Below are 93,616 nucleotides of genomic sequence, written 5' to 3'. Positions count from 1 at the left end.
CACGCTGTCTCACCAGCCAGGTCATACCGCGATGACGATCACCACAGCAACCTGGCGATCTTCAAACAACCTCACGTGCGGAAAACGGGGCTAGCCGGCGCGCTCAGCCGAGCTTTCTGACGAGGATGCGGCACAGCTCGGGCCGGAGCTCGAGCCCGCCGTTCGGGTGGTAGACGACGTCGGTGGTCGCCACCTCGCCGTGCGGCCATTCGGCGTAGCCGCGGCGCTGGTACAACCTCAGGGCGTCGGGGTTGTCCAGGCCCACGCCGAGGGCGACCTGGTCGTGGCCGTCTGCCAGGAGCCGCTCCTCGGCGGCCCAGAGCAGCGCGGTGCCGATGCCCCGGTTGCGCATCCAGGGCACGACCTCCAGGTGCGTGAGCAGCGCCACGCCCGGTAAGTGGGTACGCAGCTCGGGCTCCTCCGCGGGCCCCAGCCACATGTAGACGTCGCCGACCGCCACCCCGCCCTCCCAGGCGATGAGCAGGGCCCCGTGACCGGAGTCCTGCCTGGCGAGCCGGTCGGTGAAGTAGCCCTCCTGCCCGAGCGAGTCGACCATCGCAGGGAGGTCCGTATGGACGGCCTGACGGATATCACGTGGCCCCACGGACGACAGATTCCCGGTTCGCCCACTTATGAATCAAATGAGGTCCACTGGCGCAATAGTGGTGCACCAGGTCTGACCAGCCATTTCATGGCATCGGCCACGCTCGGCCCGAGTTGCGGGATCCTGGCGAAGTGATCGGCCCACTGATCGCGGTCCGCCGCCCACGCCTCCAGGTACTTGACGCAGAACTGCGGCGTGATGCGGTTGAGGCGGCCCAGCGCGGCCAGCAGGGACTCCTCCATGGCCCGGCGGCTCGTCGTCGCGTCCGGCGGGAGCTCCCTGATGCGGCGCAGCACTTCCTTGACGAAGTCGCCGCGCCTGGCGAGGGCGCCGACCCAGTACGCCGGATCGGCGGCGGCCTGCCAGCCCGTGCCCTCGCCCCCGTCGAGCAGCCAGTAGACGCCCTCGGCCAGCACGTCGCCGAGCTCCTGGTCCCGCGCGCGCATGGGGCGGTCGAAAGGGTCGTACGGGCGCTGCTTGACGATCCCCGTGACCGCGAGCGGGCGCACCGACTTCTCGCCCAGCAGGTAGAACCAGTCCTCGTTGTAGATGTTCGGGAAGAACGAGGGGTTTCGGGTCGTCTCGACGGCCAGGGCGCCGCCGCCCACGAACGACTCCTGATGCCCGCCGGTCAGCCGGTGGGCGTGGCACACCACCGAGTTGTCCGGGTAGCCGCCGATGTGCATGCCCACGGCGTCGTACGAGTCGAGCAGGGCGGCCGCGTGAGACACCTCCTCGTGCCCGCCGACCTCGATGTCGTCGTCCAGGAAGACGATGCGCCGCCAGCCCATCAGGCGGGCCAGCAGCAGCCCCGTGTTCCGCTTGGCGCTGAGGTCGGTCGCGCGGGCGAACGGCGTGCCCTTCAGCAGGGCCGTGGTCGCGAAGTCCGGCAGGTTGAGGCGGGCCACGTTGTCGATGTCCACGGAGATGAACTGCAGGCCGGCCGGCATCAGGAGGAGGTCCGGCTTGCTCCACTTGCTGTGCAGGGTCACGAGGGGGCAGTCCAGGGCGATCGCCAGCCGGATCGCGTGGCTCAGCCAGACCGGATGCCTGATGGTCGGCACGACGATGGCGTCGACGCGGCCGGACTTCGCCACTCGCGGGTAGACCTCGATCAGATCCCGGTGGGAGCCGTGGTGATGCTCCGATCCGACCTCAGTCCCCACGAGAGGGCTCCGACCACTCATGCAGCCGGAACGTGTTCAGGGTCCAATCAGGAGTGACGACCACGCGGTCCCTGATCCGGACGCGCGTGAGAATGCTGTAGGCCGCGGCGGTGCCGAAACGTGCCCGCAGATAGACGGCGTTGCGGTCGCGGAATCGCTCGTCGGTCAGGGCCCGCACCGCACCGTAGACGCCTCTGCCGTACATCCCATTGCAAATGGTCAACGTGCGCTCGACATTGTCGGGATTGACGCCGCGGTAGAAGAACCCGACGTCCTCAAGGAGTTGCAGATTATCGCCGGACCCGGCGGTGACGGTGTAGTGCCGGCGCGTGTCGCCCCCCTCGATGACCTCGAAATACGGACCCTTTTCCCCCTCCCAGTCGGGCACCTGCCGCACCGGGAGTTCTGCTTGCGCGAGCACCGCCCCGGTGACCGCGTTGTAGTCGACGCCGCCCAGGAGCACCACGTGCGTCGTCAGGTCGTCGGAACGCAGATCCTCGGTGGAGACCAGCTTCACCGGGCTGCGCGGATTCGCGGCCCGGAGATGGCCCCACAGCTCGAAGAGGGAGTCGAGGTCGGAGTACTTGTACAGCTCGATGTAGTCGGGGCTCGACGGGTCCGCGTACGGGATCTTGGTCCGGTCCTCCTCCGGGACCTGCGAGCAGATGACCGTGATCGGCTCTCCGTCGCGGAAATGCCAGGGGCCGGCCTGGAGCGCGTCCCGCGCCGCCGGCTCGGCGTTCTCACCCGACGCCTGGGACTTCAGCGCGGCCTGGCGCAGCCGGTCGAGCTCGGCGAGCAGGTGGCGGTGGTCCTCGAGCTCGCCCGCCGTCAGGTCGGACACGGGGAGCACGCGTGCCGTCCCGTTGGAGATGGATCGCTTGGTCGCGAAGAACGCGGCGTACTTCTCCAGCCGGTGTAAGGGCGGGATCTTGCTCGTATGGGCCGACTCCCACGACGAGATCAGCGCGACGCTGACCTGGAACGCCTCGCGCAGCTGTGCCTGGGTGACGCGCCGGTCAGGCCAGTGGCTTTCGCGCAGCTCGCGCAGTCGGCGCGCCAGCGCGGAATTGACGCCGCTCATGCCAGCCCCATTGGTGTGAACTTCAGTAATCTCTAGTGAACATCAACCTGGCGGCGGAATCGATGAAGAATCCGCAGCTAAGGCCTAACAGAACAGCCAACGTGCGCAAACGGGTGAGCACAAGAGCCATCAGTCTAACCATTCAGCTGTCACCGCCGTGTACGAATAGGGCGGTTCAGTCGGGGTAAACCCCTAATTGGAGAAGATTCACTGAAGTTAGCTGAATATGGGTGGAGGTGGTTCGTGGCGAGGGTCCGATGAGCCACACCCGGCAGGAGCGGCATCCCCATGCAGAAAGACAGCGGAACACCCCCGCGACGAGCCCAATCATCGGCGGAGGTGCCCGCGAGCGAGGTTTCTGTCAGAGCGCGTCTCCGCACCAGGGAAAACCTTCATGACCACACTAGTCCTCCACCTCTCGGTGGCAATACCAACATCAACCGATACCAGAGCCTTGACCCTCTTCCTCCTGACGACCTTGATCACACTGGCAGCGGCGGCCATCCGCTGGATGGTGAAGCGGGCGAACGTCGTCCTGGTGATCAGTGGCACGGGCGTCCTGGTGATCGTCCTGTCCGTGCTGCTCGCCGCCTATGTGATCACCTTCGGGACAGTCTGAGGGAGCCGTCGCGCGCGGCGCTCCGCCCCCCGGCGCTGCGCGCGTGCCGGTCGCCTGTGACGATGGGTGACTCTGTGCATTTGGCCACAGAGCGGCTCCCATCTGTTAGAAACTCGACGGAAGAGGCAACAACCACTCTTGGCTTGTCTCGGGATACGCAGAAGGACTTTGCCCATGTCGTCTGAGGTCACCAGAAAGCCGATGCTGACCGTGACTTCCGGCCTCTCGCGAAACGCCGTCATCCTCAAGCTCGAGGGCGAGCTCGACGTCAACGTCCTGCAGGTGCTGCGCGAGCACCTCGAACCCGTCTGGGCCCTTCCTCCCAAGCCCTTCCTGATCCTGGACCTGGGCGAGCTCTCGTTCTGCGACTCCATGGGGATGAACGAGCTCGTCGGCGTCATGCAGCGGTGCGAGTCCAGAGGGACCCGGCTGCTGCTCGGAGGGGTTCAGGGGGTCATGGCCAGGGTGCTGTCGATCACCGGGCTGCGGCACGCGTTCGAGGTCTTCGCCCGGCTCGACGACGCGCTGCGGCTCGCCGTGGCCAAGCCCTGACTACGTCTGGGGGATGCGCCGCCCGGTGCGGCCGTCGGTCAGGACGTAATCCGGCTTCTCCCGCAGGGGGAGCTTCAGCGCGGCCCGGCCGCTCTCGACGCGCACCGGCAGCGTGAACACCCGCTGGTGGTGGCTCGGGAGCGCGGCCGGGTGGCTGCCGACGTTGGGCCCCTCGTACAGCCATAGGCGCAGCTTGCGGCCCTCGGCCCGGACCACGACCTCAGCGGCCCCGCACTCCTGCGGCGCCGCCGCCCAGCTCAGCACGATCTCGTGGGTCACCTTCGCCGAATGGGGGACCGGGGCGCGCTCCTGGCAGGAGGCCACGAGGTTGGCCACGATCGCCGGAGGGGCGGGGGCGGGCCGCTCTTCGGCGCCCATCGCGATCGTCCCGCCCTCCAGCAGCGCGAGCGTGACGACCGCGGCCACCCGCTCGCCGGCGCTCCCCCGGACGAGCAGCCACAGGGAGAGAGGACCGAGGACGAGCCAGGCCGCACCCAGGGAGATGGCCAGCATGAATCTACCTCCCGCGAAAAGGAGTTTGTGACTCTCCGTATTACTACGGCTCCGGAGGGGGTTCGTCCTCTTGAATATCACATGAACGCAGCGTTGCCTATCGCATACGCCTCGTGATCAATGGTGATCCCGGTCACCCCAGGACGGGCGCCCCCCGGAGGGTGGCGCCCGCGTCCTTCAGCTCCGCCAGCGCCACCTCCGTGGTCGTCGGGGCCACGCCGGCCGTCAGGTCCAGCAGCACCCGCACCGCCAGCCCGTGCTTGACCGCGTCGAGCGCCGTCGCGCGCACGCAGTGGTCCGTGGCGATCCCGACCACGTCCACCTCGTGCACCCCGCGCTGCCCGAGCCACTCGGCCAGCGGGACCCCGTCGCCAGAAAGGCCCTCGAAACCGCTGTACGCGGCGGCGTAGGCGCCCTTGCTGAACACCTCCTCCACCTCCGACACGTCGAACGACGGGTGGAAGTCGGCTCCCGGGGTCCCGGCCACGCAGTGCGCCGGCCACCTGGAGACGTAGTCGGGCGATTCGGCGAAGTGGTCGCCGGGCGAGATGTGGTAGTCGCGGGTCGCCACCACGTGGTCATAGCCGTGTTCGGCCATGTGGCGAGTGATCGCCGCCGCCACCTCCGAGCCGCCGGCCACGGGCAGGCTGCCGCCCTCGCAGAAGTCGTTCTGCACATCCACGATGATCAATGCGGTCCCCATATTCAGCACTCTAATAACAGGGCCCGCCGTCCGACCCGTCGCCCCGCTGCCGCGGGGAGGGTCAGGCGAACTCCGTGGGGATGGCCGCGTACCCCCGGCCGAGGTGCAGGGCCTCCTGGGGGAGGGTGGCGACGGCGGCCTCGTGGCGCTCGCGGGCGGCGGGCAGGGGCTCCCTGCCCACGACCTGCCCGTCGCGCACCAGCTCGTGCAGCAAGGGGATGCCGCCTTCCGGGGCGAGGCCGCCGGTGGTGATCAGCTCGGTCTCCACGTTGCCCACGTCGTCCATGAGCCGGTACGCCTGCTTGCGGCCCCCGCGCGACGGCTTGCCCACCGAGCGCTTGGCCACGGCCTCCAGCTTGCCCGTGGCCGTCTCCCTCGCCACCAGCTTGTACACCAGGGCCGCGGTGGGCACGCCGGACCCGGTCACCAGGGACGTGCCGACGCCGTAACCGTCGACGGGGGCGGCGGCGAGCGCGGCGATGGCGTACTCGTCCAGGTCGGAGGTGACCAGGATGCGGGTCTCGAAGGCCCCGAGCGCGTCGAGCTGCTCGCGCACCTCCTGCGCGGCGGCGGCCAGGTCGCCGGAGTCGATGCGGACCGCGCCCAGCTCCGGCCCCGCCAGCTCCACGGCCGTGCGCACCGCCTCGGCCACGTCGTACGTGTCCACCAGCAGCGTCGTCTTGCGGCCGAGCGAGGCGATCTGGGCCTCGAACGCGTCCTTCTCCGAGTCGTGCAGCAACGTGAACGCGTGCGCCGCCGTGCCCGCCGTGGGCACGCCGTAGGCGTACCCGGCCATGAGGTTGGAGGTGGAGGCGAAACCGGCGATGTACGCGGCCCGGGCGGCGGCCACGGCGGCGGCCTCGTGGGTGCGGCGCGAGCCCATCTCGATGATCGGCCGCTTGCCCGCGGCGTTGGTCATGCGGGAGGCCGCTGAGGCGATGGCGCAGTCGTGGTTCAGGATCGACAGGGTGAGGGTCTCGAGCAGCACGGCCTCCGCGAAGGTCCCCTCCACGATCATGATCGGGGAGGCGGGGAAGTAGAGGTCGCCCTCGCGGTAGCCGTAGACGTTCCCGGAAAACCGGTAATCGGCGAGAAACGCCAGAGTGTCGTCGTCGACGACCTGCCTCTTCCGCAAATAGGTGAGTTCTTCCTCACTGAAACGGAAGCGTTCTAGCTCGTCCAGGACACGTCCTGTCCCGGCGACAACCCCGTAGCGCCTGCCACCCGGCAGATGTCTGGCGAACACCTCGAAAACGGCGCGCCTGTGCGCCGCTCCGCTCCGGAGCGCCGCCTGCAGCATCGTCAGCTCATAGTGATCTGTGAGCAACGCAGTGCTCATGGTCATTGTCACGACTCGAAGACTACGGCCCAGATAGGGCAGACTCGGGGATGTGGGTAGCACCGCTCCAATCGCCGTTGAGCGTCCGTCATCGGACGTCCGGCCCGATCTGCCATGGGTGACCATCGTCTGGAACGACCCGGTCAACCTCATGTCCTACGTGACCTATGTCTTCCAATCGGTCTTCGGCTACACGAGAGAGAAGGCCGAAAAACTCATGCTGGACGTACACCACAAGGGCAAGGCCGTCGTGTCCAGTGGCACGCGGGAAGAGATGGAACGCGATGTGCAGATTCTCCACTCCTACGGCCTGTGGGCGACGGTCCAGCCGGACTCGGTCAAGTGAGGCACATGAGGTCAGTGAGGCGGCACGCGTGACATCGGGGTTTTCGTCGGGCAAGGGCGGCGTCGTCGTCGCGGAGTTCGAGGCCGCGGAGGTCTCGCTCCTGCGCTCGCTCGTGTCGATGATGCTGGGCATCGTGGAGCCGGGGCGGACCAGCGACGACCCGCTGGAGCGGGCGCTGGGCATCGGCGGGGGAGAGGCGCCGACCGACCCGGTGCTGGCCAGGCTGTTCCCGTCGGCGTACGAGGACGAGAAGGATTCGGCGGAGTTCCGCCGCTACACCGAGGCCACCCTGCGCGACGGCAAGCGGGCCGACGCGCAGACCGTCTTCGACACCGCCAGGTCGGGCCGCGCGGAGCTCTCGCCCGAGCAGGCCCAGGCGTGGCTGCGCTCGCTCAACGACGTGCGCCTGACGCTCGGCACCAAGCTCGACGTGACCGAGGAGGTCCACGACGAGATCGCCGTGATGTCCGAGGACGACCCCCGCTACCCGGCCTACCTCACCTACGACTGGCTGACCTACCTGCAGGACAGCCTGGTCCGGGCGCTCTGGTAACTTCCGGGCATGCTGTCGATCTCGCAGGAACTGGTGGACAAGATCGTCGCCCATGCCCGTGCCGACCACCCCGACGAGGCGTGCGGGGTGATCGCGGGCAGGAACGGTGTCCCCGAGCGGTTCGTCCCGATGGAGAACGCCGAACGCTCGCCCACCTTCTACCGCTTCGACTCCATGGAGCAGCTGCGCGTCTGGCGTGAGATGGACGACCGCGACGAGGAGCCCGTCGTGATCTACCACTCCCACACGGCCACCGAGGCGTACCCGTCGCGCACCGACGTCTCCTATGCCTCCGAGCCGGACGCCCACTACGTCCTGGTCTCCACGCGGGACGAGGACAAGGTGGAGTTCCGCTCGTACCGGATCCTCGACGGAGTGATTACCGAGGAAGAGGTAAGGTTTCTCCCATGATGGTCAGGCCGGTGCAGAGTTTCCTCTTCGCGCATACTCCTGCCGTCGTCGTCTACGACTGTCGGATGAGAAACCTGCAGCTCCACTGCCGCTAAGGCGGCAGCCCTGACGAGCAGGTTTCTTACCGGAAGATCCCGCGGAATCCGCATGTAGCCATCGGCGTTGCTGCCGATGGGACGACGACCTGATCTGAGGAGACTGAGCGCGATGGCCATCGAGGTTCGCATTCCGACCATCCTGCGTAATTACACCGGCGGCGCCAAGGCCGTCGACGCCGAGGGCGCCACCCTCGAAGAGCTGATCAGCAATCTGGAGTCGCGCCACCCCGGCATCAAGGAGCGCCTGGTCGACGCGGGCAGCCTGCGCCGCTTCGTCAACGTCTACCTGAACGACGAGGACGTGCGCTTCCTGGGCGGCCTGGGCACGCCGCTGTCCGACGGCGACACGGTGACCGTGCTGCCTGCCGTCGCCGGCGGGTGACATGCGGTTCGACTCGCTGATCGACTCGGTCGGCCGCACGCCCCTCGTGGGGCTGCCGAGGTTGTCGCCCTCCGCCGACGTGCGGATCTGGGCCAAGCTCGAAGACCGCAACCCGACCGGGTCGATCAAGGACAGGCCCGCCCTGTGGATGATCCAGGAGGCCGAGAAGGACGGCCGGCTCACGCCCGGCTGCACGATCCTCGAGCCCACCAGCGGTAACACGGGCATCTCGCTCGCCATGTCGGCCAAGCTCAAGGGCTACAAGCTGATCTGCGTGATGCCCGAGAACACCTCGGAGGAGCGCCGTCAGCTCCTGCGCATGTGGGGCGCGGAGATCATCTCCTCGCCCGCGGCGGGCGGCTCCAACGAGGCCGTGCGCGTGGCCAAGGAGCTGGCGGCCCAGAATCCCTCCTGGGTGATGCTCTACCAGTACGGAAACCCGGCCAACTGGCGCTCGCACTACGAGACCACCGGCCCGGAGATCCTCGAGGACCTGCCCACCATCACCCACTTCGTGGCCGGGCTCGGCACGACGGGCACGCTGATGGGCGTCGGGCGGTTCCTGCGCGAGCGGGTGCCCGGCGTGCAGATCGTCGCCGCCGAGCCGCGTTACGGCGAGCTGGTCTACGGACTGCGCAACGTGGACGAGGGCTTCATCCCCGAGCTCTACGACGAGTCCGTGCTGACCACCCGCTTCTCCGTGGGCTCGGCCGACGCGCTGCGGCGCACGCGCGAGCTGCTGGCCTCCGAGGGCATCTTCGCCGGCGTCTCGACCGGCGCGGCGCTGCACGCGGCGCTGGGCGTGGCCAGGAAGGCGGTCAAGGCGGGCGAGCGCGCCGACGTCGCGTTCGTGGTGGCCGACGGCGGCTGGAAATACCTGTCCACGGGCGCCTACGAGGGCACCCTGGAGGAGGCGGAAGAGCGCCTCGAAGGCCAGCTCTGGGCCTGAAACAGCATGAAACAGGCGGCCGGTCCACAAGGGGCCGGCCGCCTGTTCCGTTCGTCGCTCAGTTGAACAGGACCCGCAGCGAGAACGTCGCCTCGGTGTCGGTCTGCGTGCCGCTCATCCCGACGGCCCGCAGCACCTGGAGGTTGGCCTTGTCGTCGCCCTGCATGGACTTGAGGTAGAGGTTCTCCACCTTGTCCAGGTCCACGAAGACCGCGTAGTTGGCGTCGCCCGCGTTGGGGATCGCCGTCTGGAACGTCTCCGAGTCGCCCAGCGTGCCCTCACCGGCCAGCTGCTTGGCGTACTCGTCCGACGTCGCCACGGTGAAGACGCCGTCGCCGGCGACCTTGGCGATCTGCGGCGCGCCCTGACCCTGGGAGGTCAGCGCCTGCTGGACCTTGTCGACGATGGCCTGCGCCTTGGCCGGGTCGGTGACGATGCGCACGCCGCCCTTGATCTGGTCGCCGCCCAGGCCCTGGCTGTCCACGGCGAGCGTGAAGTTCTTGCCGAAGATCGTGGCCAGGTCGCCGGGCAGCTGGATCCCGAGCTGGCTCTGCGCCGACTCCAGCATCTGCTTGACCTCGGCGCCGCCGCTCGCCGCGGCCTGCTTCTGGATCTGGTCCCACTGCTTGGTGACCATCTGGTCGAGGCCGGAGATCGACACGGCGCCCGCCGTGGTGGCGGGCAGCGTGCCCAGGTTGGCCTTGGGCAGGTCACCCTCGGGGGTCATGCCCTTGGCGCCGCGCACGAGGCCGGCGAGCTCGACGTACGCGCTGTCGAAGCGCAGCGCGCCGGCGAACCTGGCGTCCTTGACCTGGTCCACCAGGGCGGCCTGCTCGGCCGGGACCTCCTTCTTGGCCACCTCCATGAGCCCGCCCATGTCGGCCCAGAACGACAGCACGCCCTGCTCGCCGACCGCGCCCATGTCGTCGCTGAACTCGGCGTTGTCGGCCAGGCTGCCCTCGGACTTCGCGAACTTGTCCGCCAGCGCCTGGGTCGAGCTCAGCAGCGCGTAGTCGTCACGGAAGGCGAGGCCGTACTTCTCGCCCTTCATCAGCTTGGCGATGCCGGCCTTGGCCTGCGCCTCGTCCTTGATCTGGACGGCCACCGCGAAGTCGGGATCCTCCTTGCCCGACGGCACGGCGGCGAAGCCGACCCTGCTGCCCAGCCAGGGGTCGACGTCCTTGGCGAAGTCGACCTTGGAGTCGGAGTCGGAGTTGATCGTGTCGAAGAGCGCCTTGCGCGGGTCCTCGCCGGTGAAGGAGTCCTTGGTGACCGTGAACTTCCTGGCGATCTGGAACAGCGCCAGCTTCTGGTTCGCGGCCGGGTCCAGGTCGAGCCGGGCGTAGGCGATCGAGTTGGCGGGCAGGACCTCGTTCGGCTGCGTACCGCCGCCGCCGATGGCGCCCATGGCCCATACGGTGCCGCCGCCGAGCAGGATCACCGCGAGCGCAGCGGCCGCGGCGATGATCCAGGTCTTGCGGCCCTTCTTGGCCGGTTGCGCCGGGCCGAACCCCTCGGGCCCCTGCTGCTGCCAGCCGCTCTGGGCGTACTGGTCGTTCTGCCAACCTTGCTGCTGCTGTTCCTGCTGCCAGCCCTGGCCCTGCTGTTGCCAGCCCTGCTGCTCCTGCTGCCAACCCTGCTGCGGCTGCTGCTGTTGCCAGCCGCCCTGGGCCTGCTGGCCCTGCTGCTGGCCCTGCTGCCAGTTCTGCTGCTGGCCGTACGAGCCCTGCTGGCCGTAGCCGGCGTCGTAGGTCGGCTGCTGCTGCCCGTACCCCTGCTGAGGGTCGTACGGCTGCTGCTGCTGTCCGTAGGACGCCTGCTGGCCGTAACCCCCCTGCTGGTAGGGCTGCTGCGGCGGGTACGGCTGTCCCGATGACTGAGGCATCGTCGGGGGGTTCTCCGGCTGCTGCCCCTGGTTCCAGTTGTACGCCGTGGTCCGGTCAGGATCTTGGCCGTAGGGGGGATTATTCGCAGACATCACTCAACTCACAATGTGGACTTTTGACCACAGAGAAGTTAGCTGATGTTGCTAGACGGGCGCTTGCAATGTGCTGAAGTGAGATTCAGACCCTGCTGAGTTCCTTTCTGAGCGCATTGATGTGGACCTCGCCGCTTCCATAGTCGAGCACGCACGACCACGGCACGAATGTGCAGCCCACATAGACCAGACGGGACAGCGAGCGGGAGAGCCAGGACGCGCGGCCCTGGTTCTCCCGGGTGAGGCCGAGCAGCAGCGGCGCGCGGCGGCTTGAGACGATCAGCCCGTAGACGGTGTGGCTCTTCTGGAGCTCGCCCCTGTGCTTGATCACGCGGATGTCGACCACGTGGCCGACCCATATCCCGTCGGAGTCCCAAACGGACTGACCGAGGAGTTCGGTGACACTTGCCATGATCGAACTTTCTCAACCGAATCATGTTTTCGCAGGTAGGCACGCTGATAGGGGGATGCCATAGACTATGCGGGCGCTAGAACATAATTCCGGAGTTGAGGCGGGCGCGGATGACCAAGTTCGACGAGGCGACTCAGGCGATCAGGATCGACGAGGGCACGTACGACGTGTGCCTCGACCCCGGATACGCCATCGGCGGCCCCCTCAACGGCGGCTACCTCATGGCCGTGATCCTGCGCGCGGCGGTGGACGCCTCGCCGTTCGAGCATCCGGTGAGCACGACGGCGCAGTTCCTGAAGGCGCCGGTCGCCGGGCCCGCGCAGATCAGGATCGAGCCGCTCAAGGCGGGCAGGACGGCCGCGTTCGCCAGGGCCACGCTCGTGCAGGACGACGTGGCGCACATCGAGGGGCTGATCACGACGGCCACGTTGCACGAGGTCGAGCCGATTTATGCCGAAAAATCGGCGTATGACATGCCCGGCATCGAGGACTGCGCCAAGCTCCCCGACCCCAAGCCCGAGTCGGGCATGAACCTGAACGCCCGGATGGAGCTGCTCTTCGACCCGCCCACGATCGGCTGGCTGAAGGGCGAGCCCTCCGGCAGGCCGGAGTCGCGAGCGTACTTCAGGATGGCCGAGCCCCAGGACCCGGACCCCTACGTGCTGGCGCTGGCCGTGGACGCGCTGCCGCCGGTGGTGTTCTCGGCGGGCGCGCGCGGCTGGGCGCCGACCGTGGACCTCACCTGGCACCTGCGGGCGCTGCCCGCCCCCGGCTGGCTCACACTGCTCGGCAGCGGCCGGCTGGTCTCGGACGGCTGGTTCGACGAGGAGGTCGAGGTACGCGACTCCACGGGCCGCCTCGTGGCCCAGTCGCGCCAGCTCGCCCGGGTCGGACGCGGCTGACCGGCCCGGATGTGACCAAGACAACACCCCCCGCACGTCTCCGTGTCGTACCTGTGAGCATTCTTACGCAGAGTTGATCGTGCAGGTCGCCTACCCTCTAGAGCGTGCCGGACGCGAGTATTGGGATCTTCGACAGCGGGGTCGGCGGCCTGACGGTCGCGCGCGCGATCATCGACCAGTTGCCCCATGAGTCCATTACGTACGTGGCCGACACGGCCCGTCAGCCGTACGGGCCGAAACGCATCGCCGAGGTCCGCGCCTACGCCCTGGAGGTGATGGACCACCTCGTCGACCACGGCGTGAAGATGCTCGTGATCGCCTGCAACAGCGCCAGCGCCGCCGTGCTGCGCGACGCCCGCGAGCGTTACGACGTGCCGGTCGTCGAGGTGATCCAGCCCGCCACCAGGCGAGCGGTGCGCGCCACCCGCACGGGCCGGGTCGGCGTGATCGCCACCAGGGCCACGATCGAGTCCATGGCCTACCACGACGCCTTCACCGCGGCGCCCGACGTGCAGCTCACCGGCGTGGCCGCCCCACGCCTGGTGGAGTACGTCGAGCGCGGCGAGACGATGAGCGACGAGCTCATCGAGGTCCTGGGCGAGTACCTGGAGCCCATCAGGGCCGCCGGGTGTGACACCCTCATCCTCGGCTGCACCCACTACCCGCTGCTCACCGGCGCCATCTCCTATGTCGTCGGCGACGGTGTCACGCTGGTCTCCAGCGCCGAGGAGACGGCCAAGGACGTCTACCGGATCCTGCACGACCGCGATCTGGCGGCAGGAGGCGAGGCCACCCCCCGGCACCGCTTCCGCGCCACCGGCGACTCCCTGCTCTTCGCCCGGCTCGGGCGACGTTTCCTGGGGCCGGAGATCGATGTGGTCGAAGTCGCACCAGTGGGGGGTACTACCTCTAACGGCCACTCGGCCGCGCCGGTGTCGGGACCGACGAGCGACGACACCGGCTTTCGGCGGCCGAGCAGCGACGCGGAGCGTCGCATCGGGAAGGAGCCCACATGAAGGTGACCATCGTCGGGTGTTCGGGCAGCTTCCCCGGGCCCGACAGCCCCGCGTCCTGCTACCTCATCGAGGCGGACGGGTTCAAGCTGCTGCTCGACCTCGGCAACGGGTCGCTCGGCGCGCTCCAGCGCCACATCAGCGTGTACGACGTGGACGCGATCTGCCTGTCGCACCTGCATGCCGACCACTGTCTCGACCTGTGCTCCTACCACGTGGTCCGCACGTACGGGCCCGGCGCTCCGTACCCCACCCTGCCCGTCTACGCGCCGGCCGACGCGCCCGCCCGGCTGTCGGCCGCGTACGGGATGCCGGACGAGCCGGGCCTGGAGACCGCGTTCGACTTCGTGCCGCTGGCGCCGGGCTCGTTCGAGATCGGGCCGTTCACGCTGACCGCCGGGCTGGTCAACCACCCGGTCGAAGCGTACGGCTTCCGCGTGACCGGCGGCGGCCGGTGCGTGGCCTACTCCGGCGACACCGGCGAGTCGAGCGAGCTGGTGAAGCTGGCCACGGGCGCCGACCTGCTGCTGTGCGAGGCGTCGTTCGTGGAGGGCCCGGACCTGCCCGCCGACCTGCACCTGACCGGCCGCCAGGCCGCCCGGCACGCGGCCGAGGCCGGCGTCGGACGGCTCGTGCTCACCCACCTCGTCCCGTGGAACGACCAGGCCACCGTGCTCGAGGAGGCGATGGGAGGCGGTTTCGCCGGCCCGATCGAGCTGGCCCGCAGCGGCGCGGTCTACGACCTGGCCTGAGCCTGGGTGAAATCGCGCATGCGGGGCAACGGGGAGAACAGCAGCGGCACGAAGGTCAGCAGCCGGGCCCCCATGATCACCCACAGGGCCTCGCGCACCCCGATCTGCTGGGCCAAGAGCCCGCCGAACAGCGCGCCCAGCGGCATGATGCCCCAGGTCATGAACCTCACCGACGCGTTGACCCGGCCGAGCAGATGCTCGGGGGTCACGGTCTGCCGGTAGGTGACCTGGCCCACGTTCAACAATGTCGCGCTCCAAGTGAGCGCGATCGAAGTGATCGCGAAGCACACCACCCGCCAGTCGGCCTGCGTCATCGGCAGCAGCAGGCCGAAGGGCGAGCCCAGGATGACCGCCAGCCAGGTCATCCTGGCGGTGCCGTACCGCCTGGACAGCCAGGAGCCGGTGAAGCCGCCGATCAGGCCGCCGATGCCGCCCGACATGAGCAGCAGGCCGATGGTGCTGGGGGGCAGCTTGACCACCTGGGCCAGGAACAGCACCGACAGGCCGAGCACGGCGCTGGTGCACAGGTTTCCGGCCACCGTCGAGGTGGCTAACATGCGCAGCAGCCGGTCGCGCCACAGGAACGACAGGCCCTCGCGGATGCCGCGCAGCAGCGGGGTGCGCTCGGTGACGGCGGGCGGCTTGTCGGGGGCCTTGATCGTGCCCAGGAAGACCACCGAGGCGAGCGCGCCGAGCGCGGTGGCGAACAGCGTGCGCGGCGCCCCCAGCAACTGCACCAGCGCGCCCCCCACGGCCGGCCCGGACAGGAACGAGCCCGACCGCACGATCTCCAGCTTGGAGTTGCCGTCGGTGAGCTGCCCGGTGCCGACCAGCTCCGGCAGGTACGTCTGGTCCGCCACGTCGTTGAAGACCTGGGCCACGCCGGCCAGCAGCGCGATGGCGAACATCAGGCCGATCGTCAGCAGCCCCAGCTCCGCGGCCAGCGGGATGCTGGCCAGCAGCAGGAACCTGGCCAGGTCGGAGGCCAGCATCACGCGCCGCCGGCGCATCCGGTCGACCCACACCCCCGCGGGCAGGCCGATCAGCAGGAAGGCCGTCGTCTGCAGCGCTGACAGGACCCCGATCTCCACCGGACCGGCGTTCAGCGCGAGCACGGCCGCCAGCGGAAGCGCAACACGGGAGATATTCGCGCCTAGTTCACTGGCAACGTGCGAACTGAGGAACCGCAGGAAGTCAGGGTTACGCAACACCCCCGTTGTCATTGCGTAAGGATCCATGTGGCGGACACATTTGGTCAAGAGTGTCGTGGCGCGGAGATAGGGTGATCTGCATGTCCCGACAGGATGGCCGCAACCCTGACCAGCTTCGTCCCATAGCCATCACCAGGCAGTGGCTCGCTCACGCCGAGGGATCGGTGCTGGTCGAATTCGGCAACACGCGGGTGCTGTGCGCGGCCTCGGTCCAGGACAGCGTGCCCCGGTGGCGGAGGGGCAGCGGCCAGGGGTGGGTTACGGCCGAATATGCCATGCTGCCCCGGGCGACCAATACTCGTAACGATCGCGAATCGGTCCGCGGCAAAATCGGCGGCCGGACCCACGAGATTTCCCGGCTGATCGGGCGTTCTCTCCGCGCTTGCGTCGATTACAAGGCGTTGGGGGAAAACTCCATTCTGCTCGACTGTGACGTGCTGGACGCCGACGGCGGCACCAGGACCGCCGCGATCACCGGTGCCTATGTCGCGCTCGCCGACGCGATCGCCTGGATGCGCGAGCGCCGGATGTGCCCGGGCGAGCCGCTGATCGGCTCGGTCGCGGCCGTGTCCGTCGGGGTGGTCGGCTCGGTGCCGCTGCTCGACCTCTGCTACACCGAGGACGTGGCCGCCGAGACCGACATGAACGTCGTGATGACCGGCGAGGGCAGCTTCGTCGAGGTGCAGGGCACCGCCGAGGGCGCCCCCTTCGACCGCGCGGCGCTCAACCAGCTCCTCGACCTGGCGGCGGCCGGCTGCGAGGAGCTCACGCTGATCCAGCAGGAAGCCCTGGGCTCGTGAGGATCGTGCTGGCCACCCGCAACGCGGGCAAGATCGCGGAGCTGCGCCGGATCCTGTCCGGGTTCGACATCGTCGGGCTCGAGGAGTTCCCCTCGATCGGCGACGTCGCCGAGACCGGCGTCACGTTCGAGGAAAACGCGCTGCTCAAGGCGCACGCCGTGGCTCAGGGGTCGGGGCTGCCCGCGGTGGCCGACGACTCGGGGCTCTGCGTCGACGTGCTGGGCGGCATGCCGGGCGTCTTCTCCGCCCGCTGGTCGGGGCGGCACGGCGACGACCAGGCCAACCTGGACCTGCTGCTCGCGCAGGTCTCCGACGTGCCCGCCGACAAGCTGACCGCGCACTTCGCCTGCGCGGCCGCGCTGGCGCTGCCCTCGGGGGAGTCCCGGGTGGTGGAGGGCGCGCTCCAGGGCCATCTGATCTCCGCCCGCCGGGGGTCCAACGGGTTCGGGTACGACCCGATCTTCGTGCCCGACGGCGAGGAGCGCACGACGGCCGAGCTGTCGCCGGAGGAGAAGGACGCGATCAGCCACCGGGGCCGGGCCTTCCGCGCGCTGGCACCCGTCGTGCGCGATCTGCTCAGCTCGTAACCACCGTGTAAGAACCGCTCGGGGCCGGGCGGCGTAACGTCGGACTGTGCAGAGTAATTCGATGGTGCCCGCCTGGGCGCGGGCCCTGATGGGGCTGGTGGCCGGGGGCGTGGCCCTCGGGATCGCGCAGCTCGTGGCCGCGTTCGCCGGGGCCAAGTCGTCGCCCGTGGTGGCGGTGGGCGACGCGACGATCGACCTGACTCCCGCTCCGGTCAAGGACTTCGCGATCAGGACGTTCGGCGAGAACGACAAGACGGTCCTCATCGCGGGCGTGCTGATCGTGGTGCTCGGCGTGATCGCGCCTCTCATCGGGACGCTGGCCGTCCGCAGGCTCGCCTACGGCTACGCCGGGCTGGCCGTCTTCGCGGCGATCGGCCTGACGGCGGTGCTGACCCGGCCGGAGGCCGGGATCCTGGACGTGCTGCCGACCCTGGTGGGGGTGGCGGCCGGCGCCTGGACGCTGGGATGGCTGGTACGGCGGTCAACAGGCGAGCCCCTCACCCTTCCGGCGTCCCCACCCGCCAATGCCACGCAGCCCCCCGGCACCGCTGCGATCGGGTCCGCCGGTGTCGCCGAAAACGCCGGTGTCGCCGAGTCCGCCAATGCGACCGAGCCCACCGAGCCCACCGAGCCCACCGAGCCCACCGAGCCCACTGATGGCCCCCAGCCCACCGGCGCCACCGAGTCCACCGGTGCCGCCCAACCCACCGGCGCCACCGAGCCCGCCGGTGCCCGGGGGGACGGCAGCGGTGAGGCGCGTGACGACGTGGAGCGGCCTGCGGTCATGCTGGCCGGGGCGGACCTGTGGACGTTCGACCGGCGGCGGCTGCTGACCGGAGCCGCCGGTGGGGCGGTGGTCGCGATCGGCGGCGCCATGCTCGGGCAGGCGCTCGGCGGACGGCGGGCCGTGGACGCCGCGCGGGTGAGGGTGGCGCTGCCCAGGCCCGCGACCCCCGCCAAACCCATCCCGGCAGGCGCGGACCTCCACATCAGGGGCTTGTCTCCATTTATTACGAATAACCGCGACTTCTATAGGGTCGACACGGCGCTGGTCGTCCCCCAGGTGGACCCCAACTCCTGGACGCTGCGCATCCACGGCATGGTCGACCGGCCGGTCGAGCTCACGTACCAGGAGCTTCTCGGCATGCCGCTCACCGAGGCCGACGTCACGCTCACCTGCGTCTCCAACGAGGTCGGCGGCGAGTACGTCGGCAACGCCCGCTGGCTCGGCGTCCGCATGGCCGAGGTGCTGCGCCGGGCCGGGCTCCGGTCCGGCGCCGACATGCTCCTGTCCACCTCGGCCGACGGCTTCACCTGCGGCACCCCGGTCGATGTCGTCATGGACGGCCGCGACGCGCTGTTCGCGATCGCGATGAACGGCGAGGCCCTCCCCGTGGCGCACGGCTTCCCCGTGCGCCAGGTGGTGCCCGGTCTGTACGGGTACGTGTCGGCCACCAAGTGGGTCGTGGACATCAAGGTGACCAGGTTCGACCAGGACGAGGCGTACTGGACGCCGCGCGGCTGGGCGGCCAAGGGCCCCATCAAGACGCAGTCGCGGATCGACGTGCCCAAGTCGGGCGATTCCCTGAAGGCCGGGCGAGCCACGATCGCCGGTGTGGCCTGGGCCCAGCACACCGGGGTGGACGCCGTGGAGGTCAGGGTCGATCGGGGACAGTGGCGGCAGGCGAGGCTGGCCGAGGTGCCGGGGCCCGACACCTGGCGGCAGTGGTCGATCGACTGGGACGCCACGGCGGGGGAGCACACGATCCAGGTGCGGGCGACCGACGCCGCCGGGCGTACCCAGACCGATCAGGAGGCCCCGCCCCCGCCCGACGGCGCCACGGGCTGGCACACCATCACGGTGAAGGTGACCTGAGTCCTGCTTGTCCCTGTTTCCGCAGGTACAGCCCATGGTTCTGGCGGAGAATCTTGCCGACTTCCCCTCCCTGCCACGGCGACCCCTCTACGATCGGTCGTCGAGCAGGACAGGGGGTAGGACGTGTTCCGCGAGCGCAAGCCGGGCGTCCGGTGGGTCCTTCCAGACGGACAGTACAACCCTGTGGTGGCGGAGGGGGTGCGGTGGCTCGACTACGAGCGCGCCGCCGAGACCGGCACCGCTCCCGCGCGCTCTCCGGGAGGCCCGGCCACCTTAGAGCCCGGAGCACCCGCCGACCCCCGGACCGGTCCCGATCCCCGATCCGACCGCGATCCTCAGTCCGACCGCGACCACCGGACCGGGGGGCGCGATCCTCGGTCCGACCGTGGTCGCAGGTCCGGGCACGACCAGGGGCTCGACCGCGCCTCTCAGCCCGACCGCGATCGCCGGGTGGGGGACCGTGACCCTTGGTCCGATCACGATCGCCGGACGGGGGACCGCGACCCTCGATCCGACCGTGACCACCGGACCGGGGATCGCGATCGCCGGTCCGGGCACGATCGCCGGCCCGACGGTGATCAGCGGTCTGAGCGTCCTGACATATCCGATATGCCGGGTGACCTCCTCGACGTCGAGGAGGGCGACTGGTTCGACCGGACGCGCCGGCCGTCCAGGCTCGCCGACTCCAGGCCGTACGGGATGCCGGGTGGGCTCGCTCAGCCGGACCCGCAGGTGGAGCAGGACCTCGCCGAGGCGCTGCGGCCCGGCGACCGCTTCCCCGACCCGCGCGGCACCTGGGTGCGGCTGATCAACGGCGGCGGCCCCGCCGACGACCCGTTCCGGGCCTCCAACGCCGCCGACTGCGCGCTGGCCGTGCTGTCCACCTGGCACGGCGAGCCCGCCACGGCCGCGCCCAGATTCCCGGAGTACGACCGGATCGGCCGGCCCCTGCTGACCGGTGAGGAGGGGAGCCTGGCCAGGATCGAGCGGTGGGTCGGGCAGCGCTTCCAGTGCGCGGGGCAGGGGCGGCACGCCTATCCGATGATCGCGCGGCGGCTGCGCGACGCCGGGCACGGGGCCGCTGCCGCCATCGTGGTGCGCTGGCCCGGAGGGGGCTCCCACGCCTGGAACGCGGTGAACTACGACGGCGAGGTGATCTGGATCGACGCTCAGAGGGGGCACATGTCCGTCGAACCGGCCTATATGACGGTGACCGGGGTGTTCTGCGTGATTCTCGACCGGCGGGGATGGCCACGGTGAACCTCGACCAGGCCCGGGCACTGGCCGAAGAGTACTTCAACGGCGTGCTGGCGTCCGAAGAGGCGGTGCCGGTGGGGGTGCATGGGTTCCGCGATGGATATGTGGCGTGGGTACGCGAGCTCGAACCCGACGACCCGGCCACGCTGCCGGAGACGATCGGGGGCGGGTGCATCGTGATCGACCGTGCAACCGGCGAGGTGGTGGCCCGCCCGCTCCTCGACCCCGAGTCGGTCGCCGACCTCTGGCCCGGCCGCACACCACGCTGAGGAAGCCGCAACCCCGCGCACGAGAGGCCCGGGCTCCGCGTACGGGAGCCCGGGGCTCCGCGCACGAGCGGGCCGGGGCTCCGCGCACGACAGTCGGCCGTCGCACATGAGGCTCAGCGCCCCCGCGCCCAAGCGCTCGACCGGGTCGGCCGAGTCCGCAGGGTCAGCCGGCGGCGAGTGAGCCGACGATCGAGGCGCGTGCCGCGCGGCGGGCCGGGAGTACGGCGGCCAGCACGCCGGCCGCCCCGGACAGCAGCACGAACAGCGCGATCTGCCCGGTGGGCACCGACAGGACGGCCCCGTCCAGCATCACCCTGATCGCGGCCCAGCCGAAGACCCCGCCGAGCACCACCCCCACCAGCGCTCCGATCAGCCCGAGCACCAGCGCCTCGACGGACAGCATCCGGCGCAGCTGCGGCCGGGTCAGGCCCAGGGCGCGCAGCAGCGCCGACTCCCGGGTGCGCTCGTGGACCGACAGGGAGAGCGTGTTGGCGATGCCCAGGAGCGAGATCAGGATCGCCAGCCCCAGCAGCCCGGTGATGATCATGAGCAGCATGTCCAGCGTCTCGTCGAACTGGCCGCGTACCTCCGTCGAGCTGGACACCTGCACGGTCGGGTAGGCCGCGACGGCGGCGTCCACCACCTTGCGGGCCCGCTCGGGCGGCACGCCGTCCTTGATGTTGATCAGGACGCGGGAGTCGGGCAGAGCGCCGAAGTACGTGTCGAACGCCGCCTCCGCGACCATGACCGACGGCAGCGTCGACTGGGCCCCGTCGAGCAGCGCCACCACCTTCAGCGAGACGACCCCGGCCTCCTTGGTCTTCAGCGAGACCGAGTCGCCTAGCCGCACACCCCGCTCCGTGGCCACATTGTCGGCCACCGCCGCCTGCCCGGGGCCGAAGCCCTTCATGGAGCCGGCGGTCACGGACGGGTCGATCGCCCCGCTGAACGTGCCGACCTCGAGCCGCCGGTCCGAGAATTCGGCCTTGGTGGCGCGCACCTGCGCCACGGAGGCCAGCTCCGGCCTGCCGCGCAGCTCCGTGGCCACGGACCGGGGGATGACCGCCTCGCGCTGCTGGCCGGCCAGCATGTAGTCGATCGGGAACTGGTCGTCCAGCTTGGCCGTCAACGTCAGCCTGGTGGACGCGGTGACCACCGAGATCAGCGTCATGAGCGTCACGCCGATGGTCAGCGCGACCGTGGTGGTCGCGGCCCGCTTGGGGTTGCGGCCCGAGTTGTCCACGGCGAGCCGTCCCGGCACCCCGAAGAGCCTGCCGGGGATCCAGCCGACCAGCGTGCTCAGCGGCTTGACCATCACCGGGCCCAGGATCAGCACGGCCAGGAACGTCAGCGCGCCCCCGGCCATGACGACGAGGAGCGAGACCTGCTGGCCGGGCGTGAGCGCGAAGACGCCGACGGCCGTCGTGCCGAGCCCCGCCACCAGGAAGAGCGCGGCGAAGACGACGCGTACCAGGCTCGCGCGGAACGTCTGCTCCTCGGCCTGGCTCCGCAGCGCCGCGATCGGCGCGACCCGGGTGGCCGACCTGGCGGGCAGCAGGGCCGCGCACATCGTGACCGCCAGGCCGACGGCCAGGCCGATCCCGATCGTGGCGGGGCTGAGGGTGACGGCCGCGTCCGTGGGCAGCGGGGCGTCGAACGAGGCCAGGACCGTCAGCGTGAGCGAGGCCAGGCCGTACCCGATGACCAGGCCGAGCGCGGAGGCGATCAGCCCCACCACCGTGGACTCCAGCACGATCGAGCTGAACACCTGCCCGCGCGTGGCCCCGATGCACCGCAGCAGCGCCATCTCCCTGGTGCGCTGCGCGACGAGGATGTTGAAGGTGTTGTAGATGACCAGCGCGGCCACCATCATCGCCACGACGCCGAACATCAGCAGGCCCAGCGTGAACATGCGGGTCTCCACCCCGGCCGCCCTGGCCAGGTCGTCGGCCAGTTCGCCGCCGGTCTTGACCACGTACGCGCCGCCCACGGCCGCCGCGACGGCCTGCTTCAGCCCGGGGGCCCGGCCCGCCACGTCGATCTCGCGGTAGCCCTCCGTGCCCGTCATCCGCTGCGCGGTGGCGGTGGTGAAGCCGACCGCGCCGGTGTAGGAGAGCTCCTGGTCCACACCGGGGTCGAGCAGCCCGACCAGCCTGAACTGGTGCTTGCGCTGCTTGGCGTCGAGCACCGTGAGCGTGTCGCCGAGCTTGAAGCCCTGGGCCTTGGCGGTGTTCTTGTCGAGCACGGCTGCCTGGTCGTCGGTGCCGGGGCCGGTGCCCGAGACGATGTCGGTGCGGTCGAGCGGCCCCTGGACGATGGACAGGGCCGTGGTGGGGGCGTTCCCGACGGTCTTGCCGTCCTTGCCGAGCACGGGCGCGGCGGCGCGGATCAGGCCCTGCGCCTCGGTGACGCCGTCCAGGGCGCGCACCTGTTCCAGGACGCGCTCCGGCAGCACCGCGTCGGGGCCTTTGGTCAGCACGGCCACGTCCACCTTGCCCGCGTCGGCCGTGACGCGCTGCGCGAACCCGGCCTGCACGGTGTCGTTCAGCACGAACGTGCCCGCGATGAACCCCACGCCCAGCGTGATCGCCAGCGAGGTGAGCAGCAGCCTGAGCGTGTGCGCGCGCAGCCCGGCCAGTGCCGTCTTCAGCACCCCGTCACGCCCTTTCCAGCTGGACGAGCGTGTCCAGCACGGACTGCGGCGTCGGCGCGCCGATCTCGGTGACCAGCTCGCCGTCGCGCAGGAACACCACGCGGTCGGCGTACGAGGCGGCCACCGGGTCGTGCGTGACCATGACGATGGTCTGGCCCAGCTCGCGTACGGAGGTGCGCAGGAAGGACAGGACCTCGGCGCCGCTGCGGGAGTCCAGGTTCCCCGTGGGCTCGTCGGCGAAGATCACCTGCGGCTTGCTGATCAGTGCCCTGGCCACGGCCACGCGCTGCTGCTGGCCGCCGGACAGCTCGCTCGGCCGGTGCCCGAGCCGGTCCTTCAGCCCGACGGTCTCGATCACCCGGTCGAACAGCTGCTGGTCCGCCTGGCGGGCGGCGATGTCCAGCGGCAGGCGGATGTTCTGCTCGGCGGTGAGCGTGGGCAGCAGGTTGAAGGCCTGGAAGACGAACCCGATCCGCTCGCGGCGCAGCAGCGTGAGCTGCCGGTCGGTCAGCCCGGTCAGCTCCACGTCGCCGATGTGCACGGTGCCCGAGGCGGCGGCGTCGAGCCCGGCCAGGCAGTGCATCAGCGTGGACTTGCCGGAGCCCGACGGGCCCATGATCGCGGTGAAGGCCCCGGTGGCGAAGGACACGTTCACCGTGCGGAGGGCGTGCACCTGGGCGTCGCCTTCGCCGTACACCTTGGTCAGATCTCTGGCCAGCACCGCGGGCGGGGCCTGGCGCCGGGTATCGGTGAGCGTCACTTTCACTCCTTGTCGCGGTTTTTCAACGCGAACCACGCTAGGAGTGGAAAGTTCAGGATCTGTGGGACCTGCGGATGGACTTCGTGTAGGACTACAGATGACACCGGTCAGACTTTCGGCCGATGACTTTCCGGTCGATGCGACGGCACGATCAGCCCGGCCTCGTACGCGTACACCACGACCTGGGCCCGATCCCGCAGCCCCAGCTTGGCCAGCACCCGCCCCAGGTGCGTCTTCACCGTCGCCTCCGCCACCTGCAAGCGGCCGGCGATCTCCATGTTGGACAGGCCGCGGGCCACCATGAGCAGCACCTCCCGCTCGCGCGGCGTCAGGTCGGCCGTCGCCACCGGGTCGTCCGTCGGGAGCTGCGCGGCGAACCTGTCCAGCATCCGCCGTAACGTGCTCGGCGACACCACCGAGTCGCCCGCGTGCACGATCTTGATCGCGTCGACCAGGTCGGCCGGCGGCACGTCCTTCAGCAGGAACCCGGCCGCGCCCGCCTTGACCGCGGCGAACGCGTACTCGTCGAGGTCGAACGTGGTCAGGATCAGCACCTTCGGGCCCTGGATGCGGCTGGTGGCCTCGACGCCGTCCATGACCGGCATGCGCACGTCCATGAGCACGACGTCCACCTCGGTGGTCTCCAGCCGCTCCAGCGCCGCGGCGCCGTCGCCGGCCTCGGCCACCACCTCGATGTCCGGCTGGGCCGCGAGCACCATCCTGAACCCGGCGCGCAGCAACTCCTGATCGTCGACCAGCATCACGCGAATCACCCGGCCACCTCCTCTATGCCGCCTTGACCATGGGCAATCTGGCCAGCACCTCGAACCCGCCGCCACGCAGGGGCTCCGCCGACACGGCGCCGCCGTACATGCCGACCCGCTCGCGCATGCCGATCAGGCCGTGACCGTCGGCGCTCCTGGGGGCCGCCGCGCCCCTGCCGTCGTCGGTCACGCGTACGACGAGCTCGGGGCCGCTGTAGTCGATCTCCACGAGCGCCTGGGCGCCCGGGCCGCCGTGCTTGAGCGCGTTCGTGAGGGCCTCCTGGACGATGCGGTAGACCGCGAGCTGCTGGCCCTCGGGCAGCTCGACGGGCGCGCCGCCGACCTGGAGCCGCGCGGGCACGGCCGAGCCGCGTACCAGGTCCTCCAGCTGGCCGAGCCCCGGCTGCGGGGTGTAGTCGGTGCCGTCCTGCTCGCCCTCGCGCAGGACGCCGACCAGCCTGCGCATCTCGGCGAGCGCGGCGCGGCCGGTCTTGGAGATGGCCCGGACGGCCTCGCGGGCCTGCTCGGGATCGCTGTCGAGCGCGTAGCCCGCGCCGTCGGCCTGCACCACCATCACGCTGACGTTGTGGGCCACGACGTCGTGCAGCTCCCTGGCGATCCTGGCGCGCTCGGCCGCGGCGGCCATCCTGGCCTGCTGGTCGCGCTCGCGCTCCGCCCGTTCCGCGCGCTCTTCGAGCCCTTCCAGGTATCGCCGGCGCGTGCTGGCGTACAGGCCGGTCAGCCAGACCGTCACCGTGAAGATCGAGGTGCTGAGGAACATCCCCAACGTGGGCGTGTCCCACCTGGCCAGGGCCAGGAACACCCCCAGCTCCGTCACCAGGCCCGCGGCCAGGCTCCAGCGGAACGAGCACCGGTAGGCCACCGCCCAGAGCGCGACCAGCACGGCGAGGTTGGCGGGCAGCGGGTTGACGCCCGCCAGCCACTGCCCGAAGCTGATCAGCGCGATCACGGCGAACGAGGCGACCGGGCGGTCGCGCCAGAGCAGCGGCAGCAGCAGCGCCGCCGACAGGGCCAGATATCCGGCCACGCCGAGGTACGGGCCGACGGCCGCGGTCGGGGAGCCGGTCGCGTACGGGATCGCCAGGATCGCGCACAGCGTGGCGAGCGGGGCGACCCGGAGGACGCCCGCCAGCTTCTCGTGGCGTCTCGACCACGCCCGCACCTTGCCGAACACACCATCACGATATGTACCGCCGTCTGACCGTTGTTCCGCCTGTAGGTGGAAGTGCGTCTACGACCCAGGTCTTACGTGGCGGGGAACAGACCTGGGTCTTACGCCGGGCTTACGGTGACTTGGGCATTCTTGTCTCTGGGAGCGCCCCTCTAGTGGGCGAGTAAAGGGAGATCGTGATGGCGGATCATGATCGCGACGCCGGGTCGCGCGGTGAAGAGGAAGCACCGCGCGACCCGACCCCTGATGACGATCTTCACGAGTCCGGGGCGCGGAGCCGGCTGAAGTACGGCGAGGCCCCTCCGGGCCCCGGATTCACCATGCCTCTCGCGCAGCCTCAGCGTCCTGACTCCTACCGGGAGTTCTTCCGGCAGAAGCAGGCCCAGGTCCTCGGCGCCGGACTCGTCGGCCTTGTGATCGGCGCCCTGCTGGGCGGCACCGCCGTGGCCGTGGTCAGCGGATTCGCGCACCGGGACGAGGTGCACGGGATGTACTGGCAGGAGCCGGACCGGATGCCCAGGGGCTTCCAGATGCCCGAGCGCCTCGACGGCTCCGCCTGCGAGGAGAACGGGAAGGACCGCGTCTTCTGCGGCTGGGTGGTGCCGAAGGCCCCGCAGTCCGTCGCCCCACCGGCGCCGGTCCCGTTCCCGACCAGCAGCGGCTAGCCATTCTTTTCGCCAGGCCCGCAAATCATTCGCATATCGGCCGCCGTTTTCGGGGAAATGGCCGGTCCGGTGCACAGGTGTGCGGGCGGGGGGACTCGAACCCCCACGGTGTCACCACCAACAGGACCTAAACCTGCCGCGTATGCCATTTCGCCACGCCCGCGCAGCCCCCGCCAATGCGGGCCTGACACAGTTTAGCGCTCTCAATGAGGAAGAGGAGCGTATGTGAAGGCGGGCGCGGGCCCTGCGGGAGGGCCCGCCGGGGTGGTCAGCTCAGGCCGAGCTTCTTCTTGAGCCCGGCCACGTGGCCCGTGGCCTTCACGTTGTAGAGCGCCTGCTCCACCTTTCCGTCCGCGTCGATGACGAACGTCGAGCGGATGACCCCCACGACCTCCTTGCCGTACAGCTTCTTCGGGCCGTACGCGCCGTAGGCCTGGTGCACGGTCAGGTCGGGGTCGGACAACAAGGGGAAGGTCAGGGCGTCACGTTCGGCGAATTTGGCAAGTTTTTCCGGTTTGTCCTTAGACACGCCGAGAACGACGAAACCTTCGGCCGTCAACTGGCCGAGGTTGTCGCGGAAGTCGCAGGCCTGCTTGGTGCAGCCGGGCGTCATCGCGGCAGGGTAGAAATAGAGGATCACCCGCTTGCCGCGGTAGGCGTCAAGCGAGACGGCCTCGCCGTCGGCGGTGGGTAGCGTGAACTCGGGCGCGGCGTCGCCGGGCGCGAGCTTGGTTTCGGTCAATGGGCCCTCCTGAGTTCCTTCCCGCCAACCTACCGGCCTGGCCGCCGTGCCGTACGGCGCGCCGACCTGACAGACTGATCAGCACCACGAACGACGGAGCTCGCACGGCACGCGGAGCGGGCGCGGCCACGCATGAGGCCGGGAGGAGAGCCATGGCTGACACCGATCCGGACGAGTTGGAGCGGCGGATCGCGCGGACACGCGCGGAGTTGGCGCAGACGGTCGACGCCATAGCCGACCGGGTGAGCCCCAAGCGGGTCGCCGAGCGCACGGTGTCCGACGTCAAGAGCAGGGCCACGCACTTCGTGGCGTCCGTGGGCGACGCGCTGGGGGTGACGTCGCGGCCGGTCGAAGCCGGCGAGCATCCCGATGAGATGTGGGAGGAGGAGCGGCCCGACCTGGCGCCGGTGCTGATCGGGATCGGCGCGGTGCTGGTCGTGGGGGCGGCCGTCATGCTCTGGCGCCGACGCCGGCGCCGCTGACCCGCAGAGGGCTCGCCGGGGGCCGTCAGAGGAAGGTCCGGCCCTCGCCCCGGTACGTGGGCACCGACTCCACCAGCGTGTCGCCGTCGATGAGGTGGAGCGCGTCGAAGCGCTCGCACATCTCGCCCGCCTTGGCGTGCCTGAACCACACCCGGTCCCCGATCCGCAGGTCCTGGGCCGCCTGGCCGAGCAGCGGGGTCTGCACCTCGCCCGCCCCCTCGTCCCGGGCGTAGTGCAGCCCGGCCGGCAGGTACGGCTGCGGCAGGCGGCTCTGGCCCGGCGTGCCCGAGGCCAGATAGCCGCCGCCGAGCACGGTCACGGTGTCCACGCTCGGGCGGCGCACCACCGGCAATGCGAAGAGCGCGGCCGGGTGCCCGGTGAAGCGGCGGTAGAAGTCGAACAGCCTCGGGTGGAAGAAGCCGGATCCGGCCGCCACCTCCGTGATGGCCTTCTCGCGTACGGTGCGCTCGACGGACCCGGTGCCGCCGCCGTTGACGAACTCCAGGTCGGTGATCTGGCGGACGGCGTTCACGATGCGGCCGCGCCTGAGGATGAGGTCCCTGGCGGAGCGGGCCTGCATGATGCGGACGGCGCGGGTGTAGGCGGCGTTCGCGGGCGGATCGTCGCCGAGCCCAGCGATCTGGGCCTCGTACGCCATCAGCCCGGCCACCCGGAACCCGGGGCGCTTGGCGACGGCGGCGGCCAGGTCGGCGGCCTCGTCGGGCTCGCGGATCGGCGAGCGGAGCACCCCGGCCCGAAATTTACCGCCAAAGGCGATATATCCGGCGTCGATGTCGATGCAGGTCCGGATCTCGGCCCGGGGGCTCACCCCGGCCACGGCCGCCTCGGTGAAGTCCAGGTGGGCGGTCGAGTCGATGGCCAGGGTGATGTGCCTGGCCGCGTTCTCGTCCCCGGCCAGCTCGGCCAGCGCGTGCCGGTCGGCCGTCGGGTAGGCCACCAGGATGTCCGTGAACCCGTGAGAGGCCAGCCACAGCGCCTCGGGGAGCGTGAAGGCCATGATGCCGCGGAAGCCGTCCATGGCCAGGATGCGTTCGAGCACCGGGCGGCTGCGGACCGACTTGCTGGCCACCCGGATCGGCTTGCCCGCCGCCCGCCGTACGAGATCCGCCGCGTTGGCCCGCATGGCCGCCAGATCGAGGATCGCGAACGGCGGCTCGAGGACCGCTGTGGCGCGGTCATAGCGCTGGCGGTCGTCCATATGGGCAGCGTAACGGCATATCGGGCAAATGAATATGAGTGTTGTTCACCTTGTTGGCCGCCCCGTAATGTTCGGGCAAACGGGCGGCGGGGGCGCGGTTCCGGCCCCGGGGGATCCGTGTACGTGTGTCGTTGTGATGACCACGCTTCAGCAGACAGTCCCCGGCGCCGCCGTCCCCGCGCGGCACACCGGGCTGCGCCGGGCGAGCAGGGCGCTCAGGCCGGCGCGAACCCTCCCTGGAGCCCTCGTCGCGCTCACGCTGGCCGCCGGGCTGGGGGCGACGGCGGCCGAGATCGTGTCAGGGCTGCTCGGCCACCGGCTCGGCTGGGTCCCCGTGAACAGACTGGTCGAGCTCGCAAGCAGGACCACCTGGCCCGAGCTGGCCACCGCCGCCGCGGGCATGGTGGGCGCGGGCACGCTGATGCTGCTGCTGGCGCTCGTGCCCGGCCAGTCGAGGCTGGTGCCGGTGGAGACGTCCGACCCGCGGACCGTCATCGGCATCACCCGCTCGGGCCTGCGCCGCACGCTCCGCGCGGCCGCCCAGCAGGTGCAGGGGGTGGACCGGGCCCGGGTACGGCTGCGCAGGAGCACCATCGAGGTCACGGTCATGACGGGGACGGAGAGCTCCGGCACGATGCTCAGGCAGGTCGGCACGGCGGTGGGGGACCGGCTGGCGGGCGTGGGCACGCTGGGCACGGGCGAGGTCGTGGTCCGGCTGCGCAGAAAGGGAGCCTGATGCCCGAACACACCGAGAGGCCCCGGCCACGCGGAGAGGCGGCCTGATGCCCGAACGCACGGACGCGCAACGGACACCCCCGCGCGGCAAGGGGGCCGCGATGCGGCAGTACGCGGGCAACCGCGTCGGCCTGGCCATCGTGGGCGCCACGCTGCTGGGCCTGGGCATGTACGCCTGGCTCCGCGGCCACGGCCGCTTCTTCGACCTGCCCGCCACCGCCAAGGTCCTCCCGGCCCAGGCCCGCCGGGCGCTGGCCGACGAGCCCTGGCCCCTGTGGGTGCTGGCCCTGAGCTTCCTGCTCCTGTCGCTGGTCTCGCTCCGCTGGCTCCTGCTCAGCCTCGGCTGGGGCCGCCGCGGCGCCCGCAACGGCACGGGCACCGCGATGCTCTTCGTCGGGCTGAAGGGCGTGGAAGGGCTGGGCCGGTCGGCGGTGCGGGTCACCGAGAACGGCCTGCGCGTCACCCTGACGTGCCCGTCCACCGCGGACGTGGGCGCGGTGGTGAGCAAACTGGACCACGACATCGTCGGCAGGATCCGCCGCGAGGTCCGCGACGACGAGGCGAGCACCGTCGTCCGCCTGCACGTCCGCCGCTGACGCGGCCGTCAGGGTGAGGTCAGCACTCGATCACGTTGACGGCCAGGCCGCCGCGTGAGGTCTCCTTGTACTTGTCCAGCATGTCCCGCCCGGTGTCCCGCATCGTCTTGATGGCACGATCCAGCGGCACGAAGTGGCGGCCGTCGCCGCGCAGGGCGATCCGGGCGGCCGTGATGGCCTTGTTGGAGGCCACCGCGTTCCGCTCGATGCACGGGATCTGGACCAGGCCGCCGATCGGGTCGCAGGTCAGGCCCAGGTTGTGCTCGATGCCGATCTCGGCCGCGTTCTCGACCTGCTCGGGCGTGCCGCCGAGGGCCTCCGTGAGGCCGGCCGAGGCCATCGAGCAGGCGGAGCCGACCTCGCCCTGGCAGCCCACCTCGGCGCCCGAGATCGAGGCGTTCTCCTTGAACAGCACGCCGATCGCGCCCGCCGTCAGCAGGAAGCGGACCACGCCCTCCTCGTCCGCGTGCGGGACGAAGCGGGTGTAGTACGTCAGGACGGCCGGGATGATGCCGGCGGCGCCGTTGGTGGGGGCGGTGACGATGCGGCCCCCGGCGGCGTTCTCCTCGTTGACCGCCAGCGCGAACAGCGCGACCCAGTCCATGGCCTGCAGCGGGTCCTTCTCCGCCGGCTCCGACTGCAGGCGGCGGTGGAGCTGGTTGGCGCGGCGCTTGACCTTGAGACCGCCGGGCAGGACGCCCTCCTTGGAGATGCCCCGGCGCACGCACTCCGACATGACCGCCCAGAGCCGCAGCAGGCCCGAGCGGATCTCCTCCTCGGTGCGGCCGAACGCCTTCTCGTTCTCCAGCATCAGCGCGGAGATCGACAGGCCCGTGTTGGAGCAGTGCTTGAGCAGCTCCTCGCCCGTGGTGAACGGGTAGGGCAGGACGGTGTCGTCCGGCTTGATGCGGTCGGCGCCCGTGGCCTTCTCGTCGACGACGAAGCCGCCGCCCACCGAGAAGTAGACCTTCTCCTTGAGCTGCTCGCCGTCGGCGTCGTACGCGGTGAAGCGCATGCCGTTCGGGTGCTCGGGCAGCGAGATCTTGCGCTCGAAGACGAGGTGCTCGCCCACGACGAAGCGGATCTCGTGCGTCCCGTACAGCTTGACCGTGCCCGACTCGCGCATCTCGGCCAGGCGGCCGTCGATGGAGTCGACGTCGACGAGCTCGGGCTTCTCGCCGGACAGGCCGAGCAGGACCGCCTTGTCGCTGCCGTGGCCCTTGCCGGTCAGGCCGAGCGAGCCGTACAGGATGGCCTCGACCCGCGTGACCCGGGAGAGCAGCCCGTCGTCGTGCAGCCCGCGGGCGAACTTGTGCGCGGCCGCCATCGGGCCTCCCGTGTGGGAGCTCGACGGGCCGATGCCGATTTTGAAAAGGTCGAAGACGCTGATCGCCATTGCCTGATATTTTCTCGGTCGAAACGGGCAGGGCTTGTCCGTCGCCTACCTCAGCTGAGGGAAGCGAGAAGCCGCTCCTTTGAGGGAGCGGAGGAGTCACTGATGGCGCCTCTCATGAGCGCAGTGCCGGGGCCCGTCGCAGGGCCCCGGCGAAAAAGGTCAGGAATCGCCTGAGGTGAGTGCCTTGTACTCCTCGGCGGAGAGCACGTCCTCGGCGTCGCCCTCGACGCGCACCCGGAACATCCAGCCGTCGCCATACGGGTCACTGTTGACCAGGCTCGGGTCGTCGACCACGGCCTGGTTCACCTCGACGATCTCACCCCCGACGGGGGTGTAGATCTCGTTCACCGACTTGGTCGACTCCACCTCGCCGACGGATTCGCCCGGCTCGACGCTCGAGCCGACGTCGGGGAGCTGCACAAAGACGACGTCACCAAGAGATTCGGCGGCGAAGGCCGTGACGCCGATGGTCACGGTGAGGCCGTCGTCGAGGCCGGCCACCCACTCGTGCTCCTTGGTGTAGCCCAGGTCGTCAGGGATGTTGCTCACTTGTTCCTCCTGTAGAAGGGCAGCTCTACCAGGTCCATAGGTTCATGGCTGCCCCGGATGTCCACGGCCAGGCCTGACTCGGCCTCGGTGTCCACGTAGGCCATCGCGATGGGCCTGCCCAGGCTCTGGGAGGGCGCACCGCTGGTGACCTCGCCGACGACGGCGCCGTCTTTGGTGACCGGGTAGCCGTGGCGCGGCACCCGGCGTCCCCGCGCGACCAGGCCGACGAGCCGGCGCCGGGGCGGGTCGTCCTTGACCGCCTCGAGCGCCGACCGGCCGACGAAGTCGCCCGGCTTGTCGAATTTCACCACTCTGCCCAGCCCCGCGTCGAACGGGGTCAGCTCGACGCCCAGTTCGTTGCCGTAGAGCGGCATGCCGGCCTCGAGCCTGAGGGTGTCGCGGCTGGACAGGCCGGCGGGCTTGAGGCCGTGCGGCTCGCCCGCCGCCATGAGCGCGTGCCAGAGCGGCACCGCGTCCTGGTTGGCGACGAACAGCTCGAACCCGTCCTCGCCGGTGTAGCCGGTGCGGGCGATCAGCGCCTGCCGCCCGTCGACCAGGTCGGGCAGGCCCGCGTAGTACTTGAGCCCGTCGAGGTCGGCGTCGGTGAGCGTGGCGAGGATCTCCTGGGACCGAGGCCCCTGTACGGCGATCAGCGCGTACTGGTCCGACCGGTCCTCGACCAGCACGTCGTACGCCTTCGACCGCTCAATCAGCTCTTTTGCCACTTTTTCGTAGTTCGAGGCGTTTGCCACGACCATGAACTCGTCGTCGTCGAGCCGGTAGACGATGAGATCGTCGAGCACCCCGCCCCGCTCGTTGACGATCATCGTGTATCTGGCCCGCCCGGTCGCCAGCGCCGACAGGTGGCCGACCAGCGCGTAGTCGAGCGCCTGCCCGGCCTGCGGCCCGGTCAGGAAGATCTCGCCCATGTGGGAGAGGTCGAACAGCCCGGCCGCCTGGCGAACGGCGTTGTGCTCTGCGGACTCGCTCCCGTACCGGAGCGGCATGAGCCACCCGGCGAAGTCGGTGAGCGTGGCGCCGAGGCTCTCGTGAACGTCTCGTAGCGGTGTTGGTCGGGACATTTGTCGCACCTCTGGACAGGATTGGATGCCAGCATCCTCCCCCTCTGTCATCGATGCCTGAGAGCTTCGCCCGAGTTTTGCCGGACTTTCACCTTCGGCGAGGCCCCGCGGGCCTGCTTTCCAGAGGTCACCTCCGGACGGGAAACGTGGCAGATCTCCCGTCCGGCGTCCGCGCGGTCCTTTGCCTTGAGAGGTTTGCGGGGAGGGCTTGCTCCTTCAGGGACCCTGACCGGCTGCCAGGGCGCTCTCCCGCACGGTTTCGCCGGTGATGCCCGTCAGCCTAGTGCCGCGATGGGGTTGTTGTCGCGTTCTGATTGCTCATGAACCACTCCGGGGGGTGGTGACGTCGAAAGGATATGAATCGGCGAACGGCGACTTTCGGCCTGCTGGCCACCCTGGCCCTCGCGGGCTGCAGCGCGTCGGAGGCCGCGCCCCCGCCCCGTTACGAGGCCGGTGGGACGGTGCTCGAAGGCGGCGGGCACGGGCCGCAGCTGTGCCTGACGGTCATGACGTCGTTGCCGCCGCAGTGCAGCGGTCTTGACGTCGTCGGCTGGGACTGGAGCAAGGTGGATCACGAGTCGCAGGGCGGCGTGAAGTGGGGCGAATACCACGTCGTGGGCACCTGGGACGGCACCAGGCTGACGCTCACCGAGCCGCCGGGCGCGCCCCAGAAGGCGGCCCCCGCTCGCAAGGAGGACTTCACGAGCCCGTGCCCGGCGCCGGAGGGCGGCTGGCGGCCCGTCGATCCCGCCAAGGCCACCCAGCAGGCGCTGGACAAGGCGATGGCACGGGCCGGAACGGTCGAGGAGTTCGCGGGCGCCTGGCTCGACCAGAGCTACATGGACGGGCTCCCCGCGGAGTCGCCGGAGGCCAACGACCCGCTGCGGCTGGTGCTCAACCTGAAGTTCACCGGCGACCTGTCCGGCCGTGAGGCGTGGGTCCGCGAGGTGTGGGGCGGCGCGCTGTGCGTCAGCGGCGCGGCACGCAGCGAGAGCGAGTTGCAGGCGATCCAGCAGGAGGTCGAGGCCGAGTTGGGCGACCGTCTCGTCTCGGCGTCCTCCAGCGTGCTGCGCAACCAGGTGGAGGCGCAGGTCTGGGTGGCCACCGACGAGCAGCGCCGGGATCTCGACGCCAAGCACGGCGCCGGAGCCGTGGTGCTGAACGGCGTGCTCAAACAGGTGGGGTGAAAACGGGGCGGCAGGCCGCCACGAGCGCCTCGAAGAGGGCGCCGTCCTCGGCCGCCTCGGGGTGCCACTGCACGGCCACGGCGAAGGGGGCCGAGTCCAGCTCGACCGCCTCGATCGTGCCGTCACCGGCGGTGGCGGTGACCGTGAGGCCGTCCGCGAGCCGGTCGATGGCCTGGTGGTGGTAGTGGGGGACGGTCACGGGCTCCGTGCCCAGCGCCTTGGCCAGGCGGCTGCCGGGGACGGGCGTGACGGGCAGCGGGCCGAACCGGCCGGGAGCGGGGGAGTGGCCGGTGTGCCCCACGACGTCGGGGAGGTGCTGGTGGAGGGTGCCGCCGAGGGCGACGTTGAGCACCTGGAGGCCGCGGCAGATGCCGAGGTACGGCAGGCCGGCGTCGAGGGCCGCCGCGATCAGCCCAAACTCCGCCTCATCCCGAAATTTGCGGATATAGCCGGTTTGATCCCCAGGTTCCTGCCCGTACCGGGCCGGATCGACGTCCCCGCCACCGGCCAGGATCAGGCCGTCCAGGCGGCCGACGACCTGCGCGGGCTCGCCGGCCGGCGGCAGCACGATCGGCTGCCCGCCGGCGCGTACGACCTGCTCCACGTACATGTACGGCAGGAGCGCCACGGTCATGTCCCAGACCGTGAACTTCGCCGGCTCCACGTACGACGTGATGCCGATGACGGGACGCTGCACGATATGACCCCCGAGAAACCAGAACAGAGCTACAGCGGCGTGACGTAGGCGCCGGAGATGCCCCCGTCCACCAGGAACTCACTACCCGTGATGAACGACGCGTCGTCGCTGGCCAGGAACGCCACCGCCGCCGCGATCTCCGAGGCCTCGGCGAAGCGCCCGACGGGGATGTGCACCAGCCGCCGCTGCGCCCGCTCCGGGTCCTTGGCGAACAGCTCCTGCAGCAGCGGCGTGTTCACCGGCCCGGGGCACAGCGCGTTCACCCTGATGCCCTCCCGGGCGAACTGCACGCCCAGCTCGCGCGACATCGCCAGCACGCCGCCCTTGGACGCCGTGTACGAGATCTGCGAGGTCGCCGACCCCATGACGGCCACGAACGACGCGGTGTTGATGATCGAGCCCTTGCCCTGCCGCCGCATGTACGGGATGGCGTGCTTGCAGCAGAGGTAGACGCTGGTCAGGTTCACCTCCTGGACCCGGCGCCAGGCGTCGATGCCGGTCTCCAGGATCGAGTCGTCGTCGGGCGGCGAGATGCCGGCGTTGTTGAAGGCGATGTCCACGCTGCCGTAGGTGTCGAAGGCGGTCCGGAACATCCTGACGACGTCGTCCTCGTCGGTGACGTCGGCCTTGACGAAGAGGCCGCCGACCTCGTTCGCGGCCTTGACGCCGGCCTCCTCGTCGACGTCCACGCAGACGACCTTGGCGCCCTCCTCGGCGAGCCTGCGTGCCGTGGCCAGCCCGATGCCGCTGCCCGCGCCGGTGATGACGGCCACCCGATCCTGCAAACGCTGCACTTTCACTCCCAGGAGATGAAGACGTTCTTGGTCTCGGTGAACGCCGCCAGGGCGTCAGGGCCGAGCTCCCTGCCGAGACCGGACTGCTTGAAGCCGCCGAAGGGGGTCCAGTAGCGGACCGACGAGTGCGAGTTGACCGAGAGCGCGCCCGACTCGACGGCCCTGGCCACGCGTAGCGCCCGCCCGACGTCGCGGGTCCAGATGGAGCCGCTCAGGCCGTACGGGGTGTCGTTCGCGATGCGTACGGCCTCCGCCTCGTCCTCGAAGCGCACCACGGACATGACAGGACCGAAGATCTCCTCGGTGAAGGCCGGGTCGGTGAGCTCCGGCGTCAGCACGGTCGGCGGGAACCAGAAGCCCTTGCCCTCGGGGCAGGATCCTTGCAGGTAGGGGGTGCCCTGGACGAAGCCGCGGACCCGGTCGAGGTGTTCGGCGCTGATCAGCGGGCCCATCTCGGTGCCCTCGTCGAGCGGGTCGCCGACCGTGACGCCCCGCACGGCCGCCGTCAGGCGCTCCATGAACTCGTCGTACACCTCGGCCTGGACGAGGAGGCGGGAGCGGGCGCAGCAGTCCTGTCCCGAGTTGTCGAAGACCGCGTACGGCGCCGTCCTCGCGGCCCTGTCGAGGTCCGCGTCGGCGAAGACGATGTTGGCGGACTTGCCGCCCAGCTCCAGCGTGACCCGCTTGACCTGCCGGGCCGCCTTGGCGGCGATCTCCTTGCCCACCTCGGTCGAGCCGGTGAACACGATCTTCGCCACGCCGGGATGCTCGACGAGCCGGGCCCCCGCGACCTCCCCTGCCCCAGGCAGCACCTGGAGCACCCCCTCGGGGAGGCCCGCGGCGAGGGCCAGCTCCGCCAGCCTCAGCGCGGTCAGCGGGGTCCATTCGGCCGGCTTGACGATCACCGTGTTGCCGGCCGCGAGCGCCGGGGCCACACCCCAGGTCATGATCACCATGGGGAAGTTCCACGGCACGATGACGCCGACCACGCCCAGCGGCTCCTGGAACGTGATGTCCACGCCGCCCGGCACCGGGATCTGCTTGCCGTGGTTGCGCTCGGGGGCGCCGGCGTAGAAGTGCAGCACGTCGCGGACGTTGCCGGCCTCCCACCGGGCGTTCCCGATCGGGTGCCCGGAGTTGGCCAGCTCCAGCCGCGCCAGCTCCTCGCCGTGCTCGTCCACCAGGCCGGCGAACCTGCGCAGCAGCCGCGCCCGGTCCCCGGGCGACACCTCGCGCCAGGTCGCGTACGCGGCCCTGGCACGCTCCACCGCCCGGTCCACCTCGGCGGCGTCGGCCAGCTCGACGTCGGCGAGGACGGCCTCCGTCGCCGGATTAACGATCTTCATGTGCTTCTTTCACATCCGCTCGAAACCACGGAACAGCTCCCAATCCGTCACCGCCGCGTCGAACGCGGCCAGCTCCACGCGCGCGTTGTTCGCGTAGTGCTCGACCACGTCCTCGCCGAACGTCTCGCGGGCCAGCTTCGACCCCTCGAACAGCGCCAGCGCGTCCCGCAGCGTGTGGGGCACGCTCTCGGCGCCGGAGTCGTAGGCGTTGCCCTCGAACGCGCTCTCCAGCGGCAGCTCGTTGTCGATGCCGTGCAGCCCGGCCGCGATCAGCGCGGCCACCGCGAGGTACGGGTTGACGTCGCCGCCCGGCACCCGGTTCTCCACGCGCAGCGACGGGCCGTGGCCGACGAGCCGGAGCGAGCAGGTGCGGTTGTCCACGCCCCACTTGACGGCCGTGGGCGCGAAGCTGCCGGGGACGTAGCGCTTGTAGGAGTTGATGTTGGGGGCGTACAGGAGGGTGAGCTCGCGCAGGCAGGCGAGCTGCCCGGCGATGAAGCGGGCGCCGAGCGGGGAGAGCCCGTGCGGCCCGTCGCCCGCCATCACCGGATCCCCGTCGCCGCCGCGCAGCGAGATGTGGATGTGGCAGGAGTTGCCCTCGCGCTGGTTGGGCTTGGCCATGAAGGTGATCGACCTGCCCTCCTGGGCGGCGATCTCCTTCGCGCCGTTCTTGTAGATGACGTGGTGATCGCAGGTCCTGAGCGCCTCGTCGTAGCGGAAGGCGATCTCGTGCTGGCCCAGGTTGCACTCGCCCTTGGCGGACTCGACGTACAGGCCGGCGCCTTCCATGTTCTGGCGGATCCGCCGCAGCAGCGGCTCGATGCGGGCGGTGCCGAGCAGCGAATAGTCCACGTTGTAGAGGTTGGACGGTGACATGTCCCGGTAGCCGCGCTTCCAGGCGTCCTCGTAGCTGTCCTCGTAGACGATGAACTCCAGCTCGGTGCCCACGTACGCGGCCAGCCCCCGCTCGGCGAGGCGGGCGAGCTGCCTGCGCAGGATCTGCCGGGGCGAGGCGGTCACGTCGCCGCCGCCCTCCCAGGCGAGGTCGGCCATCAGCATGGCGGTCCCCTCGTGCCACGGCACCCTGCGCAGCGTCGCGAGGTCCGGCTTCATCACGAAGTCGCCGTAGCCCCGCTCCCATGACGACATCGCGTAGCCGCCGACGGTGTTCATGTCCACGTCGACGGCGAGCAGGTAGTTGCACCCCTCGGAGCCGTGGTGCAGCACCTCTTCGAGGAAATAGCGGGCGGACAGCCTCTTGCCCTGCAGCCTGCCCTGCATGTCGGCGATCGCGAGGAGCACGGTGTCGATGCGCCCGAGCGCCACCTCGTCGCGCAGCTCGCTGACGGAAAGGAACCCGGTGCTCGATCGCTCGCTCACGCTATCCCCGCTCCGATCTGGTCAGAGGCGCTTTCCCGTTGATTGGGCTAGTCTTAGACCATTGATGTGTACGCGGGATCCGTTGTCAAGACCTGAGGACACGTTGGACGAGTCGGCGCGTTTGATGACGGTGTTGCGCCCGGTGCGGGCCGGCAACGCCTTCGAGGAGACGGTGGAACGGCTGCTCCAGGCCATCAAGCTCGGTGTGGTCCCGCCCGGCGACAAGCTCCCGCCGGAGCGCGAGTTGGCAGTGCGGCTCGGCATCAGCCGGGTCACCCTGCGCGAGGCGATCCGCGCGCTGTCGGACGCGGGCTACCTCGACGTGCGGAGGGGCCGCTACGGGGGAGCCTTCGTCACGTACGTTCCCCCCAAACCGGACGCGGGCGAGCTGCGGCAGGTCGTGGCGGAGATGGGCAGCGACGACCTGTCGGACGCGCTCACGTTCCGCCTGGCGGTGGAGTGCGGGGCGGCCCAGGTGCTGGCCGCCTCCCGCCTCGCGGAGGACAGGCGGGAGGTGCTGCTCCGCCGGCTGTCGGAGCTGAACGAGGCCCCGATCGAGGACTACCGCCGCCTCGACACGGCCTTCCACCTGTCCATCGCCGAGCTGACCGGCTCCACCCTGCTCGCCACGGCGTGCGCGGACGCCCGCTCGCGGGTGAGCGACCTGCTGAACGTTATCCCCATGCTCCAGGTCAACCTCGATCATGCCGCGAGCCAGCACCAGGCCATCGTGGACGCCATCCTGGCCGGGGACCCGGACGGGGCCCGCCGGGCGGTCACCGAGCATCTGGAGGGCACAGCAGCCCTTTTGCGGGCCTTCCTCGCTTGACGGTCTAGAAGGTGCAGGGGCCCTCGTACCATCTCTTTCTAGAGTCATGGGGAACTGGTTCGAGCACAACATCGTCGCCACAGGACGGCTGCCGCTGTTCTGTTATTTCGTCACGCTCATCGTGGCGTTCATCGCCACGCGCATCAACGTCCGCCTGATCAGGGCGAAGATCGGCTGGTTCCGCAACCTGAACGTGGGCGAGATGCACATCCACCACATCGTGTTCGGCGTCGTGCTGATGCTGGTCGGCGGGGTCAGCGGGCTCATCGTGTCCTCCGCCTCGCAGGTCGGCTACGCCGTCGCGGCCTCCATCTTCGGCATCGGGTCGGCGCTCGTGCTGGACGAGTTCGCGCTGATCCTGCACCTGCACGACGTGTACTGGGAGGAGGAGGGGCGCACCTCGGTGGACGCGGTCTTCATCGCGATCGCCGTCACCGGCCTGCTCCTCATCGGCCTGCGCCCCCTGACCTGGGACTACGGCACCCTGGTCAACCCCGGCGCGCTCATCGTGGCCAACCTGGCGCTCGCCGTCGTCACCCTGCTCAAGGGCAAGATCTGGACGGGGATGGCCGGCCTGTTCGTGCCGCCGATGCTGGTGGTGGGCGCGATACGGCTGGCCCGCCCCGGCTCCCCGTGGGCCCGCTGGTTCTTCGCCCAGCGCTCGCCGCGCAAGATGGCCAAGGCCATCCACCGGGAGGAACGGTGGCGCCGGCCGGCGATCAGGGCCAAGATCGCCTTCCAGGAGTTCCTCTCAGGGCGTCACGATCTCCCTTCCACGCGCCGCGGCCGCCGGCACACCTGAGCCGGACGGCGGGGACATCGGCTACGACGACCCGGATGCGCCGGACATCGGCTGGCCTCCCGCGATCACCGGGGTGAGCAGCGGGCGTTTGGCGGTGCGGCCGTCGCCGGAGGACCGGCCGCGGAGTCGGCGGCCGATCCACGGGCCGGCGAAGGTGGCCAGCCAGCGCAGCTCCGTCGACGCCGCGCGCCAGGCGCCCGGGGCGGGCAGCGGCGTCAGGGGCGCCATCCACGTGTCGTTGCTGCCGGGCAGGTCCAGGGCGTGGGCGACGGCGGCGGCGAAGCGGGTGTGCCCGGCCGGGCTCGCGTGCAGCCGGTCGGCGCTCCACATCCGGGCGTCGGTGAAGTCGAGCGGGAACGTGTCCACCAGCGTGACCCCCGGGCGGGCGGCGGCGACGCGGACACGGGCGTTGAACTCGATCAGCCTGGGCCGGAGCGGGCGGGCCATCGGCGCGATCCTGGCGATGTCGGGGAAGGTCATGGTGACCACGTGCACGCCCTCGGCGGTCAGCCGGACGATCATGTCCTCCACGATGCCCGCCACCACGGCGGCGTCGAAGCCGGGGCGGATGATGTCGTTCATGCCCGCCATGACCGTGACCAGGTCGGGGCGCAGCGCCAGGGCGGCGGGCAGCTGCTCGGCCCGGATCTCGGCCGCCTGGCGGCCGCGGACCGCGAGGTTGGCGTAGAGCAGGTCCGGGTCGGCGGCGGCCAGGTGCTCGGCGAGGCGGTCGGCCCAGCCGCGGTGGCCGGTGACGTCGTCGCCGTCCCCGAGGCCCTCGGTCTGGCTGTCGCCGATGGCGACGTAACGCACGTAGGTCATGGCGTCCTCTCCACGTGGGCCGCGCGTCCGGTCAGGGTCCGGGCGGTCTCCAGGCACCAGTCGCGCATCTCGCGTTCCAGGCGGCAGCCGGCCAGGCAGGACAGGTAGGGGCCGACGTGCTCGCCCCGGCGCAGGAACGTCTCCTCGTCCAGGTCACCGCGTATGCGCAGGAGGGTCTGCTCGAAGAAGGCGAGCCTGACCGCGGCCTCCTCCGCCCGCTCCCGGAGCTGCTCGATCACGGGCCCCGGGTGGACGTGGTCCACGGCGTGCACCTTGACGGCGAGGTCGTCGCGGATGAGCAGGGGCTTGGGCGGGGTCGCGGCGAAGGCCGCCAGCTCGGCGGCCCCGGCCTCGGTGACCGTGAACACCCGCTTGTTGGGCCGGCCCGTCTGGACGACCTCCCGCCCCGCGATCAGCCCGTGGGCCTCCAGCTTGGTCAGCTCCGCGTAGAGCTGCTGAGGGGCGGCGTACCAGAAGTTGGAGACGCCGACGTCGAAGATCTTGGTGAGCTGGTAGCCGCTGTACTCGCCGCCGAGCAGAGCCGCCAGCACCGCATGCCTCAGAGCCATGAATAGTCATGTCCATGAGTAGTCATGGACATGACTATAAAGGCGTAGATGTACGGACGCTAGAGGGTGGCCACCGAGCGGAGGGCCAGGCCCGCGCCGAGCAGCACCACCATCGCGGCCGTGCCCACCGGGGCCAGACCCGAGAGCCTGGCGGCCAGGCGGCGGCCCGCCGAGGCGCGCTGTTCCAGGCGGTCCACCAGCTTGACCAGCAGCAGGCCGGTGGCGGTGAGGGTGGCGGCCATGCCGATGCCGTACGCGGTCACCAGCGCCACGCCGAACCAGGTGCGGCCGAGCGCGATGGCGCCGAGGAGCACGACGAGGGCCGACGGGCTGGGGACGAGCCCGCCCGCGATGCCGAGCCCCACCAGCCCTGCCCGTTTCGTCGCCTCCTCGCCGTCGTGCCCGTGCCCGTGCCCATGACCGTGCCCATGACCGTGGCCGTGTCCATGACCGTGGCCGTGGCTGTGCGGGGAGGTGCCGCGGCGGGCGTTCAGGAGGAGGCGGAAGCCGATGACGGCGATCAGCACGCCGCTGGCCACCCCCAGCCACGCCAGCACGGACTCGCCCGCCAGCGCCGTGAACGCGCTCAGCAGCAGCCCCACCACCAGCACCCCGACCGTGTGCGTGGCCGTCACCGTCGCGCCCACCACGAGCGCGTCGCGCGGTCGCCCACGCCGTCCGGCCAGGTACGCGGCCATGATGGTCTTGCCGTGCCCGGGGATCAGCGCGTGCCCGGCGCCCAGCACCACGGCCAGCCCGACGGCCAGCAGCCCGAGCGGGAGCGTCAGCGAGTCGGAGCCGATCAGCCCGGCGAACGTCCGGTCCAGGGCGGCCAGCGCGTCCCCGATCGGCCCGCCGATGCCGATCCCGCCGGACACGGTGCCGCCGGGAGCGCCGGAGCCGCCCTGGCCGGGCAGGCCCGCGCCGGGCGCGACGGTCATCGTCGCGGTGCGCTGGTCGAGCGGATTCGCCAGCAGGTCCTCGGGGTACGCGTGCAGCTCCTTGCTCACGCTCACCGCCGGCACCGACGAGCGGACCAGGCGCACCCCGTCGCCCACCGCCGTGATCTCCCGCCAGCCGATCCTGTCCTGCTCGAACCCGTCGGCGAACTCCACGGCCCCCGATGCGCGGACTTCGGCCACGAGCCGGCAGGTCAGCCGGCTGGTCTGGAGGCCTCCTTGGCCGGGGGCGTAGGCGAAGGCGGAGCCGGCCACCCGCCACGGCACCGTCCGGCCCGCCGCCGTGAGCCGCTGGGCGGCGGCCAGCGCGCCGCAGCGGCGGGTCGCGTACGAGGCGTCCACCTGCGGCTTGGCCTGCAGCGTGGGCAGTTCGGCCGCGTCCACGACGGCGAGGTTGCGCACGTCGGAGGGCGAGATCCGCAGCCCGTTGTAGTGGTTGACGGTGAAGTTGCCCAGCGGGTGCATCGCCACGGGCGCGGCCTTGGCCGCGGCGACCAGGACGACGCTCAGGCCCAGCGACAGCACCAGGCCCATCGCGACGGACAGCAGGCCGAGCCGGATGACTCTCATGAGAACCTCGCCAGTGCGGACAGTGTCGGGTCGAAGCCGGCGTCCACCTTGACGGACCGGCCCAGCGCCTGCTCGATCTTGGCGCGGTGGTACTTCAGCAGCGGGTTCTGCCAGCCGGTCGCCGTGGCCTTCTTGGCGTACGGCAGCGCCTCGGCCGGCTTGCCCGCCTTGAACAGGGCCCAGGCGAGGGCGTCGGCGGCGACCAGGTTCGGGTTGCGCGCGTACTCGGCCCTGGCGTGCTCGACCGCCAGCGCCGGGTCCCCGTGGTCGGCCTCGAACTCGGCCCAGGTCAGGTCGTCACGCACGCCCGCGGCCTGGAACAGCCTGCGCTGCGCCTTCAGCAGGGTCCAGTCGGCGGGCCGGCCCGCCTTGATCTGGGTCTCGCCCTGCTCGATCAGGTATTGGGGGAGCGGGAGGCGTTCGACGACGCTCTGGTAGAGGCCGAGCGCCTCGGTCAGCCGGCCGCTCAGCGCGGCGGTCCTGGCCTGGCCCGCGAGCGCCGGGGTGTAGCCGGGGTAGGCCTGCAGGGCTTTGGCGTACCAGCCGGCCGCCGTGGCCAGGTCGCCGGAGTGGAGGGCCAGCTCGCCCAGGTAGTAGCGGGCGTAGGCGAGGTCGGCCGGCTGCCATGCGTCGTTCTGCGCCATTTCGAGGTACTTGCGGGCTCCGGCCCGGTCGCCGCGCAGTTCGGCCGCGTACGAGGCGCGGGCGAAGGCCGCCACCCCGGGGCGCAGGCCCAGCATCTCGTCCACGGCCCGCCGCGCCCCGCGCAGGTCCCCGAGCTGGGTCCGCGCGTCGGCCAGCACGCCGTAGGCCGGGGCGCCGTACGGGTTGACGTCGATCGCGCGCTCGGCCAGCCGCACCGCCTCGGCGAAGTCGTGGCGTCCGGCGGCCAGCGTCGCCTGGCCGGTGAGCACCGCGTCGTCCTCGGCCCTCAGCTTGGCGGCCGTGGTGATCGCGCCTTCCGCCTTCGTGTAGTACGACGGGTCGCCGGTGATCCTGGCCTGGTCGACGTACTGGGTGGCGAGCTGGGCCCAGCCGCGGTAGTCGCCCGGCAGGCGCTTGAGCCGATCCTGCAGCGTCTCGGTGAACGGCTTGTCCGCCACCGGCCCCGGCGCGGGCGCCGCCGAGAACGAGAGGATCGTGAAGGTCATGGCCCCGATGAGGGCAAGCCCGGCGAATATCACGAAGGCACGCATGTCCAAGGCTCCAGGGTGCTGGGGAGTTGGCCGGCCGGCCGTGACGGGGAGCACGGCCGGCCGGCCTCATGTCGGCGGCAGACGGTGGGAGAAGGGTGGTCTGCCGCCGGGGGCTGACCGGCCCGCTTGGAGAGGGAGCAGGCCGGTCGGGGAGTCAGCGCTGGTTCACCGCGACGTTGCTGGGCAGCGGGATGTACGGGAACGACTGGAGGATCGGCTTGTCGTTCCTGTCCACCTTGTCCGTCAGCCCGGGCACGAGCTTGCCGGTCACCGCGGCGCCGGCCACGGCCTGCAGCTCGATGTCCACGACGTCGTCGATGAGACGGCGGCCGTTCGGGAACCCCTGGAGGTCACCGGCCAGCACGCCGAGGCGGTTCGGGTCCTTCGCGGGCGGGATCGCCATGTTCAGCCGCAGCATCTCGGAGGGGCGCAGCTTGCCCGCGTCCTTGTTGAGCACCTGCGAGTTCAGGTCGGCCTTGATCGGGCCGTTCTGCTTGGCGATGCCGGTCAGGAAGATCTCGACCAGGTCGTTGCGCGGGGTCGCGGGGGCCTTGATGCCGTAGATGGCCTCCAGCAGCCTGGCCACCTCGGGGTCGATGACCCGCTTGACCAGCGGCGCCACATCGGCGTCCTTCTCCGGGGGCAGGGCGTTGAAGGCGTCCTTGAGCCCGGCGGGCGAGACGACCTCGTTCACCAGCGGGTTGCACAGGCGCGAGACCTGCACGTACCTGCTGCCGTTGAACTTGTCGGTGGTCGAGCAGACGCCGATCACCGGGTTGCGCTTGACGTCGCCCTTGAGCGCCAGCTCGGAGGAGGGCACCTGGAGGGCCACGCTGTTCACGTTGTAGCCCCGGGTGGTGTCCTGGCCGACCTCGGACAGGTTGCCGCCGTAGAGCAGGTCGAACACGCGCAGGTCCAGGAAGAACGCCTCGTCGGCCTGGCCGGCGAACGACTTGCCGCCGCCGGGCAGGCTCTTGATGGACTGGGCGCGCAGGGTGCCGTAGTCGGGCATCGAGGCCGGGCCGACGTTGCTCGGCGCGACGATGCCGTCGCTGACCAGCGTCCGGGTGCCGCTGGGAGTGATCTTCCTGAGGGTGTAGCGCTGGCGGAAGAGCAGGTTCGGGTCGTCGAGCGAGGTGACGGGGCCGTTGTTGTACAGGAACGTGGTGTTGCCGCGCTTGTCCTCGTTGCGGAACGTCCACTCGTACGTGATGTCGGGCCTGGCGTCGCCGTCGTTGTCGATCTTTATGTTGTAGCGGGACTTGGTGGCGAACGGGTAGAAGTTCGGGCCGCCGTGGGGCTCCTCGAACGGGATCCAGTTGGCCAGCAGGGTCACCGTGTCGGCCTTGTCAGGGCTCACGAACGCGTACACGTCCGTGTTGTCGTGCTGGGGGTCGCCCGCGATCATGGGAGCCTCGCGGTGCGAGGAAGCGATGCCGGAGTCGGTGCGGAGCACGGCCAACGACGACGCGGCGACAGCTGCGGCGAGGCCAAGTCCGACTAGAGCGCGCCGGTTGATCCGGAGCTCCATTTTCGGTCCTTTCGGAAGGGCTGATCGTTTACTGCGAGGTTCCGGCCGGGTTCCTCGACGCCCTATTCGTCCACCGGACGCTTCCGGATGTCGTCTCCTCCTCAAGAATGAGGGTCAACGAAAGTTGACATACTTAAGTCGTCAATCTAGGTTGACTCTGTCGAAGTGGTGCGGATCGCGCGGTCCCGTTCGTTAGAGCAAGTCGAGACATGTCGTGGAAGGAGATGTGGTGGTCAAGGAGTTGCTCTCCCACGTCCGCCCGCACCGGAAGATCCTGATCCTGGGCGGATTACTGGGCTTGATCGGCTCGGCGGCGGGTCTCGCCATGCCGTTGCTGGCCAAATACGTCGTGGACGCGTTCGGCGAGACCGGCTCGATGGCCGGGCCGTTGCTGGGGCTGACCGCGGCGGTGCTGATCGGCGCGGTCGTGTCGGCCGCCGGAAGCTATCTGATGGAGCGCACGGGCGAGGGCATCGTGCTCGGCGCCCGGCGCAAGCTCGTCGACCGGATGCTGCGGCTCAAGGTCGCCGACGTGGACCGGCTCAAGCCCGGCGACCTGTTGTCGCGGGTGACGGGCGACACGACCTTGCTGCGGGCCGTGCTGACCAACGGGATCGTCGAGTCCGTCAGCGCCACGTTCATGCTGGTCGGGGCGATCATCATGATGGCGACCATGGACGGCGTGCTGCTGCTGGTCACGCTGCTCGTGGTGGTGGTGATCGGCGGGCTCGTCGCGCTGATCATGCCGAGGATCCAGCGGGCGCAGACCCATGCCCAGGAGGCCGTGGGCGAGATGGGGGCCGTGCTGGACCGGGCGCTGCAGGCGTACCGGACCGTCAAGGCCAGCGGCGCGGAGGAGCGGGAGATCGCGGTGGTGGGCGACGCGGCGGTGCGCGCCCGCGACCGGGGGCTGCAGGTCGCCGGGTGGACGTCGCTCGCGGGAGTGGCGACGTGGATGGCGGTGCAGATCGCGTTCCTCGCCGTGCTGGCCGTCGGCGGGGCCCGGGTCGCGTCGGGGACGCTTGAGGTGTCGTCGCTGATCGCGTTCCTGCTGTACCTGTTCTACCTGGTGCCGCCGATCGGGCAGCTCGTCCAGGGCGGCGTCCAGCTCCAGCAGGGGCTGGCCGCGATGAAGCGGATCAAGGAGATCGAGGACCTGCCCGCGGAGCCGGTCGGCGCCGCCGTCGCGGGGACCTCCGAGCCGGTCGGGGTGACGTTCCGGGACGTGGTCTTCAAGTACGGCGACGACCGGCCGACCGTGCACGACGGGGTCACCTTCGAGGTGCCGCCCGGCGGGCTGACCGCGCTGGTGGGGCCGTCGGGCGCGGGCAAGTCGACGGTGTTCGCGCTGATCGAGCGCTTCTACGACCACCAGAAGGGGCTCATCACCATCGGCGGGCGCGACATCCGCGACTGGCCGCTGGGCGACCTGCGGGCCGCCCTCGGGTACGTCGAGCAGGACGCCCCCGTGCTGGCCGGCACCCTCCGGGAGAACCTGCTCTTCGCCGCCCAGGACGCCACCGAGGACGAGCTGCGCCGGGCCGTCGCCCGCACCAGGCTCGACGACCTGGTGGACAGGCTGCCCGAAGGGCTGGAGACGCCGGTCGGGCACCGCGGCGTGCTGCTGTCGGGCGGCGAGCGCCAGCGCGTCGCCATCGCCAGGGCGCTGCTGCGCAAGCCCCGGCTGCTGCTGCTCGACGAGGCCACCTCCCAGCTCGACGCGGTCAACGAGCTGCGGCTGCGCGAGGTCATCGCCGAGGTGGCCACGGAGACGACCGTGCTGGTGATCGCCCACCGGCTGTCCACCGTGACGAACGCGGACCGGATCGTGGTCATGGAAGGGGGCGGCGTACGGGCGGTCGGGACGCACGACTCGCTGGTCGGGGAGGACGAGCTCTACCGGGAGCTGGCGGCCACCCAGTTCCTCGTCAGCTAATCCATGTACTCTGCGGGTGACATATGTGAATGTTTTCATTCAGGAGGGTCACGATGAGCCGCAGCGTGCGCGCGCCACGAGGCACGACGATCACCGCCAAGGGGTGGCCGCAGGAGGCGGCGCTCCGCATGCTCCAGAACAACCTGGACCCGGAGGTCGCCGAGCACCCCGAGCAGCTGGTCGTCTACGGCGGCTCGGGCAAGGCCGCGCGTGACTGGGCGTCGTTCGACGCGATGGTCAGGACGCTGACGACGCTCGAGGGCGACGAGACCCTCCTGGTCCAGTCGGGGCGCCCGGTGGGCGTGTTCCGCACCCACGAGTGGGCGCCCCGGGTGCTCATCGCCAACTCCAACCTCGTGCCCGACTGGGCCAACTGGGAGGAGTTCCGGCGGCTGGAGGCGGCCGGGCTCACCATGTACGGGCAGATGACCGCCGGGTCGTGGATCTACATCGGCACGCAGGGCATCCTGCAGGGGACGTACGAGACGTTCGCGGCCGTGGCGGCCAAACGCTTCGGGGGGTCGCTGGCCGGGACGATCACGCTGACGGCCGGGCTCGGAGGGATGGGCGGAGCCCAGCCCTTGGCCGTCACCATGAACGGCGGGGTGGCGATCTGCCTCGACTGCGACCCGCGCTCGGTCACCCGGCGGATCGAGCACCGCTACCTCGACGTGGAGGCGTCGTCGCTGGACGAGGCGCTGCGGCTGGCGTACGCGGCGCGCGACGAGCGCCGTCCCCTGTCCATCGGGGTCGTCGCGAACGCCGCGGAGGCCGTGCCCGACCTGCTCGCCCGCGGGGCTGAGATCGACATCGTCACCGACCAGACCTCGGCGCACGACCCCCTGATGTACCTGCCGCTGGGAGTCGCCTTCGAGGACATGGCCTCGGAGCGGGACAAGGACCCGGCCGGCTTCACCGAGCGGGCCCGGACCTCGATGGCGCGGCACGTGGAGGCGATGGTCGGGTTCAAGGACGCCGGGGCGGAGGTGTTCGACTACGGCAACTCCATCCGGGGCGAGGCGCAGCTGGCCGGCTACGGGCGGGCCTTCGACTTCCCGGGGTTCGTGCCCGCGTACATCAGGCCGCTGTTCTGCGAGGGCAAGGGCCCGTTCCGGTGGGCCGCCCTGAGCGGGGACCCCGCCGACATCGCCGCGACCGACCGGGCCATCCTGGAGCTCTTCCCCGAGAACGAGGGACTCGCCCGGTGGATCAGGAAGGCCGGGGAGAAGGTCCACTTCCAGGGGTTGCCCGCGCGGATCTGCTGGCTCGGGTACGGCGAGCGGAACGTCGCGGGGGAGCGCTTCAACGACATGGTGGCCTCGGGCGAGCTGCGGGCGCCCATCGTGATCGGGCGTGACCACCTCGACAGCGGCTCCGTGGCCTCGCCGTATCGCGAGACGGAGGCGATGGCGGACGGGTCGGACGCGATCGCGGACTGGCCCCTGCTGAACGCCATGCTCAACACGGCCTCGGGGGCCGCCTGGGTGTCCATCCACCACGGGGGCGGGGTCGGGATCGGCCGGTCCATCCACGCCGGCCAGGTGACGGTGGCCGACGGGACCGCGCTGGCGGGGGAGAAGCTCAATCGCGTGCTGACCAACGACCCTGGGACGGGGGTCATGCGGCACGTGGACGCGGGCTACGAGGAGGCCGCCGACGTGGCCGCCGCCCGCGGCGTCCGCATCCCGATGCGCGAATCCTGACCCACCGCGCTTCCGCCACCCATCTGGTGGGGGTCGTGAGGGTGGTGGGATGAGAATGCGGGGTGGGAAGCGTTGGAGGTGGCGTGGCGGACGGATATCACGGTGGGCTGAGCGTGCTGCTGGATGGCCGGAGGCTGTCGCCCGTGCAGCGGAGGATCGCGCACTACCTCACCGAGCATCTCGATGAGGCGATCTTCCTGTCCAGCGTGGAGCTGGCCGAGCGGGCCGGGGTGAGCCAGCCGTCCGTGACCCGGTTCGCGATGGTGCTGGGGTTCGCCGGATATCCCGAGCTGCGGCAGGCGCTGCGCCCGCTCGTGCTGGGCGGCGCGACGGTGGCGGAGCCGCAGGAGAGCCTGCTGCGCGGGGCCATCGATTGCGAGATCCGCAACCTCGCGATCGTCAGGGAGCGGCTGGCGGCCTTCCCGCTCAAGGAGCTCGGCGAGCAGCTGGCCGCCACCGAGCCGCTGCCCGTCGTGGGGCTGCGGGTCTCCTGCGGGCTGGCCACCACCTTCGCCTACTACGCCCGTCGCATCCATCCCGACGTGCGGCTGCTCACGCACGGCGGGTCGGAGCTGGTCGACGGGCTGCACGCGGCCCGCAGGGCGGGCGCGGAGTGGGTGGTGGCCGTGGTCCTGCCGAGGTATCCGGCGGAGGCCGTGCAGGCGCTGGAGTACGCGGAGAAGATGGGGCTGCGGGTGGCGGCTATAACGGATAAGTCGGACTTTCCGGCGGAGGTCGTGCTGGACGCCCCCGTCGGCGACCGGCTCGTGTTCGACTCGCACGCGGCGCCGCTCGCCCTGGCCATGGCCCTGGTCGAGGCCATGGCCGACGCGGCGCCGCTGCGCACCCAGGCCAGGCTCGAGGAGTACGAGCGGATGACCGACGAGACCGGTACGTTCCTACCCGGCGATCCTGCGTAGCGAGCGCATCGACCAGATCGTGGTGAGCAGCGCCAGCACGATGAACACCGCGAACGCGATCGGGATCGACGAGTCCGACAACCGCCCGGCGAACAGCGCCCGCCCCGCCTCGACCGCGTGGTAGAGCGGGTTGATCGGGGCGAGCGTCTGCATCCAGCCGGGCGCGTACGAGATCGGGATGAACAGCCCGGCCAGCAGCATGATCGGCAGCATGAAGAGGTTGAGCGTCTGCGACATGCCGTTCTCGTCGCGTACGGTCAGCGCCAGCCCCTGGGACAGCCCCGAGGCGAACAGCCCGGTGGCGGCCATGAGCAGCAGCACCAGCAGCAGCTCGACGGCCCCGATGCGCACGCCCATCGCGATGGCCACGACGAGCACGAGGATCGCCTGGCACACCAGCACGACCATGTCCTTGGCCACCCGCCCGAGCACGATGGCCGGCCGCCAGGCGGGGCTGACGGCGTACCGTTCGAGCGAGCCGTTGCGCAGGTCGGCGATCAGCCCGAACCCCGAGAACAGCGCCCCGAAGACCGCGATCATCATCATCGACGCCGGCGTGAACATCCGCAGCGCGTCCACCGTCGAGCCGCCCGGCGTCAGCGACTTGAGCAGCGGCGCGAACATGAGCAGGTACAGCACCGGCTGCATGATGCCGAACAGCGGCCAGATCGGGTTGCTGAACGACTTCTTCAGCTCGTAGCCGGTGAACAGGACGGTGTGGCGGATCATGAGGCGGCTCCGGTGTCGCGGAGGGAACGGCCGGTCTTGGCCAGGAAGACGTCGTCGAGCGTGGAGCGGTCGAGCGCGATCGAGCTCAGCCCCAGCCCCTGCTCCTCAAGGGCCCGCAGCAGCGCGGGCAGCGTGTGCTCGCCGTCGTCGACGTAGACGCGCAGCAGGTCCTCGTCGACGCGGGTCTCGCGGGCGTACGGCTTGAGCGTGTCCGCGGCCCGCTCCGGGTCGTCCACCCTGAGCGTGATCACGTCGCCGGAGACCTCCCGCTTGAGCTCCCCGGGGGTGCCCTCGGCCACGACCTGGCCGTGGTCGACGATCATGAGGCGGTCGCACAGCGCGTCGGCCTCGTCGAGGTAGTGGGTGCTGAGCAGCACGCTCGTGCCGGCCTCGCGCAGCTGCCTGATGCGGTCCCAGAGGTTGGCGCGGTTCTGCGGGTCGAGGCCGGTGGTGGGCTCGTCGAGGAAGAGCAGCGGCGGGTTGTGCACCAGCCCGATCGCGATGGCCACGCGCCGCTTCTGCCCGCCCGACAGGGTACGGCCGGGGCGGTCGGCCATCTCGGTCAGGTCGAAGCGCTCCAGCACCTCCGCGGTGGCCTGCTTCGGGTCGGCCATGGCGTGGATCTTGGCGGCCATCATGATCTGGGCCCTGGCGCTCGTGGTGTCCTCGACACCGCCGGCCTGGCTCACGTACCCGAGCTTGCGCCGGACGGCGCTCGGCTCCTTGAGCAGGTCGTGGCCCGCGACGGTGGCCGTGCCCGCGTCGGGGGCGATCAGCGTGGAGAGCATCCTGATCGTGGTGGTCTTGCCGGCCCCGTTGGGGCCGAGCACGCCGAAGATCTCGCCTTGCGCGACCTCGAGGTCCACCCCGCGGACGGCCTCGACGGTCTGCGTGCCCTTCCTGCTCCTGGTGGTGAACGTCTTTCGCAGGCCCTGCGCCTGAATGATCATTGGGGGGTTCAGCTCCTTAGGGCAATTCGTCGGCCTCAACCCGTTCGATGGCCTTCTCGACCCAGTCGAGCTGGGCCTGGACCATGGCTCTGTTGAGGCGGAGGTTCTCGTCGATGTGCTGGGGAGCGCCGTAGCGCTGCTTGGCGCCGACGGCATGTCCAAGGATCTCGACGCTCATTCTGAGCTGCTGCATCCTCGCATACAGCGCCTGCAGAATCTCCTGCTTTTCCAGCCGATCCATGAACGTCAGCGCGACCTGGAACGGGTCGACGATGGGCTTGATCTCGTGCCAGGCGGTCAGCAACATCCGGTGGAACTCTTCGCGGCCGTGCTCGGTCAACTCGTAGACGACCTTGCCGCCCTTGCCCGCCTCGACGACGGCCAGGAGTCCTTCGTCGGCCATCTTGCTCAGCCCGTGGTAGATCGACCCGAAGGCGACGTTGGCCCATTGGTCGGCGCCTATCACCTCCAGCCGCCGCCGGACCCCGTAGCCGTTCATGGGGCCGTCGAGCAGGGCGCCGAGGATGAGGATGCGCGTCGAAGCAGACATGAGAACAAGTTTGTATTCAAATTTGAGCATCCGTCAACATCAATAAACTGATCTCCATGAACGAACGACCGACTGCGCTGGTCACAGGCGCTTCGCGCGGGATCGGCGCGGCCGTGGCCGAGGCGCTGGGCCCCACGCACCACGTGATTCTCAACGGCCGCGACGAGGAGTCGCTGGCCGCCGTGGCGGCCGGGCTGCCCGCCGCGCGGGTCTGGCCGGCGGAGCTGACGGGGGTCACGGAGGCGGACGTCGCCGGGATCGAACGGCTCGACGTGCTCGTGCACTCCGCCGGGATCAACCGGATGGGCCGGATCGCCGACCTGCCCGCCGCCGCGTGGCGCGAGACGCTGGAGGTGAACGTCGTCGCGGTCGCCGAGCTGACCCGGCTGCTGCTGCCCGCCCTGCGCCGGGCCGAGGGGCACGTGGTCTGCGTCAACTCGGGTTCGGGGCAGCGGGCCAACCCCGAGTGGGGCGCCTACGCGGCCAGCAAGTTCGCGCTGAAGGCGTTCGCCGACGCGCTGCGGCTGGAGGAGCCGCGGCTGAGGGTGACGACCGTCTACCCGGGCCGGACGGCCACTGACATGCAGCGCGAGCTGCGTAGCTACGAGGGCGGCGAGTTCGAGCCCGAGAAGTACCTGACGCCGCAGAGCGTGGCGCGGGCCGTGCTGGCCGCCGTCACCGCGGGCCCCGACGCCCACCTCACCGAGCTGACCCTCCGTCCCAGGGGAGGGCCTGTCAACTGAATGGATCCATTCACTACAGTGGGGCCATGCTTGAACCACTCGCGCACATAGGACGGGATCCGGCGACCGGGGGCTACGTCAGGGACGCCTGGTCGGCCGCTGACATGGAGCTACGCGAGTGGTTCGCGGGCGAGGCCGGGCGACGGGGGCTCGACCTGCGCGAAGACCGCAACGGCAACCTCTGGGCATGGTGGGGCGACCCTTCCGGCCACCCCGGCGTGGTGACCGGGAGTCACCTCGACTCCGTACGGCAGGGCGGCGCGTACGACGGTCCGCTCGGGGTCGTGTCGGCCTTCGCCGCCCTGGACCTCCTGAGGGAGCGCGGGACCACACCGGCCAGGCCGGTCGGCGTGGCCTGCTTCACCGACGAGGAGGGCGCCAGGTTCGGGGTGCCGTGCATGGGGTCGAGGCTGCTCACGGGCGTGCTGGCGCCGGAGCGGGCCCTCGCGCTCACCGACGACTCCGGCGACACGCTGGCCGACGTCATGACGAAGGCCGGGCGGGCGCCGTACGAGCTGGGGCGGGACGACGAGACGCTCGCCACGGTCGGCACCTTCGTGGAGCTCCACGTCGAGCAGGGGCAGGCGCTCGTCCACGAGGGCCGGCCGGTGGGCGTGGCCGCGGCGATCTGGCCGCACGGACGCTGGCGCTTCGACTTCCACGGCCGGGCCGACCACGCGGGCACCACCCGGCTGGCCGACCGGGACGACCCGATGCTGCCGTTCGCCCGCATGGTGCTGGCCGCCCGCGCGGCCGCGGCGCGCCGCGACGTGGTGGCCACGGTCGGCAAGGTACGCGTCTCGCCGGGCAACGCGAACGCCATCCCCGGCCTGGTCTCGGCGTGGCTCGACGCCCGCGGGGCGGACGAGGCCGCCGTGCGCGCCCTCGTCGCCGAGCTGACCGAGGAGGCGGGGGCCACGGTGCGGGAGGAGTCGTGGACGCCGGTCGTCGACTTCGACGTGCCGCTCAGGGACCGCCTGGCCGGGGTCGCGGGAGGCGACACGCCCGCGCCCGTCCTGCCCACGGGGGCGGGCCACGACGCGGGGATCCTGGCCTCGGCGGGCGTCCCGAGCGCGATGCTGTTCGTCAGGAACCCCACCGGCGTGTCCCATTCCCCCGACGAGCACGCCGAGCGGGCAGACTGCGAGGCGGGAGTCGTCGCACTCGCGGACGTGCTGGAGGACCTGTGCCGTTGACCTACTGGTGCGAACAGGCCTGGCTCCCCGGCGGGGTCGCCGACGGCGTGCTCATCGAGGTCGAGGGCGAGCGGATCGCGAGCGTCGGCCAGGGCCCGCCGGGCACGGCCGAGCGCCTGCCGGGGATCACCGTTCCCGGCCTGGCCAACGCCCACTCCCACGCCTTCCACCGCGCGCTGCGCGGCACCGCCCAGGAGGGCAAGGGCGACTTCTGGACCTGGCGCGAGCGGATGTACGAGGTGGCGGGGGCGCTGGAGCCCGACTCCTACCTCCATCTGGCCAGGGCCGTCTACGCCGAGATGGCGCTGGCCGGGGTGACCTGCGTGGGCGAGTTCCACTACTTGCACCACGGGCCGGACGGCCGCCCGTACGACGACGCCAACGAGATGGGCCACGCGCTGGTCCGCGCGGCCCGCGAGGCGGGCCTGCGCATCGCGCTGCTCGACACCTGCTACCTGACCGGCGGCATCGGCGCCCCGCTCACCGGCGCGCAGCTGCGCTTCACCGACGGCGACGCCGAGCGCTGGGCGGTCAGGGCCGACGACCTGGCGGCGGCCTACGAGGGGCAGCCCGACGTGGAGATCGGCGCGGCCATCCACTCCGTGCGCGCGGTGCCGCCGGAGCAGATGCCGGTCGTGGCCGAGTTCTCCCACCGGCACGCGGGCCCCCTGCACATGCACGTGTCCGAGCAGCCGGCCGAGAACGCCGCCTGCGTGGAGATGTACGCGGCCACGCCGGTCCAGGTGCTGCACGAGCGGGGCGCCCTGGGGCCCCGTTCGACCGCCGTGCACGCCACCCACCTGACCGACGTGGACATCGAGCTGATCGCCCAGTCCGGCACACACATCTGCATGTGTCCCACCACCGAACGCGACCTCGCCGACGGCATCGGCCCGGCCAGGGCGGCGGCCGACCGGGGCGCGCAGATCACGCTCGGCTCCGACAGCCACGCCGTGATCGACCTGTTCGAGGAGGCGCGCGGGGTCGAGCTGGACGAGCGGCTGCGCAGCGGCAAGCGCGGCAACTGGAGCGCCGCCGACCTGCTCGCCGCCGCGACCGTCGCGGGTCACGCCTCCCTCGGCTTCCCCGACGCGGGGCTGCTGGTGCCCGGCGCGTGGGCCGACCTGGTGTCGGTACGGCTCGACTCCGTACGCACGGCGGGCGCGGGCGGGCCGGAGGCCGTCGTGTTCGCGGCCACGGCGGCGGACGTGCACTCGGTGGTCTCCGGCGGCCGCCGCGTCGTCACGGACGGGCGGCACCGGCTCGGCGACGTCGGATCCCTGCTGGCAGAGGCGATACGGAGGGTGAGATGAGCACGACGCTGATCGACGGGATCGGCTCGCTGTACACCGGCGACCCCGAGCGCGAGGAGATCCCCGAAGCGGCGCTGGTCGTGGCGGACGGCCTGGTCGCCTGGGCCGGGCCCGCCGCGCAGGCCCCCGACGCCGACGAGCGGGTGGACGTCCAGGGCCGCGCCGTCATCCCCGGCTTCGTGGACAGCCACGCCCACCTGATCTTCGCCGGTGACCGGACGGCCGAGTTCCAGGCCCGCATGTCCGGCGAGCCGTACACCGGGGGCGGCATCAGGACCACGGTCGCCGCCACCCGGCAGGCCGGCGACGCCGAGCTGGCCGCCCACGCGCGTGCGCTGGTGGACGAGATGCTGGCCCAGGGCACCACGACCGTCGAGATCAAGAGCGGGTACGGCCTGACCGTCGAGGACGAGCGGCGCTCGCTGGAGATCGCCGCCGGGCTGACCGGCGAGACCACGTTCCTGGGGGCGCACGTCGTGCCGGCCGGCATGGACGCCGACTCCTACGTGCGGCTGGTCGCCGGGGAGATGCTCGACGCGTGCGCCCCGCACGCCAGGTGGGTCGACGTGTTCTGCGAGCGCGGGGCCTTCGACGGCGACCAGACGCGCGAGATCCTGGGCGCCGGGCTCAAGGCGGGGCTGGGGGTGCGGGTGCACGCCAACCAGCTCGGGGAGGGGCCGGGCGTGCGCATCGCGTGCGAGCTGGGCGCCGCCTCGGCCGACCACTGCACGCATCTGACGCCGGCCGACGTGGACGCGCTGGCGTCGTCGGGCACGGTGGCGACGCTGCTGCCGGGGGCGGAGTTCTCGACGCGGTCGCCGTACCCGGACGCCCGGCGGCTGATCGACGCGGGGGCGACCGTGGCGCTGGCGACCGACTGCAACCCGGGGTCGTCGTTCACGTCGTCGATGGCGTTCTGCGTGGCGCTGGCCGTCCGCGAGATGCGGATGACGCCGCTGGAGGCGATCAGGGCGGCGACGTACGGCGGGGCGCGCGCGCTGCGGCGTGCGGACGTAGGCTGGCTACGGCCCGGGGCCCGTGCGGACCTCGTCGTGCTCGATGCCCCCTCCTATGTACACCTTGCCTACCGGCCCGGCGTCCCCCTCGTTCACCAGGTGTTTCGCGGCGGTCTCCTCCTTTAGGAGGACATCCAGAACCATCCCAGCGACGTACTGCTTTAGGGAATCTTTGCGTCTGGCCGCACGTTGGCCGGATATAGAACGCAGCTGCGGAACGAGGTGCCAGGGGATGGCAAGGCCTACGGGGAGTCGCACGCAGGAGCAGCACATCGCTGAGCGCGATCTGCTGGGGACATATCTGGCCGAAATCGGCCGGGTCCCGCTGCTCACGGCGGAGGAAGAGGTGGAGCTCGCCAAGCGGATCGAGGCGGGTCTCTTCGCCGAGCAGCTGCTCGACAGTGGGGGCTCGGAGCCGCGCATCGGGGACGCGGCCGACGAGGAGCTGGAGCGCCTGGCCATTTCCGGCCAGCGGGCGAAGGACGAGTTCATCCAGGCCAACCTGCGCCTGGTGGTGGCGGTGGCCCGGAAATACTCGGGGCGGGGGATGCCCCTGATCGACCTGGTGCAGGAGGGGAACCTGGGGCTGGTCAGGGCAGTGGAGAAGTTCGACTACCGGCGGGGGTACAAGTTCTCCACGTACGCGACGTGGTGGATCCGGCAGTCGGTGGGGCGTGCCATCCACGAGCAGGCCCGCCCGGTGCGCCTGCCCACGCACGCGGGTGAGCAGATGACGCGGCTGATGCGGGTCCGCCGCGACATACTGGCGGAGTTCGACGCCGAGCCCACGGACGACGATCTCGCCGAGATCCTCGACCTGCCGATCGAGCGTGTGCGCGAGCTGCGGCGCTGGGCCTCCGACCCGGTCTCGCTCCAGCTCGGGGTGGGCGACGAGGACGAGACGGAGCTCGGCGACATGATCGCCGACGAGACGTGGGCCGATCCCGAGCAGCAGGCCATCGACATCCTGGAGCGCGAGCGGCTGGACCAGTGGCTGACGGGGCTCGAGGGCGACACCAGCGAGATGCTGCGGTGGCGGTACGGGCTGGTGGACGGGCGCGAGCACACGCTCACGGAGGTCGGGGAACGCTACGGCATCGGCCGCGACCGCGCCCGCCGCATCGAACGCGACGCCCTGGCCCGCCTCCGCAAAATGGCCACCGCAGCCGCCTGACCGGCCCCACCCACGCCTGACCCCGGGTCTGCCCGGGGTGCGGGCGTTGTCGGGCTGGGCGCTGCCTGGCGTGCGGGCGTTGTCGGGCTGGGCGCTGTGGTGGGCGCCGGGCCCTGCCGTCCCACGTCTCGCCGACGCGGCGCTTCGAGGTGACGGGAGCGGGTGGGCGTGGTGGTGTGGCACGTCGGTCGTAACGACGCTTGGCGTCGCGGTGCTTGGCCGGGATGTCGTAATCGCGGGCGTCGACCCCGGTGCGTGGTGCGCCGGAGCGGTGCCGCCGCGCTTTTGTTGCGCCGCGTCGGTGGGTCGGTGTGCGGTGGAGCCCGGCGCCTTCGACGGCGGGCGGCCCGCGTTGGCCGAGGCGCCGGACTTCAGTGCCGGAGGAGGCGGCGGAGGAACTCTTCGACGGCGGCCACCGCGGTGGTGTGGTCGCCGCCGCGGGCCACCATCAGGGCGCTCTCGTTGACGGCCGCCAGCAGCATGTGCGCATGCAGGTCCAGGAACTCGGCCGGCACCGCCCCCGTGGCCCCCAGCGCCGCCTTCAGCATTCCGAACGAGTAGCGCTCCTCCATGGCCCGCCACCGTTCCCAGCCCATCACCGCGGGCGCGTCGATGAGGACGATGCGCTGGATGACCGGGTCCCCGGCGAGTGAGATCCAGGCCAGCACGCCGGCGCGGAGGGCCGCCGCCGGGTCCGTGATGCCGCGGACGGCTGCCAGGATCTTGCCGCCGATGGCCGACTCCGTGGCCTCCAGCACCGCCTCGAAGAGGGCGTCCTTGCCGGCGTAGTGGTGGTACAGCGCCCCCCGGCTCAGCCCCGACTCCTGCAGCACCACCTCGATGGAGGTGTCGTCGTAGCCCCGGTCGGCGAACAGCCGCGTGGCGATCGCCAGGACCCTGTCGCGGGTGGCCGCGCCGCGTTCCGCCTTGAGGTTCATGGACCCACTGTAGACAAACCGACCGTCAGTCGGTAATTTCATAGACCGACAGTCGGTTTGTAATCTGCCCGAGGAGGGTTCCATGGAGGGCATCAGCTACGTCGACGTGGGGGACGGGCCGGTCAGCCTGTTCGTGCACGGCGTCGGCACCAGCTCGTACCTGTGGCGCAACGTCATCGCCGCGTTCCGCGACGAGCGCCGCTGCGTGGCCATCGACCTGCCGCTGCACGGCGGCAGCGCCCCGCGTGACGATCTGTCCATCCCCGCGCTGGCCGAGGCCGTCGAGGAGCTGTGCGAAGGGCTCGGGCTCACCAAGGTGGATCTCGTCGCCAACGACACCGGCGGCGCCGTGGCCCAGGTCTTCGCCGTACGCCACCGCGAGCGCCTGCGTACGCTCACCCTCACCAACTGCGACGTCCACACCAACACCCCGCCCGAGGCGTTCGAGCCCACGGTCGACCTGGCCGCCAAGGGCGAGCTCGCCCCGCTCACCGCGCTCGTCCTGGACCAGCCGGAGCTCCTGGCCCAGACCGCGTACGGCGAGGGCTACGAGCGGATCGACGACCCGGCGGCGCTGGTGGAGGCGTACCTGCGGCCGATCTTCGCCAAGCCCGATGGCGGCCGTGCCTTCGAGCGCCTGCTGACCTCCATCGACGCCAAGGACATGATCGCCATCGAGCCGCAGCTCACCGTGCTGACCGTGCCGACGCTCCTGGTCTGGGGCACGGGAGACGTGTTCTTCGACGTGAGCTGGGCCCGGTGGCTGCGGGACACGATCCCCGGCGTCAAGGAGATCGTCGAGATCGAGGGCGGGCGGTTGTTCTTCCCCGACGATCGGGCGGATGAGCTGGTGCCGCATCTGAGGCGGTTCTGGGCGCAGCCGTAAGATCGCCCCATGTATCTGGAGGCCGTGCGGCGCTACCCCGTCAAGTCGATGCTGGGGGAGGAGCTGGCCGAGAGCGAGGTGACCGAGCGCGGGCTGGCCGGGGACCGCGCGCGGGCGGTGCTCGACGTCGCCACCGGGAAGATCGCCAGCGCCAAGAACCCCCGCCTCTGGCGCGGACTGCTCGCGATCGAGGGCACCGGGGTCCCCGGCGACGCGGAGCTGTCGACGCTGCTCGGGCGCGAGGTGCGGCTGATCGATGTGCCTCCGGAAGGCGCCGAGTTCGAGCGTTCGGTGCCGGAACGGGTGCTGGCCGAGGGCATCGAGGCGGAGGTCCCCCACACCGTTGGCACGCTCGGCGGCGCCTCGCCCGCCGGGACGTTCTTCGACTTCGCCCCGATCCACCTCATCACGACCTCCGCGGTCGCGCGGATCGGCGCGCTCGGCCCGCGTGGCACCGTCGAGGCCCTCCGCTACCGGCCCAACCTGGTGATCGGGACGGAGGCGGAGGGGTTCGTGGAGAACGACTGGGTGGGACGCGAGCTGCGCATCGGTGACGAGGTGGTGCTGGCGGTGATCGTGGCCAGCCCGCGCTGCGCGGTGCCGACGCTCGAACACGGGAGCCTCGGGCGCGATGCCGACGCGCTGCGCACGGTGGCCAGGCACAACCGGGTGCCCGTGTTCGACATGGGGCCGCAGCCCTGCGCGGGAGTGTACGCGCGAGTGGTGCGGCCCGGGAGGGTCAGGAAAGGCGACCGGGTACGCCTGACGCGGCCTACGACGCCAGCGGCGTGAGGTACTTGTCCAGGTCGTCCAGGATCTTGCCGGCCGCCGTGACGCCGATTCCGGTCATCCAGATCTCGTCGTCCACGTTGTGCGCGTTGTTCGACTTGACCGCGCCGAGGTTCTTCCACAGCGGCCCGCCGGTCACCGTGGTCTGCGACTTGACGGCCGCCTCCCCGTACGCGGTGTAGAAGACCGCGTCGGCGTCCGCCTGGGCGATGTTCTCCTGGCTCAGCTTGCCGAAGCGCTTGTCGGCCTGGTCGGCCAGCTTCTGCGCCTCGGGCCGCTGGATGCCCGCGTCACCCACCACGATGCCGCTGAAGGACTCGGGCCCGTACATACGGATCTCGGTGGGCATGAACCGCACGATGCTCACCTTCAGCTTCGAGAACTTCGTGCCCACCTCCTTGGCCCGCGTCTCATAACCCGACAGCAGCTGCTGGGCCTGGTCCTTCTTGCCCAGCGCCTCGGCGTCGAGCAGGAAGTTGTCCTTCCAGGTGATGCCCACCTTCTCGGTGAACACGGTCGGCGCGATCTTGCTGAGCTTGTCGTAGAAGGCCTCCTGCCGGAACTTGCTGCCCAGGATGAGGTCCGGCTTGAGCGCCATGATGGCCTCGATGCTGGGGGCCTGGGTGGTGCCGACCGCCTTGGTGGCCGACAGGGCCGAGCCGAGGTAGGCGGGCCACTTCTGGTTCTGGGAGGCCTGCGCCGCGCCGACGGGCGCCAGGCCGAGCGAGACCATCGTGTCGAGTTTGTCCGTGTCGAGCACCACCACCCGCTTGGGGGTCATCGGCACCTTCGTCTCGCCCATGGCGTGCTTGACGGTCCGGGTCGGTCCCGCCTCCTGCGAGGACGTGGAAGTGCCGCAGGCGGCGAGGGCGAGGACGGGGAGCATGGCGGCGACGGCCAGGCGAAGACGCATTCGGCATTCCTTGATCGAAGGTTAGGCAAACCTAAGTATCTCACGGCTGATATTGCTGATCCGAAATGGGAGGAGTGAGAACACCGAAACGCGTCCGAAACACCAGTGTGGCGAGATTCACGAATGTGAAACACGCCTGGTCGAGTCATGAAACCCCGGACGAACACGCTGTGGCCACACGTCACATGTAAGGAGGGTCGCGTCGTGAAGATCGATAGCGGCACCACAGCCTGGATGCTCGCGGCCACCGCGCTGGTGTTGCTGATGACTCCGGGTCTCGCTTTCTTCTACGGGGGCATGACCAGGGCCAAGAGTGTCCTGAACATGATGATGATGTCGTTCGGCGCCATCATCACGGTCACCATCGCCTGGGTGCTGTTCGGACACTCGCTGGCGTTCACCGACAACGCAAGCTCGGCGATCAACAACGTGGTCGGCGGCTTCGACGCACTCGGCCTGCAGAGCCTGGTGGACACGGCCACCAAGGACGACGGCACCGGCATGCCGAGCCTGGTCTTCTCCGCCTTCCAGCTGACCTTCGCCATCATCACCGTCGCGCTGATCAGCGGCGCGATCGCGGACCGGGCGAAGTTCGGGGCGTGGATCCTCTTCTCCATCCTCTGGGCGACGATCGTCTACTTCCCGATCGCTCACTGGGTGTGGGGCACCGGCTGGCTCAACACGATGGGCATCGAGGACTTCGCGGGCGGCACGGTCGTCCACATCAACGCCGGTGCCGCGGGCCTTGCCTTGTGTCTCGTGCTCGGCAAGCGCACCGGCTGGCGCAAGGAGCCGATGCGGCCGCACAACCTCCCGTTCGTCCTGCTCGGCGCGGGCCTGCTGTGGTTCGGCTGGTTCGGCTTCAACGCCGGCTCCGAGCTGGCCGTCGACGGCACGGCCGGCCTGGCGTTCATGAACACCCAGATCGCCACCGCGGTCGCCGCGGGCGCCTGGCTCGTCGTGGAGAAGATGCGCGACGGGCACGCCACCAGCCTCGGCGTCGCCTCCGGCGCGGTCGCCGGCCTGGTCGCCATCACTCCCGCCTGTGGTTTCGTGGACCCGTGGGCCGCGATGCTCATCGGCCTGCTCGCCGGTGTCCTCTGCGCCTACGCCGTCGGCCTGAAGTACAAGCTCGGCTTCGACGACTCCCTCGACGTGGTCGGCGTGCACCTGGTGGGTGGCGTCATCGGCGCCGTCTCGCTCGGCTTCCTGGCCGCGTACCCCTTCCTCGACCAGCAGAGCAAGGGCCTGTTCTACGGCGGCGGATTCGGCCAGCTGGGCCTGCAGGTGCTCGGCCCGGTCGCGGTCGGCGGCTACTCCTTCGTCATCACCTGGGTTCTCGGGAAGATCATCGACAAGACGATGGGCTTCCGGATCACCGTCGACGACGAGCGCACCGGCATCGACGTCACCGCGCACGCCGAGACGGGGTACGACCTCGGCACGGTCTACGCCTCCGGCGTGACCTCCCCCAACGGGCCCACCGCCCCGGCAGCTAAGAAGGTGGACGCATGAGGCTCATCACGGCGATCATCAAGCCCTTCAAGCTCGATGACGTGAAGGCCGCACTGGAGCAGTTCGGCATCAAGGGAATGACGGTCAGCGAGGCGAGCGGCTACGGCCGCCAGCGCGGCCACACCGAGGTCTACCGCGGCGCCGAGTACCAGGTCGACCTGGTGCCGAAGGTCCGCCTGGAGGTCCTCGCCGAAGAGGATGACACCGAGGACGTGATCGACGTCATCGTCAAGGCGGCGCACACCGGCAAGATCGGCGACGGCAAGGTCTGGTCCGTCCCGGTGGACACCATCGTCCGTGTTCGCACGGGAGAGCGGGGTCCTGAGGCCCTGTGACCCGGCGGGGCTCGGCCGAAACGACGGATCCACGGCGACGCCCGGACGACGGCGTCCGGGCAGAGCCCAGCAAGGGGGCACAGCATTGAGGGGAGAGGCCCGTTCGTACGCCGCGGCCCGCAAGGAGCGGACCGCGGACACCGACCGCTGGCTCAAGGATCTCTTCCGCACGGCGAGCGACGGCGACCACGTCTCACTGGTCGCCGTCGGGAGCCTCGGGAGGGGCGAACTGGCACCAGGCAGCGACCTCGACCTGGTCCTGCTGCACAACGGCCGGGCCGACGTGGCCAGGATCGCCGACCGGATCTGGTATCCGGTCTGGGACTCCGCGGTCAACCTCGACCACTCCGTGCGGACGGTCGAGGAAGCGGTGACCGTCGCCAGGAAAGACCTGAAGGCCGTGCTCGGCCTCATCCAGGCCCGGCACGTGGCCGGCGACGCCGAGCTGACCAGGAAGGCCAGGGAAGCGGTGCTGGCCGAGTGGCGGGCCGACTCCCGGCGCCGCCTCGGCGAGCTGCGTGACGCGGCCGACAAGCGGGCGCAGGTGAGCGGCGAGCTGGCCTTCCTGCTCGAACCCGACCTCAAGGACGGGCGCGGCGGCCTCCGCGACGTCCAGGCCATGCAGGCGGTGGCGGCCGCCTGGGTCGCGTCGGCGCCCGGCCCCAGGGCGCGCGAGGCGTACGAGTTCATCCTCGACGTGCGGCACGCGCTGCACGTCGTCACCGCCCGCGGCACCGACCGGCTGGTGCTGCAGGAGCAGGACGCCGTGGCGGGGGTGCTCGGCCTGCTCGACGCCGAGGCGCTCATGCGCAGGCTCGCCGAGGCGGGCCGTACCATCTCCCACGCCTTCGACGGCACCTGGCGCACCGTTGACAGACTCGTGTCAGGCCCCGCTCCCCGAGGCCGCCGCCCGCTGGCGGACGGCGTGGTCGAGCACGGCGGCGAGGTGGTGCTCGCCAGGGGGATCGACCCGCGCAAGGACCCCGTGCTGGTGCTGCGCGCCGCCGCCGCGGCGGCCGACTCCGGGCTGCCGCTCGCCCCCGCGACGGTGTCCGTGCTCGCAGCTCAGTCGCCTCCCATGCCGGTGCCGTGGCCGGAGGAGGCACGCGACTCGCTGGTGTCGATCCTCGGCGCGGGCCGCGCCGCCGTGCCCGTGTGGGAGGAGCTCGACCAGGCGGGCATCCTTGTCAAGTTGCTTCCTGACTGGGAACGCGTACGCCACCGTCCCCAGCGCAACCCGATCCACCGCTTCACGGTCGACCGGCACCTGATCGAGGCCGCCGCGAACGCCGCCAGCCACACGCGCGAGGTCTCCCGTCCCGACCTCCTGCTGATCGGCGCGCTCCTGCACGACGTCGGCAAGGGCTGGCCCGGGGACCACTCGGCGACCGGCGAGGTCGTGGTCCGCGACATCGCCACCCGCATCGGCCTGCCCGCGCAGGACGTCGACACCCTCGCCACCGTCGTACGCCACCACCTGCTGCTGCCCGAGACCGCAACCCGCAGGGACCTCGACGACCCCGTCACGATCGAGAAGGTCGCCGCCACCGTCGGCACCCGTGAGGTCCTCGACCTGCTGGCCGCGCTCGCGGTGGCCGACGGCAACGCGACCGGGCCGGCCGCCTGGAACAGCTGGAAGGCCGGGCTCGTCGCCGACCTCGTGCGCCGGGTCAGGTCCGTGCTGGCCGGCTCGCCGCCGCCCAAGCCGCCGACCCTGTCGGCCGATCAGACCGCGCTCGCCCGGCACGGCGGCGGGGCCGTCCGCGTCAACGGGGGAGCCGTCACGGTCGTCGCCCCCGACCGGGTGGGGCTGCTCTGGAGCGCCGCCGGCGTGCTGTCCGCGCACCGGCTCATCGTGCGCTCCGCCTCGTCCGCCTCCGCGGGCTCCACCGCGGTGATCGAGTTCTCCGTCATCCCCGAGTACGGCTCTCCGCCCGACCCCGCGACGCTGGAGTCCGATCTCCGCCTCGTCCTTGCTGGCCGTCTTGACATCGAGCAGCGGCTGGCCCGCCGTGCGCGGGCCATGCGGCCGCCCCGGGTACCTGTGGCTCCACCTCGGGTGACACTGGTCGACGACGCCTCCGCGACCGCCACCGTGGTGGAAGTCAGAGCCCATGACAGGCCGGGGCTCCTGTGGCGTATCGGACGGGCGTTCGGCGAGTGTGGTCTTGACGTGAGGGCCGCTCGAGTGGAGACTCTCGGCGCGGAGGCGGTGGACGTCTTCTATGTCGTGGATCGCGCCGGTCGCCCCCTCAGCGATGCCGCGCAGAGGGCACAAGTCCGCGATCAAGTCCTTGCCGCACTGCGATAACCAACAGCACACGACTACCGGTCACATGTGTAACGATTGTGTCCGAAATGCCCGGTAAGTCAGAACCTGCGGATACCTTGTGGACGGCTTGAAGGCCCGTCGGGGACGGGACGATTGAGGGGTAGCGGAAGCAGTGACGGGGAACTCCGACAGCGGCCCAGCCGTGAAGCGGGACCGCGGAAAGCGGCCACTGCCACGCCTGGGCCTGAGAAACTGGCGCGTACGGTGGCGGCTCACCGCCCTGATCCTGGTGCCCACCATGGCCGGCGTCGTGCTCGGGGGAGCGCGAGTCGTCGGATCGGTGCAGAGCATCGGCGACTACGACCGCACGGCGACCGGGGCGGAGCAGGCGGCCCATATCCGCGACCTGCTGCAGGCGATCGGGCTGGAGCGTGACACGGGCGGCTGGATCGGCGCCAACCGCGCCATGCGCAAGAAGCTCGCCCAGCCGCTCGCGCAGCGCAAGGCCGCGGTGGACACGCTCGTCAAGACCGTGAACACCGACCTCGACACGATCGACGACTCCTACGGCCCCCGCATCTTCAAGGCCGCCCAGCAGGTGAAGTACGACCTGGGCCGGCTGCCGAGGATCCGCGCCGAGGGCCAGACCGAGACCATCAGGTACGACTTCCTCACCGACACCCTGCTCAAGCTGCACGACGAGCTGAGCCTGCTGTCCGAAGACCCGCAGATCATCGGCCAGTTCCGCGCGCTGAGCGCGCTCGCCGCGGCCAAGGAGGAGGTCTCCCGGCAGCGCGTCCAGCTGCTCCAGGCCTCCTACGACAGCGCGCGCGTGGACGCCAAGGAGGTCGAGCAGTTCATCGCCTCCAACGCCCGCGAGCAGAGCGACATCTCCCAGGTCGGCGCGGAGGCCGGCGTCGAGGTCGGGCTCCAGCTGTCCAAGGCGCTCACCTCGCAGCCCGAGTACGTCAACGTCCAGCTCACCAAGGCGCGCGCGATCACGCTGGCCAGCGGCCGGGCGCCGGGCGTGCGGATCAGCGACAACCTGATCTCCGCCAACGGCAGCCGCGAGCAGTGGTTCAACGAGAACTCCGTGGCCGTCGACGTGCTGCACGGCATCGAGAAGGAGCTGGCCGGCCAGGTGAGCCTGCGCAGCAAGGAGCTGCGCGAGTCCGAGATCCGCAACGCGATCGTCGCGGGGATCCTGATCCTGGCGCTGCTGCTGCTGGTCCTGCTGCTCACCGTGGCGATCGCCCGCTCCATGGTCACCCCGCTGCGCCGGTTGCGTACCGAGGCGCTGGAGGTGGCCGGGTTCCGGCTCCCCGACGTGGTGCACCGGCTGCGGGCCAGCGGTGACGCGTCCGTCGGCGAGGTACGGCCGATCGAGGTCGACGGAAACGACGAGATCGGCGAGGTCGCCAGGGCCTTCGACCAGGTGCACCAGCAGGCGGTGCGGCTGGCGGGCGAGGAAGCCGATCTGCGCAGCAACATCAGCTCGATGTTCGTCAACCTCTCGCGCCGCACCCAGACGCTGGTCGAGCGGCAGATCTCGCTGATCGACGGCCTGGAGAAGGGCGAGCAGGACGGCACCAGGCTGGCCGACCTGTTCAAGCTCGACCACCTGGCCACCCGCATGCGCCGCAACTCCGAGAACCTCCTCGTCCTGGCCGGCCACGAGGCCACCCGCCGGCGCAGCCAGCCGGCCAAGCTGGTCGACGTCGTACGCGCCGCGCTGTCGGAGGTCGAGGGCTACGAGCGCGTCCAGGTCAAGGTGCACCGGGCCACCTCGGTGCTCGGCAGCGCCGCGAACGACCTGGTCCACCTGGTCGCCGAGCTGGTCGAGAACGCCATCCAGTTCTCCCCGAGCAACACCCAGGTCGTCGTCACCAGCAGCCTCATCGAGGGCGGCGGCGCGCTGCTGTCGGTGAGCGACACCGGCATCAGCATGACCGAGGAGGAGCTGGCCGAGGCCAACCGCCGCCTGGCCGAGCCGCCCGTCGTGGACGTGTCGGTCTCCCGGCGCATGGGCCTGTTCGTGGTCGGCCGCCTGGCGCTGCGCCACGGCATCCGGGTCCAGCTCAGGAGGGGCGAGGGCGCCGGTCTGATCGCGATGGTGCTGCTCCCGCCCACGCTGATCGTGGACGGCACGCAGCAGCAGCCGCTGCCGCAGCGGCCCGCGTTCGGCGGCGGTACGGTGCCCACCCAGGCGGGCCCGCCCCTGCAGAACGGGACGTTCAAGTCGTTCGGCAGCTTCGACTCCTTCGACGGCGGCCGGCGTCCCGACGGACCCGCTCCCAGGCACAGTTTCCAGACTTCCGAGAGCACACCGCCGGGACCGCGCTCGTTCGACAGCGGGCCGTACCATTCGGACCCCGGCAGGGCGGGCGTGAACGGATTCACCGCCGACACCGACGGCGGCTCCTACCGCAGGCAGCCATCCGCGTTCGACTCCAACGTCTACCCGTCGCTCCCGAGCACGGGCTCCTACCCATCCGGAAATGGCGCGTTCCAGACGCCTCCGCCGCCCCAGTCGTACCCCACGAACGACGTGCGCCGGCCCGACCCGACGCCCTCGGTCGAGGTGTCGCCGATGGAGCCGGAGCAGGAGGAGTTCCTGCCGATCTTCGCGGCGGTGGAGTCCGCCTGGTTCCGCAGGCCGCCGGAGGAGGCGGCGCCGCAGGTGACCGGAGATGGTGAGGACAAGCCCTCGCAAGCCGTACCCTCTGGGGAGGAAGCGTGGCGAACGGCGGCCGACGCCGGTTGGCGCGCGGCGGCCGCTGCCGCCGAGCCCAGCCTCGGCGGCATGACCGCCGCCGGGCTCCCGAAGCGCACCCCCAAGGCCAATCTGGTTCCCGGAACGGCGAACCAGCAGGCGCAGCCGCAGCAGCCGCAGCGGCCGGCTCCGATGCCGCCCGTTTCGGCGGAGCGGCTGCGCAGCCGGATGGCCAGCTACCAGCAGGGTGTGCGACGGGGCCGCCAGGAAGTACGTGGACAGGAGGAACAGAGTGAGTGAGCGTCCCGTCGGGGAGGATGCGTGACAACCCTTAGCCACGAGGCGAACAGGTTCGACTGGCTGATCACCGACTTCGTGCGTAACACGCCCGGAGTCGCGCATGCCGTCGTCGTATCGGCCGACGGCCTGTGCCTGGCCGCCTCCGAAGGCTTTCCGCCGGACCGGGCCGACCAGCTCGCCGCGGTCTCCGCGGGCCTGCTGAGCCTGACCGTGGGAGCGTCCAGGGTGTTCGAGGGCGGCTCTGTGACGCAGACCGTCGTCGAGATGCAGCGCGGCCTGCTCATCGTCATGGCCATCAGCGACGGCTCCGTGCTGACGGTGCTCGCGGGCCCGGACTGTGACATGGGCCTGGTGGCGTACCAGATGACGCTGTTGGTGGACAGGGCCGGGCAGGCGCTCACGCCGGCCCTGCGGGCTGAACTCCAGGCCGCCAGGACCCGGTGATGTGATGGAACTGATGGGAGAGGGCCGTGTACGGCGTTGACGGAGCTGGGGACGAAGAGCCCCTGTTCCGTCCTTACGCGGTGACGGGCGGCCGATCCGAGCCGCGCTATCACCTCGCGATGGAGACGTTGATCTCGTCGATGTCGATCCCGGACGACGAGATGGCCATGCTCACCCCCGAGCAGGAGGCCATCATGCAGTTGTGCAGGTCGTTCCGGTCGGTTGCCGAGATCTCGGCCCTGCTCCGCGTCCCGCTGGGCGTGGCCAGGGTGCTCGTGGCGGACATGTCCGACGAAGGACTCGTCCGCCTGCACCAGCCACGCCTCAGCCAGGGACAGCCAGACCTCAACATGCTCGAAAGGGTGCTCAGTGGACTACGCAGGCTCTAGCCCCGGGCTGACGTCGACGAAGATCGTCGTCGCCGGTGGGTTCGGCGTCGGTAAGACGACGTTCGTGGGGGCGGTGTCCGAGATCCTTCCGCTCACCACAGAAGCGGTGATGACGGACGCGTCCGCGGGCATCGACGACCTCGGTCTCACCCCCAACAAGCAGACCACGACGGTGGCCATGGACTTCGGCCGCCTCTCGCTCGACCGCGACCTGATCCTCTACCTGTTCGGCACGCCCGGGCAGCACCGGTTCTGGTTCATGTGGGACGACCTCGTCCGCGGCGCCATCGGCGCGGTGGTGCTGCTCGACACCCGCCGGCTGGCCGACAGCTTCCCCGCCATCGACTACTTCGAAGAGGCGAAGCTGCCGTTCGTGGTCGGCGTCAACGGCTGGGACGGGCAGTTCCCGCACGCCGAACAGGAGGTCAGGGAGGCGCTCGCGCTGTCGCCGCACGTGCCGATCGTGCGTACCGACGCCCGCAACCGCGAGTCGGTCAAGGCGACGCTGATCTCGCTGGTGGAGCACGTCGTACGGCTGCGTGCCGCACCCGTGCGCTAGCCCCAGGGGACGCTCTCCAGCGAGTTGAGCACCGGCACCAGCTGCTGCTCCTCATAGGCGAAGTGGGCCTCCATCTCGCCGGCGATGCGCTCCAGCGTCGCCGGCCCGGGGGACTCCCGCAGCTCGGCGACCAGCCCGGCGATCACCGCGTGCTCGGCGCGCAGCCGGTCGAGGGGCTCCTTCAGCTCGGGGAAGAGCTTCTCCAGGTGCGGGAACGCCACCCGGTCCTCGCCGTTGTGGTGGAAGGTCATCGCGTCGCAGAAGGCCAGGCAGTGCGCCCGCAGGTCGCCGGCGGGCGCCCCCTGGCGGACCTTGGCCAGCTCGCCCCTGAGGTGGTCGTGGATCCTGGCCAGCTCGTCCCCGAACGCCTCCAGCCGCTCGCGCTCGGGGTACAGCGCGATGACCGGGATGACGCGCTCGGTGTTCTGCTGGTAGGCGGCGAAGGCGGGATCGATCGCGGCCTGGCGGGCGTACAGGCGGTCGCGCTCCTCGCCTTCGAGCGGCACCGCCCGGGCCGCGAACCGGTCCTCTCCCAGCTCGACGATGACTCTCGGGTTGGCGAGCACGTTGTGATACCAGGCCGGGTGGGCGGCACCGCCCGCGTTGGAGGCGAACACCAGGACCCGCTCGCCGTCCCGCAGGTAGACGGCCGGGTTGGTGCGCCGCCGGCCCGTCTTGGCGCCCGTGGTGGTGAGCAGCACGAGAGGCGCGCCCTCGAACATGCCGCCCACCTTGCCGCCGTTCGCCCGGAACTCCTCGATCACCTGCTGATTGAAATCGGTCACGTCATATCCTTGGACGAGGCTTCGTATTTGCTTTGCAAGCAAAGCTAATTTAGACATCAAGGTGTTGGACATGTCAACAGACGGCTTGAGCGTGGACGACGGGATCAGGACGCTGCTGCTGCTGATGCCGCGGATGGTCGGGCGGGTCAAGCGGCTGGGGGTGCCCTCTGAGCTGCAGTCGTTGTCCCTGGCGCCCCGGCACCTGTCGCTGCTGGCCTACCTGCTGTTCGACGGGCCGATGACGGTGAACGAGCTGGCGGCCCGGCTGGAGGTGGCGCCCGCGACGGTCAGCCTGATGGTGGGGGATCTGAGCAGGAAGGGCGTCCTGGACCGGCGCGAGGACGACGCGGACCGGCGCCGTACGATCGTGAGCATCGCGGACCGGCACCAGGAGTCGATCAACGAGTGGCTCGGCTACGGCGCCAAGGCCTGGCGCGAGGCCCTGGAGCCGCTCACGCCGGAGCAGCGGCGGATGTTCGTGGACACCCTGATGGCCTACGAAAAGGCCCTGTCGGGCTGAACTGTCAGGCTGATCGGCGGTTTATCAGGGCCTCGACGCCGTCGAGGACGCGCTGCAGGCCGAACTCGAAGGCGTGCCCCGGGCTGTAGGCGGCGTTGAGCGCCTCGCCCGCCGCCTGGCCGACGCGCGCGGCCGTGGGGTAGCGGGCGGCGTCGGTGATCCGGCTGAGGAAGGGCGCGTGCGCGGCCCACCACTGCTCGTCGGTCATGCCCGTCAGGCTCTCGGCCTGCGCCGCCTCGACCGCGCCGCGCGCCGCCCCGTGCACGAACCCGGCGACCAGCGTGATCACCGAGTCCATCTCCAGGTCCGTCAGCCCGATGCCGTCCACGGCGCGCAGGTCGTAGTCGTACTTGGCGGTGACGTTGGGCCCGAGCACCGGGCGGCTCGACGCCACCTGCAGCAGCCACGGATGGCGCAGGTAGAGGGCCCAGTTCTCCCTGGCGATCTGCTCCAGCCGGCCCCGCCAGCCCCCGGGCACGTCCTGCGGCCTGGCCGTCTCGCCGTAGACGGTGTCGAGCATGACGTCGAACAGCTCGGGCTTGCCCGGCACGTACGTGTAGAGGGACATCGTCCCGACGCCCAGCCGCTCGGCCACGCGGCGCATGGACAGCGCCGCCAGCCCCTCGGCGTCGGCCACCTCGATGGCCGCGCGCACGATGCGGTCGACGCTCAGCTCGGGCTTGCCCTTGCGGCTGACGCGCTCGCTGGTGCGCCAGAGCAGCGCCAGGCTGCGCGCCGGGTCGCCCTTTCCCGGGTACTCAACGGTCACATCCGTACGGTACACCGTACGGTTGCCGTCTTGAACCGTATGCTGTACGGTACAGCGTACGGAATCAAGGGAGGGGACACGCATGCCGGCGGTGCTCGCGCAGGACCTGCGCAAGAAGTACGGCGAGAAGGCGGCGCTCGACGGGATCGACCTCGACGTGGGCCGGGGCACGGTCTACGGCCTGCTCGGCCCCAACGGCGCGGGCAAGACCACGACCGTCCGCATCCTCACCACCCTCCTGCGCGCCTCGGGCGGCCGCGCGGAGGTGGCGGGGTTCGACGTGGCGACCCAGCCCCGGCAGGTACGCCGCAGCATCGGCCTCGTCGGCCAGCACGCCGCCGTGGACGAGATCCTGACCGGGCGGCAGAACCTGGAGCTGTTCGGCCGCCTCCACCACCTCGGCCCGTCGCGGGCCCGGGCCAGGGCGGACGAGCTGCTGGAGCGGTTCGGGCTGGACCACAAGGGGCCGGCCAAGGAGTATTCGGGCGGCATGCGGCGCAGGCTCGACCTCGCGGCCAGCCTGATCCTGGCGCCGCCCGTGCTGTTCCTCGACGAGCCGACGACGGGGCTGGATCCGCGCAGCCGCACGGAGATCTGGCGCGCGGTGCGCGACCTCGTCGCCGGCGGCACCACCGTGCTGCTGACCACGCAGTACCTGGAGGAGGCCGACCAGCTCGCGGACCGGATCGCGGTGATCGACGCCGGGCGGGTGGTGGCCGAGGGCCCGCCGGACGAGCTCAAGTCCAAGCTCGGCGGCGACCGGCTCGACGTGGTGATCCACGACCCGGCGCGGCTCGACGAGGCCGCCGGGATCGTCCGCGGGGCGGCCTCGGGGCCGGCCGAGGTCGATCGGGACACCAGGCACGTGAGCGCGCCGGTGAGCGACCGGGTGCGGGCGCTCACGGAGGCGCTCGCGGCTCTGGCGGCCGCCGGGATCGAGGCCGAGGACGTGGCGGTGCGCCGCCCCACGCTCGACGAAGTCTTCCTGAACCTCACCGACCGCCGAGGGGGCGCCGTATGAGATGGGCTCTGGCAGACGGCTGGACCGTCGCCCGCCGCGACCTGATCCACTGGGCTAACCAGCCGATGACGGTGGTGTTCGGGATCCTCTTCCCCGTGGTGATCACGCTGGCCTTCGGCTACCTGTTCGGCGGCGCGGTCGAGGTGCCCTCGGGGGCCGACTACTTCGCGTTCCTCATGCCCGGCATGTACGGCATGACGATGCTCTTCGGTCTCAGCGCCACCATGATGGCCGTCGCCACCGACGTCTCCAAGGGCGTCACCGACCGCTTCCGCTCGATGCCCATGGCGCCTTCGGCCGTGCTGATCGGCCGGGCCGTGGCCGACCTGCTCAACTCGGTCCTGATCCTGGGCGGGCTGCTGGTCTGCGGTCTGGCGGTGGGCTGGCGGCCGTCCTCGTTCTGGGGCGCGCTGGCCGCCGTGGGCCTGCTGCTCCTGCTGCGCTTCTCGCTGCTCTGGGTCGGCATGTACCTGGGGCTGCTGCTCAGGGATCCGGGCGGCGTGGTGGCGATCCAGGTGCTGGAGTTCCCGGTCGGCTTCCTGTCGAACGCCTTCGTCGCCCCTGACACGATGCCGGGCTGGCTGGGCGCGATCTCGGAGTGGAACCCGCTGTCGTCCACGGTGGCGGCGGCCAGGGAGCTCTTCGGGAACCCCGGCTGGGGCGGCGACTCCTGGGTGGCCCAGCACGCCGTCCTGATGGCGGTGATCTGGCCGGTGGTGATCACCGCCGTCTTCTTCGTCCTGTCGGTACGCCGCTACCAGCGGCTCGACCGGTAGGGCGTCACTTCACCCGGTCGGTGAGGAGGGCGATGGAGTGCTGGGCCGAGCGGATGCGCCGGATCCGCTCCTCGTCATCCCCGCCCAGCTCCAGCCCCTCCTCGGCGATCTCCCCGAACGCGGCGAACGAGGCCAGCCGCTGCCGCACGACCTTCTCGAACGCGTCGTCCTCGATGCGGTAGAACGTGGTGCGCTCGCCCGGCCGGGTGCGCCGCCGGACGAGGCCGATGGAGGTCAGCAGGCGCAGGTTGGACGTCATGGACGCCCGGCTGGCCCCGATCGCGTCGGCGATCTCGCCGGCGGACTGCTCGGCGGGGACGCAGATCAGCAGCCAGCCCAGCACGCGCCCGGTGATGGGCGCCAGGCCCCAGGCGTCGCCGCAGAAGGTCGCCACGCGCTCGACCCACTCGAGCGTCCGCTCGCGGTCGTCGGAAGGAGCCATGGGTTCAGTTTAGGCTGAAACAACTGTCACCCATGCCACCTCGATCGCCGGGCCTCAGCGCGGGATCCAGTCCTTCCACACGATCTTGTTGTCCCGCACCCACCGCTCGGCGGCCTGCTCGGCGGTCATCTTCTCGTTGATCATGTCGCTGGCCACGGAGTTCTGGTCGTCGTTGGTCCAGGTGAAGTTGCGGACCAGCTCGTACGCCTTGCCGCCGGTCTGCGCGAACTTCTTGCTGACGATCTTGTCGAGCAGGTACGGCGGGTAGTCGCACGCGACCCGCTTGGCGTCGTCGTCGCAGCCCAGGGCATAGGGCGGCAGCGCCACCTTGACCAGTTTGACCTTGGTGAACAGCCATTGCGGCTCGTAGAAATACAGCAGCAGCGGCGTCCGGTTCTTGGTGGCGAACTCGGCCGCTTTGATCAGCGCCGCCTCGCTGCCCGAGTAGACGACCTTGTAATTGAGCCCGAGGTTCTTGATGAGCACCTCGTCATTCGTCACGAATGTCGGATCCCCGTCCAGAACCTGTCCGGCATTTCCGGTTTTGTCGGTCCGGAAAAGGTGCGCGTACTTATTGAGGTTTCGGTAGTCCGTAATGTCGGGGTATTTCTTCACCATCCACTCGGGGACGTACCACCCGATGATGCCCTGGTTCCCCGTGAGCCCGGCCGACAGAGCGACCTTCTTCTGCTCGATGAACTTCTTTTTCAGGTCGTTGTGGCCCCAGTTCTCGACGATCACATCGACCTTGCCCTCCTCGAAATCCTCCCAGGAATCGCCCTCCTTCATGGTCCGCTTGTGCACCGAGTAACCCAGCTCGTGTTCGAGCAGGTACGCCAGCACGGCGGCCTGGGCCTCGTACCCGACCCAGCCGTGGATGTCGATGTTGACGACGCCTTTCGACACCTTGGCGGAGCCGGGCTCCTCGCCGGAGCAGGCGGTCGTCAGCAGCAGGGCCGCGACCAGCGGCCCGACGAGCTTGTTCGTTCGCAACATGAGGGTCTCCCGGTGACCGCGGCCCCGCCCGGGGCCGCGGTCAAGAGGGGGTCACTTGGGGATCCAGGCCTGCCACTTGGCGGTGTTGGCCTCGATCCACTTCTTGGCGGCCTGCTCGCCGGTCAGGCCGTTGTTGGTCATGTCGTTGGCGACGGCGTTCTGGTCCTCGTTGGTCCAGCTGAAGTTCTTGACCAGCTCGTACGCCTTGCCGCCGGTGTCCGCGAACTTCTTGCTGACGATCTTGTCGAGGTCCATCTCCGGGTAGTCGCAGGCGACCTTCTTGGGGTCGGCGTCGCAGCCGTCGGTCCAGGCCGGCAGGTTCACGCGGACCAGGTCCACCTTGTCGAAGAGCCAGTGCGGCGTCCAGAAGTAGAACAGCAGCGCCTTCTGCTGCTCCTGCGCCTGCGTGGCGGACTTGAGCAGAGCCGCCTCGCTGCCGCCGGTGACGACCTTGTAGTTCAGCTTCAGGTTCTTGACCAGGGCCTCGTCGTTGGTGACGTAGCTGGGGTCACCGTCGAGGAGCTGGCCCTTGCCGCTGGACTCCGAGGTTTTGAACAGGGAGGCGTACTTGTTGAGGTTCTTGTAGTCGGTGATGTCCGGGTACTTGTCGGCCATCCACTTCGGTACGTACCAGCCGATGATGCCCTTGTTGCCGGTGGAGCCGGCCTCGGTCGCGACCTTCTTCTCCTCGATGAACTTCTTCTTCAGGTCCGGGTGGCCCCAGTTCTCGATGATGACGTCGACGTCGCCGGTCTCGAAGCCCTCCCAGGCGAGCTGCTCCTTGATCTCGGGCAGCTCGACGTTGTAGTGGAGCTCGTTCTTCAGCAGGTACGCGACGACGTTCGCGCTGGCCTCGTAGCCCACCCACGGGTTGATCGCGATCTTCACGGTCCCGGTGGCGGCGCTCGATCCGGAGGCCGCCGGGGCGGCGGAAGAGCTGGGAGAGGTCTCGACCTTGGCTCCGCCGCAACCGACAGCGGCGAGTCCAAGGGCGAGGAGGCCTGCGAGCAGGCGAATCTTCATGTGGTTTTCCTTTTTCGGGGGGAGGGGCGCCTGTCGGCGCCCTGCGTGATGCGGTCGAGCATGACGCCGAGCAGCACGGTCGCGATGCCGGCTATGAAGCCCATGCCGAAGTCGGGTCGCTGGGAGAATCCGACGACCACGTCGTAGCCGAGGGCCCCTGCCCCGACCAGACCGCCGACGACCACCATGGCCAGCGTCATCACGATGCCCTGGTTGGCCGCGAGCAGGATCGCCCGCCTGGCCATGGGCAGCTGCACCTTCCACAGGAGCTGGCCCGAGGTCGAGCCCGCCGAGGTGGCCGCCTCGACGACCGTGGCGGGCACGCCCTTGATGCCGTCCTCGACCAGCCGCACCACCGGCGGCACCGCGTAGATGACGGAGGCGAAGATCGCCGTGAACCGGGTGGTCTCGAACAGCGCCAGCGCCGGCAGCAGGTAGACGAACGCCGGCATGGTCTGCGCGGCGTCGAGTATGGGCCGCTGCACGGCCGAATATCGCGGCGAGCGGGCCGCGGCCACGCCGAGCAGCAGGCCGGCGACCAGCGTGACGAACACCGCGACGACGACCGTGGTCAGCGTCTGCATGGTGTGCTCCCAGACGCCGAGCAGCGCGATGGCCAGCAGGCAGACGAGGGCCGTCAGCGCCGCGCGTACGCCGCTCACCCGCCAGGCCACGGCCAGCACCGCCAGGGCGACCAGCCACCACGGGGACGAGGTGAGCAGCGTCTCCAGCGGGTTGAGCAGGACGCCGGTCGTGAGGTCCTTGATGAACGTGGTCACCCCGTACCAGCTGGTCTCGGCCCAGCGGACGGCGTCGTTCACCTCGGCCACGAAGTTGACCGTGAGGCTCTCCGGCCACGTCCTGGGCAGCACGGGGATGAGCGCGACCCCGGCCACCGCCAGCACGCCGGCGGCGACGAGATCGACCAGGCTCGGTTTCGAGTGCGGCCCGCGGTGGGCGATCGCCATCATGGTCCGGTCGAGCAGCACCGCCATGATGACGATGGCCACGCCGGCCGGGAGCATGATGCCGACCTGCGCCCGCGACAGGCCGCGGATGATGTCGCCGCCCAGGCCGGGCGCGGAGATCAGGTTGGCGATGACGACCATGGACAGGGCCATCATGATCGTCTGGTTGACCGCCAGCGCCATCGTCGACCTGGCCAGCGGCAGGTAGACCTTGAACAGCGTCTGCCGGCGCGTCGCGCCCAGCGAGCCGGACGCCTCGACGGCCGTGGGCGAGACCTCGGAGATGGCCAGCGCGGTGATGCGGATGGCCGGTGGGATCGAGTAGATCATCGTCGCGATGGCCCCGGCCGGGGCGCCGATGTGGAAGAACAGCGCGAGCGGCGCCAGGTACGCGAACGTCGGCATGATCTGCATGACGTCCAGCACCGGCGTGATCACCCGCCGGACGCGGCCCGAGAGCCCGGCCCAGACGCCCAGCGGGATCCCGATCGCCAGCGACAGCAGCACCGAGACCGCGACCAGGGCCAGCGTGTCGACGCTCGACTGCCAGAGCCCCAGGAAGCCGAACGCGCTCACCCCCGCCACCGCGGCCAGCCCGATCCGCCAGCCGCCCGCCAGCCAGGCCAGCGCGCCCAAGACACCGGTGATGCCGGGCCAGCCGAGCGCGTACAGGACGGACTGGAAGAGGCCGTACAGCCAGCCCACGAAGAGCCGGATGTAGTTGAGGAAGTACAGGAAGAGCGGGTTGTCGTTGCGGTGGTCGTCGATCCACTCGCGCAGGTCGGTGACGGCCAGGAACTGCGGCGCCTCCTTGTCGTGCGGCAGCGTCGCCGTGCCGCGGAAGACCAGGTACGCCACCACGAAGAGGACCGCCACCCCGGCGGGGACCGCCCACCTCGGCACCTTCAGCCGGGACGAGGGCGTGGTGACCGCGGTGGAGCTCATGCCTTCACCGTGACGTCCGCGCCGGACAGGAAGGTCAGCAGGTCCACGCGGTCCACGACGCCCACGAGGTCGTCGCCGTCCACCACCCTGATGGGGCGGGAGGAGGCGGACGAGGCGCCGATGGCGTCCATGACGAGCGTGGTGGCCGGGAGGACGGGCCCGTCCAGCGGCTCGCCGGACTCGGGCTCGCGGCAGATCCAGCGCAGCGTCAGCACGTGGCTCCTGGGCACGTCGCGGACGAAGTCGGCCACGTAGTCGTCGGCGGGCGCGCCCACCAGCTCCTCCGCGGTGCCGAGCTGCACGATCGAGCCCGCCCGCATGATCGCGATCCGCTCGCCCAGCTTCAGCGCCTCGGACAGGTCGTGCGTGATGAACACCATCGTCTTGCCGACTTCCCGGTGCAGGCGGATCACCTCGGCCTGCATGTCACGCCTGATCAGCGGGTCGAGCGCGCTGAACGGCTCGTCGAACAGCATCACCTGCGGGTCCACGGCCAGCGCGCGGGCCAGGCCGACGCGCTGCTGCATGCCGCCGGAGAGCTGGTCGGGGTAGGCGTCGGCGTACCCGTCGAGGCCGACGAGGGAGAGGATCTCCGCCGCCCGCGCGTGCCTGGCCGCCTTGGCGGTGCCCTGGATCTCCAGCCCGTACGCCACGTTGTCGATCACCTTGCGGTGCGGTAGCAGGCCGAAATGCTGGAAGACCATGCTGACCTGGTGGCGGCGGATCTCCCGGAGCCGGGCGGGGGAGGCGCGGCCGATGTCCTCGCCGCCGATCCTGATCTCGCCCGCGCTGGGCTCGATCAGCCGGGTGAGGCAGCGTACGAGGGTGGACTTGCCGCTGCCGGACAGGCCCATGACCACGAAGACCTCGCCCGGTCGCACCTCGAAGCTCACGTCCCTGACGGCGGCGGTGCAGCCGGTCTTCTCTCTCAGTGCGGCCTGCTCGAGATGCCTGTCCTCGCTGTCCAGGACTTTCTGCGCCCTGGATCCGAAGATCTTCCAAAGGCCCTCAACAGTGATGGCCGCGCTGTCGGGAGAATCCCCCACCCTCGCCTCCTTCTTTGACCGCCACAACATATGGCGCGATTAACGGAAATCTCAACGCCGTGACACTCCAGAGACCTCCATGCTCCTGTGGTGTTATGGGATTGGAACGTACTAAAGCCCCACATAGGGACATTCAACTCTTTAGGGGGTTATTTCCCGCTTTCCGATCATGAATCATGGAGCTCCAGGTTTTGGCACTTGAGTCACACGAGTCGCTTTTTGTAGCGTTATGTTCGGGTGGGCCACACTGCTGTGGGATGTGTTCTAATTGGCCGGCACTTAGCTGATTTCCCATGGGACACAGCCCCCTCAAATACGCCGATTCGGGCGAGGTGCGTTCGGTGACTACAGCGTTGGGTGAGAGGCAGGCCAGTAACGGCAACTGGCGGCTGAGCAATTGGCGCGTCCGCGCGCGCCTTGTCGCCCTCATCCTGATCCCGACGGCCGCCGCCGTCCTGCTCGGCGGCATCCAGGTGCTCGCCAGGACGTCAGCCGCCGGTGACTACGCGCGTACCAACCAGTTCGCCCAGCTCTCCGCCGAGCTGGGCGCGCTCACCCACCAGGTCGCGGCCGAGCGGGCCACGACCGCCTGGTACATCGCGCGCAACCGGCCGGCGGGCATGCTCTCCACGGTGCAGGCCCAGATGGACCAGGCCGACCTGGCCGTCAGGCAGGTACGCGGCACCGCCGGGCAACTGCTGACCGAGGTCAGCGGCCGTAGCGCCGACCAGCTCGAGAACCTGCTCAGCCGCCTGGACGACCTGACCGCCCTGCGCAAGCAGGCGCTGGAGGCCAACCTGCTGCCGGGCCCCGCCGTCGAGCTCTACACGACCGTGATCGGCGACCTGCTCTCCGTCCACAACGAGCTGATCAAGGACAGCGTGGACGACGAGCTGTTCCGCCAGACCCGCATGCTGAACGCCCTGGCGAGAGCGAAGGAGAGCGTCTCCTACCAGCAGGCGCTGGTCACCGCGGTGCTCGTCGAGGGCGCGTTCGACCAGGACCAGCTCAAGCGCTTCCTCGGCGAGCAGTCCAAGGAGCTGAACGAGCGCAAGGCGTACTCGACCGAGGCCACCGCCGACGAGCGCCGCTTCTTCGACGAGACCGTCAACGGCAGGTCCGCCGACCGCATGCTGTTCCTGCGCGAGCTGGTGCTGATCAGGAGCACGAAGGGACTGCCGCTGCGCGGCCTCGACCTGAGCAAGCGCGACGACGCCAAGGAGTGGTTCGACGCGGCCAACGTGGTCGTCGACTCCATGCGCGAGGTCGAGGAGCGCCAGGCCCAGGGCATCGTGGCACGCAGCGAGGCGCTCAGCGCGGACGAGCGGCAGCAGGCGTTCGTGACCGCGGGCGCCGTGCTCGCGCTGCTCGTGGCGGTCCTGCTCATCACCACCGGAGTGGCCAGGTCGCTCGTGCGGCCGCTGCGCCGCCTGCGCGGCGAGGCGCTGGAGATCGCGGGCAGGCGGCTGCCGGACTTCGTCCAGCACCTGCGCGAGTCCCGCGACGGCGCCGTCCAGGCCGAGGTCCCGCCCATCGGGATCTTCTCCAGGGACGAGGTCGGCGAGGTCGCCCGCGCGTTCGACGAGGTGCACCGCGAGGCCGTACGGCTGGCGGGCGACGAGGCCAAGCTGCGGGCGAACGTCAACGCCATGTTCGTCAACCTGTCCAGGCGCAGCCAGACGCTGGTCGAGCGGCAGCTCACGCTGATCGAGCGGCTGGAGCGCGGCGAGCGCGACGACACCCGGCTCGGCGACCTGTTCAAGCTCGACCACCTGGCCACCCGCATGCGCCGCAACAGCGAGAACCTCCTGGTCCTGGCCGGCCAGGAGGCGGCCCGCAAGTGGAGCGAGCCGGTCGAGCTGATGGACATCGTCCGGGCCGCGCTCGGCGAGGTCGAGAGCTACGACCGGGTCAGCATCCAGGTCCAGTCGGACGTCGCCATCGCCGGCCAGGCCGTCACCGACGTGGTGCACCTGCTGGCCGAGCTGGTCGAGAACGCGGTCTCGTTCTCCTCGCGGGACACCAAGGTCATCATCTCCAGCAGCCGCATCGACACCGGCTCGCTGATGTTGTCGGTCACCGACCACGGCATCGGCATGAGCGCCGAGGAGCTGGCCGAGGCCAACTGGCGGCTGGCGAACCCGCCCGTCGTGGACGTGTCGGTGTCGCGGCGCATGGGCCTGTTCGTGGTCGGCCGGCTGGCCCTGCGGCACAGCATCCGCGTCCAGCTGCGCATGCAGGACATCGGCGGGCTGACCGCCATGGTGCTGATCCCGCCCGCGCTGCTCACGGCGGTGTCGGGCACGATGCCGGGTGCGGTGCCCGTGCCGGCGCGCATCCCGGTGCCCAGGCAGGCCCACCCGCCGACACCGGCCGCGCCCTTCCCGGGACACCCGTCCTTCGGGACCCTGCCGCCCGCGGACCCCTTTCCCGGGCCCCCGCACGGGCATCCGTCGCTGGACATCGTGCCCGCGGCGCCCGAGCCGTCGTCCTGGTTCAGCTCGTCGCAGGCGTACTCGGTCGAGCAGCTACCGCCGGACCTGGGCGGGCCGGCGGACTCCTACCCGTCGTTCGCCACCCCGCCGGCGCCGTCCAGGGACGAGGAGTTCCTGCCCATCTACTCCGCCGTCGAGGGGAGCGGCTGGTTCACCAAGACCACGCCCACGGCCGACCATCGCGACCCGGCCTGGTCCTCACCCGCCGATCAGGGCTGGCAGGCGGCCGGCGCGGCCGCCGAACCGGCGCAGAACGGCATGACCAACTCAGGCTTGCCGAAGCGGACTCCGAGGGCGAATCTGGTACCGGGCACCGCGAGTCCGAAACCCCCGACCGCTTCCGCTCCTCCGGTGTCGCCTGACCGGTTGCGCAACAGGCTGGCCAGCTACCAGCAGGGTGTGCGCAAGGGTCGCGCCGAGCTCGAGGAGGACTCATGAAGGAGCTCAGCCAGGCGGCCAGGGACATGAACTGGCTGGTCAGCAGCTTCGTCGACGAGGTCCCTGGCGTGGCGCACGCGGTGGTCGTGTCCGCCGACGGGCTGCCGATGGCCTACTCCAGGGGCTTCCCCAAAGATCGCGCCGACCAGCTGGCCGCGATCGCGGCCGGGCTCGTCAGCCTCACGCAGGGGTCGGCGCGCGTGTTCGAAGGCGGCGGGGTCACCCAGACGCTCGTCGAGATGGACCGCGGCCTGCTGCTGGTCATGTCGATCAGCGACGGATCCTGCCTGGCGGTGCTGGCCGCGCCCGACTGCGACATGGGCCTGGTGGCCTATCAGATGACGATCCTGGTCGAGCGCGCCGGGCAGGTGCTCACGCCTGCCGTGCGGGCGGAACTGTCGGCGGCGCGTCCGTAATGGATCCCGCTGCGGCCGGACAGACAGGGTGATGGGAGTAGACGTTGGCATCGTGGCACAACGATGAACCGGAGCCGGAGCGCAGCTCGCTCGTCCGGATGTACGCCGTCACCGGTGGCAGGACGACTCCTCGTACGGAGCTCGCCATGGAGGCCCTGGTATCGTCGGCCACCTCGGCACGACTCGGCATGACGTACACCCGTGAATATCGCGCGATCAGCGAGCTGTGCCGGCAGGTGCGCTCCGTGGCGGAGATCTCCGCGCTGCTGGGCGTTCCTCTCGGGGTGGCGAGGGTGCTGGTGGCCGATATGGAGGCGGATGGGCTGGTGAGGGTGTACCAGCCCCAGCTGGACGCGGGCCTTCCCGACAGGGGCCTGCTCGAAAGGGTATTGAGTGGACTTCGCAGGCTCTAGCCAGCTCACCTCCACGAAGATTGTCGTGGCGGGCGGGTTCGGTGTAGGGAAGACCACGTTCGTGGGCTCCGTGTCCGAGATCATGCCGCTGACCACGGAGGCGGTGATGACGGACGCGTCCGAGGGCATCGACGACATCGGGCTCACGCCGGGCAAGACCACCACCACCGTGGCCATGGACTTCGGGCGGCTCTCGCTGGACCACGACCTGATCCTCTATCTGTTCGGCACGCCGGGGCAGCACCGGTTCTGGTTCATGTGGGACGACCTCGTCCGCGGCGCCATCGGGGCCGTGGTGCTGGTGGACTCGCGGCGGCTGGCCGACAGCTTCCCGGCCATCGACTACTTCGAGGAGTCCGGCATCCCGTTCGTCATCGGGGTGAACGGCTGGGACGGGGTGTTCCCGCACAGCGAGAGCGAGGTGCGGGAGGCGCTCACGCTCTCCCCGCACATACCGGTCATCCGCACCGACGCGCGGGCGCGGCCGGCGGTCAGGAACACCCTCATCGCGCTCGTCGAGCACGCGCTCGCCGCGCGGGCCCACTGACTACCGCGCCGACCACCAATTCCCGGCGACCAGCTCGGCCACCAGCGTCTCGGTGAGCAGGGCGACGTCCGGGTCGTCGTCGTGCGCGTACCTGACGGCGGCCCTGGCGTCCTTGACCTCGCCGCCCACCGTGACCACCGTGGAGCCGCGCTCGCGCACCCAGTCCATGGCCTGCTCGGTGTAGCGGGAGCCGGGGTAGAGCAGCGCGCGGTAGTCGAGCGTCTTGGTGAGGTAGACGTCCACGTGTGACCAGTCGCCCGTCTCGCACGCGTCGGCGGGACGGCGCGGGCCCTCGCGGAACATCAGCGCCGACTGCTCGGCCGACGACAGCCGCTCGGCGGGGGCGACGGTGTAGACGCCACGATCGCCGTCCAGCAGCTCCATGGTCATGGGAAGCCATTCGTCCCTCCTGTCCAGGAGGTCCGTCGTGGCCTCGGCGGCCCGCTCCAGCAGCTTCGGCAGGTCGCGGCCCGTCCCGGTGAGGTGGGCCTCCAGGGCCAGGAGGAGGGCCAGGGTGTGCTGGAACGTCCGGCAGGCGACGCCGCCGCGCTCCTCGCCCGCGCGCATGTCGACCACCAGGTCGGCCCGCTCGGCGAGAGGGGAGCCCTGGATGTTGGTGAGTGCCGCCAGGTAGGACGGGCCGCCCGTGTACCGTTCCACGGCGTCGAGGGTCTCCCTGCTCGAACCGCTGGCCGAGATCGGGACGACCAGGGTGTCGGCGGCGGCCGGGTAGGTGGCCTCCGCGGAGGCGTAGTCGGCGTACGCGTCCACGCCCGCCCGGCGCAGGCGCAGCGCGGCCACGCCCGCGGCGTACCGGGAGCTGCCCATGCCCAGGAAGAGCACCCGGGTCAGGCCCGAGGGGAGCGCCGCGAACGGGTTCTCCTCCCTCAGGGCGGCGGCCAGGCTCCTGAGCGCCGCCGGCTTGGCCTCCAGGTCGGACAGGTAGAGCTCGGAATTCACGTGATGTTCTCCTCTTGGTACCAGGTGCGCAGGACGCCCATGGGGGCGTAGCGCCAGCGGGGCAGGTGGCGGGCGGCGTAGATGAGCTCGCGGCACTCCTGCTCCACCTCGAACGGCCGGACCAGTCTCTCGTCGAGCAGGTCCGGCCGGTCCTTCTCGGCCAGGCGGGCCCTGTAGGCGGCCAGCAGCCCGGCGCGCGCCTTCGCCGCCCAGGTCGCCGCCGCGCCGGGGTCGGTGCCCCTCCGCTTGATCGCCACCTGGGCCACGTGCTCGATGCTCGTGGTGAGCTGGGCCACGTCCCTGGCGGCCGGCTGGCACGGGTCGGCGTCGGTGACGGTGGGATTGCCGTCGAAGTCGATCACCGCGTAGCCGTCCCGCCATTTGAGGATCTGGCCCACGTGCAGGTCGCCGTGGATCCTGATGCGGGGGCCGGTGATCGGCTCCTGGAGCGCGGCCAGCTCGCGCCGGATCGCCAGGGTCCGCGCGGCCAGCCACGCGCCGTCCTCGCCGTCCGTGAGCGCGAGCGCCTCCGCGAGCGCGGCCTCCGCCCTGGCCGCCGTACCCGCGGCGCCGGGCTCCTGCGCGGGGGTGGGGAGGGTGGCGAGGGCGAGGTGCAGGTCGGCGGCGAGTCGGCCGAGCACGGGAGCGAAGTCCGTGGCGCCGGCCTCGGCCTCGTCGACGCACCACTCCCAGCCGTCGCGCGCCTCCGGAAGGTAGCCCGTGACCAGGGCCAGGAGCTGCTCGGTCCCGTCCACAGCGCGGGTCAGGGCCGCGTAAGGGGGTGCTGTGTCGTTGAACCCCGCCTCAACGAGGTGGGCGAAGACCTCTGGGGTGGGGTGGGGCAGGGGGACGGGTGGGGCGATCCACTTGACGACGACCTTCTCGTCCACGATCACCGAGTAGTTCGTCTGGTCCACGTGCGCGCCGAACTCCCGCTCACCTGGGGCCCCAGTGTGGAGATCTCCAAGGCTGTACGAGAGGGTGGGCAGCGGGAGGAAGCGCCGCACCGCGAACGGCGGCGGCACCTCACCCTCCAGCAGCGGGAGAAGTGTGGCGCTGACACCCCGGTCTCGGGCCGTGAGGGGCCTCTCACCGAGAGAGAGCAGCCGATCTGCTATTGAATCCCAATTCAACTCGTAGACCAAACTTCCAGGTAGCAATGTCAGCAAAAGTCTTGCTCATGTTGATTTCCCCTGCAACACTCCTGCTCTGGTCTGCTGTGTCCGGTAAGGTCGCGCGACCCCTCAAAACTGCACAAAATCCAGAAGGAGTAGCGGCCGTGTCCCGTATCCGGTTCACCCGTCGTCTCCCGGTCGCTGTCACAGCGGCCGGCCTCGCGCTCGCCGTCGCGGCGTGCGGCGGTGAGTCGTCGACCAGCTCAGAAGGCACGACGCCGGCGGCGGCGGACCAGCTCAAGCCCAACGCGGACCTGTCGCAGCAGTCGCTCCAGATCACCGTCTGGCCGGGTTACACGCCCGAGGAGCTGCCGGCGAAGGTCAAGGCGAAGCTCAAGGTCAAGGACATCAAGGTCGCCCTGCACGACACCAACGAGATCGCGATGACCAAGCTCACCGCCCCCGGTGACAGCGGCATCGACGTGGCGTTCGTGTCCGGCCAGTACGCCCAGGCGCTCAACGCGGCGGGCCTGCTGGAGCCGATCCACCCCGAGCTGATCCCCAACCTGGCCAACCTCTACCCGGAGGCCACCCAGCTCTCCTACGACAAGGGCAACAAGTACTCGGTGCCCTACACCTGGGGCACGACCGGCATCTGCTACCGCTCCGACCTGGTGAAGTCCGAGCCGACGAGTTGGAACGATCTGCTCAAGCCCCCGGCCTGGGCCGACAAGAAGGTCACCATGATGACCACCGAGCGCTGGCTCGCGCTGCCCGCGCTCAAGGCGCTCGGCTACTCGGTCAACACCGACAAGGACGACGAGATCGCCAAGGTCAAGGACCTCCTCGTCGCGCAGAAGCCCCACCTGCTCACCTACGACGACACCACGTTCGGCGACAAGCTGAAGTCCGGCGAGGCCATGATGGTCGAGGCGTGGGACGGCTGGTGCCCGACCACGGACCCGAAGGGCAACATCAAGTTCAAGGTGCCGAAGGAGGGCAGCGACCTCTGGGTGGACACCATGGTGATCATGAAGTCCTCCAAGAACAAGGAGGCCGCGCACGCCTTGATCAACTACATCCTCGACCCCGAGATCCACAGCTGGGCCGCCGAGAACATCAACTACAAGGTCCCGAACAAGGCGGCCATGGATCGGGTGCAGGTGCCCAAGGGCTCGCTGCTGGACATCAAGCCCGCCGAGCTGCTCAACGGTGAGTCGATCATCGACCTGGGCCAGGCGTCGACCAAGTTCACGCGCTTGTCGACCGAAATCACGGCGCAGCAGTAAACGGTGAAGTCTGAGGTCAAGGCCCGGCCGGCGTCCAAAGGACGCCGGCTGGGCGCGTTCGTTTTCCTGTCACCCGGCGTCACCTATCTGATCGTGCTGCTGCTGGTGCCGCTCGCGCTGGTGCTCAGCAACACGGTGTTCCAGCGCGGCCGCTTCGGCGGCGTCGTCTACGAGTTCACCACCGAGAACTTCGAGCGCCTGGTCGATCCGCTCTACCTCGGCGTGGTGGGCACCTCGCTGAAGATCGCGACCCTGACGACGCTGATCGCGCTGCTGATCGGCTATCCGACGGCCTACCTGATCGCGCAGCTGCCGCCGAAGTGGAAGACGGTGGCGCTGGTCGCCATCGTGCTGCCGTTCTGGACGAACTTCATCATCCGCGTGTACGCCTGGATCATCCTGCTGAGCGGCCCCGGCGTGGTCAACTCGCTGCTGGGCACGGACCTGGAGCTGCTCTACAAGCAGGGCACGATCGTCACCGGGCTGCTCTACTCGTACCTGCCGCTGATGGTGCTGCCGCTGTACTCCGCCATCGAGCGGCTCGACCCGCAGCTCAGGGAGGCCTCGGCCAACCTGGGCGCCTCGGCGTTCACCACCTTCAGGAAGGTCACGCTGCCGATGACGGTCCCGGGCGTGATGACCGGGTGCCTGTTCGTGTTCGTGCCGAGCTTCGGCAACTTCGTCATCCCCGAGATCCTCGGCGGCAGCAAGTCGATCATGGTGGGCAATCTGATCCGCGACCAGTTCCTGAAGGCCCGCGACTGGCCGTTCGGCTCGACGCTCGCGCTGGCGCTCATCGCGGTGCTGATCGTGCTGCTCATCGTGCAGGCCAGGGTGGCGCGCCGTGCGTAGGTCAAAGCTCCTGTACGTCCCGTTCTGGGCCACGTACGTCTTCCTGTACCTGCCGATCGTCGTGCTCGTCGTCATGTCGTTCAACTCCGGCAAGTCGGCGTACACGTACGAGGGCTTCAGCCTCAAGTGGTACGGCGAGCTGGTCAACGACAAGCTGGTCAGGGACGGCCTGGTCAACACGCTGATCGTGGCCACCGGCTCCACGGTGATCGCCACCGTGCTCGGCACGCTGCTGGCCGTCGGGCTGGCCCGGCACACCAGGTCCAAGACGCTGGACGCCATCGCGCTCATGCCGGCGGTCCTGCCCGACCTGGTGATCGCGATCGGCCTGCTGCTGTTCTACGGCCTGATCCAGCTCACGCTCGGCCTGTACTCGGTGATCCTCGCCCACGGCCTGTTCGCGATGGCGTTCGTGGCCGCGGTGGTGCGCACCAGGCTGACCAACTCCGACACCTCGCTGGAGGAGGCCTCGCGGGATCTGGGCGCGGGGCCGGTCACGACGTTCTTGAAGATCACGCTTCCGCAGCTGACGCCTGGCATCGTCGCCGGCGCGCTGCTGGCGTTCACGCTGTCGCTGGACGAGTTCGTGATCGCGTTCTTCACGATCGGCAACAGCGACCAGACGCTGCCGATCGTGATCTATTCGATGATCCGTTTCGGGGTCACCCCGAAGATCAACGCGCTGGCCGCGATCCTGCTCCTCGTGAGCTTCACGGCGGTGATCGCCGGGCAGCGCATGACGAAGATCGGGGAGAGACGTGCTCAGGATTGACGGGATCACCCGCAGGTTCGGGGAGGTCACGGCGCTCGACGAGGTGTCGCTGGAGATCGGCCAGGGTGAGTTCTTCGCCCTGCTCGGCCCTTCGGGCTGCGGCAAGACCACGCTGCTGCGCATCATCGCCGGGTTCGAGACGCCCGACCGGGGCACGGTGACGCTGGACGGCGAGGACCTGCTGTCCAAGCAGCCGAACCGGCGGCCGATCAGCCTCATGTTCCAGTCGTACGCGCTGTTCCCCCACATGACCGTGGCCAAGAACGTGGCCTACGGCCTGGAGCGCGAGCGGCTGCCCCGCCAGGAGGTGAAGCAGCGCGTCGGCGAGGTGCTGGAGACCGTCGGGCTGTCGGCGCACGCGGACCGCAAGCCCGCCCAGCTCTCCGGCGGCCAGCGGCAGCGGGTCGCTCTGGCGCGTTCCATCGTCAAGCGGCCCCGCCTGCTGCTGCTCGACGAGCCGCTGTCGGCCCTGGACAAGAAGGTCCGCGCCGACATGCAGCTGGAGCTCAAGCGGCTGCAGCACGAGGTGGGCATCACGTTCGTGGTGGTCACGCACGACCAGGAGGAGGCCATGTCGCTGGCCGACCGCATCGCGGTCTTCGACAGCGGCAAGGTGCGGCAGGTGGACGAGCCGATCGCGCTCTACGAGCGGCCCCGCACGGCGTTCGTGGCCGACTTCGTCGGCGCCAACAACCTCTTCCACGGCACGGCCAGCGGCCTCGACGGCATCAAGACCGAAGACTTCGGCATGCTGGCCGGCGCCCCGCTCGAAGAGCTCGAGGCGGGCGCCAAGGCGCTGCTGGCGATCCGGCCGGAGAAGGTCGAGCTGGCCGGCGAGAGCGCCACCCGCGGCCTCAAGGGCAGCGTCCTGGACGTCAGCTTCTACGGAGGCGTGTCGCACATCTCCGTGGACGTACCGGGCCACGTCAAGCCGGTGCTGGTCGCCGTGCAGGGCGCGAGCACGGTGAAGGCGGGCGCGAAGGTCAAGGTGCGCTGGAAGGCCGAGGACGCGGTCATCATGGCGGTCGACCGGTGAGCTCAGCGGGCCAGGTCGTTGCCCGTGGCAGCGCGGGCGTACGAGAGGATCAGCTCGGCCGCCTCGGCCGGGCCGATCACCGGGTGCCTGGCCGTGATGCGGTAGCCGTACGCGTCCTCCAGCGCCACCAGGTTGCGGGCGATCGTCAGCGAGTCGGCGCTCAGCCTGAACACCCCCAGCGCGGCGCCGGTGTCCAGGACCGCCTGGTACATCGAGACCTGGCGGTCGTAGAGGGAGGTGAGCAGCACGCCGTAGACCCGGTTGCGGCCCGCGGCCCCGCCCAGCTCGTTGAGCAGGCGGACGTCGGGGTCGAGCGAGCCGGTCGGCAGCCCGGACTTGATCGTGAGCACCAGCTTCTCGACCGGGTCGGTGAGGGTGGTGAGCTGCCGCACGCGCTGCTCGTAGAAGCGTTCCATGCCCGCGTGCTGCGCCTCGACCAGCAGTTCGCTGAGGTCGGGGTAGTGGTAGAGCACCGCGCCGGAGGTCAGACCGGCCTCCTCGGCGACGTGCGAGAGCTGTACGCCGTCGATGCCGTGACGGATGATGGCCCTGCGCGCGGCCTCGATCAAGTCGATGCGCCGGTCACTACGGCTCTTACGCTGAGCCACCCCCACCGCCTTCACTCGTTTGGCTGCTGTTCAGTTAGCCGTGACCATAGTGCCTGTTACTTGACCTTCACGCTAGATCAGTTCTTGAATTCCTCTTCAAATTGATGAGTTTCCCCGGAGTCTCGATGTCTCTCACCATCCTGTTCATGCCGGAAAGCGCCTACGGGCCGACCAACAACTCGATCGGCATCGGCGACATCCTCCGCCGCCGCGGCCACCGCGTCGTCTTCGCCGCGGAGGCGTCGTGGAAGGGCAAGCTCGAAGCGCTCGGCTTCGAGGAGGACCTCGTCGACCTCGCCCCGCCGCCCGAGGATGCCGCGGAGGAGCAGGACCCGGGGCAGTTCTGGAAGGACTTCATCCGCGAGACCGCCCCCGAGTACCGCAAGAGCACTCTGGAGCAGCTCGACACCGTCACCAAGCCGATCTGGGACTCGCTGATCGACGGCGTGAAGTACTGCGAGCCGCAGCTCAAGGCGATCATCGAGCGCGTCAACCCCGACGTGATCGTCGAGGACAACGTGATCACGTTCCCGGCGCTGCTCACCGCGGGCAAGAAGTTCGTCCGCATCGTCTCCTGCAACCCGCTGGAGGTGCGCGGCGAGAACATCGCGCCGGTCTTCTCCGGCCTGCCGGCCGACGACCGCTCGGAGTGGGCGGCCTTCCGCGCCGAGTACGACCGCACCCACCGCGAGCTGTGGGCCGCCTTCAACGAGTGGTGCGTCGAGCAGGGCACCGAGCCGCTGCCCGACCTCGACTTCATCCACGAGGGCGACCTGAACCTCTACGTCTACCCCGAGATCCTCGACTACGCCGACGCCCGCCCGCTCGGCGACTCCTGGCACCGCCTGGACTCCTCGGTCCGGGAGACCGACGAGGCGTTCACGCTGCCCTTCGAGCGCAGGAGCTCGCGACGAGAGAGCGACGGAGGAGCCAACGAGGAGCGAAGCGGGCGCGACCATGAGCACGCGCGCAACGAGGGGTCGCTGGTCTACTTCTCGCTCGGCTCGCTGGGCTCCTCCGACGTGGAGCTGATGCAGCGCGTCATCGACGTGCTGGCCACCACGCCGCACCAGTACATCGTCTCCAAGGGCCCGCTGCACGAGGAGATCAAGCTCGCCGACAACATGTGGGGCGCCGAGTTCCTCCCGCAGACTAAGATCATCCCACTGTGTGACCTGGTCATCACGCACGGCGGCAACAACACGACCACGGAGGCGCTGCACTTCGGCAAGCCGATGATCCTGCTGCCGCTCTTCTGGGACCAGTACGACAACGCCCAGCGGGCAGACGAGCTGGGCTATGGTGTCAGGCTCTCCACCTACACCTTCACCGACGAAGAACTGAAGGGCGCGGTCGAGCGGCTGCTCGGGGACACCGAGCTGCGCGCCCGGCTCGCCGCCGCGGGCGAGGAGATCAGGGGTCGCGACGGCCTGCGCAAGGCCGCCGACCTGATCGAGCAGCTCGGCCAGTGAGGACATGAATTTCCATGCGTGAACTGATCAACCCCGCCACCGGGCTGCCGTGCGCCGAGATTCCCGACACCCCGGTGGAGGGCGTCGCGGCCGCCGTCGACCGGGCCCGCGCGGCCTTCGAGGAGTGGTCGCAGACCACCCCGGCCGACCGGGCGCGGCTGCTGCTGCGGGTGGCCGACCTGGTGGAGGCCGACGCCGAGGAGCTGACCAGGCTCGAGGTGGAGGAGACGGGCAAGCCCGCGTCGGTGTTCAGGGACGGCGAGCTGCCGTTCGCCGCCGACAACCTGCGCTTCTTCGCCGGGGCCGCCCGTTCCCTCGAAGGCTCGGGTGCCGGTGTCTTCAGCCCCGGTTACACCTCGGTCCTGCTGCGCCGTCCCGTCGGGGTGGTGGGGTCGATCGCGCCGTGGAACTTCCCGTTCGTCATGGCCGTCTGGAAGGTCGGGCCGGCGGTGGCCGCGGGCAACGCCGTGGTGATCAAGCCGGCCCCTCAGACGCCGCGTACGACGTTGCGGCTGGCCGAGCTGTTCGCCAAGGCGGGCGCCCCCGACGGGCTCGTCCAGGCGATCACCGGGGACGCCGAGGCCGGCCAGGCGCTGGTCACCCACCCGGGCGTGGACATGGTCAGCGTCACCGGCTCCACGGAGACGGGCCGGGCGGTCATGACCGGGGCCGCGGCCACGCTCAAGCGGGTGCACCTCGAGCTCGGCGGCAAGGCGCCCGCGCTGGTCTTCGAGGACGCCGACCTCGCGGAGATGGCCCGCGGGGTGGCGATGGGGGCGACGTACAACACGGGGCAGGACTGCACGGCCGCCACCCGCGTCTACGTCGCCCGCGAGGTGTACGCGGACGCGATCGAGGCGCTGCGGGCAACTCTTGCCGAAATAACCGTCGGTGACCCCTGGGACCCGGCCACGGACATCGGCCCGCTGATCTCGGCCGCGCACCGGGACCGGGTGCACGGGTTCGTCTCCAGGGCCGGCGGGCGCGTGCTCCACGGAGGCGCCCCGATCGACGGCCCCGGATTTTTCTACCCGCCCACGCTCGTGACCGACGTCGCCCAGGACAGCGAGATCGTCCAAGGTGAACTTTTCGGACCCGTGCTCGTGGCGCTACCGTTCGACGGCGAGGACGAGGCGGTCAGACTGGCCAACGACACGCGGTACGGTCTGGCCTCGTCGGTGTGGTCGCGTGACGTCTCCAGGGCCATGCGCGTCTCACACCGGCTCGATGTGGGCGTGACCTGGGTGAACGACCACCTGCCCATCGCCAGCGAGGCGCCGCACGGCGGGGTGAAGGGCAGCGGGTTCGGCAAGGACATGAGCCAGGAGGCGGTGCAGGAGTATTCGGTGACGCGGCACCTGATGGTGAAGCACGCGGCGCCGGTCGAGCGGGATTCGTTCCGGCCCGCCTGAAGACGTGTACGGCGATATGTTGCCCAAAGTGACCCTTTGGGCACGTGTGATGGGATATGTTCGGTTGGCCGATCTGGTACGGGTTGTGTTCCAATTACCCAGCCGGAACGAATCCCATGCGCCACACGCGTGTCTGATTTCTTTCGAGCACGTACCGGCGAGAGGTTGCGAGAGTCAGTGAGGACGAAAGACCCCAGGCACACGAGGTCAGGGGAGTACACAGGCGGACGTTTCCGGCTGGGGAACTGGCGTGTGCGCTCCAGGCTGGTCGCGCTGATCCTCATCCCCACGGTGGTGGGCGTGCTGCTCGCCGGCGTGCAGCTG

At 70.2% G+C, this 93,616-nt stretch carries 95 protein-coding genes, 1 tRNA gene and 2 riboswitches (1 of these 98 cut by a window edge); of the genes, 53 read left to right on the top strand and 43 right to left on the bottom strand.

The genetic code is table 11. The annotated features are described in order from the left end of the window. Positions 1-103 precede the first annotated feature (103 nt). The 3 genes from AB0L65_RS28570 to AB0L65_RS28560 all read right to left on the bottom strand — a co-directional run bounded on the left by AB0L65_RS28570 (position 104) and on the right by AB0L65_RS28560 (position 2,854). Positions 104-556, bottom strand: coding sequence for a GNAT family N-acetyltransferase (locus AB0L65_RS28570; RefSeq protein ID WP_364251053.1), 453 nt, complete (start codon positions 554-556; stop codon positions 104-106). Between the two features lie 74 nt (positions 557-630). Continuing rightward, positions 631-1,770, bottom strand: coding sequence for a hypothetical protein (locus AB0L65_RS28565; RefSeq protein WP_364251050.1), 1,140 nt, complete (start codon positions 1,768-1,770; stop codon positions 631-633). Next, the gene (locus AB0L65_RS28560) at positions 1,760-2,854 is read right to left on the bottom strand and encodes a helix-turn-helix domain-containing protein (protein WP_364251047.1); all 1,095 of its coding nucleotides are present in this window, start codon (positions 2,852-2,854) and stop codon (positions 1,760-1,762) included. Before AB0L65_RS28560 ends, AB0L65_RS28565 begins: the two co-directional genes overlap by 11 nt. A 478-nt stretch (positions 2,855-3,332) precedes the next feature. On the opposite strand from AB0L65_RS28560, the gene AB0L65_RS28555 reads away from it, so the two are divergent. Together AB0L65_RS28555 and AB0L65_RS28550 are read left to right on the top strand one after the other, a co-directional pair. Further along, positions 3,333-3,473: a hypothetical protein gene (locus AB0L65_RS28555; RefSeq protein ID WP_364251044.1), complete on the top strand. Its 141-nt coding sequence runs from the start codon at positions 3,333-3,335 to the stop codon at positions 3,471-3,473. 174 nt (positions 3,474-3,647) lie between these two features. Continuing rightward, on the top strand, positions 3,648-4,025 hold the full coding sequence (locus tag AB0L65_RS28550; protein WP_350730101.1) for an STAS domain-containing protein: 378 nt from the start codon (positions 3,648-3,650) through the stop codon (positions 4,023-4,025). Here AB0L65_RS28550 and AB0L65_RS28545 read toward each other — a convergent pair whose 3' ends face one another. The 3 genes from AB0L65_RS28545 to AB0L65_RS28535 all read right to left on the bottom strand — a co-directional run bounded on the left by AB0L65_RS28545 (position 4,026) and on the right by AB0L65_RS28535 (position 6,592). Further along, complete coding sequence (locus tag AB0L65_RS28545) at positions 4,026-4,538, bottom strand: hypothetical protein (protein ID WP_364251041.1); 513 nt, start codon at positions 4,536-4,538, stop codon at positions 4,026-4,028. It lies immediately after the preceding gene. A gap of 133 nt (positions 4,539-4,671) precedes the next feature. After that, positions 4,672-5,241: a nicotinamidase gene (locus tag AB0L65_RS28540; RefSeq protein ID WP_364251038.1), complete on the bottom strand. Its 570-nt coding sequence runs from the start codon at positions 5,239-5,241 to the stop codon at positions 4,672-4,674. A gap of 61 nt (positions 5,242-5,302) precedes the next feature. Beyond that, positions 5,303-6,592, bottom strand: a complete 1,290-nt coding sequence (locus AB0L65_RS28535) for a nicotinate phosphoribosyltransferase (protein WP_364251035.1) — start codon at positions 6,590-6,592, stop codon at positions 5,303-5,305. A 40-nt stretch (positions 6,593-6,632) separates the two neighbouring features. Here AB0L65_RS28535 and clpS point away from each other — a divergent pair, with 40 nt between their 5' ends. The 5 genes from clpS to AB0L65_RS28510 all read left to right on the top strand — a co-directional run bounded on the left by clpS (position 6,633) and on the right by AB0L65_RS28510 (position 9,319). Further along, positions 6,633-6,926, top strand: coding sequence for an ATP-dependent Clp protease adapter ClpS (gene clpS / locus AB0L65_RS28530; protein WP_185071427.1), 294 nt, complete (start codon positions 6,633-6,635; stop codon positions 6,924-6,926). 28 nt (positions 6,927-6,954) lie between these two features. Beyond that, positions 6,955-7,479 carry a DUF2017 domain-containing protein gene (locus AB0L65_RS28525; protein ID WP_350730108.1) on the top strand — a complete coding sequence of 175 codons (525 nt, stop codon included), beginning with the start codon at positions 6,955-6,957 and terminating at the stop codon, positions 7,477-7,479. A gap of 9 nt (positions 7,480-7,488) precedes the next feature. Continuing rightward, positions 7,489-7,890 (top strand): M67 family metallopeptidase, encoded by a 402-nt coding sequence (locus AB0L65_RS28520; RefSeq protein WP_350730109.1) that lies wholly within the window; start codon positions 7,489-7,491, stop codon positions 7,888-7,890. A 207-nt stretch (positions 7,891-8,097) separates the two neighbouring features. Further along, on the top strand, positions 8,098-8,370 hold the full coding sequence (locus AB0L65_RS28515; RefSeq protein ID WP_185071430.1) for a MoaD/ThiS family protein: 273 nt from the start codon (positions 8,098-8,100) through the stop codon (positions 8,368-8,370). A 1-nt stretch (position 8,371) separates the two neighbouring features. Further along, positions 8,372-9,319 carry a cysteine synthase gene (locus tag AB0L65_RS28510; protein ID WP_364251033.1) on the top strand — a complete coding sequence of 316 codons (948 nt, stop codon included), beginning with the start codon at positions 8,372-8,374 and terminating at the stop codon, positions 9,317-9,319. A gap of 58 nt (positions 9,320-9,377) precedes the next feature. Here the strand turns inward: AB0L65_RS28510 and AB0L65_RS28505 are convergent, their stop codons facing one another. Both AB0L65_RS28505 and AB0L65_RS28500 read right to left on the bottom strand, forming a co-directional pair. Continuing rightward, a complete protein-coding gene (locus AB0L65_RS28505; protein WP_364251030.1) occupies positions 9,378-11,204 on the bottom strand; it encodes a hypothetical protein in 1,827 nt (608 codons plus the stop codon). A gap of 178 nt (positions 11,205-11,382) precedes the next feature. Continuing rightward, positions 11,383-11,709 carry a hypothetical protein gene (locus AB0L65_RS28500; RefSeq protein ID WP_364251027.1) on the bottom strand — a complete coding sequence of 109 codons (327 nt, stop codon included), beginning with the start codon at positions 11,707-11,709 and terminating at the stop codon, positions 11,383-11,385. Between the two features lie 110 nt (positions 11,710-11,819). On the opposite strand from AB0L65_RS28500, the gene AB0L65_RS28495 reads away from it, so the two are divergent. The 3 genes from AB0L65_RS28495 to AB0L65_RS28485 all read left to right on the top strand — a co-directional run bounded on the left by AB0L65_RS28495 (position 11,820) and on the right by AB0L65_RS28485 (position 14,376). Next, positions 11,820-12,611 (top strand): thioesterase family protein, encoded by a 792-nt coding sequence (locus tag AB0L65_RS28495; RefSeq protein ID WP_364251024.1) that lies wholly within the window; start codon positions 11,820-11,822, stop codon positions 12,609-12,611. 104 nt (positions 12,612-12,715) lie between these two features. Beyond that, positions 12,716-13,627, top strand: a complete 912-nt coding sequence (gene murI / locus AB0L65_RS28490; protein ID WP_364251021.1) for a glutamate racemase — start codon at positions 12,716-12,718, stop codon at positions 13,625-13,627. After that, positions 13,624-14,376 carry an MBL fold metallo-hydrolase gene (locus tag AB0L65_RS28485; RefSeq protein WP_364251018.1) on the top strand — a complete coding sequence of 251 codons (753 nt, stop codon included), beginning with the start codon at positions 13,624-13,626 and terminating at the stop codon, positions 14,374-14,376. The genes murI and AB0L65_RS28485 overlap by 4 nt, the downstream gene beginning before the upstream one ends. On the opposite strand, the gene AB0L65_RS28480 is transcribed toward AB0L65_RS28485, so the two are convergent. After that, positions 14,361-15,599 (bottom strand): MFS transporter, encoded by a 1,239-nt coding sequence (locus tag AB0L65_RS28480; RefSeq protein ID WP_364251015.1) that lies wholly within the window; start codon positions 15,597-15,599, stop codon positions 14,361-14,363. The genes AB0L65_RS28485 and AB0L65_RS28480 overlap by 16 nt on opposite strands. A 68-nt stretch (positions 15,600-15,667) precedes the next feature. Between AB0L65_RS28480 and rph the strand changes: the two genes are divergently transcribed. The 5 genes from rph to AB0L65_RS28455 all read left to right on the top strand — a co-directional run bounded on the left by rph (position 15,668) and on the right by AB0L65_RS28455 (position 20,376). Then, positions 15,668-16,387 (top strand): ribonuclease PH, encoded by a 720-nt coding sequence (rph, locus tag AB0L65_RS28475; RefSeq protein WP_364251072.1) that lies wholly within the window; start codon positions 15,668-15,670, stop codon positions 16,385-16,387. Then, positions 16,384-16,974: an RdgB/HAM1 family non-canonical purine NTP pyrophosphatase gene (rdgB, locus tag AB0L65_RS28470; RefSeq protein ID WP_350730123.1), complete on the top strand. Its 591-nt coding sequence runs from the start codon at positions 16,384-16,386 to the stop codon at positions 16,972-16,974. Before rph ends, rdgB begins: the two co-directional genes overlap by 4 nt. 61 nt (positions 16,975-17,035) lie before the next feature. Further along, positions 17,036-18,850, top strand: a complete 1,815-nt coding sequence (locus AB0L65_RS28465; RefSeq protein ID WP_364251069.1) for a molybdopterin-dependent oxidoreductase — start codon at positions 17,036-17,038, stop codon at positions 18,848-18,850. A gap of 609 nt (positions 18,851-19,459) precedes the next feature. Beyond that, positions 19,460-20,110 (top strand): toxin glutamine deamidase domain-containing protein, encoded by a 651-nt coding sequence (locus AB0L65_RS28460; RefSeq protein WP_364251011.1) that lies wholly within the window; start codon positions 19,460-19,462, stop codon positions 20,108-20,110. Further along, complete coding sequence (locus AB0L65_RS28455) at positions 20,107-20,376, top strand: hypothetical protein (RefSeq protein WP_364251008.1); 270 nt, start codon at positions 20,107-20,109, stop codon at positions 20,374-20,376. The genes AB0L65_RS28460 and AB0L65_RS28455 overlap by 4 nt, the downstream gene beginning before the upstream one ends. 163 nt (positions 20,377-20,539) lie before the next feature. Here AB0L65_RS28455 and AB0L65_RS28450 read toward each other — a convergent pair whose 3' ends face one another. The 4 genes from AB0L65_RS28450 to AB0L65_RS28435 all read right to left on the bottom strand — a co-directional run bounded on the left by AB0L65_RS28450 (position 20,540) and on the right by AB0L65_RS28435 (position 25,748). Then, positions 20,540-23,029: an FtsX-like permease family protein gene (locus tag AB0L65_RS28450; protein WP_364251005.1), complete on the bottom strand. Its 2,490-nt coding sequence runs from the start codon at positions 23,027-23,029 to the stop codon at positions 20,540-20,542. Positions 23,030-23,033: 4 nt separating this feature from the next. Then, the gene (locus tag AB0L65_RS28445) at positions 23,034-23,789 is read right to left on the bottom strand and encodes an ABC transporter ATP-binding protein (protein WP_364251002.1); all 756 of its coding nucleotides are present in this window, start codon (positions 23,787-23,789) and stop codon (positions 23,034-23,036) included. Positions 23,790-23,896: 107 nt separating this feature from the next. Then, positions 23,897-24,562, bottom strand: a complete 666-nt coding sequence (locus tag AB0L65_RS28440; RefSeq protein ID WP_364250999.1) for a response regulator transcription factor — start codon at positions 24,560-24,562, stop codon at positions 23,897-23,899. Between the two features lie 13 nt (positions 24,563-24,575). Next, positions 24,576-25,748 (bottom strand): histidine kinase, encoded by a 1,173-nt coding sequence (locus AB0L65_RS28435; protein ID WP_364250996.1) that lies wholly within the window; start codon positions 25,746-25,748, stop codon positions 24,576-24,578. A 176-nt stretch (positions 25,749-25,924) separates the two neighbouring features. Here AB0L65_RS28435 and AB0L65_RS28430 point away from each other — a divergent pair, with 176 nt between their 5' ends. Then, positions 25,925-26,410, top strand: a complete 486-nt coding sequence (locus AB0L65_RS28430; protein ID WP_364250993.1) for a hypothetical protein — start codon at positions 25,925-25,927, stop codon at positions 26,408-26,410. An 80-nt stretch (positions 26,411-26,490) separates the two neighbouring features. Here the strand turns inward: AB0L65_RS28430 and AB0L65_RS28425 are convergent. Further along, positions 26,491-26,573, bottom strand: a tRNA-Leu gene (locus tag AB0L65_RS28425). A gap of 105 nt (positions 26,574-26,678) precedes the next feature. After that, complete coding sequence (gene bcp / locus AB0L65_RS28420; protein ID WP_355207238.1) at positions 26,679-27,152, bottom strand: thioredoxin-dependent thiol peroxidase; 474 nt, start codon at positions 27,150-27,152, stop codon at positions 26,679-26,681. A gap of 152 nt (positions 27,153-27,304) precedes the next feature. Between bcp and AB0L65_RS28415 the strand changes: the two genes are divergently transcribed. Continuing rightward, positions 27,305-27,634, top strand: coding sequence for a DUF3618 domain-containing protein (locus tag AB0L65_RS28415; protein WP_364250990.1), 330 nt, complete (start codon positions 27,305-27,307; stop codon positions 27,632-27,634). A gap of 25 nt (positions 27,635-27,659) precedes the next feature. On the opposite strand, the gene AB0L65_RS28410 is transcribed toward AB0L65_RS28415, so the two are convergent. Beyond that, complete coding sequence (locus tag AB0L65_RS28410) at positions 27,660-28,853, bottom strand: amino acid deaminase/aldolase (protein ID WP_364250987.1); 1,194 nt, start codon at positions 28,851-28,853, stop codon at positions 27,660-27,662. Positions 28,854-28,989: 136 nt separating this feature from the next. Here AB0L65_RS28410 and AB0L65_RS28405 point away from each other — a divergent pair, with 136 nt between their 5' ends. Together AB0L65_RS28405 and AB0L65_RS28400 are read left to right on the top strand one after the other, a co-directional pair. Next, positions 28,990-29,589, top strand: a complete 600-nt coding sequence (locus tag AB0L65_RS28405) for a DUF6286 domain-containing protein (protein ID WP_364250984.1) — start codon at positions 28,990-28,992, stop codon at positions 29,587-29,589. 46 nt (positions 29,590-29,635) lie between these two features. Beyond that, positions 29,636-30,184, top strand: a complete 549-nt coding sequence (locus tag AB0L65_RS28400) for a hypothetical protein (protein ID WP_364250981.1) — start codon at positions 29,636-29,638, stop codon at positions 30,182-30,184. A 19-nt stretch (positions 30,185-30,203) separates the two neighbouring features. Here the strand turns inward: AB0L65_RS28400 and AB0L65_RS28395 are convergent, their stop codons facing one another. The 3 genes from AB0L65_RS28395 to gcvT all read right to left on the bottom strand — a co-directional run bounded on the left by AB0L65_RS28395 (position 30,204) and on the right by gcvT (position 33,211). Then, positions 30,204-31,580 carry an L-serine ammonia-lyase gene (locus tag AB0L65_RS28395; RefSeq protein WP_364250978.1) on the bottom strand — a complete coding sequence of 459 codons (1,377 nt, stop codon included), beginning with the start codon at positions 31,578-31,580 and terminating at the stop codon, positions 30,204-30,206. Positions 31,581-31,739: 159 nt separating this feature from the next. Next, on the bottom strand, positions 31,740-32,129 hold the full coding sequence (gene gcvH, locus AB0L65_RS28390; RefSeq protein ID WP_364250975.1) for a glycine cleavage system protein GcvH: 390 nt from the start codon (positions 32,127-32,129) through the stop codon (positions 31,740-31,742). Then, positions 32,126-33,211, bottom strand: a complete 1,086-nt coding sequence (gcvT, locus tag AB0L65_RS28385) for a glycine cleavage system aminomethyltransferase GcvT (RefSeq protein WP_364250972.1) — start codon at positions 33,209-33,211, stop codon at positions 32,126-32,128. Before gcvT ends, gcvH begins: the two co-directional genes overlap by 4 nt. 34 nt (positions 33,212-33,245) lie before the next feature. Further along, positions 33,246-33,345: riboswitch (glycine riboswitch) on the bottom strand. Between the two features lie 30 nt (positions 33,346-33,375). After that, a riboswitch (glycine riboswitch) is annotated at positions 33,376-33,473 on the bottom strand. Positions 33,474-33,567: 94 nt separating this feature from the next. Between gcvT and AB0L65_RS28380 the strand changes: the two genes are divergently transcribed. Beyond that, positions 33,568-34,398 (top strand): hypothetical protein, encoded by an 831-nt coding sequence (locus AB0L65_RS28380; RefSeq protein WP_364250969.1) that lies wholly within the window; start codon positions 33,568-33,570, stop codon positions 34,396-34,398. On the opposite strand, the gene AB0L65_RS28375 is transcribed toward AB0L65_RS28380, so the two are convergent. The 4 genes from AB0L65_RS28375 to AB0L65_RS28360 are packed head-to-tail and all read right to left on the bottom strand — an operon-like array spanning position 34,382 to position 38,615. Beyond that, entirely contained in the window at positions 34,382-35,095 is a 714-nt protein-coding gene (locus tag AB0L65_RS28375) for a gamma-glutamyl-gamma-aminobutyrate hydrolase family protein (protein WP_364250966.1), read from the bottom strand. The genes AB0L65_RS28380 and AB0L65_RS28375 overlap by 17 nt on opposite strands. Before the next feature lie 29 nt (positions 35,096-35,124). Beyond that, the gene (locus AB0L65_RS28370) at positions 35,125-35,889 is read right to left on the bottom strand and encodes a 3-oxoacyl-ACP reductase (protein ID WP_364250963.1); all 765 of its coding nucleotides are present in this window, start codon (positions 35,887-35,889) and stop codon (positions 35,125-35,127) included. A 2-nt stretch (positions 35,890-35,891) separates the two neighbouring features. Beyond that, entirely contained in the window at positions 35,892-37,235 is a 1,344-nt protein-coding gene (locus AB0L65_RS28365; RefSeq protein ID WP_364250960.1) for an aldehyde dehydrogenase family protein, read from the bottom strand. A 9-nt stretch (positions 37,236-37,244) separates the two neighbouring features. Then, on the bottom strand, positions 37,245-38,615 hold the full coding sequence (locus AB0L65_RS28360; protein WP_364250957.1) for a glutamine synthetase family protein: 1,371 nt from the start codon (positions 38,613-38,615) through the stop codon (positions 37,245-37,247). A 124-nt stretch (positions 38,616-38,739) separates the two neighbouring features. Here AB0L65_RS28360 and AB0L65_RS28355 point away from each other — a divergent pair, with 124 nt between their 5' ends. After that, a complete protein-coding gene (locus AB0L65_RS28355) occupies positions 38,740-39,444 on the top strand; it encodes an FCD domain-containing protein (protein WP_364250954.1) in 705 nt (234 codons plus the stop codon). Between the two features lie 46 nt (positions 39,445-39,490). Then, positions 39,491-40,246, top strand: coding sequence for a hypothetical protein (locus AB0L65_RS28350; protein WP_364250951.1), 756 nt, complete (start codon positions 39,491-39,493; stop codon positions 40,244-40,246). A 21-nt stretch (positions 40,247-40,267) separates the two neighbouring features. Here AB0L65_RS28350 and AB0L65_RS28345 read toward each other — a convergent pair whose 3' ends face one another. The 5 genes from AB0L65_RS28345 to AB0L65_RS28325 all read right to left on the bottom strand — a co-directional run bounded on the left by AB0L65_RS28345 (position 40,268) and on the right by AB0L65_RS28325 (position 45,893). Beyond that, positions 40,268-41,068, bottom strand: a complete 801-nt coding sequence (locus AB0L65_RS28345) for an SGNH/GDSL hydrolase family protein (protein ID WP_364250948.1) — start codon at positions 41,066-41,068, stop codon at positions 40,268-40,270. After that, positions 41,065-41,637, bottom strand: a complete 573-nt coding sequence (locus tag AB0L65_RS28340; protein ID WP_364250945.1) for a PadR family transcriptional regulator — start codon at positions 41,635-41,637, stop codon at positions 41,065-41,067. Before AB0L65_RS28340 ends, AB0L65_RS28345 begins: the two co-directional genes overlap by 4 nt. Before the next feature lie 59 nt (positions 41,638-41,696). Further along, a complete protein-coding gene (locus AB0L65_RS28335; protein ID WP_364250942.1) occupies positions 41,697-43,166 on the bottom strand; it encodes a sulfite exporter TauE/SafE family protein in 1,470 nt (489 codons plus the stop codon). Further along, positions 43,163-44,362, bottom strand: a complete 1,200-nt coding sequence (locus tag AB0L65_RS28330; RefSeq protein ID WP_364250939.1) for a tetratricopeptide repeat protein — start codon at positions 44,360-44,362, stop codon at positions 43,163-43,165. The genes AB0L65_RS28335 and AB0L65_RS28330 overlap by 4 nt, the downstream gene beginning before the upstream one ends. A gap of 154 nt (positions 44,363-44,516) precedes the next feature. Then, positions 44,517-45,893 (bottom strand): DUF4331 domain-containing protein, encoded by a 1,377-nt coding sequence (locus AB0L65_RS28325; protein WP_364250936.1) that lies wholly within the window; start codon positions 45,891-45,893, stop codon positions 44,517-44,519. A gap of 229 nt (positions 45,894-46,122) precedes the next feature. Here AB0L65_RS28325 and AB0L65_RS28320 point away from each other — a divergent pair, with 229 nt between their 5' ends. The 3 genes from AB0L65_RS28320 (at position 46,123) to AB0L65_RS28310 (ending at position 50,452) form a co-directional block, all read left to right on the top strand. After that, positions 46,123-47,829: an ABC transporter ATP-binding protein gene (locus AB0L65_RS28320; RefSeq protein ID WP_364250933.1), complete on the top strand. Its 1,707-nt coding sequence runs from the start codon at positions 46,123-46,125 to the stop codon at positions 47,827-47,829. 53 nt (positions 47,830-47,882) lie between these two features. Continuing rightward, a complete protein-coding gene (gene hutU / locus AB0L65_RS28315) occupies positions 47,883-49,532 on the top strand; it encodes a urocanate hydratase (RefSeq protein ID WP_364250931.1) in 1,650 nt (549 codons plus the stop codon). 83 nt (positions 49,533-49,615) lie between these two features. Then, positions 49,616-50,452, top strand: a complete 837-nt coding sequence (locus AB0L65_RS28310; RefSeq protein WP_364250928.1) for a MurR/RpiR family transcriptional regulator — start codon at positions 49,616-49,618, stop codon at positions 50,450-50,452. Here AB0L65_RS28310 and AB0L65_RS28305 read toward each other — a convergent pair. Genes AB0L65_RS28305 through AB0L65_RS28295 form a run of 3 tightly spaced genes read right to left on the bottom strand, consistent with a single transcriptional unit; the run spans position 50,432 to position 52,681 of the window. Further along, the gene (locus AB0L65_RS28305; RefSeq protein WP_364250925.1) at positions 50,432-51,181 is read right to left on the bottom strand and encodes an ABC transporter permease; all 750 of its coding nucleotides are present in this window, start codon (positions 51,179-51,181) and stop codon (positions 50,432-50,434) included. The two genes, AB0L65_RS28310 and AB0L65_RS28305, sit on opposite strands and share 21 nt — an antisense overlap. Beyond that, positions 51,178-52,131 carry an ATP-binding cassette domain-containing protein gene (locus tag AB0L65_RS28300; RefSeq protein WP_364250922.1) on the bottom strand — a complete coding sequence of 318 codons (954 nt, stop codon included), beginning with the start codon at positions 52,129-52,131 and terminating at the stop codon, positions 51,178-51,180. The genes AB0L65_RS28305 and AB0L65_RS28300 overlap by 4 nt, the downstream gene beginning before the upstream one ends. 16 nt (positions 52,132-52,147) lie before the next feature. After that, the gene (locus AB0L65_RS28295) at positions 52,148-52,681 is read right to left on the bottom strand and encodes a PadR family transcriptional regulator (RefSeq protein WP_364250919.1); all 534 of its coding nucleotides are present in this window, start codon (positions 52,679-52,681) and stop codon (positions 52,148-52,150) included. Between the two features lie 56 nt (positions 52,682-52,737). Here AB0L65_RS28295 and AB0L65_RS28290 point away from each other — a divergent pair, with 56 nt between their 5' ends. The 5 genes from AB0L65_RS28290 to AB0L65_RS28270 all read left to right on the top strand — a co-directional run bounded on the left by AB0L65_RS28290 (position 52,738) and on the right by AB0L65_RS28270 (position 58,123). After that, positions 52,738-53,424, top strand: a complete 687-nt coding sequence (locus AB0L65_RS28290; RefSeq protein ID WP_364250915.1) for an SDR family oxidoreductase — start codon at positions 52,738-52,740, stop codon at positions 53,422-53,424. A 26-nt stretch (positions 53,425-53,450) separates the two neighbouring features. Then, a complete protein-coding gene (locus AB0L65_RS28285; RefSeq protein WP_364250912.1) occupies positions 53,451-54,620 on the top strand; it encodes an allantoate amidohydrolase in 1,170 nt (389 codons plus the stop codon). Next, a complete protein-coding gene (locus tag AB0L65_RS28280; protein ID WP_364250909.1) occupies positions 54,611-55,933 on the top strand; it encodes a formimidoylglutamate deiminase in 1,323 nt (440 codons plus the stop codon). The genes AB0L65_RS28285 and AB0L65_RS28280 overlap by 10 nt, the downstream gene beginning before the upstream one ends. Beyond that, the gene (hutI, locus tag AB0L65_RS28275; RefSeq protein ID WP_364250906.1) at positions 55,930-57,075 is read left to right on the top strand and encodes an imidazolonepropionase; all 1,146 of its coding nucleotides are present in this window, start codon (positions 55,930-55,932) and stop codon (positions 57,073-57,075) included. The genes AB0L65_RS28280 and hutI overlap by 4 nt, the downstream gene beginning before the upstream one ends. A 106-nt stretch (positions 57,076-57,181) precedes the next feature. After that, the gene (locus tag AB0L65_RS28270) at positions 57,182-58,123 is read left to right on the top strand and encodes a sigma-70 family RNA polymerase sigma factor (RefSeq protein WP_357742941.1); all 942 of its coding nucleotides are present in this window, start codon (positions 57,182-57,184) and stop codon (positions 58,121-58,123) included. A 371-nt stretch (positions 58,124-58,494) separates the two neighbouring features. Here AB0L65_RS28270 and AB0L65_RS28265 read toward each other — a convergent pair whose 3' ends face one another. Beyond that, the gene (locus AB0L65_RS28265) at positions 58,495-59,061 is read right to left on the bottom strand and encodes a TetR/AcrR family transcriptional regulator (protein WP_364250903.1); all 567 of its coding nucleotides are present in this window, start codon (positions 59,059-59,061) and stop codon (positions 58,495-58,497) included. 82 nt (positions 59,062-59,143) lie between these two features. On the opposite strand from AB0L65_RS28265, the gene AB0L65_RS28260 reads away from it, so the two are divergent. Both AB0L65_RS28260 and AB0L65_RS28255 read left to right on the top strand, forming a co-directional pair. Further along, on the top strand, positions 59,144-59,947 hold the full coding sequence (locus AB0L65_RS28260) for an alpha/beta hydrolase (RefSeq protein ID WP_364250900.1): 804 nt from the start codon (positions 59,144-59,146) through the stop codon (positions 59,945-59,947). A gap of 9 nt (positions 59,948-59,956) precedes the next feature. Then, complete coding sequence (locus AB0L65_RS28255; RefSeq protein WP_364250897.1) at positions 59,957-60,739, top strand: MOSC domain-containing protein; 783 nt, start codon at positions 59,957-59,959, stop codon at positions 60,737-60,739. Here AB0L65_RS28255 and AB0L65_RS28250 read toward each other — a convergent pair. Next, positions 60,720-61,649, bottom strand: a complete 930-nt coding sequence (locus AB0L65_RS28250; RefSeq protein WP_364250894.1) for an iron-siderophore ABC transporter substrate-binding protein — start codon at positions 61,647-61,649, stop codon at positions 60,720-60,722. The two genes, AB0L65_RS28255 and AB0L65_RS28250, sit on opposite strands and share 20 nt — an antisense overlap. 204 nt (positions 61,650-61,853) lie before the next feature. Here AB0L65_RS28250 and AB0L65_RS28245 point away from each other — a divergent pair, with 204 nt between their 5' ends. From AB0L65_RS28245 to AB0L65_RS28215, 7 genes are all read left to right on the top strand, one after another. Beyond that, on the top strand, positions 61,854-63,164 hold the full coding sequence (locus tag AB0L65_RS28245) for an ammonium transporter (protein ID WP_364250891.1): 1,311 nt from the start codon (positions 61,854-61,856) through the stop codon (positions 63,162-63,164). After that, entirely contained in the window at positions 63,161-63,499 is a 339-nt protein-coding gene (locus AB0L65_RS28240) for a P-II family nitrogen regulator (RefSeq protein ID WP_350730200.1), read from the top strand. The genes AB0L65_RS28245 and AB0L65_RS28240 overlap by 4 nt, the downstream gene beginning before the upstream one ends. 85 nt (positions 63,500-63,584) lie before the next feature. After that, positions 63,585-65,810 carry a [protein-PII] uridylyltransferase gene (locus AB0L65_RS28235; RefSeq protein ID WP_364250888.1) on the top strand — a complete coding sequence of 742 codons (2,226 nt, stop codon included), beginning with the start codon at positions 63,585-63,587 and terminating at the stop codon, positions 65,808-65,810. A 163-nt stretch (positions 65,811-65,973) separates the two neighbouring features. Beyond that, complete coding sequence (locus AB0L65_RS28230) at positions 65,974-68,784, top strand: nitrate- and nitrite sensing domain-containing protein (protein ID WP_364250886.1); 2,811 nt, start codon at positions 65,974-65,976, stop codon at positions 68,782-68,784. Between the two features lie 21 nt (positions 68,785-68,805). Further along, entirely contained in the window at positions 68,806-69,228 is a 423-nt protein-coding gene (locus tag AB0L65_RS28225) for a roadblock/LC7 domain-containing protein (RefSeq protein ID WP_185071483.1), read from the top strand. A 26-nt stretch (positions 69,229-69,254) separates the two neighbouring features. Then, positions 69,255-69,617 (top strand): DUF742 domain-containing protein, encoded by a 363-nt coding sequence (locus tag AB0L65_RS28220; protein WP_185071484.1) that lies wholly within the window; start codon positions 69,255-69,257, stop codon positions 69,615-69,617. Continuing rightward, complete coding sequence (locus AB0L65_RS28215; RefSeq protein ID WP_192790679.1) at positions 69,598-70,176, top strand: ATP/GTP-binding protein; 579 nt, start codon at positions 69,598-69,600, stop codon at positions 70,174-70,176. The genes AB0L65_RS28220 and AB0L65_RS28215 overlap by 20 nt, the downstream gene beginning before the upstream one ends. Here AB0L65_RS28215 and AB0L65_RS28210 read toward each other — a convergent pair. Next, positions 70,173-70,961, bottom strand: a complete 789-nt coding sequence (locus AB0L65_RS28210) for a nitroreductase/quinone reductase family protein (RefSeq protein WP_364250883.1) — start codon at positions 70,959-70,961, stop codon at positions 70,173-70,175. The genes AB0L65_RS28215 and AB0L65_RS28210 overlap by 4 nt on opposite strands. 70 nt (positions 70,962-71,031) lie before the next feature. Between AB0L65_RS28210 and AB0L65_RS28205 the strand changes: the two genes are divergently transcribed. Beyond that, positions 71,032-71,481 carry a MarR family winged helix-turn-helix transcriptional regulator gene (locus AB0L65_RS28205; RefSeq protein ID WP_355207159.1) on the top strand — a complete coding sequence of 150 codons (450 nt, stop codon included), beginning with the start codon at positions 71,032-71,034 and terminating at the stop codon, positions 71,479-71,481. Positions 71,482-71,485: 4 nt separating this feature from the next. Here AB0L65_RS28205 and AB0L65_RS28200 read toward each other — a convergent pair whose 3' ends face one another. Continuing rightward, positions 71,486-72,250 carry a TetR/AcrR family transcriptional regulator gene (locus tag AB0L65_RS28200; RefSeq protein ID WP_364250880.1) on the bottom strand — a complete coding sequence of 255 codons (765 nt, stop codon included), beginning with the start codon at positions 72,248-72,250 and terminating at the stop codon, positions 71,486-71,488. An 82-nt stretch (positions 72,251-72,332) separates the two neighbouring features. Here AB0L65_RS28200 and AB0L65_RS28195 point away from each other — a divergent pair, with 82 nt between their 5' ends. After that, on the top strand, positions 72,333-73,271 hold the full coding sequence (locus AB0L65_RS28195; RefSeq protein ID WP_364250877.1) for an ATP-binding cassette domain-containing protein: 939 nt from the start codon (positions 72,333-72,335) through the stop codon (positions 73,269-73,271). Next, on the top strand, positions 73,268-74,047 hold the full coding sequence (locus AB0L65_RS28190) for an ABC transporter permease (protein ID WP_364250874.1): 780 nt from the start codon (positions 73,268-73,270) through the stop codon (positions 74,045-74,047). The genes AB0L65_RS28195 and AB0L65_RS28190 overlap by 4 nt, the downstream gene beginning before the upstream one ends. Positions 74,048-74,051: 4 nt before the next feature. On the opposite strand, the gene AB0L65_RS28185 is transcribed toward AB0L65_RS28190, so the two are convergent. Genes AB0L65_RS28185 through AB0L65_RS28165 form a run of 5 tightly spaced genes read right to left on the bottom strand, consistent with a single transcriptional unit; the run spans position 74,052 to position 79,467 of the window. Beyond that, positions 74,052-74,489: a helix-turn-helix domain-containing protein gene (locus AB0L65_RS28185; protein ID WP_364250871.1), complete on the bottom strand. Its 438-nt coding sequence runs from the start codon at positions 74,487-74,489 to the stop codon at positions 74,052-74,054. Positions 74,490-74,543: 54 nt separating this feature from the next. Next, positions 74,544-75,485 (bottom strand): ABC transporter substrate-binding protein, encoded by a 942-nt coding sequence (locus tag AB0L65_RS28180; RefSeq protein ID WP_364250868.1) that lies wholly within the window; start codon positions 75,483-75,485, stop codon positions 74,544-74,546. A gap of 51 nt (positions 75,486-75,536) precedes the next feature. Continuing rightward, positions 75,537-76,508 (bottom strand): ABC transporter substrate-binding protein, encoded by a 972-nt coding sequence (locus tag AB0L65_RS28175; protein ID WP_364250865.1) that lies wholly within the window; start codon positions 76,506-76,508, stop codon positions 75,537-75,539. Then, positions 76,505-78,421 carry an ABC transporter permease subunit gene (locus AB0L65_RS28170; protein ID WP_364250862.1) on the bottom strand — a complete coding sequence of 639 codons (1,917 nt, stop codon included), beginning with the start codon at positions 78,419-78,421 and terminating at the stop codon, positions 76,505-76,507. Before AB0L65_RS28170 ends, AB0L65_RS28175 begins: the two co-directional genes overlap by 4 nt. Then, positions 78,418-79,467 (bottom strand): glycine betaine/L-proline ABC transporter ATP-binding protein, encoded by a 1,050-nt coding sequence (locus tag AB0L65_RS28165; RefSeq protein WP_364250859.1) that lies wholly within the window; start codon positions 79,465-79,467, stop codon positions 78,418-78,420. Before AB0L65_RS28165 ends, AB0L65_RS28170 begins: the two co-directional genes overlap by 4 nt. A 341-nt stretch (positions 79,468-79,808) precedes the next feature. On the opposite strand from AB0L65_RS28165, the gene AB0L65_RS28160 reads away from it, so the two are divergent. The 4 genes from AB0L65_RS28160 to AB0L65_RS28145 all read left to right on the top strand — a co-directional run bounded on the left by AB0L65_RS28160 (position 79,809) and on the right by AB0L65_RS28145 (position 83,776). Beyond that, the gene (locus AB0L65_RS28160; RefSeq protein WP_364250856.1) at positions 79,809-82,400 is read left to right on the top strand and encodes a nitrate- and nitrite sensing domain-containing protein; all 2,592 of its coding nucleotides are present in this window, start codon (positions 79,809-79,811) and stop codon (positions 82,398-82,400) included. Then, positions 82,397-82,816: a roadblock/LC7 domain-containing protein gene (locus AB0L65_RS28155; RefSeq protein WP_185071497.1), complete on the top strand. Its 420-nt coding sequence runs from the start codon at positions 82,397-82,399 to the stop codon at positions 82,814-82,816. The genes AB0L65_RS28160 and AB0L65_RS28155 overlap by 4 nt, the downstream gene beginning before the upstream one ends. A gap of 98 nt (positions 82,817-82,914) precedes the next feature. Further along, complete coding sequence (locus AB0L65_RS28150) at positions 82,915-83,229, top strand: DUF742 domain-containing protein (protein WP_350730360.1); 315 nt, start codon at positions 82,915-82,917, stop codon at positions 83,227-83,229. Then, positions 83,210-83,776: an ATP/GTP-binding protein gene (locus AB0L65_RS28145; protein WP_364250853.1), complete on the top strand. Its 567-nt coding sequence runs from the start codon at positions 83,210-83,212 to the stop codon at positions 83,774-83,776. The genes AB0L65_RS28150 and AB0L65_RS28145 overlap by 20 nt, the downstream gene beginning before the upstream one ends. On the opposite strand, the gene AB0L65_RS28140 is transcribed toward AB0L65_RS28145, so the two are convergent. Together AB0L65_RS28140 and AB0L65_RS28135 are read right to left on the bottom strand one after the other, a co-directional pair. After that, positions 83,777-84,736 (bottom strand): SIS domain-containing protein, encoded by a 960-nt coding sequence (locus AB0L65_RS28140; protein WP_364250850.1) that lies wholly within the window; start codon positions 84,734-84,736, stop codon positions 83,777-83,779. Next, positions 84,733-85,761 carry a hypothetical protein gene (locus AB0L65_RS28135; RefSeq protein WP_364250847.1) on the bottom strand — a complete coding sequence of 343 codons (1,029 nt, stop codon included), beginning with the start codon at positions 85,759-85,761 and terminating at the stop codon, positions 84,733-84,735. The genes AB0L65_RS28140 and AB0L65_RS28135 overlap by 4 nt, the downstream gene beginning before the upstream one ends. Positions 85,762-86,015: 254 nt before the next feature. Between AB0L65_RS28135 and AB0L65_RS28130 the strand changes: the two genes are divergently transcribed. From AB0L65_RS28130 to AB0L65_RS28115, 4 genes are read left to right on the top strand one after another with little or no spacing between them, the layout of a single operon-like run. Continuing rightward, a complete protein-coding gene (locus AB0L65_RS28130; protein WP_364250844.1) occupies positions 86,016-87,140 on the top strand; it encodes a spermidine/putrescine ABC transporter substrate-binding protein in 1,125 nt (374 codons plus the stop codon). A 3-nt stretch (positions 87,141-87,143) separates the two neighbouring features. Continuing rightward, positions 87,144-87,992, top strand: coding sequence for an ABC transporter permease (locus AB0L65_RS28125; RefSeq protein ID WP_350730233.1), 849 nt, complete (start codon positions 87,144-87,146; stop codon positions 87,990-87,992). Then, the gene (locus AB0L65_RS28120; protein ID WP_355207130.1) at positions 87,985-88,764 is read left to right on the top strand and encodes an ABC transporter permease; all 780 of its coding nucleotides are present in this window, start codon (positions 87,985-87,987) and stop codon (positions 88,762-88,764) included. Before AB0L65_RS28125 ends, AB0L65_RS28120 begins: the two co-directional genes overlap by 8 nt. Next, complete coding sequence (locus tag AB0L65_RS28115) at positions 88,751-89,800, top strand: ABC transporter ATP-binding protein (RefSeq protein ID WP_350730237.1); 1,050 nt, start codon at positions 88,751-88,753, stop codon at positions 89,798-89,800. The genes AB0L65_RS28120 and AB0L65_RS28115 overlap by 14 nt, the downstream gene beginning before the upstream one ends. Before the next feature lie 2 nt (positions 89,801-89,802). Here AB0L65_RS28115 and AB0L65_RS28110 read toward each other — a convergent pair whose 3' ends face one another. Then, positions 89,803-90,408, bottom strand: coding sequence for a TetR family transcriptional regulator (locus tag AB0L65_RS28110; protein WP_364250841.1), 606 nt, complete (start codon positions 90,406-90,408; stop codon positions 89,803-89,805). Between the two features lie 125 nt (positions 90,409-90,533). Here AB0L65_RS28110 and AB0L65_RS28105 point away from each other — a divergent pair, with 125 nt between their 5' ends. The 3 genes from AB0L65_RS28105 to AB0L65_RS28095 all read left to right on the top strand — a co-directional run. Next, the gene (locus AB0L65_RS28105; protein WP_364250838.1) at positions 90,534-91,880 is read left to right on the top strand and encodes a glycosyltransferase; all 1,347 of its coding nucleotides are present in this window, start codon (positions 90,534-90,536) and stop codon (positions 91,878-91,880) included. A 14-nt stretch (positions 91,881-91,894) separates the two neighbouring features. Then, positions 91,895-93,292: an aminobutyraldehyde dehydrogenase gene (locus AB0L65_RS28100; RefSeq protein ID WP_364250835.1), complete on the top strand. Its 1,398-nt coding sequence runs from the start codon at positions 91,895-91,897 to the stop codon at positions 93,290-93,292. Between the two features lie 252 nt (positions 93,293-93,544). Continuing rightward, positions 93,545-93,616: the 5' portion of a nitrate- and nitrite sensing domain-containing protein gene (locus tag AB0L65_RS28095; protein ID WP_364250832.1), read on the top strand. It continues 3,231 nt past the right edge of the window; only the first 72 of its 3,303 coding nucleotides appear in the window; the start codon lies at positions 93,545-93,547; its stop codon lies beyond the right edge, outside the window.

Source organism: Nonomuraea sp. NPDC052116 (assembly GCF_040680035.1).
Taxonomy (GTDB): domain Bacteria; phylum Actinomycetota; class Actinomycetes; order Streptosporangiales; family Streptosporangiaceae; genus Nonomuraea; species Nonomuraea angiospora_A.
The sequence above is the reverse complement of the archived record's forward strand: the minus strand, read 5'-3'. Positions and strand labels throughout refer to the sequence as shown.

What these genes read in the sequence shown, in the direction of transcription:
- AB0L65_RS28250 (WP_364250894.1), bottom strand. Translation starts at nt 61,649, where the DNA reads ATGCGTCTTCGCCTGGCCGTCGCCGCCATGCTCCCCGTCCTCGCCCTC.
- AB0L65_RS28105 (WP_364250838.1), top strand. Translation starts at nt 90,534, where the DNA reads ATGTCTCTCACCATCCTGTTCATGCCGGAAAGCGCCTACGGGCCGACC.
- AB0L65_RS28290 (WP_364250915.1), top strand. Translation starts at nt 52,738, where the DNA reads ATGAACGAACGACCGACTGCGCTGGTCACAGGCGCTTCGCGCGGGATC.
- gcvT (WP_364250972.1), bottom strand. Translation starts at nt 33,211, where the DNA reads ATGTCCCGACCAACACCGCTACGAGACGTTCACGAGAGCCTCGGCGCC.
- hutU (WP_364250931.1), top strand. Translation starts at nt 47,883, where the DNA reads ATGAGCCGCAGCGTGCGCGCGCCACGAGGCACGACGATCACCGCCAAG.
- AB0L65_RS28155 (WP_185071497.1), top strand. Translation starts at nt 82,397, where the DNA reads ATGAAGGAGCTCAGCCAGGCGGCCAGGGACATGAACTGGCTGGTCAGC.
- AB0L65_RS28260 (WP_364250900.1), top strand. Translation starts at nt 59,144, where the DNA reads ATGGAGGGCATCAGCTACGTCGACGTGGGGGACGGGCCGGTCAGCCTG.
- AB0L65_RS28350 (WP_364250951.1), top strand. Translation starts at nt 39,491, where the DNA reads ATGGGGAACTGGTTCGAGCACAACATCGTCGCCACAGGACGGCTGCCG.
- AB0L65_RS28355 (WP_364250954.1), top strand. Translation starts at nt 38,740, where the DNA reads ATGACGGTGTTGCGCCCGGTGCGGGCCGGCAACGCCTTCGAGGAGACG.
- AB0L65_RS28295 (WP_364250919.1), bottom strand. Translation starts at nt 52,681, where the DNA reads ATGTCTGCTTCGACGCGCATCCTCATCCTCGGCGCCCTGCTCGACGGC.
- AB0L65_RS28285 (WP_364250912.1), top strand. Translation starts at nt 53,451, where the DNA reads ATGCTTGAACCACTCGCGCACATAGGACGGGATCCGGCGACCGGGGGC.
- AB0L65_RS28405 (WP_364250984.1), top strand. Translation starts at nt 28,990, where the DNA reads ATGACCACGCTTCAGCAGACAGTCCCCGGCGCCGCCGTCCCCGCGCGG.
- AB0L65_RS28100 (WP_364250835.1), top strand. Translation starts at nt 91,895, where the DNA reads ATGCGTGAACTGATCAACCCCGCCACCGGGCTGCCGTGCGCCGAGATT.
- AB0L65_RS28180 (WP_364250868.1), bottom strand. Translation starts at nt 75,485, where the DNA reads ATGTTGCGAACGAACAAGCTCGTCGGGCCGCTGGTCGCGGCCCTGCTG.
- AB0L65_RS28150 (WP_350730360.1), top strand. Translation starts at nt 82,915, where the DNA reads ATGTACGCCGTCACCGGTGGCAGGACGACTCCTCGTACGGAGCTCGCC.
- AB0L65_RS28335 (WP_364250942.1), bottom strand. Translation starts at nt 43,166, where the DNA reads ATGAGAGTCATCCGGCTCGGCCTGCTGTCCGTCGCGATGGGCCTGGTG.
- AB0L65_RS28520 (WP_350730109.1), top strand. Translation starts at nt 7,489, where the DNA reads ATGCTGTCGATCTCGCAGGAACTGGTGGACAAGATCGTCGCCCATGCC.
- AB0L65_RS28415 (WP_364250990.1), top strand. Translation starts at nt 27,305, where the DNA reads ATGGCTGACACCGATCCGGACGAGTTGGAGCGGCGGATCGCGCGGACA.
- AB0L65_RS28270 (WP_357742941.1), top strand. Translation starts at nt 57,182, where the DNA reads ATGGCAAGGCCTACGGGGAGTCGCACGCAGGAGCAGCACATCGCTGAG.
- AB0L65_RS28505 (WP_364251030.1), bottom strand. Translation starts at nt 11,204, where the DNA reads ATGCCTCAGTCATCGGGACAGCCGTACCCGCCGCAGCAGCCCTACCAG.
- AB0L65_RS28495 (WP_364251024.1), top strand. Translation starts at nt 11,820, where the DNA reads ATGACCAAGTTCGACGAGGCGACTCAGGCGATCAGGATCGACGAGGGC.
- AB0L65_RS28240 (WP_350730200.1), top strand. Translation starts at nt 63,161, where the DNA reads ATGAGGCTCATCACGGCGATCATCAAGCCCTTCAAGCTCGATGACGTG.
- AB0L65_RS28380 (WP_364250969.1), top strand. Translation starts at nt 33,568, where the DNA reads ATGAATCGGCGAACGGCGACTTTCGGCCTGCTGGCCACCCTGGCCCTC.
- AB0L65_RS28185 (WP_364250871.1), bottom strand. Translation starts at nt 74,489, where the DNA reads ATGGCTCCTTCCGACGACCGCGAGCGGACGCTCGAGTGGGTCGAGCGC.
- rph (WP_364251072.1), top strand. Translation starts at nt 15,668, where the DNA reads ATGTCCCGACAGGATGGCCGCAACCCTGACCAGCTTCGTCCCATAGCC.
- AB0L65_RS28485 (WP_364251018.1), top strand. Translation starts at nt 13,624, where the DNA reads ATGAAGGTGACCATCGTCGGGTGTTCGGGCAGCTTCCCCGGGCCCGAC.
- AB0L65_RS28480 (WP_364251015.1), bottom strand. Translation starts at nt 15,599, where the DNA reads ATGACAACGGGGGTGTTGCGTAACCCTGACTTCCTGCGGTTCCTCAGT.
- AB0L65_RS28175 (WP_364250865.1), bottom strand. Translation starts at nt 76,508, where the DNA reads ATGAAGATTCGCCTGCTCGCAGGCCTCCTCGCCCTTGGACTCGCCGCT.
- AB0L65_RS28560 (WP_364251047.1), bottom strand. Translation starts at nt 2,854, where the DNA reads ATGAGCGGCGTCAATTCCGCGCTGGCGCGCCGACTGCGCGAGCTGCGC.
- AB0L65_RS28515 (WP_185071430.1), top strand. Translation starts at nt 8,098, where the DNA reads ATGGCCATCGAGGTTCGCATTCCGACCATCCTGCGTAATTACACCGGC.
- AB0L65_RS28460 (WP_364251011.1), top strand. Translation starts at nt 19,460, where the DNA reads ATGCCGGGTGACCTCCTCGACGTCGAGGAGGGCGACTGGTTCGACCGG.
- AB0L65_RS28205 (WP_355207159.1), top strand. Translation starts at nt 71,032, where the DNA reads ATGTCAACAGACGGCTTGAGCGTGGACGACGGGATCAGGACGCTGCTG.
- AB0L65_RS28305 (WP_364250925.1), bottom strand. Translation starts at nt 51,181, where the DNA reads ATGATCCGCCACACCGTCCTGTTCACCGGCTACGAGCTGAAGAAGTCG.
- AB0L65_RS28365 (WP_364250960.1), bottom strand. Translation starts at nt 37,235, where the DNA reads ATGAAGATCGTTAATCCGGCGACGGAGGCCGTCCTCGCCGACGTCGAG.
- AB0L65_RS28330 (WP_364250939.1), bottom strand. Translation starts at nt 44,362, where the DNA reads ATGCGTGCCTTCGTGATATTCGCCGGGCTTGCCCTCATCGGGGCCATG.
- AB0L65_RS28190 (WP_364250874.1), top strand. Translation starts at nt 73,268, where the DNA reads ATGAGATGGGCTCTGGCAGACGGCTGGACCGTCGCCCGCCGCGACCTG.
- AB0L65_RS28545 (WP_364251041.1), bottom strand. Translation starts at nt 4,538, where the DNA reads ATGCTGGCCATCTCCCTGGGTGCGGCCTGGCTCGTCCTCGGTCCTCTC.
- AB0L65_RS28570 (WP_364251053.1), bottom strand. Translation starts at nt 556, where the DNA reads ATGGTCGACTCGCTCGGGCAGGAGGGCTACTTCACCGACCGGCTCGCC.
- hutI (WP_364250906.1), top strand. Translation starts at nt 55,930, where the DNA reads ATGAGCACGACGCTGATCGACGGGATCGGCTCGCTGTACACCGGCGAC.
- AB0L65_RS28510 (WP_364251033.1), top strand. Translation starts at nt 8,372, where the DNA reads ATGCGGTTCGACTCGCTGATCGACTCGGTCGGCCGCACGCCCCTCGTG.
- AB0L65_RS28300 (WP_364250922.1), bottom strand. Translation starts at nt 52,131, where the DNA reads ATGATCATTCAGGCGCAGGGCCTGCGAAAGACGTTCACCACCAGGAGC.
- AB0L65_RS28430 (WP_364250993.1), top strand. Translation starts at nt 25,925, where the DNA reads ATGGCGGATCATGATCGCGACGCCGGGTCGCGCGGTGAAGAGGAAGCA.
- AB0L65_RS28400 (WP_364250981.1), top strand. Translation starts at nt 29,636, where the DNA reads ATGCCCGAACGCACGGACGCGCAACGGACACCCCCGCGCGGCAAGGGG.
- AB0L65_RS28325 (WP_364250936.1), bottom strand. Translation starts at nt 45,893, where the DNA reads ATGGAGCTCCGGATCAACCGGCGCGCTCTAGTCGGACTTGGCCTCGCC.
- AB0L65_RS28255 (WP_364250897.1), top strand. Translation starts at nt 59,957, where the DNA reads ATGTATCTGGAGGCCGTGCGGCGCTACCCCGTCAAGTCGATGCTGGGG.
- AB0L65_RS28340 (WP_364250945.1), bottom strand. Translation starts at nt 41,637, where the DNA reads ATGGCTCTGAGGCATGCGGTGCTGGCGGCTCTGCTCGGCGGCGAGTAC.
- AB0L65_RS28265 (WP_364250903.1), bottom strand. Translation starts at nt 59,061, where the DNA reads ATGAACCTCAAGGCGGAACGCGGCGCGGCCACCCGCGACAGGGTCCTG.
- AB0L65_RS28550 (WP_350730101.1), top strand. Translation starts at nt 3,648, where the DNA reads ATGTCGTCTGAGGTCACCAGAAAGCCGATGCTGACCGTGACTTCCGGC.
- AB0L65_RS28345 (WP_364250948.1), bottom strand. Translation starts at nt 41,068, where the DNA reads ATGACCTACGTGCGTTACGTCGCCATCGGCGACAGCCAGACCGAGGGC.
- AB0L65_RS28410 (WP_364250987.1), bottom strand. Translation starts at nt 28,853, where the DNA reads ATGGACGACCGCCAGCGCTATGACCGCGCCACAGCGGTCCTCGAGCCG.
- AB0L65_RS28395 (WP_364250978.1), bottom strand. Translation starts at nt 31,580, where the DNA reads ATGGCGATCAGCGTCTTCGACCTTTTCAAAATCGGCATCGGCCCGTCG.
- AB0L65_RS28465 (WP_364251069.1), top strand. Translation starts at nt 17,036, where the DNA reads ATGGTGCCCGCCTGGGCGCGGGCCCTGATGGGGCTGGTGGCCGGGGGC.
- AB0L65_RS28195 (WP_364250877.1), top strand. Translation starts at nt 72,333, where the DNA reads ATGCCGGCGGTGCTCGCGCAGGACCTGCGCAAGAAGTACGGCGAGAAG.
- AB0L65_RS28170 (WP_364250862.1), bottom strand. Translation starts at nt 78,421, where the DNA reads ATGAGCTCCACCGCGGTCACCACGCCCTCGTCCCGGCTGAAGGTGCCG.
- AB0L65_RS28500 (WP_364251027.1), bottom strand. Translation starts at nt 11,709, where the DNA reads ATGGCAAGTGTCACCGAACTCCTCGGTCAGTCCGTTTGGGACTCCGAC.
- AB0L65_RS28540 (WP_364251038.1), bottom strand. Translation starts at nt 5,241, where the DNA reads ATGGGGACCGCATTGATCATCGTGGATGTGCAGAACGACTTCTGCGAG.